This window comes from Roseivirga thermotolerans, from assembly GCF_014653175.1.
GTDB classification, from domain to species: domain Bacteria; phylum Bacteroidota; class Bacteroidia; order Cytophagales; family Cyclobacteriaceae; genus Roseivirga; species Roseivirga thermotolerans.
Genome location: NZ_BNAG01000001.1, coordinates 807,403 through 922,745 on the forward strand (window position 1 = coordinate 807,403; position 115,343 = coordinate 922,745).

Here is a 115,343-nt window from a genome sequence, read left to right on the forward strand (position 1 = left end):
TACTCCTGGTTTTCCAACCACTTCTTCCAGGCGGCCTCGGCTTTGGGTGTTAAGAGGTTTTCTTCTTCAAAGCCCTGAGATAGTGCAAAACGCTTGGCACCTTCTCCCACCAGCATAACATGGGGCGTTTCTTCCATTACTTTTCGAGCTACCGATATTGGGTGCTTAAAGTTCTGCAGAAACGCTACCGAACCACAATTATCGTTTTCATCCATAATGCAGGCATCTAATGTCACATTGCCGTCTCTATCAGGAAAGCCACCAATTCCTACAGTTGCATTATCCGGGTCGGCCTCGGTTACCATAACTCCTTTTTCCACGGCATCCAGCGCCCTCCCCTTATTGCTCAATACTTCCCAGGCAGCCGCATTGGCTTCTTTGCCGTGGTTCCAGGTAGAAATTACAATTGGCTTTTTGGGGCTTGGTTTAGTGCTACAGGCCAACCCTGAAACACTGGAGGTACTTACGGCTAAACCACCAAAAATGGTCGATTTTAGAAATTTGCGTCTGTCAGTCATGGAAAAAATTTTTGTCAATTTATTAAAACCTTCCTTTTCCCGGCCACCAATTGTCAAACGTTTCATTTATTCCGGCTTCTGACTAAATTCCCCCATGAAAAAATTTTTATCGCTTTTTGCCTTAGCCCTACTCATTTTTAGCTGCAATACTCCCAAACCTCAGGTTATCGAACCTGCCATTGTTCCTCAACCTCAGCATATGGAGGTGGCCATGAACAAGCATTTTACGCTCAACAGCCAGCCTAACTTGCATACATCAAGCCCCAAAGCGCAGGGAGCACTCCGTTTTCTTTCGGATTTTATGAAAGCCGCTAACTGGGAGTGTCAGGAAACCAAGCGAGACATGGCCGAAATTAGATTTGAAGAAACCGATGGCTTAGCCGATGAGGCCTACGAGCTTTCTGTAAATGCCACCGGCATTCATGTAAGAGCAAGCCATGAAAAAGGGTTTTTCTATGGCGTACAAAGTGTTATTCAGTTGCTTCCTCCCGGAAAGCAAATTGCCACGCTTCCCTATATGGAGATAAAAGATGAGCCTCGGTTTGCCTGGAGAGGACTCCATTTAGATGTAGGTCGCCACTTTTTTCCGGTTGATTTTATCAAAAAGTATATAGACCTGATGGCTCTATACAAATTCAACACATTTCACTGGCACCTCACAGAAGATCAGGGATGGCGTATAGAAATAAAAAAGTATCCCAAACTCACCGAAATAGGAAGCCAACGTAAAGAAACCATCTTGGAAAAAAACTTTGATCCGTATGTGGGAGATGGTAAGCCCTACGGGGGATTCTACACACAAGAAGAGATTAAAGAGGTGGTGGCCTATGCCAAAGAAAGACAAGTAACCATTGTGCCTGAAATAGAAATGCCCGGGCACTCGCTGGCCGCTCTGGCCGCCTATCCCGAACTGGGCTGCGGACCCGGACCATACGAAGTGGGCACCAAATGGGGTGTTTATGACGACATTTACTGTCCTAGTGAACTCACTTTCGAGTTTTTAGAGAATGTGCTCACCGAGGTGATGGAGCTTTTCCCCGGAAAGTACATTCATGTAGGGGGCGATGAAGCACCCAAAACCGTATGGAAAAAGAGTAAAGTGGCTCAGAATGTGATTAGGCGCGAAGGCCTGAAAGATGAGTATGAGTTACAAAGCTATTTCATTCAGCGCATTGAAAAATTTCTGAACGCCAATGGACGGCAGCTTATTGGTTGGGATGAAATTTTAGAAGGCGGGCTTGCTCCTGGTGCAGCAGTGATGTCTTGGCGAGGAGAAGCCGGAGGCATTGAAGCTGCCGAAGCAGAGCATTATGTAGTGATGAGCCCTAATGCGGATATGTATTTCGACCATTATCAGGCCGAACCTTCCACCGAGCCTTTGGCTATTGGGGGTTACACTACCCTGGAAAGTGTTTATCATTATGAGCCTGTTCCGGCTGCACTAGATGAGGCGCATCATCAATATGTGTTGGGAGCGCAAGCCAATGTGTGGACAGAGTATATGAAAACCTCTGACCATGTAGAATATATGGTGTACCCGCGTGCAATAGCTCTGGCAGAGGTGGTCTGGACAAACCCTTCCAATAAAGACTGGGATCACTTTCAGAAAAAAATGAGCCATCAATACAAGCTGCTCGATGCCCGAAATGTAAACTATCACATTAGTGCTCCCCAGGGATTAAAACAGGGCCTTACACTCTCCAATGAATTAGAAATTCGCTTAAACGCTCCCTATGAAGAGGCCACTATTTATTATACTCTCGATGGCTCAGAGCCCGATGAAAACGCATTGGAGTACAAAAAGCCCATTATGTTGAATCTGACCAATGAAGCCATAGAAGTAAAAGCCGTAACGGTAACGGCAGAAGGTAGAAAAAGTGCCGTGGTTAGTGGAAATTATAAAAAGGCCCAACTCCGGGAGGCAGTAAAGCCGCTAAAAGTAGACCGCGGCTTACAAGCGGAGCTTATAGAAGGAAGCTTTCAAAGAACTAGTCAGGTAAAGGGGAGCTCTACCATAAGCTATGTGGCCGAAACCATAGGTTTGCCTGCCGAAATACCCACGCAGTTCGGGCTGATAATGCAGGGCTTCATTAATGTACCACAAGACGGGGTTTATACATTTTATACTTCATCTGACGATGGAAGTATACTTTCTATTGGCGACCAAGTGGTGGTGAACAACGATGGTTTGCATGGCGCACAAGAACGCTCGGGCGAAATTGCGCTTAAAGCAGGATATCACCCTATACTCATTAAATACTTTGAAGCTGGAGGTGGTGAAAGCCTGAAGGCTTTTATAGCCGGACCTGATATGCAAAAACAAGAGATTGCCTCAACCTTGCTGGGGCATTAACTACATGCCCAAAAAGGTTTTCTGAAGTCGATTTTCAACATTGCCCAAATAATGTTAAAAACAAGATTTCTAACCAGAGCTGGTTTATTTTAGAGAACTCAATCCATAAAAAAAGGTCATGAAAACACTTATTAAGAATAGCCTGCTACTTGGCGCCATTGCCTCTTTTGCCCTTTTGTCTTGCGACAATCGAACAGCCGAAGAAAAATGGGAAGCGCAGATTAGAGCTTTTTTCTATGAATATAAAGATGACAGCCAATCGTATGTGCCACTCAGATTTTACAAGGTTGATGCAGCATTTTTAAACAACCAGCAAACGGTTCAAACCGCATTGCTAGTATTGCAAGATACTACCCGTCAAAGAGTAAAGCAGTTGCATTTGACCAACTTATCTGATAAGGTTGAGAGTATATCCGCTTTTACTCAGCCTTTCCAGATAGACCGGTTAGATGACTACCTGAAGCTTAGAGCTTCTGCCGAAGGTGAATTAAGGCGAAAACGAAAGTCATATTCAGAATCTTACCAGCTAGTATTGGCCAAAGAGGAGTTGGCCATTGAAACACTAGGAAAACTGCTGGGCCAGTTTAATCTTTCGATCTACAGCATTGATTTTGAAAACCAACCCATTATCTACTTTCATGAATACAGAATAAATGGAGAAGACATGTCTGCTGTATTTGAGTTGGATAGGGAAAATAACCGCGTAATCTCATTTAAGGAGGTTAGTTAACAGCTACCGGTGATCAGGTATCAGGTCACTGACTATTCCCTGATAACAGATAACTTGTACCATTAAGAACCAACTCATCGTTAACATACAATGCGTTTACTTGCTAACATCATTTGGATAATATTTGGCGGCTGGATGATTGCACTGGAGTATATCATTGGAGGTATTGCTCTTTGCATGACCATTGTGGGTATTCCTTTTGGCATTCAGTGTTTTAAACTGGCCATTCTCGGCTTTGCGCCTTTTGGTCAGGAAGTAAAGCCCGGCTCAGCTACTGGCGGATGTCTCTTTCTGCCACTCAACATTATCTGGATAATATTTGGAGGCTTTTGGATATTCCTCACTCACCTCTTTTGGGGTCTTGTCTTCTGCATCACCATTATTGGTATTCCCTTCGGCCTACAGCACTTTAAGCTCGCAGGTTTAGCCTTTGCCCCGTTTGGGAGGGGGGGGGTAGTATAAGAAAAAGTCCATTTCAAATTTCAATTGAAAGTTGTTTATTGCCCTGCATAAATTTCGATAAACATGGCAAAGTTTATAGCAGGCAAAGAACTTGTAGAAGCAGTCGATGAAATCATTTACAATGCAAAATCAAGACTATTAATAATTTCTCCATACATAAGACTTGATAGTCACTTCAAAAAGCTCTTTGAAAAACATAGGAGCAACTCAGAAATAGAAATAATTATTGGCTTCGGTAAGAATGAAGAAAATGTTTCAAGAAGCCTAAATTATGAAGACTTCGAGTTCTTTAAAGACTTTCCAAATATCGGCATTGTTTACATTCCTAACCTGCACGCCAAATACTACTCTAATGAAAAAATTGGTCTTGTAACCAGCATAAATCTTCTGGATTCCTCTTTCAAAAACAATATTGAATTTGGCGTTTTAGGAGAAGCTAGTCTATTAGGGAATGGTGATAAATTTGACTTAGCGGCATTTGATTATAGTATTAAAATACTCAAAGATGGCTATGCCGTTTTTGCTAGGAGACCAAACTACAAGAAGAAGTTACTTGGCTTGGCAAAGGACTATGTTGGCTCTGCCGTTGAATGGGATATAATAGAAGACTTGATAAACAACAAAAGACTAGAAAGGCATAATATTTTCGAGTTTTTGGATAAAGAAAAATTCGTAACATTTGATCAGTCTCCAAAGCCCAAAAGACAAATGTCTGAACACCAATACAATGTTCAAAAAGTTAAAGACAGACATAGTCCGGTTAATGATGGTTACTGCATTAGGTGCAAAGAACAGATCGAATTAAATACTAATAAGCCTTATTGCTACAATTGTTTTCGGACATGGGCAAGTTATGCCAATGTGGATTACCCTGAAAATTTTTGTCACTCATGTGGAAAAGAAGAAAGAACGAGTATGGAAAAACCCAAGTGTTACCCATGTTATTCCTCATAATGCCAGTGTAATTCTCGCCCATATCCCTTAAAAACCTCTTCTTAATGTCACTGAACAAAGGAATCACTTGGATTATAAAGATTGGACTGAGGTCTTCTAATTTCTTTTTTATGAAAGGCCAGTAGCCATTCAACTTTTCCAGTTGTACCATTCACTCTATCTGACACTATTAATTGATGATAGTCATTTATGGTGAATGCTCCTAGATCAAATAGCTTATAATGAAGCTAGCACATTGCGAAACAATTTCTCTCAATGTCTGGACCTCCAGCTTAATGCCTTTTAATATGACCCGCTTCCAGTGCCAAAGGTTGATACCCTAACCTCAGATTAAATCCACAGACTGTACACTGATATTCGTATGCAATCAATACTTTATCTCTAAAAGCCGGGTCTCTTTTTTTCCGTCTACTCACAGTTTGATTAATTTCTTATAAACCAATTAATTGTGTTAAGAATTTATTCTTGCAGTGGCTCTGGAAAGAACTCTTCTACTACCTGATTGGCAATCTTAAAAATAGATTCTGGACATTTTTCAAAAACTCCAGGAAACAATGTCAAAACCCGCAGATATACTTTCTCTATTAAAAATGGTCTCCGAGTATCCGAAGATTTATTTTAACAATTCGGGTTTGTCCAGACACCAAATACCATCATTTTGAAGCCGAATAAATGGATACTCTAGTCTAGGTTTAGATGAGGTTCCATAACTAACAATAATTCCTTTAATTCCTCCTCCGAATCAGAAAAACTAATGGATTTATCACCCTTTTGAAGTTGTGTAAGGCATAAAGAATCAGCAACGGTTTATATGGGGCTCGCTTGTCTCTATTTTTCCAAGCCCCAACATTACCAAACTTCTTAATTATGTCACTCTGTTATTTCTTAAATATATACCGATGAAACATAGGAAAAGAAAAAAGCCAACTCTCTCTCGCAAGAGAAAGTTGGCTTGAGTTTTAACTGATTTCTAAGACTTATTAGACTCCCGTTTTCACGGGAATGACGTTCTAAGCTTGTATTTACTATCCAAAAAAGTAAGGATACTTACCTTTGGCGATCATGGTATTGGCTACTTGTCTGCGGAGCTCTTTAACGTTCACCAAGTCCATTTTAGTGAATCGCTTAAGACCCATTAGCATTACTTTTTGCTCATCGCCTTTGGTGAATGAGCCTATGGCTTCTTTAGCAGCTGCTATTACTCTATCAACAGCACCAGCCATATAGATCTGCGTCATGGCAATCTGATCCGTACATGCTTCCTCACCTTTTTGGCTCACCAGCTTTTCAGTTCTTAACATAGCCGACTCGCAAGCGTAAACCTCAATCAAAATATCGGCAAGGTTCATCATTACCTCCTGCTCGTCTTCAATCTTGTCTTGCAGTGCCATAGCAGCTTTTCCACCTACCATCAAGAATACCTTTTTCAAGTTCTTAATCACTTCTTTTTCACCGGCAAAAAGTACTGATTTATCGATGGTGGAGAATGTAGGCACAGAGGTCAGTTCCTTAGAAACGTCCATTGCTGGCCCATAAATATCTACCTCGCCCTTCATTGCGCGCTTCAACAACATGCCTACCATAAGCATTCGGTTGATCTCGTTGGTTCCTTCATAGATCCGGGCAATACGAGCGTCACGATAAGCCCTCTCCATGGGGGCATCGGCCGAGTAGCCCATTCCGCCATATATCTGCACACCTTGATCCACCACATAGTCTAACACTTCCGAGCCATGGATTTTTGCTATTGCACATTCAATGGCAAACTGCTCCACTCCTTTTAGTTTGGCTTTTGCATCGTCCATGCCACCAGCAACCAGATCGTTGATTTTGTCTTCAATGTTTTGTCCGGCACGGTAGCACAAAGACTCTGCTACATAAGTTTTGGTGGCCATTTCGGCCAGCTTACCTTTAATGGCGCCAAAGCTGGATATAGAAACCCCAAATTGCTTGCGCTCATTGGCATAATTGGTGGCCTGAGATATAACCGTTCGGCAACCCCCCAATACTCCGGCTCCTAGTTTTACACGGCCAATGTTCAAAATATTAACAGCAATCTTGAAACCGTTGCCTCGCTCAGAGAGCATGTTTTCTACGGGAACAGGACAATCGTTGAAAAATACCTGGCGTGTGGAAGAACCTTTGATACCAAGCTTTTTCTCCTCTTCGTTCATGGTGATTCCGCCAAAACTCTTTTCGACAATAAATGCGGTGAGATTCTTGTCGTCTTCAATCTTAGCAAACACGATAAAAATATCTGCAAAACCGGCATTGGAGATCCACATCTTCTGTCCGGTAATGTTGTAGTGACTTCCGTCTTCAGAAAGTACAGCTTTGGTTTTACCGCTGTTCGCATCAGAACCTGCATCGGGTTCTGTCAAGCAATAGCAGGCAGCCCATTCACCGGTAGCCAATTTTGGCAGATATTTCTTCTTTTGCTCTTCGTTTCCATAGTAAAGAATAGGCAGAGTGCCTATACCTGTATGAGCCCCGTATGTGGTGGAAAATGAACCGGCCGCTCCAATAATATCGGCAATGAGCATGGAGGTGTTGAAGCTCATACCCATGCCGTTATACTGTTCTGGTACCGAAATTCCCAAAAGACCAAGATCTCCAGCTTTTTTGAAGATGCCTGGTACCAAATCCGGGTCTTTCATGGAGTCTATTTCATCGGCCTTGGGTGAAATTTCAGTATCTATAAAGTCCTGGCATGCTTGCGCCATCATCTTCTGTTCCTCAGAAAACTCTTCCGGAATAAAGACTTCGTTTGCTTCTGTTTCTCTGACGATGAACTCACCGCCCTTAATCGATTTCTTATCTACTGCGACTGACATTTTGGTAGGTATTTTAGTACATAGTATTGAGTATTGAGACAGATTCGACTACCGAATTGATTTCTTCAGACTATAAATCATTCGCTGCAAACCGAGATAACCTGTTTCCAATTCCTCAAATGTTTGATCTTTTATAAAATTCAACTTGTTAGAGATAATTAACTGAGTATCCAGTTCACAAGAAGAGCCATAAGCTATCCCATGAAACTGATTGAATTCCCCATTCGCCCAGCTCCCTCCGCAATATTGGAAGCGATGGAAACAGCGCTTCTTCTTATTTGAGAGGTCAATCCGTATTTTTCCTCTGGAGGCAATGCCTTTGTCTGTTTGTAAACTTCAACTGGAAAGTCTACTGACTGCTGCCAAACCTTTAATTCTCTGTAGTTGTGCATAGTGTTATTGTTTTTGATGAACTAGTCTCAATACCAGCTACCCAGTACTAGTTACTAATTCAAGAATTCATAAATCCCTGCCACACCCTGGCCACCACCAACACAAGCGGTAACCATACCGTATTTGGCATTGCCTCTTCTCCTCATTTCGTTAAAGAGCTGAACGGACAACTTGGCACCAGAGCAGCCCAACGGATGACCCAGAGCTATTGCACCACCATTTACGTTTAGCTTACTTCGGTCTAGGTCTAGTTCTTTTATTACTGCCAATGACTGCGCTGCGAAAGCTTCGTTTAGTTCGATTAGGTCAAGGTCTGACTGCTTCAACCCTGCTTGCTTTAGTGCTTTCGGCACCGCCTCAACAGGACCAATTCCCATAATACGGGGATGTACTCCTACGGCTGTGTAGCTGACCATTCGAGCTATGGGCTCCAAGTTCAGTTCTTTAACCATTCGCTCAGACATTACCATCACAAACGATGCTCCATCAGACACCGGGGAGGAGTTTCCGGCTGTTACCTGGCCTCCTTGCGCGAAAACGGGTTTTAAACCTCCCAGTACATCCAGAGAAGTATCGGCTCGTGGCCCCTCATCTTCATCTACCGTGTACGTTTTCTCAGCCATTTTTCCCGATCCATCTACAAACTTTTCGGTCACTTTAATGGGTACAATTTCATCAGTAAACTTACCGGCCTGCTGGGCTGCAATGGCTTTTTGATGTGACTCTAGAGCAAACTGGTCGGCTTCATCGCGACTTATCTTGTACTCTTTTGCTACTTGCTCTGCCGTAAGCCCCATACTGAGGTAGTAGTCTTGATACTCGGTGGCCAGCTTGTAATTAAGGGCTGTTTTATAACCCATTACTGGCACCATACTCATAGACTCAGTGCCTCCGGCAATAATACAATCGGCAGTACCTGAGTGTATTCTGGCCGATGCCAAAGCAATAGCTTCTAAACCTGAACCACAGTAACGGTTTACAACCATACCCGGAACCTGAATGGGTAAGGCAAGTAAGGAAATCATCCTCCCCATTTGCATACCCTGTTCTGCTTCGGGCACGGCATTACCCACTATTAAATCATCGACCCGGGTGGCATCGAAGTCTTTAATTTGCGAGACCAAGTGCTTAATCACATCTGCAGCCATATCATCGGGGCGAACGCTCTTTAAAACGCTTCGCTTACCACGACCTACTGCTGTTCTATATCCTGCAACTATATAAGCATCCATATTTTTAGATTTAAGATGTCGGACATTTAGATGTCCAACTAGTTGTTTCTTAGTTTTTTAATTAATGGAACAATCATTCTTACTATCTCAGATAGTTCAGAAGTGAATTGACCTAAAGTATCTTCAGACGAATTGCCTAAATCGCATAAAACGATCTGTTGACTTTCAGTCCTATGGGCTGAACCTAACGACATATTTAGAAATCTGGCAAAATCAATATCTGATCCTCTACCAGAACCTACAGCTATTGAAGACATACCTGAAACAGCACTACACTCCATTTGAGAACGCAAATTGTATTTCTCAGAATTAGGCCATTCAGTAGTCAACAAGTACACCTGCTTTACAAGCACCCTTGTTCTCTGCCAAACTCTTAACTCTTTGAAATTTTGCATAGCTCTTTATCTGATGTTTGAATACTGAAGCCTAATTGCGTAACGGTTTACCTTTGAATAAAATACTATGAATTCTTTCCAGGGTCTTTGGCTCGGCCGTCAATTCGACAAACATTTGCCGCTCCAAATCGAGCAGGTATTGTTCCGATACTTCTTGAGGAGAGGTAAGGTCACCGCCACACATTATCCAGGCTAGTTTTTTGGCAATCTTAGCATCGTGTTCTGAAATATAATTTCCCAGCAACATGCCATTGATTCCTGCTTCGAAAAGAGCAAGCCCTACCCTTCCATGTACTTTAATGTCTTTACGCTCAACCGGCTGGGTATAGCCCGCTGCGTGCAGCTCAAGCACTTTTGCTTTTGCATCGGTGAGCAAGCGCGATCGATTGATGGTGATTCCATCTTGCGGACGAAGTATATTCATGGCCAGAGCCTCGTGAGCCGATGTGGCTACTTTGGCTGTGGCAATGTTCATGAATGCCTCTTGCAGTCGATTCAGCTCGGGGTCTCCGTCTTTAAGCGAATCGGACACGCGAAGGGTTAGCTCCTTTGTACCTCCACCACCAGGAATAAGGCCAACTCCCACTTCAACCAAGCCAATATAAGTTTCAGCATGTGCCTGAATTGCATCACAATGCAAAGAAAGCTCGCAGCCTCCTCCAAGGGTAAGGCCGGCAGGGGCGGCAACCACAGGAACAGAAGAGAACTTAGCTCTCTTCATGGTGTTTTGGAACTGAGCAACCATCAGGTTCACTTCATCAAACTCCTGATCGCCAGCAAACATAAAGAGCATGGCCAGATTGGCTCCGGCAGAGAAATTATCGCCTTCATTTCCTATGACCAGACCTTTATACTCTTTTTCGGCCATTGAAATTGCCGTTTCGATTCCTTCTATAACTTCTTGGCCAATGGCGTTCATTTTGGTGTGGAATTCGAGGCATAAAACCCCGTCTCCTATATCGAATAGCGATGCACCAGCATTGCCCCATACCTTGTGGGTTTCCCTAATGTTTTCGAGAATAACGAGGTCTTCTGTACCTGGAATAGTTTTGTAAGACTTAGATGGAATGTCATAATACTTCTTGATCCCATTTTCAATCTTGTAGAAGGAGTCGTTACCTGCCTCAATCATTTCATATACCCAAGAGGCCGGTTTCATGTCCATGGCCTCCATTTGCTCAAGAACCTTTTTGGTGCCGAGTAGATCCCACGTATCGAAAGGACCCATTTTCCATGCAAAGCCTGCACATACGGCCTGATCTATACGGTAGAGTTCATCAGAAATTTCAGGAATGCGATAGGTGATATATCTGAAAGTATCGAAGAAGGTTCGTCTATAGAACTCACCGGCTTTATCATCAAAGTTTACCAGTGTAACTATTCGTTTCTTCAAATCTTCCTCTTCTTTTACTGCCTCTAGTGCCTTGAAGTTCGCCCGCGTTCTTGGGCCATATTCAAAAGTTTTGAGGTCGAGCTCCAGGATTTCTTTATTGCCGTCTTTATCCTTAGTTTTCTTAAAATAGCCTTGGCCCGATTTATCTCCGAACCAACCTCTGTCGTGAACTTCTTTTACTATGTTGGGAAGCTTGAATGTATCTTTAGATTCATCGGCAGGCAGTCCACTATATAGGTTATTGGCTACTTTTACTGTGGTGTCAAGACCAACAACATCCATGGTACGGAAGGTAGCAGACTTGGCTCTGCCTATTATAGGGCCGGTCATGCGATCTACTTCGCCAACCGTAAGGCCCATATCCTCAATAGTGTGCATAGCCGACATAATGGCGTAAATACCAATACGGTTGGCTATAAAGGCAGGGGTGTCTTTACAGAGTACTGTTTCTTTGCCCAGATATAAGTCGCCATAGTGCATTAGAAAGTCTATTACCTCACTATCCGTTTCCGGGCCGGGAATAATTTCGAGCAAACGGAGATACCTAGGGGGGTTAAAGAAATGTGTGCCGCAAAAGTGTTTTTTGAAATCATCGCTTCGCCCTTCGCACATCATGTGCATGGGTATTCCTGAGGTATTGGAGGTAATGAGCGTACCAGGTTTTCTGAATTTTTCCACTTGCTCAAAAACTGTCTGCTTTACATCCAATCGCTCAACGACCACCTCAATGATCCAATCCACATCTTTTATCTTTGGCATGTCATCTTCGAAATTTCCGGTGCTAATAAGGCTCGAAAATTTCTTGTCATAGATTGGCGATGGCTTGGATTTAAGGGCAAATGCCAAAGAGTCGTTCACAATTTTATTGCGAGCATTTTTGTCTTTCTTTTCTTGATCGGACAATTCTCGCGGAACGATATCTAATAAGAGCACTTGAACCCCAATGTTGGCAAAATGACAGGCTATTCGGGAACCCATTACTCCTGAACCCAGCACTGCAACTTTTTTAATAGCTCTTTTCATCAGTTATAAGTTTTACTTCTAAGTGTGAGCATCCTGAAAGAAAGTATTTCTTCTTTTTGAGAATGCGTTTTATTGAAATATGCTTTTTGATTCTACGATCTGATTAATCTTGGCAATCACCTCAAAAAAGGCCTCCAGCTTTTCTGGAGCAATCGATTGCCTTACGGCTTCATTAAAACAGATGACCGTTTCCTTTGAAATTCTACGCTTTTCCTTTCCTAAATCGGTAAGAAAAATTCGTACAGAGCGTCCGTCATCCGGATCCTTCTGCTTGTAAATAACTCCCATCTCTTCCATGGATTTGAGCATGCGCGTTAAGCTTCTGCTTTCAAGACCCATGAGAGGAGCAATTTTAGTTGCGGGAGTCCCTTTTACCGGGTCAATATTTAAGACCACAAAGGCTTGCGATGTGGTGCTATTATGCTTGGCGGCTTCTTGATTGTACATTCGGTAAATCGCGTGCCAACAAGTTTTTATATGGTGATCTACTGTTTCTTCTCTCTTCATATTCTCCTTGAAGGGTTACGAAGTTAGAAAAAATTTGTTATGCATGCATACTATTTTTTCTCAAGAAGCCGAATTTCTTTATCAGACTTGTGGGTATGACGGGGTTAGTTGAGTCGCTCCACCAGATAAATTGTAGTAAGTGTGGAGCTGATAATGGCGGCCAGTGTTCCGAAATTCTCGAGAAACTTGCCCGGTTCTCTCTCCTTTTTGGGTGGTTTGGCCGAAACGGTAATGATGCTTCCGTCAAGAACTTTGGGGTTGCTCAGCCAGCCCACTTTTCTGGTAAACCCATTGGACGAGGTTATATAGATCTTGTGTGCATTCTTTGTTCTACCGCCTGCGTTTCTGATATATGCCTTTACTCCCTGGTTGAGCTGGTATTTTTGAAGGGATGGGTTGGCTACTTCTCCTTCTACTTTCACGGTATAAAACGACTCTGGAATATAAATACTATCATTGGGTTGAAGTACAATATTGAATGCTTCATTTTGTTTGGTCATCAGGTCATCTATAGAAAGGGCAAGTTGTTTACCATCTCTGTAGAACTTTGCACCGGGCAAATAGGCATTTGGTGATATACCACCGGCTCGGGTGATTACCTCCTTGAGTGTTTCTTCTTTACTTCTCAGAAAGTAGTTTCCCGGAAACTTTATCTCACCACTCAACTTTACTTCTCTGGACTCCGAAGAACCCGGAATGAGGTCTACTGTAATATTATCGTTGTGCTGTAAAATGTAAGATCCGTCTGGTTTAGTAGTTGCTCCCAACAGATAGTCCATGTTTGTGGGTACTCTTCGCACCTGAGCGATCATATTGCCTGAAAAATCAAAATTTTCGCGGCTCACCGTCACCGAATCTCTAAATGCCGTGCGGACAAAACCGCCTGCTTGAAGGATCAGATCTTCAACCGTCATATCGTCTGTTAGCGCATAGCGACCTTCGTTCTTAACGGCTCCTCGAATGGTAACGTAGCTGTCGAGCACCTCATTGATATCTCGACTGTACAGAATTACCCGATCTCTGGGCTTTAACACTGCATTGAATTTTTTATCTAAAACCTCATCAAGATTAAATGGTATCACCTGATACTCTGTCTTTCCTTCCTGATAGCGCAACAAATCTGCTCGGCTGGTAAGAATTCGATTTTTATATTCAAGGTCTTCTACATTGGCAGACATGAAAATGAGATCATAAAGTGAAAGGTTCTCTCTCCATAGAACGGTTTTCGGTTTGGATAAGAAGCCTTCTATAGAAACGGTTTCCAGTGTTTTGAGCTCCTGGGTGTTGTATACTTTCAGCGAGTCATCAGGTTGAAGCTGGAAGTTGGGTTGTGAGCCTTCGCCTAACACCTCAGTAAGGTTTAAAGAAAGGAACCTGAGTTCTCCGCTACGATCGCGCCTGAAGAGATCTACTTTTTCGAAATAGGTATTGGGTCTGAGCCCACCAGCCGTTCCAATAAGATCTGCCACAGACATTCCTTCTGTATACTGATAGTCTCCCGGCCTGAATACGGATCCCGCAATGGTTACCATGTTGTCAAACTTATCCAGCACTTTATCGAAGAGTATCTGATCACCATCCTGCAACCTGAAATTCACCCCTTCCAAGAGCAAGTCATTATAATTGATCGTAATAATTTCCCGATCGAAAGAGTTGTCTTTTGAACGGCCTAGCAAAGGCCTTATTCGCTTAATAGTTACGGACTGTGTGTGGGCTGTAGGTTTTAAACCACCGGCAAAGCCAATTAGGTCTATGAGTCCTTCATTGCCCTTGAGCTCATAGATTCCTTCACGATTTACCTCTCCCTCAATTGAAATGGCATTCATTCTACTCTGAATGAATATAACATCGTTACTCATTAGGCGAATATCTTCCGAAACAGCCCCTTTTATGAGGTAGTCATAGAGGTCTATGGTAGAAATGAACCTATTGTTTCTAAAAACTTTTACTTCTCTCAACGACCCGGTGGTTTTAATGCCACCGGAGGCATAAATGGAGTTGAGTGTAGTGGCAAATGAGTTGATCATTAATGAGCCGGGATTCTTTGATTCGCCCATTACCATTACCCGAATGGGTCTTAGTTTGGTGAGTGAAACATCAAGAAATATGGCTGGTGGAGATTTCACCAGACCGGAATAAAACCTGGAAAGGTATTGCTTTAGTCGTTCATGGAGACTCTGGTATGTAACTCCAGATACGAACACCTGACCCACGTTAGGAATAAACAGGTTTCCATTAATATCTACTTTCCCCTCGAATTGAAACTCTGCCTCGCCCCATAAATAAACTCTCAGTTCATCGCCCGGACCTATAATGTAGCCAGGATCTATGTTTCCCACCAGGGCTTGCTGGTTGGCATAAGGATTATTTGTAAAAATATCGTAGCCGAAATAGGGTAAGCCTTGAGGTTCTTTAATTTTAAGCGTGTCTTGAGGAATAATTTGATTGGCCTCATCGGTAAGTTCTGTAGTATAGTCAACCGTATCCAAGGTTATGCTGGTCACCGGTTCTAAGGCTTCTTCCTGATTGGCTTTGGCTAGAATGTATTTTTTGAGGTATTCATCGTAATTGATTCCGTAAAGTCTGGCTTGTCGTCTTGCATCGGCTTCGGTCATTCCTCGTTTTCTCAGTTCAGCCTGAACTTCTTCATAGGTATTTATACCTCGCTTTTCCAGTTCATTCTTAATCTGCTGCTCGGTTTGAGACTTGGCATCGATGGAGAATAAAAGGCAAAAAATAACGATAGCGATATGTAGCCGCTTCATTGGCATGAATGATAAACTGTTTGGTTGAAGGGTACCTGAAAAAATCAGGGTATGTAAGATAGCAAAACTTATTTAAGTCAACCCAACGACAAAATAGAATTAATAAAAGAATAATTGAAGATTAGAGAGATTCTACATTGAAGTCAGCCCCTTTTCCAAAGCTTATCAACGTGTAAAGCCTGTATTTTTCTAGCGTATTTATATCCTTCAACAGACAGTCTCCGTCTGCCATTATTTCCAGTATTTCAAATTCATATTGCTCCCCAAAATTGGTCAATTTGAATTTTTTGCCTACTCTGAGGTTATTGAATGAATATGCCACTCTGGTATCTTAATTGTTAAAATCGCCTCGAAGCGTTCTAAATCGATTCCTCGCTTCGGCCACATAGATACTGCCTTTGAATCTGGTGAGCAAGTCATTGTACACTTTCATAGCCTCATCACTTTTTTTCAGGTCTTCTTCTAAAATCACGCCCGTAAGATATAGGGCATCATCGGCTAGTATATCGTAAGAGTATTTTTCATTAATGAGTCGGAGGGCATTTAAGGCTTGCTCAAATTCACCTAACTGTCTAAGCGTTTGAGCTTTAAGCATCAACACCTCATCGGTTATCGAATGCCTGTCATATTTAGCCAGCATGGAGTCCATAGCTGCCAAAGCTTCCGTTCTCTGGTTTTGAAAGATCATTAGTTCCACATTGGCATAATCTTGCATCACCACATCGGTGGAATCAAAAACGGTATTGTTTTTAATAAGTATGCTGAGATCTAATGCATCGTTGGCAATTTCTCTGGAAGTGGCTAGCTTGAGTATATCTAAATGGCTTTGAGCGAGTTCGAATTCTCCTTTGAAGTATGATAGCTTGGCACTTTTTAGTTTCGCCATATAGCCAAGGGGTTCGTCTTTGAACATTCGCTCTACCTGACCATACAAGAGGATTGACTCCCATGGCTGTTGATCGAGTAAATAAATATCGGCCAGATCCATTTTTGCCTCAGCCAAAATTCTATGCTTACCAATGGGTTGTTGAACCAGTTCGGTAAGTGTGGCTATTGCTGTGTCGATTTTATTAAGCTGAAAAGCCTGGAGAAGGGCTATTCTACGCTGAGCTTCCAGAGCCGTAAAGAGGTCTTTGGATTCTTCTTTAAAGCTTTGATACTTACCAATAAGTTGCCGTACTCTCATTGTATCTACAGGATACGACTGTTTTATAACTTCTTCTTCTGCAAGTAATGAGTAGCGTTGGGCAAGCCGAAAATTCGGGCTTTCTTGGAAATCGGCAATGATATACTCAAATGCTTTAGCAGCATTTTTATAGTCCTTGTTCTCATAGGCAATTATGCCCACATTCAAAATGTTATGGGCACGATTGTCCAATCTTCTGTCTAAGGCTCTGGCTTGCCGCAGAGCGGCCGAAAAATTTTTTTGCTGAAGGTGGGTCCAGATTAACAATTCATTGTACACTGGGTTTCCTGCTTCTTCCTGAATAAACTCATAAAGTACTCCTTCCAACAAATCCATGTCTTCAGGTTCTTCCAAATACCGCTGAAGAGAGTTTTTCACAAATCCCACACTGGTGGGTTGAGTTTTAGAAAAATGAAGGTACTCTCGTATCATTTTCTCTTTCTCACCCATCACCCTGTATACCGTTGCCAAATCAAGAGCAAACATGTCGCTATCTCCAAATACCTTTCTGCCTACTTCATAGGTTTTAATGGCTTTTTCTCTAAAATCTTTCTGAAAAAGCATTTGTGCGAGTATTCGAATATTGTTTCGTTTTTGTCGTTCATCGCTGTCCTTTGCAATTTCCTCTATTAGTTGATCCAGGTGTTTGTCGGCCTGATCTTCTAATTTCATGGTCCGATATAGTACCGCCATGTCTACTTCATAGTTAAAATCATTGGGCAGTTGCCTGATGGCATACTTGAGGTATTTTTCGGCTTCATCGAAAGACTTTTCGGAAAGGAGTAGATTGAAATAGCTATCGTGGATAAGCGGTAAAATCTGACGGTTACGAGCCAGCTTTTCAAATTCAGCTTTTGCTTTTTCCACCTCGCCTTGCTGCAAATACTCTTCGGCCAATTGTATGGGGTTGGTAGACTGAGCAAAAAGGGCTGCAGCAAAGCCAAGTGCGACTAGGGTGGTAAGTCCGAAACGTCTGGGGTTTATCAACACTTTCAACATGCCTTATATATTAAATTAAATATTAAATAATTTTTTATCATTTCTATTAGGGCTGTGTAAAAGTGGATAAGTGAGTTATCCATGTGGAAGAAATGAAAAGGTGTATGAAACGTTGATGAGTTCATGGTTATTCACACAAGCAGCTTTTTTAAGTTACTGATAGATAACATCTTATTGCTAACTGTTGATAACGTAGGCATTTTGTGGATATTGAGCATTAACTCTGAGGGGTGTGAATGAGTTATGGATATTATGTGAATGGAGACTGTTGATATCTCTTTTGGGTACTAATTGGCGACTTGTTGGGGATAGTGAGTGAGGAATCCACAGACTTATCCATAGTTATTCACAACTAAAAGTTGATGTTAGTATCTGTTGTTGCCCAGTTTTTTCGGACTTCTATTACTTTGGTTTGGTAGTAATTGTCGTAATAGAAATGAACGGGTTCAGGTGGAGTATTGGTGAGTAAATTACCAATATCGAAAAGTCCGTTGCCATTCACATCTTCAATAACTCGTATCATGTATCGTCCGGGAGGTAATTGTGTGAAGCTGTAATTTTTGTTGTAGCTCTGCTTAAGTATTTTTAGTGTGGTGGCATTTAGGAGCTGTACAATGATGTTTGGTTTGTTTGTTAGGACCTGACCTGAGATTGATGCCAATTCTGATTCGGGTATAAACTTGAACGTTTGAGTGTATTGTTTGGAGGTATCTTGGTCTATGGATATGAAACTCCCTTTGCCTGCTGTAAAGTTTAATTCGGGGTTGGTATTACTCATATAATCACTTAGAGTAAGGTTGGTATACAGTTCCGTCTTGTACGGGTTGAATTGAAAATCTTGGCTGTTGAGGGGAATGGTTCTAGTAGAATCTAGTTGAAGGATAAGACTATCAGCACGCAATTCCAAAATAGGTTTGCTAAACGCAAGAGTTAGGTGAGTGCCTTTTACTACATTGGGTTTTTCCGGAACAGTGTTAACGGAGAAGGCTGTCTTTTCGAGTTTTGACTGTGTGAAGTATAGTTTCACAGTATCGCGGAGAGTATTGTTGATGGAGTCTTTTGCGGTATATATAAGAGGTACTGTATCGTTAAAATTCTGTTCGTACCGATAGAATCTTATTTTCTCTGGCCCTTGGGGCTGATAGTAAAAGTTGTCGTCATTCTCTATGCGGAAGTCCGTAATAGGTTTACTGAAAGTAATATCGAAATAGCTGGCATAGTGCCTGGCAGAGAGTCTGCGGAGGTCGGAGGTATTCAGGTTTTGGACCGTAAAATTTATATTTTCTAAAGGGCTTTGCAGATTTAGCGTGTCAGGAAAAAAACCGTATCGTTCGTTTTTTGAATCTGCCTTATTATTGTTGTTTTTGTCGTTGGTGGCATATATACGGTATTTACCTGAGGGCAGATTATTGAAGGTGTAGTTGCCTGTGGAATCAGTGAGTGCAAAATAAGAGGCCACACCATTCAATATATTGGTGGTATCTGAGGAAGGAAAAAGCGAAACAAGAGCGTTTTCCATGGGTTCCTGCGTGTATAGGTATTTAATGTTTCCACTTATGCTGAGAGAGTCGATATAATCTCCGGTGCTGAAACTGATGTTTAGATTGTCTACGGGGTTGTTGTTGGTAATGTCTTTTATGGTCTTACCAAAAGAGATAGAGTATGTGGTATTGTCTTTAAAAGGTTCAAAGAAATAAAGCTCTACCTCGTTTTTCTTTACCCTTGCCCTGAAGCTGCCGGTTATTCTGGGGGTTATTATTAAATCAGATTCTATGTTTTGTGTAGTTACCCACTCATCAAAGGTTAGAAGTATGGTTTGTCCTTTAAACTGTGTTTGCCCGGTAGTTGGAGTGGAGGAAATGAGCTTGGGTGGTGTGTGATCTTCTGGTCCTCCTGAGGGAGTACTCACGTTGGCACACCCAAAAACTGCAATGGCTATGATAAATAGGACTATACCTCTCATTTACTCAAAATGTAGATTAAACTGCTATATTCTTTGTTTCGTTTGGCCTTTTGGTTGGATATAAATCCTTGTACCGCGGCCGGTACTATGGGGAACTTGCTTCCTTTATATTTTTCGCTCAACAAGCTCACATAGTAGCTATCGAAATACAACGGGTGGGTGGCTACAATATTTAAACCAAACTTTTTGGCTAGATGAGTAATACTTTTTTGGGAGAAATGATACAAATGTCTGGGTACGTCATAGCCTGCCCAAAATTGTTCATAGTGTTGGGCATCGTAGCTTTTATAATTGGGGAGGGCAAGAATCAGGATACCATTTCTATCGAGCAAAGTGCATAGTTGCTCCAAGGTTTCATTCAGTGAATGCACATGTTCTAATACATGAAAAAGGGAAATACAATTGAAACAATCCTCGATTTGATTTAGCTCTTTAACCGGAAGGTCCCTGCTTGTGCTAATCTTTCTGGCTTGCTCATCCGGTTCTACTCCTGTTACCTCCCACCCCTTTTGGCTCATGTGTTGAAGGAATGAACCCACACCACAGCCATAGTCAAGTAGCTTTCCTTTAAAAGAGTATTTCTCTACTATGCGTTGCTTGTATTTTAAGTTTTGTGACTGAATAAGATTGTATAATCTATTGAACAGACTATTGATTTTGTCTCCATGAGATATGTAACTACCTGATTTATAGTATTTTATAATATTATTCTCTTCTGGTCTGGGATTGGTAAAGAGAGTGTGGCACTGCCTGCAACCCTGCAATTGGAACACCTCTTGGGTACCGAAATGGTCTTTGACCGACTGGTGGTCTTCCAGCGAGTTTGAACCACAAATAAGGCAATCTCTAATTTCTTCCACCGTCTGCTATCTTCCCATATAAACCATTAGTACAGATATGTCGGCTGGTGACACTCCACTTATTCTCGAAGCCTGACCTAACGTAGAAGGTCTAATTTTATTGAGCTTTTCCCTGCCCTCTGCAGAAAGTGCCGGAATCTGGGAGAAATCGATCGACATAGAAATTTTTAAATCTTCGAGCTCAGCCATTTTTTGAGCCAGCTTCATTTCCTTATCAATGTAGTCTTCGTATTTGATGTGTATGTCTGCCGACTCAATTATTTTCTCATCATACTTATTGAGGTAGTTGGCATAGTCAGGACCAATTTCTTTAAGGTGATTAATATCAAGCTGGGGTCTCTTAACTAATTTATTCAAAGTAGTGCGGTGTTGAATACCTGCCGTACCATGTGCTTCTAGCATAGGATTGGCCAGTTCTGGATCTACTTTTTTCTGTTGAAGGTCATTAATGAGCAGGTTGAGTTGCCGTTGTTTTTCACGCATTTGCTCGAAGCGTTTTTCACTAGCCAGGCCTATGTCGTATCCTTTTTTTGTAAGTCTGAGATCCGCGTTGTCTTGGCGTAGTAGAATCCGGTGTTCGGCCCTGCTGGTAAACATTCGGTAAGGCTCATTGGTACCTTTGTTAATCAGGTCATCTATAAGCACACCTATATATGCCTCAGATCGTGAAAGTATAAATTCCGGCTGCTGAGTGACTTTTTGATGCGCGTTTATACCGGCAATGAGTCCTTGACATGCGGCTTCTTCGTAACCGGTGGTACCGTTGATCTGACCGGCAAAGAAGAGGTTTTCCACGAGTTTAGTTTCAAGAGTCTGGCTCAATTGGGTTGGTGGAAAGAAGTCGTATTCTATGGCATAGCCAGGTCTGAACATTTTGACTTGCTCGAAACCCGGTATTTTGCGAATAGCCTCATACTGCACATCTTCGGGTAGCGAGGTTGAGAATCCGTTGACATAGATTTCAACCGTGTTCCATCCTTCCGGCTCAACAAATATTTGATGTCGATTACGTTCGGCAAAACGGTTGATTTTGTCTTCAATAGATGGACAATATCTTGGACCTAATCCCTGAATACGGCCATTGAACATTGGTGATCGGTCGAAACCTTTTTCCAGTATTTCATGAACTTGAGGATTGGTGTAGGTGATGTAACAGCTTCTTTGTTGTTGCAAAGGACTGGTTTCATCACTAAAAGAGAACTTTTCAGGCTTTTCATCTCCGGCTTGTTCTTCCATCAACTGGTAATTGAGCGATCGTCCATCTACACGAGGTGGTGTTCCTGTTTTCATTCGTCCGGCTTCAAAACCGAGGCTTACCAATTGTTCGGTTATGCCTTTAGAGGCTGCTTCACCTGTTCGGCCACCACCAAACTGTTTTTCTCCTATATGGATGATACCGTTGAGAAATGTTCCGGAGGTTAGGATTACAGCTTGGGCTTCAAACTGTATGCCCATCCCTGTAGTAACTCCGGTTACACGATCACCAGACGTGGTGATTCCGGTGACCATTTCCTGCCAAAAGTCTACGTTTGGGTTGCGTTCAAGGGCAAGTCGCCATTCCTCTGCAAATCGCATCCTGTCGTTTTGAGTTCGAGGACTCCACATGGCAGGCCCTTTGGACTTGTTGAGCATGCGAAACTGAATCATAGACTTGTCCGAGATTATTCCGGACATACCACCAAGGGCATCTATTTCACGTACAATCTGACCTTTAGCCACCCCCCCCATTGCCGGGTTACAAGACATTTGGGCAATTGTGTTCATGTTCATGGTTATAACCAGAACCTTAGAACCCATTGTTGCGGCAGCATGTGCTGCTTCACAACCTGCATGACCGGCACCAACTACTATGACATCGTATTTAGGATACATATGTTTTCTATAACCAACTGTTCCACGTGGAACAATAAGTGTATTTGAAGACTTAAAGTTTCACGTGGAACACTAATGTTTTAAATATGAAGCAAAGATAAGCAAGCTTCTTCTCTTTTTCTCATGGCCTGTTTTTGCTCAGGAGTTTTGTCGCCTTGTCCTAATAGGTGGAGTATACCGTGGATCATTACACGGTGTAGTTCTGTGGAGAAATTGGATTGGTGTTGTCTGGCATTATCCTTTACACGATCGATCGATATATATATATCTGAACACAGCCCTGGATCATAGTCGTCTGTGTTGTCAAACGTGATAATGTCTGTGTAGTAGTCATGATTGAGGTATTGCCTATTAATGTTCAGTAAATAGTCATCAGAACAAAAGATGTAGTTGATTTCTTCGATAGCTCGATTTTCCGATTGTACAATGGAATGTATCCACTGACGCAACTTGGTCTTATGCTTAAGGGTGTAAGAAATGTCTTCAGTGAAGAAGTTGATTTCACCTGACATAGTGTTAGTCGAGATAAAAGGTTAACTCCACTGTACGCCCCTCATCTTTGAATTGAATCTCATCAGCCAGGTTTTTCATTATAAATATTCCCCGGCCTCCTACTTTCTCGAGGTTTTCAGGTGCCGTGGGATCTGGTAGGTTTTTGTGATCAAAACCAGGGCCTTCATCGGTAATGGAGAAGATTACTTGTCCTTCGAGAAGATTGGCGCTAAGTCGTACATTCTTTGTCTTATCGGTTTTGTTACCATGGAGAATGGCATTATTTACCGATTCTACTACGGCTATCATAATGTTGCCATACACATCGTCTGTTAGATGGTACTTTTCCTTAGCGTTGTCTATAAAACTCTCTACAATACGAATGTTCTCAACGAGAGAGGGTATTTCGATACTTATGTGCTTCATGCAATGAACTCAGTTCTTTTCTTTGATCCGTTTGAAGTATTTATTGGTTTCTTTCTTGTAATATGGATTGAGCTTTGCCGGAATTGTCCTTAATAGTTCAATTTCTTTTTCTTTGGCTTTTAGATATTCGTTGAGTGAAGGTGGAATTGATAGCTCGAAATCGCGCGCTGTTTTGGCCTCACGCTCATCATCTTCTCCCCTCTCTCGCATGGAGTTTTCTGCATCCAGAAGCCTTGTAAGTATCTCTTGCTGACGTTCAATGGTCTCATCAGTGATATTTTTATTGATGAGGTCCCATTCGTTTTGCTCCATTTGTTCAAAAAGCTTCTCAATTTTTTCGCCTAATTTATTTCCGTCCATGCCTGTTTCAAAGTTTTCGAGCGCATTTCTTAGTCGTTCCTGCTGAGCAGCCATACGAGCTAGTTCTTCCGATAGCTCTCTGCCACTTTTTCCACTTCCTTTCAGGTCTTTAATTTGTTGGCTTAGCTGTTTTTGAAGTTCCGATAGACCTCCTGGCTGAGGTTTGTTCTTTTGATCTTTGCCCTGGCCATTACTCATTTGACTAGCCATTTGCTGTTGCATCTGCTGCAATACATCATCGAGCAATAAGGCAAGGTTGTTTATGGAGGTCATGGTAAACTGTTGTTTACCGATTACTTCGTTGATGCGTTTCTCCTTGAGTGATTCTATGGCACCATCCATTTGACGATTCATTTCGGAAAGCTCTTTCATTATGAAGGAGGATATCTGAAAAACGCGTTGAGAAAGGGCAACAAGGCTGTCTTGAATAATTTGCGAATCATCTTTTAGTTTAAGTTGTTCTTGTCCGAGCTTAACAACTCGAGGGTCGCCCTCTCTTATTTCTTTGAAAGATTCCATTAGCTCTTCCTGGTTAAAGGAAAGGGTAACCAGATTATCTACAAGATCGCGGAGGTTGTCCATATTTTCCATTTGCTGCTCCATTTGCATATTGCTTTGAACAGACTCCAAACTTTGCTTGAGCTGCTGCATCTTCTCGCCTGCCCGTTGCTGCGACTTTACGGCCCGTTGCTGAGGGCTCTGACCATCTTCAGAATTCTTTTCGTCTATCTCCAGGGCATCTTGCGCATCTTGCTGGTCTTGCTGTATTTCCTCTAACTGCTCGCGGGCATCTTTGGGCAGATCGTCCGGATTTTTACGATTCTTGTTAATCTCATTGAGCTTGTCTATTTGCTCTTTGAGTTTGTCGATGTCTTCTTTTTCTTGCTTCTGTTCCTGGGCCAATTCTTCTTCGGTTTTAGAAGACTCTTCCGTTTCTTTTTGTAGCTGTTGCTGGTCTTGAATGGCTTCGTCAAGCTGCTCCAGTGTTTCATCCAATGTCATTTCAAACTGAAGCTTTTTAAAGAGTTCCAGAGTTCTCTCCAGGTCTTCTTCCAAATTGCCGCTATTTTGCTGCAATTCTTCCATTTTTTCTCTAAACTCCTCAATATCAGACTGTTCTTCTAACAACTGACGTAATTCGTCATAGAGCTTTTTGGTTTCTTCATCGAGCACATTGTTCATGATTTCCTGAAGCTGCTCCATTTTTTGCTTTATCTCTTCACTTTGAGGATTGAATTGATCGAGTTTTTGATTATTGAGTCGATTTTCCTTTTTCAGTTCCTCAACTTTATTGGCAAGCTTTTCCTTTTGTTCAAGAATTTCCTGCATTAGCTTTTCGTCTTGCCAATCCATCTCTTTTTTGGTCTTTAACCTTTCGTCAGCTTGCTGAATTTTTCTGTTCAGCTCCTCAGCTTCTTTAAGGGTGTTGTCAATGGATTGTTGAATAGCCTGACTCGACCTTTCTATGTCTTCTTCTAACTCTTCTTTAGGTGGAATTTTAAAGGTATAAGCAGCAGATTTAGATGATTTATAGCCATTAACTCCATCATTGTCAGACACTTGCATATAATAAGTAAGCTCAGCTCCGGCCTTTACTTTTGCCGTATCAAGCTTAAAAATATGATAGTAGGATTGATCGAGTGTGGCAGGGTTGAACAATACCTCTTCCGTTTCATAATTTTCTCCATCGTAGCTATAAAAAAGGGCTAGAGAAGAAAAGCCATAATCATCTTCAATTTTGCCACCTAAGACAATGTTGCGGTAAAGAACAGTGTCTTGATACTGATCCAGTACGATTTCAGGGTTGCGATCTTTAATTACCTCAATCTGAAATTTTAAGGAGTCTTTGTTGGTACTGTGTTCGTTGAAAAGTCTGATAGAGTAAGCTCCTGAAAGCTTAAGCTTATCTTCGGCCACAAACTGCTGCCCTGATTTTTTCTGCGCCTGCAATGTTTTGGAGGCTGACTCAAAAAAGAGATTTACACCATTGGCATTTGCTGCAGAAATGTTCCACGTGGCTATTGTGCCTTCTGGTATGGTGAGGTTTCCGGAGTTTTTAACCGACTCATTGGCTATGCGGGTATAGTCTGGATAATCCAACTCAATGTGGAATAAAGAGATACTAGGTCGGGCAAAGGCTTTTACGGTATAGGTGGGCGATACTACACCTTCTGCTTCAACTACAAAAGATGTATTGTTTTGCAGGCGATTGATTTCATATTCGAACAAGCCGGGACCTGTTTTAATAGTTTTGATTTTTCGGCCGTTAAGCCTTATGAATAAGTCTTGTGGAACGGCTCTTCCCTCTGTCTTCACACGAACGGTAAAGGGTTCGTCTTTATAGCCTGTAAGGGCATCTCGGTCTATAAAAATGTTGAATGGAGCCTCTGGTATAAAATCGCTACTGTAGCTAATGATGCGCGTAGAACTTTCGGTAATGAACTGCGGAACAAAAATGAGCAGTAGTATTAAGACAGTAGCAGGTAAAAAGCTGTATTTGAGATACTTCTTATTGGCCGAAAGATCGATGGCACTGGCGAAAGGGAATTTTTGAATCTGTTGGCTTTTTTGCCGAATGCTCGCCACCAACAGATCACTTTGTTTGTCGCTTAGTTTTTCTAGCTGGATTACATTGAGCAATTTATCGGAAACCTCCGGAAAGAACTTACCAATCTGAATGGCAGCCTCTTCATTGCTCATTTGTTGTTTATGATTGAACATGGACAACAAGTGCCTGAATACCAAGACAATAAATGCTACCAATGCGCCAAACACAAATCCGTAAAAAAGTAGGGCACGGCCTGTTTTTGAGAGGTGTGCAGAAAACTCAATGGTATTAATTAGTAGAAAAGATAGTAACAGAATGCCGATTAGAATAAGACTACCTCTAATGGCTTTATTCTTATAGTATTTTCTCTTGTAATCGTTTAACTGTCTTATCAAGGACTCATTAGAACCCATAAGCATTATGCGTTAGCCTACCTTAATTACGCAAATAGTTTCTAAAGGATTGTAAAACAATTGATAAACAGGCAAATAAACTTTGTGTTTAGTCTATTTCCAGTACAATAGGACAATGGTCTGAATGCTTGGCCTCGGGCATTATATAGGCATTTTTCAATCGATCCTTTAATGGTGAGGTAGCCATATGGTAGTCGATACGCCAGCCTTTGTTGTTGGCCCGGGCATTGGCCCGGTAGCTCCACCAGGAATATTGATGAGGTTCTTGATTAAACACCCGGAAGGTGTCAATGAAGCCTGAATCAACGTATTTGGTTAACCAGGCACGCTCTTCAGGTAAGAAGCCTGATGAATTTTTGTTTGAAACCGGGTTGTGAATGTCTATTTCCTTATGAGCAATGTTGTAATCTCCACTAATAATAAGGTTGGGGATTTGCTTTCTTAAATCATCAACATAATCTTGAAAGAAGTCGAGCCACTGGTATTTAAAGTCTTGTCGAATATCTCCACTGGTTCCACTGGGCATGTAAACCGACATTACAGAGAAGTCGTTAAAATCGGCTCGAATAACCCTTCCTTCATTATCATAGGTTTCATTTCCACAGCCATGTTCCACGTGGTTGGGTTTTGTTTTGCTAAGAATTGCAACACCGGAGTAGCCTTTCTTTTCTGCGTTTTCCCAGTACATATAGTAGCCCATTTCTTCATAGAAGTTTTCTACTTGATCTGGCATGGCCTTTAGTTCTTGCAAGCAAAGAATATCCGGGTTTGCTTCTGCGAGCCACTCTTTAAAACCTTTATTAATAGCAGCTCGAATGCCGTTTACGTTGTAGGAGATTATTTTCATGCTTGTATTACTAATTCAAATTCTCTCTCAAAATACTCTAATACATGCATTTTGAGAAGCTTTTCCTGGTCCAGCAGATCGAACCGGGGTAATTTTTTAATGAGTTTCCAGTGTGGCCAGCCGTCTGCATCGTGGCCTTGCAGCTCATAGTATCCTGAGTAGCTCAGTACTTTGCAAATAGCTATGTGCATGAGGTCTTGCTTTTCCTCTTTGCTGAACTGTGAGGGCCCGCGGCCTAACTCTTGTACCCCAATAAGAAAAAGAACACCATTCAGGTCTTTAGGGCGTTTGCCAATCACTTCTTGTATAGATGCCATTAACTTTGCCCACCTTACATGGAGTTCAAGATCCTTCTTATACATTCTCTTCCGATTGAAGTGCTTCCCAGTATTCTACAGCTCTTCTAAGGTGCGGTATTACAATTGATCCGCCAATTAGGTTGGCAATTGAAAAGGCCTCATACATTTCGGCAGTAGTAATCTTGAGTTCGTGGCATTTCCCCAGATGGTATTTGATGCAATCATCGCAACGAAGCACCATAGAGCAGGCTAAGCCCACAATTTCCTTAGTTTTTACATCCAGTGCTCCCTCAGCGTAGGCGTTGGTGTCCAGATTAAAGAAGCGCTTCAGCACTTTATTGTCGGCCGCCATGATCTTTTCGTTCATTTTGGCTCTGTAGTCATTAAATTCTTGAACTATACTCATATTAATTTGATTAAATTGGATGAATATGAAAATCAAGGAATACTGGAATGATTTTCTTTCTCTCATTTACCCCAATCTGTGTTTGGGATGTGATGATCCACTTCCACAGGGAAGCAAATATATATGTCCTAAGTGTCATTACAACCTGCCCAAGACGAATACTCACGCCTTAGAAAGGCATACTTTTCAGGAAAAGTTCATGGGCTTGGTGCCTTTCAGCCATGTGTTGGTGTATGCTTACTTTATTAAGAATGGTATAATGCAGCACGTATTGCACGCTTTGAAATACAACGACAATCAGGAGATTGGTATAATGTTGGGCCGGTGGTATGGCCATGATTTGCTTCTAGGCGGTTATGCCGATGCTTTTGATGCTATTGTTCCGGTGCCATTGCACCCAAAGAAACAGGAGATAAGAGGGTACAATCAGGCGTATTGCTTTGCGCTTGGCCTTTCGGAAGTATTAAAAACTCCGGTGGTTGAACATGGCCTCATTCGCACTAAACATATCGATAGCCAAACCAAGAAAGGCAAAGTGAACCGAATTTTAGATGTTGAAGGAATTTTTGAGGTTCAGGAAATAGATCGGCTGAAGGATAAACGCGTGCTTTTGGTCGATGATGTGCTGACCACAGGTTCGACACTGGTGGCTTGCGCTACACCTCTTCTGGCACTGCCTTGCCAGGCATTAAGTGTGGCCGTTATGGCAGGCGTTAAGTAAACTTAAAGCATGTGGTAATAAAAAAGGCGGTTTCAACAACCGCCTTTAGCAATGCTTTTTCGTATAAGCCTATTTTCTTCCTCCAAACACTTTGCCTACTATGCCATTCGATTGGTCGAGCTGTTGTGTACCAATCGAAATCATGGCACAACGGAAGCCAATGGTGTTGGTGGCTTTGTCTAAATCTAAGTATCTGCGCGTACCTGGAGCCATCCAGTAGGCCACATCTTTCCACGAACCACCTTTATAAACTTTTGCTCTGTCGTTTATCAATGATCTATACTCAAGGCTTTGGTTGGCAGCCACACTGTCTCGGGTTCTTACAGTTTGCCACCCATAATTAGTTTCGGGGTCACTGGTGCCGTCTTTTCTTACAGGGTTCAGGTCATCAAAATCGCCAAACGAAAGAGGTCTGTAGGTGTCGAAAACCCACTCACTCACGTTACCGGCCATATTGAATAAGTTAAAATCGTTAGGCTCTCTGTTGCCCACTGGCTCGGGTATTACGGAAGCATCGTTGTTCACATTTCCGGCAATACCGGCATAGTCACCACGGCCTCTTTTGAAGTTGGCTAGTAATTCGCCTCTCTTTTTACCGTAAGGGTTTCTTACGCCTCGGCCATCCCAAGGGTAAATTCTTCCGTACTCTTCGTTCTCGTCCAGGTAAACCGTTCCTACAGTAGCTTTTGCAGCGTACTCCCACTCGGCTTCATTGGGTAGTCTAAAGTCTGGCAAATAGATACCTCTTTCAATAAATCTTCTTCTGTTTTGTGGCAGGTTAATGTATTCCACAACCTCTTGCTGAAACTCGTCAAAATCGGCTATCTCTATTACCTGACCCTGGCCTGCAGCATTTACAGTACCAATAGGTTGCCCACCAATAGCTAATTGATATTCTCCGGTAGTCTGATCTTTGACCAGAAACTCTTCCAGAAACTCTGCCGGAAGATCATCATAATCCATTTCAAAGATGAGCTTCAGGTTTACAAAGTCTGTTCTCCATTTGCAATAGTCTACAACTTGTCTCCACGATACACCAACAACCGGGTATTTATTAAAACCGGGGTTGCTGTAGTAGTTTTCTGAATACACGTCATTAAAGGAGAAGTCACTGGCCCAAACATCATCGTCTGGTATAATGTCTTCGTAATTCTGTGGGTTGCTTTTGCTGTGAGTAGGCCCTGTGTAGTCAGGAATCCATGCCTGAGGAGGGTTGCTCAGGTTCTGATTATCATCATCGTTGGGGTCTAGTATACTCACGTTCTTGGGAAGAGACAGGGGCTGAGGGTTGTACTGAAACCACACGTATTCCTTCCAGTTGCTATTGGTTACCTCCGTTTCGTCCATAAAGAACGAGTTTACAGTAACCGTACGTTCAATATTGTCTCTGGAGCCATACAAGTCTTGTTCGAAAGACCCAAGTATAGTTCTACCGCCTTGAATGAACACCATTCCCGGAGGATTAGGTAGTTCTTTGTCGTCATACGGGCGGTAACCCAGAAGATCTTTTTTTGTAGCATACTCCTCGCCTGTTGCAGCACTGATATTGTCTTTTTTGCCGATACCGAGAAGTGAACAGGAACTGGCTGAGCAGAGAACCATTAAACCCAATAGTCCTGCTTTTATCTGACCCACGCTTGTTTTCATTTTAGTATTCTTTTCCTAAGTCTAGGTGAAATTTGAACTTGCTAATATAAACTTATGTGCAAATCTATCACAATCCAGACGGTCAATTCAAAGGGTGAACGCCCGGTTTGCCTATAATATTTTCAAAATTAGCCAGATTTATTGTACAACTGTTTGTTTTATAAGGTCTTTGCTTATTCGTAATGATATAATAATATGCCTGTCTAGAAAAAGGCTGGCGGGCATAATTGTCATTTAATCAGGGCATAAAACCACTCAGTCAATTCGCAAGGGGGCTTAGATGTAGATGTATTTTCTTTGAATTATGAATAAGAATAAACTGTATTGGATTCTACAGTTTGGCGGGTGGACGGGTCTCATGCTCACCAGCTTTATGACTATGGCTATGTTTTTGCCATTTGTCACGGCTTTTGGGGTCAATACCATTACCATATTGCTATCGGTTCTCACCAGCCACTTGTACAGAGAGTATGTAAAAAGCAAAAACTGGAAAGAATTAAAGGTGGCTCGCCTGGTACCCAGGGTTTTTCTGGCCAGTATAATTCAGGGTACTATAATGTCTGTTCTTAGTTTGGGTGCGCTCATAGGTGCTCTTCTTTTAATGGCCAAGGTAGACCCCAGCGCCATGGATAAGGTAATGGGTATTCCGGAAATGGAAGGAGTTGATGAGGCTACTTTAGAAAAAATCAGAGCGGCTACTCAAAAAGGCTTTACTAGCAGTAAAATTCTGGTGTTCCTAATTAGTTATGTGGGTAGCTATGCCGTGTATTTCATCAGCTGGTCTGCCCTGTACTTTGCCTACCAGTATTTACAGAAAACCAGGGAGGTAGAAATAGAAAAGTGGAAACTCTCAGCTTCTATTAAAGATGCCGAACTGAACGCCTTAAAAGCGCAGATTAATCCACATTTTATATTCAATAGCCTCAATAATATTCGATCGTTAGTGGTCGAAGACTCTGAAAAGGCCAGAGATTCTATTACCCACCTCTCCGATCTTCTAAGGTTTTCCATTCAATTCGATCAGTACGAAAAGGTATCATTAGAAAAAGAACTGGAGGTAGTAAAAGACTACCTCAACCTGGAAGCCATACAGCTGGAGGAAAGGCTCAAGTACAGGTTCATCATAGACAAACAGTCTAAAGAAACCATGATTCCGCCCATGATAATCCAAACACTGGTGGAAAACGCTATTAAACACTCCATTAATAACTTGCCGAATGGTGGTGAAATAATTGTGGAATCAAAACTGAATCACGAGTTTGTAAATATTTACGTGAAAAACACCGGCCAGCTGAGGCCTCATGCAGCCACAAAGGGCCGAAGAAGAGGCATTGGTATAAGCAACTCAAAAGAAAGACTGCGGCTGTTGTATGGAGAACAGGCCAGCCTGACCATTGAGAATATGAACGAAAATATGGTGTGCGCCACCGTGAAAGTACCGCTAAACTTTACTTAGACTATGAAGACACTGATTATAGACGATTCTCGCCTGGCCAGAAATGAGCTCAAGAGACTGCTCAAAGAATTTGACAACGTGCACATTGTTGGTGAGGCAGCCAATGTAGACGAGGCCATTGAAAAAATAGCCGAACTGAAGCCTGAACTTATTTTTCTCGATATTCAGATGCCCGGCAAAAGTGGGTTCGATTTGCTGGAGGAGCTTGAAGCGGTGCCTGAAGTAATATTCTCTACAGCGTACGATGAGCATGCTCTTAAAGCGTTTGAATACAATGCGCTGGATTACCTGGTGAAGCCTGTAGAAAAACAGCGACTTGCAGGAGCTGTCTCTAAAGTGTTCGATAAGATTAAAAAGAAGCAGAAGGAAGAAGAAAGGGCAGATGATGTACTGACCATTCACGATCAGGTTTTTGTAAAAGATGGTGAGAAGTGTTGGTTTGTGCAGCTATCAGACATTCGTTTGTTTGAGGTGAGTGGCAACTATACCACTGTATATTTTGGCGATTGTAAACCTATGATTACCCGTACACTCAACTATCTGGAGTCGCGCCTGGACGATAAAACATTCTTTAGAGCCAATCGTCAGCAAATCATAAACCTAAAATGGATTGAGCGAATAGAGCCTTGGTTTAGTGGTAGCCTTCGTATTTATCTGAAAGGAGGAGAAGAAATAGATGTTTCCAGAAGACAAACGCTTAAGTTTAAGGATCTAATGAGCTTTTGATGGCCGTAAAAATAGATTTGCGAAAGGCGGGTTTTGAATTTTTTTCCATTGTGGTGGCCGTTGTATTGGCCATGACCCTCACCGAGTGGCGACAAGATTACCTTAATAAAAAACTTGCCCAACAGTCGCTGCTAAATATTATTGAAGAGGTGCAGGAAAACAGGCGAGAACTTATGGAAGACTCCGCCAAAATTTCCCAGGATATGGCTTTTATAGACCGTTGGCTTCAGGCTCAGAACAATGCTTCTAATGAAGATTTCGGGGTTCATTTTTCATTCTCTTTTTTGAGTAAATCGGCACTTGAGGTGGCCAAAATTAATAATTCGCTTACCTACCTTCCCAATGAAGTAAACATGCAAATCGCAGAAGTCTATGCGGCACAGAACTTCTATTCAGGCAATGCCATAAAGCTGTTCGATATTATGGGGGCTATGGGCCGTGCGGAGTCTAAAGAAAACGCAGAAGCCTTTGCAGATAAAGCACGACAGTTGAGGTTTCATCTCGGCCTCATTCATAACACCATTAAGGCATACCTTGGGGAGTCGCAGCAGTTTTTGGAGAACCACCGGGCTATTCCAACATCTTAGTGAGCCAGTCTTTGGCTTCATTTACGGTAAGTACCTCATCGATCTTAAGAATAAGGCGGGTTTTATATTCTTTCATTTTGCAGCGCTTAGGGTGTTGCTGAATAAAGGCTATAATCTTACCAAATGTTTCTGACTGGAAGTAGGCCTCTTTATCCGAAGGCATAAAGTGGCATTTCATAGACTCGTTTTTGATAATCACTTTTTCAAAACCAAGTTTTTCGGCTACCCACCGCAACCTAACGGTTTGAATCAGGTCTTGAACCGAGTCGGGTATAGGCCCAAATCTATCCTTTAGATTCTTTATAAATCGCTCGAGTTTTTCTTCAGATTTAATATTATCCAACTTGGCGTACAGACCAATTCTTTCGGTGGTGTTAGATACGTAAGTGTCTGGTATTAGAATTTCAAGGTCGGTTTCAATGGTGCAGTCCTGAGCAACAATTTGGGCTGCCTCTTTCACTAAATCGCCCATAAAAAGGTCGCGGAATTCTGTTTCTTTGAGTTCCTGAACGGCCTCATCGAGAATTTTGTGATACATGTCGAAGCCCAGGTCCGAAATAAAACCGCTTTGTTCAGCTCCCAGTAAGTTACCTGCTCCGCGAATGTCGAGGTCTCGCATCGCTACCTTAAAACCATCACCCAAATCGGAAAATTCCTCTAAGGCGCTCAGGCGTTTACGGGCATCGCTGGTCAGACCAATAGTAGGCGGAGTAAGGAGGTAGCAAAAGGCTTTTCGGTTAGAGCGGCCCACTCGTCCCCGCATTTGATGGAGGTCGGAAAGGCCGAACATATGGGCATGGTTGATGATGATGGTGTTGGCATTGGGTATATCCAGTCCTGATTCTATAATGTTGGTAGAAACCAGCACATCATACTCCCCTTCAATGAACTTAACCATTCGTTTCTCAAGCAGTGAGCCATCCATTTGGCCATGAGCAATACCAATTCGGGCATCCGGAACCAGCCGCAGAATGATGTTGCCTACCTGCTCAATATCATTAATACGATTGTGTACAAAAAACACCTGGCCCCCTCTTCTCAGCTCAAAGCTCACCGCATCGCGAATAAGCTCATCGTTAAACGTGTGTATTTCGGTAGTAACCGGTTGCCGGTTGGGTGGAGGTGTAGCAATTACGCTAAGGTCTCGAGCCCCCATGAGCGAAAAGTGCAACGTGCGCGGAATTGGGGTAGCGGTTAGTGTGAGTACATCTACATTTACCCGCAGCTCCTTGAGCTTATCTTTCACCTTTACCCCAAACTTTTGCTCCTCATCTATTATGAGCAGGCCAAGATCTTTGAACTGAACATCTTTGTTCACAATACGGTGGGTGCCAATGAGTATTTCGGTTTTTCCTTCTTTTACCCGTTGCAGCGTTTCTTTAATTTCCTTGGTGGTTTTAAAACGGTTAATGTACTCCACCTTAACCGGAAAGTCGGCTAGCCGCTCGGAAAAGGTTCTAAAGTGCTGCATGGCCAAAATAGTTGTTGGCACAAGTACTGCCACCTGTTTGCCATTGACCGCAGCTTTGAAGGCTGCACGAACGGCTACTTCGGTTTTTCCAAAACCTACATCGCCACAAACCAATCGGTCCATTGGATGTGGTTGCTCCATGTCGGCTTTTACATCTTCAGTCGCTTTGGCCTGGTCTGGGGTATCTTCGTAAATAAAAGAAGACTCCAGTTCTGCCTGCAGGAATCCGTCTTGAGAATAGGCAAAACCAGATGCTTTTTTGCGCTTGGCATAGAGTTCAATAAGGTCTTTGGCAATATCCTTAACCTTGCCTTTTACTCTTTTTTTCTTGTTTTCCCACTCGGGAGAACCCAACTTACTTATACTTGGAGGGGCTCCCTCTTTACCCGTGTACTTCGAAATTTTGTGAATGGAGTGCACACTTACGTAGAGCAAGTCGTCATCGCGATAGACCAGTCGAATAGATTCTTGCATTTTGCCGTTCACATCGACCTTTTCCATACCTGCAAAGCGGGCAATGCCGTGGTCAATATGGGTTACATAGTCTCCCGGCTGAAGTGAGCGTAGCTCTTTAAGTGTAAGTGCTTTAGACTTCGAATGCTTGGTTTTGGTTTTGTATTTGTGAAACCTATCGAACAGTTGATGGTCGGTATAGCAAAGTACTTCCCTGTTTTTGTCTATAAAACCGCTTCGCAAACCAATGTTCAAAGGTTGTACTTCTAACGATGGATCGAGTTCTCGGAAAATGGTTTCCAACCGGTTAAACTGCGCCAACGATTCGGCTGCCACACAGAGGCTAAAGTTTTGTACTTGCCACTGCCCCAGATTCTCTACAATCAGGTCGAAGTTTTTATTGAATGAGGTTTGAGGTTCGGCCTCAAAGCGCAATTCAAAGTCGGTATTTAAATAGAATCGGTTGCCAAACTCTATTTGTTGAAAACCTTTCAGCTCTTCTTCAAAAGTGTGTGTTTGTTCAAACAGTTCTTCTGGGCTAAGCACCACTTGGGTGCCGCTTGCAGCTATAACTTCCGAAAAATTGCCGCTTGCCTTTTCAAAGTACTTGGCAATGGTATCTAGCGTTTGCTGGTAGTCTTTGAACCAAATTTTTGAGTTTTTAGGAATAAAACTCAGAAAAGACTGGCGGGTTTCCTCCAACAGTCGTGTCTGAACGTTAGGAATAATGTTTATCTCCTTTATACTCTCCTGGCTCAATTGCGATACCGGATCGAAGGTTCGAATACTCTCTATTTCGTTGCCAAAAAGCTCAATTCTATATGGCAGATCATTGGCATAGGAGTAAACATCTACAATTCCCCCTCTTACCGAAAACTGCCCGGCTTCATACACAAAGTCAGTGGGTTCAAAGTCGTAGGTTTGAAGCAGCTCGGTCAAAAAAGGTACATCCAGTTGCTCACCCACCTTGGCCGAAAAAGTATTTTTAGATAAGGATTTTTTGTTGATTACTTTTTCAGTAAGGGCTTCCGGGTAGGTCACAATTAGCTCACCAGTAGAGGCCTTATGGTTAATTCGGTTGAGAATCTCTGCCCGCATAAGAATGTTGGCATTCTCGGTTTCATCGAACTGGTAGGGCCTTTTGTATGAGGTAGGAAATAGCAGTACCTCTTTTTCTCCAAGCAGGTTTTGCAAGTCGTTGTGAAAATAGGCAGCCTCCTCCTTGTCGTGCATTACAAATATGCAGGTTTGCTTGTTGAGCTGATAAACAGCTGTGGCAATTACGGCATCGAGACTTCCCACCAAACCTTTTAATCTGATATGCGATGTTTCGTTGGGCTTTATGCGCTCGGCAATGGTTTGAACCACGGAGTCTTCCCTATAAATCTTAATGAAATCTCTAACCTTCAAAACCTGAATTCAAATGGCTTGCAAATGTAACGAATTCTCAAGTTGAACACTGAAAAGCATAAAAACCTCTTAAGGAAATTAATTGTTTCAATTGCCAACCCTTTCGTTTATTTAGATGTTAATGTGGCAATGAAAACCCAGAAGGAAAAGCTGAACCTGAGCAAAGAGGCCTTTAGAAAAATGGAACGTATGCACCCGCACGAAGTGCTTGTATATGTATCTATGGTTGGCAGTGCGGTCATATTCCTTTTTACCATCATTGCCTTCACGGCTTCTCGCCCTGCCCAGGTCGAATTCTTCAAGTTTGAGTTTCCCAAATTCTTTATTCTCAGCACATTCATATTGTTATTGTCAAGCTACTGTGTTACCCGGATTATGCCTCTATATGAGCAAGATAACTTACCCAAGCTTAAGCAGTGGCTTGGAATAACCTTTCTGTTGGGGCTGATTTTTGCCTGCTTTCAGGTGGTAGGGTGGAAGGAATTACAAGCTCACAACATTCTCTTTACCGGAGAGCGTTCGGGTGCTTATCTGTATGTAATCTCGGGGCTACATGTAATACACATGGCTGGTATTATGGGTTTTTTGCTCTATCTACTGCTGGAGTGTCATAAAACCTCAAAAGATGTGGTAAGGCATCTGGTATATTCAACCAACCCCTATCAAAAGATAAAATTCAGGATTTTGTCAAATAGCTGGCATTTTGTAGATGCGGTGTGGGTGGTTATTTTCTTCTACTTTCTGTTCAGTTTTTAGGCTGTACTTTTTAAACTTTCCAACCGCTAAACTCCATCGTTTTTATCTGACTTGAGCTTAGACATTTCTTTTTTTAACAGAACCTTTAGTTCTTTTATCAAATAGACTAGTGGGCCTATTAATGGAATGACAACAATTAAAGCATGCCTCAGGTTGAGTAACGTTTTTCGTGCCAAAAGAACCAATACACTTATTAAAACCAACCAATAGTGCAGATTCCATATGTATTGAATGGCCAAGAAGGGTTTAGAAATTACAGGAATTTCATGAAACTCGTGATTTATTGAAAATCCGCTGGTATCATCTACATCAACAAATAGGCTTCCAACTATTGTAATAGGAGCTGAGAAGATATCCTTTCCTAAGTGTGTTTTTGTGAGTACTGCCGATAATTCATACCTATAGTGATGATTATCAATCTTATTTTTAGATAAAGAGATTGATTTTAGTTCATAACCGAGCAGAGGTTGAGCATTGACTTTAACGGTTTCTAAATACAAATCATTTTGCAAAAGTTTATAAGAGTAAATAACCATTATGTCTAACAGACCAAATTCGATAAACTCTGTTCTTTCCGCCTTATAAGCATCAAAAGGTAATACCACCGACTTTTGAGCCATTCCATGACTGAGGGTTAAAAAAAGGACTAAGGAAAATGCCAAAGTCCTTTTGGGCTTTAAGTACATATAATCATTAGGGTTACTCATTTAGATCGCATTTGTTAGATTTCAGTATACTAGCCACAAGCTGTGTCCTCACAGCGTCTTTTTACAACCATTTGTGAAGATACAAATGGAGGCAGGGTTCAGAAATACCTCTTGCGACTTAAGTAACCCTATAATCTTATTGTAATCAATCAATTAGCTATTGTAATGAAAAATGGCTCTACCTGTTTAAGTTTTTCCACAAAAAAAGGCCGCGTGACCAAACGCGACCTTAAGCAATAGACTTATGAAGAATGCTTTACCTTAGTTAAAGGTTATTTCTTTAATGTCTTCCCAGAGGATGTACTTTGGGTCTCCATTCACAAAAACAATAACTCCGTCATTGTCTTCGCTTACATCGCGAGACTCTCCCAGTATTAGCTCCTCACCACTTTTCAGTACAACCAGTGAGTTATCATAGTTTTTGGGCACAATGCTTTTTACCGATTCAAAGGGAATAATATAGCTGACATCATGGTCTTCTCCCTGAAGCATCTCAAAGGTGTAGGCCTCATCCAGATCGTAGATTATTTCTCCCGAAAGGGTTTCGCCACGGGTGGTTGTTACTGTGCCCGATAGCTTCTTGAGCCCAGCAAAATCTCGGTAAGTCTTCAGATTGGCCGGAGCTTCTGAGAAAGTCACTTTTTTAAACTCTCTCCAGGGGATGTCTATCCGGCCAAACTCAGTAGTCACTATAATGCCTCTATTGCCTGAGTTTACATCGTTAGACCCCCGCAAATACATATCTCTGCCCGACTTGGTAATCACCCGGCTTCCGGAACCTTCTCTTTCTATGGAGGCCAGGTTGCCAAACTCTATTTTTACATCGCCATCACGAGAGTCGCCATCCAATATGTCAGTAGTCAGTCGCTCATCATGGTCCCATTGAATCACCCCTGTGTATTCTCCTCCGTAAAATTGCACCGTACCATATAAAGGTTCTCCGAGCTTTGAAGAAAGCTTGTTGGGAGTGTCCATAAATTCAACTTTCTCAATTCTGCTCCAGCGAATTTTGGTTTCTCCAAATTCCTGATCCATCACATAGATGTCTGTGTTAAAGTCGTTCGATCCGTCTTCTACATACATTGTTTCGCCATTGCGCATAGTAAGCCGTACTTCAGATCTGCGGTTCATCTCCATAGATGATATATCACCAAAACGAGCCTGAAATTCATGAGTGGTTTCATATTCATCGCGGCTGCCCCAGCTTATCCAAACCCCGCCCCAGCGGTTATTATCTCTTATTTTTTCTCTCAGCCTTGAGCGATCTTCCCGGCTCAGGTAACGATAATTGTCATTGCCTTCTTTGTTTCCATTAAAGAGGTCGGTCCAGAAGGCTTCTTCTTTACCCCACCTGATTTGACCGGTGTAACTTTCTCCGCTTATGGTTGTAACCTTGCCGTAAATAAGTGATTGCTGGGCTTGTGCCGAAAAAGAGAGGCACACGGTAAGTAGTGATAGTGTTAAGATTCTAAATTTTGAGTTCATGACCTTTTGTTTTAATTGACTCTTCAAAAATGCCACCCTTTGGTTTCCTGGCCAATGAAGAAGGGGCATATCGGGGTATGACATCACCGAATCGGGACTGAAGCCAACCGAAGCGGTCGGTCCGTTTGGGTTGTACCAATGTTAGTCGGAACTAACTATCGAGCCACTGCTTAAACAGGGGTGTTTTTTCGGAGCTAATTACAATATCATCTTGTGCATCGGGCTCCAGCTGAAGCTTAACCCTCCCTTTAAAGTAGGGGTGAATGTCACTTACGGCATCGAAATGAACAATGTATTTTCTGTTTACTCTGAAGTAGTTTTTCGGATTGATAAGGCCTTCCAGCTCTTCAAGTGGCTGATCGAGCGGTAGTTTTTTACCTTCGAAAGTAACCAAATAGGTGAGCTTGTCTTGGGAAAAAAAGTAGGCAATTTGCTCTACCGGAATGGCTTTAATACGCTGGCCAAACTTTACCAGAAAGCGAGATTTATACTCAACACTTGTTCCCTGAATTACTTGCCGAATTTGGTCTATGTCTAGCGGAGAAACCACCGCTTCGGCTTGCCGTTCTTCAAGTTTTAACAACGCATTGGCAAGCTTTTCTTTTTGAATGGGCTTTAACAAATAATCTACACTGTTTACCTCAAAAGCCTTTATGGCGTACTCGTTGTATGCTGTTGTGAAAATTACCGGGCACTTAATGGGTTTTTGCTCAAATATTTCGAAGCTCGAACCGTCTAATAACTGGATATCGCTAACCAGAAGGTCGGGCTCGGGGTTATTGTCTAGCCAAAGCAGGGCGGCTTCGACCGATTTAAGCGAAGCCACTACCTCTGCTTGAGGTTTTAACTCCTGAATTAATTCAATGAGTCGCTCGGAAGCCAGCTTTTCATCTTCAAATACAACAACCCTCATGCGTTAGTCTTCTAGTTCAATCAATGGAATTTTTACTATAAAGCTATCGGTATTCTCAAAAACCTGAACTTTCTTATCTGTAAAGTAGGAGTACCTCCTTCTAATATTGTCCAGACCGGAGTTGTTGCTGTTTTTGATCTCTGTTTTCTTGGGCTGGTAATTGTTCTTAACAGAGATGAATCCGTTTTGACTGGATACATAGATTTTTAGAGGTCTAAGCTCAGAAATAGCGTTGTGCTTAATGGCATTTTCTATGAGCATTTGCAGGGTAAGCGGTGGTATCAGCTTCAGATGGTCTTCTTTGCGCACGTCTATAAAAGTCTGAATGGTGTCTTCAAAACGTATTTCGAGCAAATAGAGATAGGAGGCAATAAACTTCAGTTCATCGTTTAGGGTTACCAGCTCCTCTTTACTGCTTTGTAGAATATTGCGGTATACATCGGCAAACTTTTCCAAATAGCTTTGCGATAGGTTCTTGTCTTTGCTGATGAGTGAAGACAGAATGTTGAGGTTATTGAATAAAAAATGCGGATCTAAATGGTTCTTAAGTGTGGTTAATTCGGCTCTTATGGTTTCTTTTTGAAATTGCTCAGAGGCAAGCTGAGCGTTTTTCCAGTTGCTTAAAAACTGAATACCGAAGTTTATGGAAATGGTGGGTAACAAAATTAATGTGCCCAGCACGTTCATGGTAATGAGTTGCTGTTGGTTAGGAGGGTCTACAGTGAGCCCCAGCTTGAGTCCCAGATAACTAATATTGATGATGAGCAGAGACAAAAGAATGCCCAACCCCAATTGCCAATAAAAGCGTTTGTTTCCGTATTTAAGCCAGGGTAGTTTTTTGTCGAGCTTTCGGGTGAGTAACCAATTGCACAGCCAAACGAGAGCCAGAGTAATAGTTATCAGGCCTGCAGTAAGGTACAGTTCTCTTTCGGCATCGGTGAAATAAAGACTAAGAAATACCCCTGCCGTTAGCACCAAGGCCAATACGAGTTGTATGATTAGCTTTCTGGACATGATCTCAGGAAAAGTTAATCAAAAATTACCTGATCGATCTTGGACCAACGAATATAAATGGGTTGTGCGTTGCGCGAAGGAAAAACCAGAATACCATCATTTTCCCGGCTCACATCCCGGCCTCCTCCCAATAGTAGGGTTTTACCGTTTTTTAGGATTACGCTGGAATAGTTATAGTTCTTGGGAATAATGGATTTGATGTGTCGAAAAGGGATCTGATAGCTCACATCGTCATCGTTTCCATCCAGTATTTCAAACTCCCAGGCTTCATCGAGGTCATAGGCCAACAGACCCTTGTGTTCATCGCCCTCAATGGTAACCACTGTACCGGAAAGCCCTCTGGGGTTTGGAAAATCTGAGTAGCCCAGCTTCCAGTCGGTTTGTGGTTCAATTATTTCCAGCTCATAAAAATCGCGCCATGGAATCAGTATTCTTCCCATTTCAGGGTCAAAAACCACTACACCGCGGTTTTCAGGGTTCACATCGTTAGAGCCGGTGAGGTAGAAATTACGACCAGAGTGTAACAACACCTCTACTCCGCTACCTCTACGTTTTATCCGCTTAATACTTCTGAAGGGAATGTCCTTTTTGCCATCTCGATCTTCACCATTTAGTATTTCATCCAAAAAACGCTCATCTGTGTCCCACTGAATCAAACCCTGGAACTCCCCTTTTCTTCCCGCATTTACTTTGCCATATATGGGTTCGCCAAATCCCGGCTTGGTGCTTGCCGGTGCCTCCGAAAAGCGCACTTGTTTTATTCTGTCCCAACGTATGGCAAATTCGCCCAACTCAAAGTCAAATACTACAACACTACCACCTATATCGGTATAATAACCACTATTGCCGCTGGCCTCAAAAACCACCCCGTTTTTGAGCTGAACTTTGGCTTTAGACCGGCCTATGGGCTCTATAGATTTAATATCTCCAAATTGTATGTCGAACTGATGCTCGGTGCGCGAATATTTGTCTTCCCAAATGCTCAAAACCCCAAGGTCTAATCCCAGCCATGAAGAACCTTCTCCCTGCTGGCGATTAAGTTCTTCGATTTGTCGTTTGGATAGGTACTTTAAAAAGTCGTTGCTGCTTTTTGAGGCATTGAATAGTTCTACCCAATACACCTCGTCAGTGCCCCAGCGTATGGGGCCTTTGTACACATCGCCCCCAACCGTTTCTACTTCGCCATAAATAAAGGCTTTAGCATTTTGGGCTTTGGCTTCGGCCATGAGAATAAATAACCCAATACCCACCCCTACTACGAGCAATATGTTTTTCATAAGTTGTTGACCTTTGTGTTGCTTTGAATGCATACTACAAACGTAGGCACTCAGTTACCAAAGAAGAACCGGATGAGATTGGACAGGCGTTTTCAATGACCGAATCGGGATATTGCAAGGTTCAATTAGTTCGGAAACTGGCTTGCATCTAACCCGGGTATAATTCGGAGTGCATTTTTGTAATACACCTTCTTCAGTATTTCATCGGGCAGACCCAGTCCGTACATGCGCCAAAAGGCGTGATACTTTTTATAGTATGGGAAGTATTCGTCTTTGGTTTCAAGCACTCTAAAATAAGTATGATACTCCTCTGGGTTGTAGGCATCCTTGCCAAAAAGAACCCTGTCTTGGTACTTCTGAAAAAAAGCATTGGCCATTCTTGGCTGTCGGCCAAGTTCGGCAATCACCGCACCAATTTCTACCATCATGTTGGGCATTTCGTCTAAAAGCTGGCCCAGCTTGGCCAGGTCATTGGCAAACCAGCCCATATGAGCAGCTATAAAAATGGTATTGGGGTGCTTTTTAAAAACATTGTGTTGTTCCTGAATGAGTGTTTCCCACGGAGCCGGATCATCGGCTTCCCGTTTTCTACGCGGATGAGTTTTAAGCTCTAGCCATCTTTCATTATTGGCATCGAAGGGTTCCCAAAATTGTTTGGGGTCTGCCGTGTGAATGAGCACAGGAATGCCCAACTCACCGCATTTGGCCCAAACCGGATCGAGCCTTGGATCGTCTACTGCCACCCTGTTGCCATCACTATCTTTTACAGAAAAGCCTAAGCTTTTGAAAATCTTAAGCCCTTTTGCGCCCTGAGCCACATCGCGCTCTAGTTGTTCTGCCGCTCGGGTGCCCCACTCACCATCAAAATTGTTGAAGTTGAGGTTGGCGAAAACCACAAAACGCTTAGGTTGGTTAGCCTCAATATTGGTTACTGCATCGGCTATGGCTTTTCCGCTTCCTCCAGAAAGGTTCACCATCAGGCCCATGTTCAGACTATCCATCTGTGCTGCTAATTCGTTGAGGTTGCGTTCGCCCATTCGCCATTGGTGACTGTGCACATCGATAAACGGATACTTGGCCCTTTGTACAGGGTTTTCCGGAACTACCAGCGATGAGGGTGGATTGTATTCTTCAAAGGAAACGGTTTGTGCGGAGACGGTGGTGGCTAGCAGGGAAATGGCCACAACAGAAAGAAAAGTCTTCTTCATAGCGAGTCGTTTAAGGCTTATTCGTAATTGCTGTAAATATGTTTTTTAAGCTGACAATAAGCATGTAATTTATTCACTTCAATCGGATAAGACATGGAAATTTCTTTAAGTGGGAAGGTGGTTTTGGTTACAGGTGGCTCAAGGGGCATTGGTGCGGCTATTGCAAAGGCTTGCTCAGACTCAGGAGCTAAAGTGGCCCTGCATTACAACACGAATAAAGCCCAAGCCAAGGAGGTATTAAAAGGGTTGAACGCTGAATCAAGAGCGTTTCAGGCCGATTTAGGAAATACCGATTCACTTATTCAGTTGTTTGAACAAGTAGTTGAGCATTTTGGGAAGATTGATGTGCTGGTCAATAATGCGGGTATTGCTATTTCATCAGACATGGAAGGCTCTAACGAGGCTTGGGTAAAAGATTGGGATACTACTTTTGCTGTGAATACTCGTGCTCAGGGCCTATTGTGTAAGCTTGCTATTGACCACTTTGCCAAAAATGGTGGAGGTAGAATAATTAATATTTCATCGAGAGCAGCCTTTAGAGGAGATACCGGAGATTATTTGGCCTATGGAGCTTCTAAGGGGGCTATTGTGGCCTTGACCCGATCAATAGCACGGCACTATGGTAAGCAGAATATTGTGGCTTTTAATATTGCTCCCGGATTTGTGCGGACGGACATGGCCCAGGATTTCATGGATCAGTATGGTGAAGAATTTGCTTTAAGCGATATTGCATTGAATAAGCTTACGGAACCGCAGGATTTAGCTCCAATGATAGTGCTTTTAGCCTCTGGAATGGCAGACCATGCCACTGGCTGCACTATTGATATTAATGCAGGGAGTTATGTGCATTGAATTCTAAATAAATGAAAAAACGTTGCACCTGGTGCGAAAACACCTTTGACGAATATATAAGGTATCATGATGAAGAATGGGGTGTTCCTGTTCATGATGATCGGGTTCACTTTGAGTTTCTTATTCTGGAAGGCGCTCAGGCAGGCCTGAGTTGGGCGACTATTCTAAAAAGAAGGGACGGCTATCGCGCAGCATTTGCAGATTTTAACCCTGAGGAGGTAGCACAATTCAGCCATGAAAAAGTGGAGGCCTTGTTGCTCGATCCGGGTATCATAAGAAATAGGCTTAAGGTCCAAGGTACGGTAGTTAATGCACAGAAGTTTTTAGAGGTTCAAAAGGAGTTTGGCTCTTTCGACAATTATGTTTGGTCTTTTGTAGGAGGAAAACCAATTGTGAATGCCCGCAAAAACATGAAAGATGTGCCCGCAACTACGCCAGAGTCTGATGCGCTGAGTAAAGACCTGAAAAAAAGAGGGTTCAAGTTTGTAGGAAGCACCATAATGTATGCCTATATGCAAGCTTGCGGTTTGGTAAATGACCACACAACCGACTGTTTTCGCTACAGTCAGGTTTAGTTTTCAATACTTAGCACTACTTCTTTTCGGCTTAGCTTAACAGACCACATCCCCACTATTTGCTGCTGGTGTACCATGGGAGTAGTATATAAGAGAGTTTGCCCGTTGTCAAGCTTCTGAACATTAGAGGTTGAGGCTACACTATTCTTTCGGTTGTAGTCATACGCTTTGAATACGGCCAATTCCTTTCCGGTGGGTTGCTCGCCCCTATCGAAAAAGTAAAACGATACGTTGGCCTTTGTTGAGTCCACTTTGGCCTCCAAACCGGCCTCCGTTTCTTCCAGTAAAAAGCCTTTGGCCAGTGCGTTGCCTATTTCCATGGCCTTTTCCAATATTTGAGCATCAGAAACCACCTTAATCTCACGAGCCTCCATCTCTTTCTGTACCTGAGAGGTATCTATCTTCTGATTACTACAGGCCAATAGCACTCCCAAGAGAATAAAAGAAGAAAATACCTTGTACTTCACGACAGCATGTTTTTGCAAAGGTAAACAGCTATTGGTTTTGTTTGTTAATTTTGCAGCCTAATACTAAAGTCTATGATCGATAAACTAAAGGCAATTAAAGGAAGGTTCGAGGAGGTTTCTCAATTAATTGTGCAGCCCGATGCAATGGCTGACATGAAGGCCTACTCAAAACTGAATAAAGAGTACAAAGACCTCGAAAAGATTGTCAAAAAGTTCGATGAGTATCAAAACGTCATAGACAACATTAAGTCTACCAAAGAGTTGCTCAAGACAGAGAAGGATGAGGATTTCAGGGAAATGGCCAAAGCCGAACTGGACGATTTTGAGCAGCGACACGAAGAGCTGGAAGAAGAACTTAAAATGATGCTCATACCCAAAGACCCGGACGACCATAAAGATGTAATTATGGAAATAAGAGCCGGAGCTGGTGGCGATGAGGCCGCAATTTTTGCCGGAGACCTGTACAGGATGTATGAGCGATTTATTGACTCTAAAGGATGGCAAAGAGAGCTGATAAGCTTGAACGAGGCTGCTTCCGGTGGCTTTAAAGAAATTGTTTTTAGTGTTTCTGGCGAAGATGTTTATGGCACACTCAAGTTTGAATCTGGTGTACACCGGGTTCAGAGGGTTCCTGTTACCGAATCGCAAGGCAGGGTACATACCTCGGCTGCCTCAGTGGCCGTGTTACCCGAAGTGGAGGATGTAGATGTTCATCTGGACATGAAGGATGTGAAGAAAGACACCTACCGAAGTTCAGGAGCAGGTGGTCAGCACGTAAACAAAACCGAATCGGCCGTACGCCTCACGCACATTCCTACCGGTATTGTGGTTGAGTGTCAGGATGGCCGCTCTCAACACAAGAATTACGACAAGGCTTTGACTGTGCTTCGTTCCAGACTTTATGAGATGGAGCTTAAGAAGCAACAAGACGAAATTGCAGGAGCTCGAAAATCACTTGTAGGTTCGGCCGATCGTTCCGACAAAATAAGAACCTACAACTACCCTCAGGGAAGAGTGACAGACCATAGAATTGGCTACTCAGTTCATAACTTGCCTACTGTAATGGACGGGGAGTTAGACGATTTTGTAGAAAAGCTGAGAATAGCTGAAAACACCTCCAAGCTGGAGGAAAGTGCTCAATGATTTATTTCCAAAAGGAAATAACGTTACCACCTTACCCCAGAGGTTTTCATCTGATTACCGAACAGGTATTGTCTCGCTTGCCCGAGCTGAATCGGTTGCAAACCGGACTGCTCCATGTGCACATTAAACACACTTCGGCCAGTCTTACTATTAATGAAAATGCCGATCCTACAGTGCGGGCCGATTTCGAAACTCATTTCAATATGTTGGTTCCTGAAGAGGCCACACACTATCAACACACCTTCGAAGGGCCCGATGATATGACTTCTCACATTAAAGCGTCATTGCTGGGTCCATCAGTGACTATTCCCATTACCAGAGGCCGATTGAACCTGGGTACATGGCAGGGAATTTACTTATGCGAACACCGAAACCGTGGAGGCTCAAGGAGCCTGGTGCTTACGGCACATGGTACTACCTGAAAAGGAGCCCGTGTTGTTTACATCAGGTTTTACCCTCATTGGTTTTTAGCCCGGCATAAGTGGCTGAACTAATGCCCATCAGCCCGAGTATGCCCGAATCAAGGTCGGGCATTTCAAACTTGGTTATTACCTCAAACACAAAGAAAATGCCTATAAAAAAGGTAAAAACCACGCTTTGGAAGCGCTGAATGTTGATACCGTTTTCATCAGACAGAATTTGAAAGAGGAACGTCTGGTTTTTATGAATCGGTTCTTTCGTTTGTGCCTGGGCAGTTGCACCACTCTGTTCCAAAGTGCGCATTTTGCTTATGTCAATGGTTTGAGCCGCTGCGGCTGTTCCCGCACTAATTCCGATAAGTATAAGCGTGTCTCCTGAAAGAGGCACAAGAATGCCGCTATCCGACCATAAGGCAATATAACAGCAAATAACAATCATAGTCCACCAGGCCAATTGCACACGAGAAAGGCTGTACTTTGTACTGTTAATGCCCTTGAGAAAGTAATTCTTTCGTACCAGGCTGAAGAAAACGAAAATAATGAGAAGAATAATGCCTCTGCCCACCCAGCTTCTAATGGGGAAGTAGGGATCGAAATCGATGAGTATGTTTGCCTCGTCCATATGAATGTGTTGGCCGCTGCTGTTGCCAAAGCTCATTCTTACTTTCACTTCGTGCACTCCCCAACTATTTATTTCCCGGCTGAGAAGACCACGAAGAGTATCAGCCTCATAAATCTGAAAAACCACAGAGTTGTTAGTTACATATTTGGCCGGAAAGGAGGTCATTCGGTAACCATTGATGTAAAGAAAAAGCTCTTGCGGTTCGCGCAGAGCCAGGCTGTCCGGTTTTTCGAAACGAAACTCAATCAAATCGTCCATAAATACCTCTTGCGGATTGCCACGACCCGGTTCGAGCACCTGAACAGATTTGAGGTTAATATGTTGAAAAGCGGACTGTGGGGTTTGTGATTGGCCTGTAAAAGAAAACAATAAGAAAAGGCCCAGGATAAAAAGTCGCATAGTGAAGTGTGTTTTGCTTAGGTAAGGTAGCAAAAACACTTCAATAATTTTAATCTATGGTTAGTGCTGGTAGTCTACCGGCTCCAACTCAAAAAGTTTGTTTACCGTGGTATTGAATATTTCGGAAATTTTAAGAGCCAGGGCGGTAGACGGAGTGTATTTACCCCGCTCTATAGCGTTAATGCTTTGTCGGGAAACACCAACCATTGTGGCCAGCTGCTCTTGGGTGATCTTTTTCTTCTTTCGCTCTACCTTCAGGGAATTCTTCATTCGATGAGGTTTATTTTCGCTGTGAAATTAGAAGCAAAACCGCCTTGACTTATCCTGAAACTGGTTAACTTTTTATTACATTTTGAGCCGCAGAATGCCTTGTGTGTTACACCCCTGTTAAAAAACTATGAACCACTTCTTAACATGAAGCTTTTGCCATATCTTTGCGACCTAAACAATTAGAGATATGTTATTCGACCCACCAATTGCTAGCGGAGCCAATACTTTCATTTGGATTGTAGTAATCCTGATTGCTTTTGTAGGCGCAATTTCACAGCACGATGCTCTTTTCAAAGGCAAGAAAAAGAAAGAAGACGAGAGTCACTAAAGACTCTTTAAAAGCCCATAATAGTCTAGCATAGTAATATGAAAGGCCTTACGGCTGGTAGTATCTGCTAGTATGGGTATGTATTCTGAATCTTGCTTGAGGTAAAATTCACACCCTCTTTCTAGTTGATCTAAAACTTGAGCGGCAAACTCAAGGTGCTTTTTTCTGTCCCCTTGTTCAAAGAAGATAAGGCCTCTAATTCCTTCATAGTCGCGCCATAATAGTTCGAACTCATCAGGATGTTTTATATAGGCATTGGGTTCAACAATTATTTCGCTTTGCTTGTATTTCCAGTCAATTAAAATGCAAAGATTTATTATTGGCCTGGACTGATCGAGCACCCGCTCTTTCAACCTTAAAGCAAGCTTCATTCGGTTTTCAAAAGTGTCTCGGTCATAAGAGGGAATTCTATTGAACTTAAAATAATTGAGGTTATAATTCGTCAGCTTTAAATCAATGATCTCCTGATCGAATTTTGGAGTCTTTTGTTTTTGGCAACTAAAGGTGATGACTAAGATAAAAATGGCGAGAGCTCGGAAATGCATTAGAGTGAGTGTGTCAATACTCTAAAGTTAGCCGAAAATAATCGAACATGGTAACTCTGAAGGCTTCTCTGCTTTTCGAATCAATTAAGAATGCCTTTTTTACTCCATCCTTCATTATATAGAACTGACTTCCATTTTGTATCTGTTCATAGACTTTGGCTGCAAAGTCTAACTGATTCTTCTTGTTTCCTCCTTCTAAACGGATTTCTCCACTTTTTCCATCTTCATTTTCCCAAATAACCTTTATATCGGACAACGAGCCTGCGGCTGAATTAGGTTCAAGCAGAATGTAGGCTTCGTCATATCTCCAATTATTAACAATACTGAGGTTCAACACGGGCTCTTCCGATTCTTTAACTCGCTTCTTAAGTCGATAGATTTCCAGTTTGGCTTCTTCCATTACCTCTACATCGTAGTAAGAACGCCTTACGTTTTTGAAGAATAGCTTAGAAGATTCATCGGTTTTAAAGCCAATAGTTGTCTGATTAACTTTCTTGTCTTTTGCCGGATTGCAAGCGGCAATAACAAGCAAGCTCAACAGCAATAAGGACAACCTATTCATCTGAAATGGAACCTAATGATTGTTCTAAAGTTTGATTTCGCTCGCTGTTTCTTGAATCAATCGCCAGGCGTTTTCCACATGAAACGCCTCTAAATTGGTGTTTCCAAAGGCTAAACGTAAAACAAACTTTCCTTTTAGCTTAGTTTGTGTGAAAAACAACTTGCCGGAATTGTTGATCTTATTCATGATGGCTTCGTTCAGTGCGTCAAGCTCAGATTCTTCTCCTTTGGTATACCTGAAGCAAACGGTGTTCATAGGAACGGGAGCCATCAGCTCGAAGTCGGCATAAGCATCAATCTCCTTGGCCAACCACTTTCCGAGCATAATATGCTTTCGGATTTTCTCCTGAATGCCTTCGACTCCAAACTCACGAATGACAAACCAGAGCTTGAGTGCCCGGAACCTTCGGCCAAGGGGAATTCCCCAATCGCGATAGTTCTTCACCTCACCATCTACCGAGGTTTTCAGGTAGTCTGGAGTAATGGTGAAGGTATTGACTAAACTTACCGGGTCTTTCACAAAGTATGCTGTGCAGTCAAAATTGGTGAACATCCATTTGTGCGGGTTAAAAACGAAAGAATCGGCTTTTTCAATGCCTTCAGACATCCAGCGCATTTCAGGAAGTACCAAGGCTGTTCCAGCATAAGCTGCATCTACATGATGCCAGATATTGTGCTTCAGGCAAACGTCCCCAATCTCATCAATAGGATCCACAGCCGTTGTGCTGGTAGTACCTATGGCTGAAACCACACATAGCGGAATATATCCAGCAGCTTTGTCGGTTTCAATGAGCTCTTCAAGCTTTTCAGGGATCATGGCGTAGCCATCATCTACTTCTACCTTTCTCAAAGCCTCAATCCCAAAACCAGCAATTTTTACGGCCTTGTCTATAGATGAGTGAATTTGCTCTGAGGAGTAAATGGTAAATTTTCTTTCATCGAAGCCCTTTTCGTTGATGCTGTAATTAGTGGCTTTCTCCCTTGCAGTGAGCAGTGCACACAGTGTAGCGGTGGAGGCCGTATCTTGAATAACACCTGTAAATGACTCTGGCAAGCCCAACATTTCGCGTAGCCAATTCATCATTTGTTCTTCCAGTTCTGCTGCGGCAGGCGAAGTAAGCCATTGCATGCATTGTGCTCCCAAGGTGCTCATCAGCATTTCGGCCAAAACAGAGCCTTTGCTTTTATTGGCTGGGAAATAGGCCATAAAGTTGGGGCTCTCCCAATGCGTAATGCCAGGCATGATTATGTCATTGAAGTCCTTCAACATTTGGTCGAAAGACTCAGGCTGGTTGGGTGCTTTAGTAGGAATTTGTTTCAGAATGTCTCCGGGTTTTACCTGAGACATTACTGGGTAATCTTCAACCGATTCAAAGTAATCGGCCATCCAGTCTACCAGTTGGTGTGCGTGTTTTCTAAAGTCTTCAGTGTTCATTCCGATACGCTTATCTGCCATATTGTCCGATAACAAAGTTAGCATATATGTTGCAGGCCTTCTGTCGTAATTTTTACTAAAACCAAAATAGACGATGAAGAAAAAGTGGATAGTACTGATTGTGGTAGCGCTCCTGCTACTCATCGGTTATTCGAGTATTAAAGGAACATACAACACTATGGTGACCACAGAAGAGTCCATTAGCGCCTCTTGGGCTCAGGTAGAAAACCAATATCAAAGAAGGGCCGACCTTATTCCTAACCTGGTAAATACAGTAAAGGGATATGCCGATTTTGAGCAAGAAACCCTTACCCAGGTAATCGAAGCCAGAGCTAAGGCTACATCTATTAGCGTAGACCCTAACAGCTTAAGCCCGCAGGCTATTGATAACTTTGAGCAGGCACAGCAAGGATTAAGTTCTGCTTTGGGTCGATTGTTAGTGACTATTGAACGATACCCTGACTTGAAGGCTAGCCAGCAGTTTCAACAGTTGCAAGTTCAACTGGAAGGTACCGAAAACAGAATTGCCGTGGAAAGGAGAAACTTCAATGAACAAGTACAGAGCTACAATACGTACATTAAAACGTTTCCTAAAAATATATATGCCAACCTCTTTGGTTTTGAGTCCAAGGGGTATTTTCAGGCAACTACAGGAGCAGAGAAGGCACCAGAAGTAAGTTTTGACTAATGGCTGAAGCACATTTTACATCGGACCAGAAGCGCAGAATCAAAGCAGCCATTCAAGAGGCTGAGCTAAATACCAGTGGCGAAATTCGCGTGCACCTGGAAAACCATTGTAAAAAAGACAATGTGTTGGACAGAGCGGCTCAGGTTTTTGCTCAGCTAAAAATGCATGAGACGGAAGCCAGAAATGGTGTACTCATCTACATGGCCATTAAGGACCACAAATTTGGCATCATAGGCGATGGCGGTATCAACGCTAAGGTGGAGCCGGACTTTTGGGATATTACCAAAGAAAAAATGGTAAAACATTTTAAGGAGGGCAATTTTACAGAAGGCTTAGTGGAGGGCATTTTATGTGTAGGTGAAAGGCTAAAGGAGTTCTATCCTTACCAGAAAGGCGACATTAACGAATTATCGGACGATATCTCATTTGGCAAAAACTAATATGCGGAACTTACTAGTAATACTATTTATATCGATCAGCAGTTTAGGGTTTGCACAAACAGGAATTCCGGATGCGCCAAACCCTCCTCGTTTGGTTAATGATTATACAGGCCGAACACTGTCTCAGCAAGAACTACAAGCCTTAGAGAATAAGATGTTGGGCTATGAAGACTCAACCTCAACTCAAGTGGCAATTCTTATTGTAGAGTCACTGAATGGTTATGAGGTGGTAGATTTTGCGCAGAGAACTGCTGAGAAGTGGCAAGTAGGTACGGCCAAAGACAATGGGGTTTTCATTGTTGTTTCTATTAATGATCGAATGGCCGCCATTGTGACCGGCTATGGAATGGAAGGCTCTATTACCGATGCAGCAACCTATACGATTCGCGAAGAATATATGAACCCAAGATTTAGAGAAGGCAACTTCTATAAGGGTTTGGATGATGCTACCGATGTCATATTCAAATTGGCCTCTGGAGAATTCAAAGCGGAACAATTTGGACAGAATAGAAAAAGAAACTCAGATGGAGAAGGTGGTTCAGGAATTCCATTTTTCTTCTTATTCATTCTGTTCTTCTTTATCATACCTGCTATTGTGGGTAGAAAAAGAGGCCGAGGAATTGGCTCCAGAGGCTTGCCATGGTGGGCATGGCTAATGATGGGCAACTCCATGGGCAGAAGAAGAGATGACGACTGGGATAACTTCCGCGGTGGCGGTGGTATATTCGGTGGCGGCTCTGGTTTTGGCGGAGGAGGCGGAGGCTTCGGTGGTTTCGGAGGCGGCTCCTTTGGAGGTGGGGGTTCCGGAGGCAGCTGGTGAGTCAGTCAATCGGTTAATCAGGAAATTAGATATTGAGGCTGTCTCAAAAGCTAACTGTCATTCCCGACCCCGATCGGGAATCTCCTAAAACGGACTTCAAAAGCATTTAGAGATTCCCAGTTAAGCTGGGAATAACGATAACGGTAGTTTTTGAGACAGCCTCTTTTATTTGATGACCAGTGATTTCAGCTTCTCATATCCTTCTGTATTAATTGGCACTTGGTGCTCCCTAACTTTTGCTTGGTGTTTTTCCAGCTTTTCTACGAGCTGTGAATTAATGATAAACGACCGATGCACCTGAACAAAGCTTTCCGGTATTTGGCCTAAAACTTCCTCAAAAGTCATTCTGGTGAGCGTGCTACGCTCCTTTTCCACCAACTTGAGATAGTTGCCTTCTCCTTTAATAAAAAGCAAATCCTGAAAGTTGATGCGTATATACTCATAACCAGACTTTACAAAGAAGTAGTCTTCCTTTGCTTGTTTTAGACCCTCTTTCACTTTCATTACTGCTTTCAGAAAGCGACCAAACTCAAAGGGCTTCAGTAAATAATCCACTGCATTGTGTTCATAGCTTTCCACCGCATATTCGGAATAAGCAGTGGTAAAAATGATCTGAAACCTGGCATCGGTTGCTTTTAGCAGGTCGAGGCCAGAGATATCCGGCATATTGATGTCCAGAAAGATCAAATCTACTTTATTGTTTTGCAGAAAGTCTAAAGCGGCAAAGGCATCGGTAAATGATTCTTCCAGTTGCAGGAAGGGGATTTTGGAAGCATGTTCTTCTACCACCTTTAAGGCAATAGGCTCATCATCTATGGCAATGGCTCTAATCAATTGACTTCAATTTTAAGGTTGGCTTCAAAGCTTTCTTCATTCTCAAATAGCTGGAAAAGGTGCTTGCCTGGATATAACATGGCAAGCCTTTGCCTTACATTCTCCAGCCCAATGCCACTCTCTTCTTCGGTAGATTTCAGCTTTTTATGATTACTGTTTTTCACATTCAAATGAATGGCTTCTTTGCTACAGCTCAATTTAATCTCAATCCATGAATTATGATGAGCACTGACCCCATGCTTAAAGGCATTTTCAATAAAAGGAATAATAAGCATAGGGGTTATTTTACCCTCGCAGGCTGTGTCAATCTCATACTCCAATCTCACTTTTTCATTTCCATCAACCCTTAGTTTTTGAAGCTCAATGTAGTTTTCCACGTATTCAAACTCCCGGCTGATTTCAATAGTATCTTCCACATTTTCGCGAAGCATAAAGCGCATCATTTCACTAAGCTTTTGAATACCCGTTGAGGTTTTCGGGCTACTTTCTTCCAGTGCCAAACCATACAAGCTATTGAGGGAGTTGAAGAGAAAATGCGGGTTGATTTGTGATTTGAGTTGTGAAAGACTAGAGTCCTTGTGTCGAAGTTCTAGCCTCAGAGCTTGATTTTTTCTTATGTATTTTGAATAAAAGCTGAATTGAAGTAACGATTCAGATAGAATGAGTACAAAAAGAACGGTTGAAACTATCAAAAATGATGGAATGGTATAATTCAAATAGCGGTCACCAAAATGAAGGTTTAGTTCAGTTGAGAAATATATAATAGCTGCACCGCCTGATGTCATTATGATACATTGCGAAATCTTACTCCAAAAGTTCTTAAAACTCAACTGATCATTTACGCTAAAAGCTTCAAGAAATAGATAGGACATAGTAAAGGTTACTAAGGCAAATAGCAACGAGGTTGGAATCATTAGAGCGATTTGTGAAGGAGTTTCACCAACATTTACGAGTATATTTATGATGAGAATCAGTAGAAACTGAACGGTATAAAGCAACACCCAAAAATCCGAACCTAATACTCTAAATAGTTTCCCTTTTTCATTGTTTAAGTATTGAAGGCTGTTTCTTATCAATAGCCCCAAAGAAACAGCAAAAAATGAGTGAACAGTTTGCCTTAAGAACAAATGGGAGAACATACTAATTTCTGAGGCAGCCACCTGACCATTATAAGGAGTGATTGAAAAATAGGGATTTGTAGCCTTTATAATCATCGAAAAAATCAGCCCTAGAACCATAGATATTAAAACAAGTATGGGCAAGGAGGCCTGCCACCCTATCTTTTTATTTAGGGGTTGATATATGTGTTTAAATGATAAGTAGGCAATGATCAGGTAGACCGTATATTCCGAGAATTTTTGAATTTTGAATGTCAATAGTTGATTAGCGATAAGTGCATCGTCATTGATCAGTTGTGATATTCTCCTTTGGTATTCTAGACCATGTAATGCGTTAAGCTGAAAATATTTTTCTGCAAAAAATAGTACTACTGCAACGAGCACCAGAACCTTTAAGATTATAGATTTTTTCATGCTTTTTACTTCAACATTAACCAATCACCGTTCTCCATTCCACCAAATGTGACCAACCACAACCTAAAAGTGACGAATTTCTAACAATGCTATGCTGAGTAGAATTAAGTCGTAAATTCACCCCCAATCAACGAATAACCAATTACCTAATTGACCAAACAATGAATACTCCGTTTCACTTAGCATTCCCTGTCAAGGACATCGAATCTACCAGAAGCTTTTTTGGCGACTTACTCGGCTGCGAAATTGGTCGCTCTACCGATAAGTGGATCGACTTTAACTTCTTCGGCCATCAACTGAGTGCGCATGTAAAGCCAGAAGAGCTAGCCCAGGCCAATACCAATGCTGTTGACGGTAAAAACGTACCTGTCCGTCATTTTGGAGCTGTTTTAGAATGGAACCAATGGCATGAGCTTTCAGAAAAGCTTAAGCAGCACGGCATCGATTTCGTGATAGAACCCTACATCCGTTTTGAAGGAGAAGTTGGCGAACAAGCCACTATGTTCTTCTTAGACCCAAGCGGAAATGCACTGGAGTTTAAGTCGTTCAAAGACCCATCTCAGATATTTGCTAAGTGACAAAAAAGTGACCGTATAGAAGACCTTCTATGCCTCGTTAGTAGGCCGCAAAGTATTCTTCCAGTTCTTTTAAGGTAGAACTGCTAGTTTGAATATCCTGTTTTACCACTCCTTTTTCCAGTAATACAATGCGTTCGCAAACCTCAGTTACATGGTTAAGATCGTGGCTGGAGATAAGCATGGTCAACTGATGGTTTTCTTTCCAGTCTCTCAGCAAGTTTTTCAATCTAATTTGAGTGGTTGGATCTAAGTTGGCAAAAGGCTCATCGAGCAATATGACCTCCGGTCTACCCATAAGTGCAGCAGCAATACCCACCTTCTTTTGATTACCTTTAGAGAGGTCTCTGATGTACTTGTTTTTGCCAACAATTTCACCATTAAAAAGGGCTTCGAATTGGCTCAGAAACTCTTTGAGGTCTCCCTGGGAGTAATCGTGCAAAGAGGCCACAAACTCAAAATACTCGTCAGGAGTTAGGTAGTCAATCAAAAACGACTCATCCAGAAAAGAACCGGTATAGTACTTCCAGTCTTCGGTTTGGCTCACATTAACTCCCTTAGAAAGCACCTCTCCCGAACTGGCTCTTACCAGATCCAAAATCATTCTAAAAAAGGTTGTTTTACCGGCTCCGTTGTTACCTACCAACCCAAAACTCTCTCCCTTGCCAATGACAAGTTCAGGAATATCGACTACGGTTACACCCTTGTACTGTTTTGTAAGTCGTTTTACGTTAATCATGTCTTATTCGAATTTATTGAGCCCTGAATCCTGCTGCTATTTTGTGTCTGTTTTTGACGAACGATTGGGCTATATAGTTCAACCACTTATCGCGAAGTATAAACCCTGTCAGACCCACAACACCCAGCGTTATGAGTCCATAATCTTCTATGTCCAATATTATAAATGGAACAAAAACCAGGTATGGCAAAAATATGATCGGTAGTGCCATCAAGAACTGGGCTGCCCCAACCCCTTCGTAGTTAAAGGCTGCGCGTTTGCTCAGGTCAATTTTTTTGGGGCTAAAAAGAGCAATTCGCATAACCAAAAACACATTGACTCCAATGTTAAAAAGGAAGCAAACCAGGTTAATGAAGACAATCTTCATTCCGAAATAGGCATAGCCCAACGAAAGCACAAAGGCTATAGCGCTAGTAGCTACAAACAGGTAGTACTTGGCTTCAAAGTATTGATGAAAGGTAACTTTTCGGGTAAGTACAAAATCGAAGTAGCTGCTTTCCCAACTCAGTAAAAACTGCCCATACTGAATAAAGAAAATACCCGTAATAAAAATGCCTACAAATAAGAATATCCAGCTCATTTGTTGATACTGCTCCTCGGGATAAAAGATGAGTCCATAGAGTAGCAAAAAACTGGCAAGAAACACCGCACTTTTAGGGCGTTTGTGTCTCAAGATTAATTTAAGCTCCAGAGCAATGAGCTCTCCTACACGGCCAAAACGTTTAAGAAAAGCAAAATCTCCGGCAATTTTCGATGTCTTCTTTTTGGTAGATATCTCCTCCGGATAGGTATTGGCCGCCAGAAAGCGGTAGTTGGCATTGTAGGCAACAAACCACAGCAATAATGGAATCAATGCATAAACAGGCTGACCAAGCAAACCATTGAAGAGTGTAGCGGAAAGCTCAGAGAGCGAAAATACTTCATAGTAGTCTGCAGCCCCCACAGCCATAAATAGGCCTGCTATTACCAACAACAGATTGGGCTGTTCATTAAGCTTTTTCTTGAATAGTATAGTGAGAAAGTGCAGAGTAAAAACAAGGCTAATAATGGCCAGAAGCCAGCCAAGACCGGGAAGAATCCCCGCTTCGGGTACAACAGTGCTTAATGTAAAAGGCAGAAAAATGAGTATTCCAAGAAAATTAAAAACACTCAGGTGGCTTTTTCTGAGCATAAAGTGCAGCATTTTCTTTTTGCGCATGGGTAGGTGCAAGTAGGGCTGAATAGCCAATACCGGCACATTTTGTAAAAAGAATCGCAAGAAAAACTCAAAAGCAAAATAATAAATGACAAAACCACTCACCACCTCTATAGGGCTTTGCCCGGGAAAAACCGACTCCAGTATTTTGGGCAAGAAAATACCCACCAGTAATACATAGAACAGCAACATTAAAGCAGCGAAGCCCAGAAAAACATTAGCAATAAGGTTTTTGGCCCAAATGGGAGATCTTAGTTGCTGTTTAAAAGAATGGCTGAGTAGTGTTTGAATCATAACGGTTTAGTTAAGAGCCGCATCCAGGGCTAAAATGCAGTCCAAAATGGCGTGCACCGCCTTTATGTAGAAATCCTTATTAACGTTCTCAAAATCATCGGTAGGCTTGTGATAATGCTCATGATCTTCTACACCAAAGTAGAGAAAAGGGATTCCCTTTTTATGAAAAGGGCCATGGTCCGAAGAGTTGGTCCAGTCGTCATTGCCCAGGTCGGGAGAGTCATGTCCAAACTTGAGCTGCAGAGGCAATACATTCACTTCCTGAATAATAGGTTTTAACTGAGGGTAGTGGTGCGTACCGGCTACGTAAAGCTCATTTTTATCGTTCATGCTGATCATGTCCATGTTAATGTTCAGCTTGATCATCTCTTGCGGAATGCTAGGGTCATTTACAAAAGCTTTAGCCCCTTGCAAGCCCATTTCCTCGGCATCAAGCGCGGCAAACACCAGCGTATGTCGGGGTTTGTAACTCTGAAAATATTCTGCCAGTGCCAATAAGGCAGCCACTCCGGAAGCATTATCATCGGCACCATTGTACACCACCCCATCACGAACACCCAGATGATCGAAGTGAGCAGTTATAACAAAGGCAGTTTGTTGTTCACCTTTAATGTAGCCCACAATGTTTTCGCCCTGAATGGTATCGCCTCTGGAGGTGGTAAAAGAAAAGGGGTGCCTGAAGTCATCCTGAAGGCTCTTCAGGCGCATATTTTCCATTTGCTTAATAATGAATCTTCGGGCGGCCTCGGCTCCATTGGTTCCGGTTCTTCTGCCTTCGGCTGCGTCATGAGAAAGTTTTCTCAAGTCTTCTAGCATAAATTCTGTATCCAGCCGATCTAACTGGGCCTGGCTCTTGAGGGAAAACAGACAAAAGAGAAGAGAAAACAGAATGAAATTTGAATACCTTTGCATCGTTATGGGAGTTGTAGAAAGCATATTGCTATCTGGTTGCTGATTCGATCCTTTCTTAAACATAATCAATACCTTAACAAGATTTGCGCTCATTTGCCTACAAATTTCTGTTCATTACCTCTCTGCTAACCATCGCTTTGGTTGGCCATGCACAAACCGATATCAAAAATATTCTTGAGAACCTTAAGCTCAATCAAGCCCTTTATCCTCCTGAAGATATTTTACAGACAAAATCAGTTGTACTTTTTTCTGTGCCGATGGATGATGACGCGACCGAATGGCAGAATATGCTCGATGAAATGCAACAGTTTTTTGCAGAAGTGGGGGTAGATGCTGTGGCTTATTTACCGCTCAATAATTACGATGTGGGTATGCACACCCCCCAGGCTTTTCCCGAGTTTATCAAAACCAGAGGTATAGAAAATCTCATTATCTTTTCAGCACCACACCTTAAAGGGCCTTATTTCATAGCCATATTGCCCTTTAACAAACAAAACACCCTCTACAACCCCGGTACTTCTGCTTTTGCCCGATTAGCTTCCGATCCCAAAACGGTATGGCAAGAACTGGGCTCCTATTTTAAGACCGACCAGTTTAGGAGAACCAACCTGCTGGTGAATGAAAATCCGGAAATGTTTTACCCCACCGTTGCGCCAGGTTTGATAGCCCGGTCTATTCCGTCACAGGTGGCAGAGTTCAAAATTGCTCTAAAGCCTTACGATGCTCAAAGAGGCCAAAAGGAACCAGTTTACAGATTACACCATAGCCATATTTTTGCAGCCGACTCTTTGCAACAAGTCTTGATGAGGCAAAACCAGGTCCTGGAAGCTCTGGCGGCCGACACTACTAACACCATGGCACTGGTAGATCGTGCAGCCACTTCAGCCGAATTGAGGAGAGCCGGGTTTATCTATGAGCTGCAAATGGTTCAAGGAACGGAAGAAGAGGTAAGCAAGTGGATTCCTTTTCCAAACCGGACAAAGACCGGAAAGCAAAGGGTGTATAAATTCTATTTGAATGACCTTCGAACCAACACCATTTATGTTGGAAAAGAGTGGGATGCCTCGGGCGACTGGTTTTTGGCGCTTGCCCGTTTTGTGGAACAAATTAGACTTGCCGCTACTCAGAAAGGCAATTGAGAACGGTTATTTTCCACACATCCCAAAATTGAGCCTACTATTTGTACGGATACCTATCTTTAACAAAAACCAATGATAAAATGAGGACAGTAAAAGTATTTTTTGTGTGCTTATTGCTATGCACATACTCCGCATTTGGGTTTCAAAACACCCAAATCGATTACAATGCACTTTATAAAATAAAGGATGAAGGCCTGAACAACAGCCAGGTGATGGACATTGCCTGGAACCTCACCGATAGGATTGGACCTAGACTTACGGGTTCAGAAGGTTTAAAAAGAGCTTACGATTGGACGGCCGCTCAAATGAAGGAGTGGGGTCTTTCTAATGTGAAAATAGAGCCATGGGGTGAGTTTGGAGAAGGCTGGGACGTAAGAAAATCTTATCTGGCCATGACAGTACCATACTATCAGGCGTTAATCGGTATTCCAAAAGCCTGGACACCGGGCACCAACGGACCTATTTCGGCCGAAGCGATATATGTAGACGTAAGTTCCGAAGCCGATCTTGCTCAATACAAAGGCAAACTCAAAGGAAAGGTAGTTTTAATGCCCACCAACATTGAAGCAAAAACCACTTTTGAGGCAGATGCCACCCGTTGGACGGAAGAGCAGCTGCAAGACATGACCACCGAAAGAGTGAGTAATGCGGATGGTTCTTTTAGCCAAAGAAGAATATCAGACTTCAGAAGAGCAGCCAACTTGAGAAATGCCGCCTATCAAATGTTTAAAGACGAAGGAGTGGCCATGGTGCTCAATACACACAGAGGAGGAGGACAAGGTACTTTCTTTACTTCTAATGGTGCTCGCAGAGAGGAGAACCCCCTTCCTGAAATGGAAATAGCTCCGGAACATTACAACCGAATGGTAAGACTTTTGGTGAAAGGTGAGCCGGTTAGAATAGAAGCCGACACAAAAACCGAATTTCACACCAAAGACCTGCAGGGCTACAATGTAATTGCAGAAATTCCGGGTTCAGACCCTAAGCTTAAAGACGAAGTAGTAATGCTTGGTGCCCACCTCGATTCTTGGTTTGCGGGCACAGGAGCCACAGACAACGCGGCTGGTTCGGCCACCATGATGGAGGCCATAAGAATACTTAAAGAGTCGGGCGTGCCGTTAAAGAGAACTGTGCGAATTGCTCTTTGGAGCGGTGAAGAGCAGGGTCTTTACGGTTCAAGAAACTATGTTCAGAAAGAATTTATGAACAATGGTATGCCTAACAAAAAGCACGAGCAGTTTTCGGCCTACTACAATATGGACAATGGAACAGGAGCCATCAGAGGTATTTACCTTCAGGGCAACGAAGCCATTCGTACCATTTTCACCGAGTGGTTCAAGGTCTTTGAAGACATGGGTGCCAGTACTGTAACCATTAGAAATACCGGAGGAACCGATCACCAGGCTTTCGATGGTATTGGTTTGCCGGGCTTCCAGTTTATTCAAGATCCTATAGACTACGGTACAAGAACCCACCACACCAATATGGATTTGTACGAAAGACTACAGGCAGCCGACTTGAGAAAAAATGCGGTGATCATTGCTACAATGGTAATGCAAACCGCCAATATGGATCAGAAAATGCCTAGAAAGCCTAAGGTATTTGATAACCTTAACAGAAGCAGATAGCTTGTAAACTACTGCAAGTAAAACTCATTATAGACTGCCGACTCTGCCAAGGGTCGGCAGTTGTTTTATATGCCATTGCCCACAGGTTTAGGCCTTTAAAAAAAGCCACCTATTAAGTCAGACTATCGGGCTGAGGGCTAGTATAAATCCTGATTTACGAAAGGAATGAGGGCTAAGACTACGGCCGGTTCGTAGTATTCGGCCCGGTTGATCAGGTCTTTAGTGAGAATACCTACCGCACCATTTTTCTGCTTAGAGTTGGAACGCTTAAAAACCATATCGTCTGCCACTCCGAGCTCTATGCCCTTATGAATGAGCTGCTGAATTTGTGGAGGAAGATCGAAACTTGCTGTTCGTGCTTTTCCCCTTCGGGTGGAAGAAACAATGTATACCCAGGCAAAAGCCTCCATGCTCTGGTGTACCTCATCAATACCACCTTCTATACCCACCCAGTAGTGAGCCTCAGGAACAAGCCTACTGGCATTTTCGGCCCGGTTTTGGGCTCCCTGCAAGGTTTCTTTGTCGGTCATGGGCTGGTCGGCCACTCCTGATGGAACCGAAATACCCTCCACTAGTATACGACTCTCGGGAAATACCTTTTTAAAGGCGGCAGCCGTACAGTTAATCTTTACCGGGTTTTTAGAAGCAACAACTACTTTAATTTCCTTCATTCAACTTTGCCAGTTTCTCCGTCATGCCAAGGCGCTCATAATATACCTTGAGTGCCCTCATTACTTTCTCATCTTTCGGGTTAACCTCCCGGGCCTTCTCCATATATGGCAGTGCTCTTCGGGTCCAATCATGGCCAATCTGCTCGGTTTCTTTGCCGCGTATTTCGTATTCTTCCTTGCTCATAAGGTTTACGCGCACATAAACCCTATTGGCCTGTTCGTTAATCATTACCGAATAATTGTAGTTGGCTGTAAAGTCGTTCGGAAAGCTTGTCAGATAACGCTCGTAACTTCTGGAAGCCATTTCAAAGTAGCGCTCCGATCGCTCAGGCTCGCCATTCAGGTAGGCTTCTTTAAATATCCGATCGTACAGGTCGGCCTGTCTAAGCACCAGCATGGCGTTGTTGGGGTTACGCTGTATGGAGGTTTTAAGCACCGACTCGGCTGCTTCAAATCGCTTGAGACGAATGAGAATGCTGATTTCCTGAAAGATATAGGGCAAGTGATTGGGATACTCAAAAAGGGCTTCTTCCACAATGTCCAGTTGCTGTGTATCGGGCACACCCAAAGCCTGCTGGCATACAATGAGGCCGTTGTAAGCATTTTTAGAAAGGCGCATAAAATCTCTAAGTGCCAGGTAATTATCTATAGCCTTTTGGTATTGACCTGCATTTTGAGCACTCAGGGCCGCATATAAATAGCCGGTAGAATCGGCAGGCTTTAGTATTTGAGCTTTCTCGAACAACTCGGAGGCCCTACTGAACTTGCTGCTTTGGAAATCGGTGATGCCGTTATTTATAAAGTCAGCCCACAGTAGTTCAATCTGATTGTTCGCCAAAATGTGAAGATTGTTGGAAGGGTCCGTGAGTTCTTTAGTTTTCTTGTAGGCTTCGGCTATGATGGTAACCAGCTGTTTTTGATCGGCTTTAATCTCCTGAATGGCCGGGTCGTTCGATTTCAAGATTTCATGATACACCCTTGCCTTAGTGTACCATGCCCTTGGGTTTTGTTTAGCCTCCGCAGCTTGAAAGGCCTCATCTATCGCGGCTTTGGCCTCCACATAGTTCTTGTCGTTGAGGAAGGTGTTCGCCACAGAAATCAGGTCCTGCGCACGAGCGTGCTCGGTTAAGAGGGAAACCAATATGATGACGACATATTTCAATGATCCAGCCTTGCCGCTAGTGGCAAATTTAAAAGATTTGAGAGATTCTATTAAAAAGTTGAGGCTTGAATGAGAATTAAATATACACCTCTTTTCAAGACACTTAAATATAAAAAAATGTATTTGACACGCTTTTAATCGAAACAGGTGTCTATCAGGGTGTAATTCAATACGTTGCGGATAAAACTGGGATATTCCTGGCACAATCCCAAAAAACAAAGCGGCTCTTTAGAGATTAGGTCTGTTGTGGTAAATAGTGGCTTCGGTTAGCCACTATTCGGCAGACTTCTCTATTGAGCCGCTTTGCAAAGCCTAAAGAGCTTTTACTTGCTCCAGTTAGGCAAAGCCCCTGCCAGCCATGGGCTGTTTCTGCTGCCAAGCTTTCGGTGCATTGCCTCCATTCGGCTTTGAAGAGCTCGCACCGAGGTCAAAATCGGAGTAAACTCATCGGCCGCAATTTCATAGTTTTTAATGGATGTGCCCGTAACATCTGAGAGCGAGCCATAGATGTCGTAGGCGGCACTTTGGGCGCGCTGGCGCATATCATAGTCACCATCCATATCGAGTCTCCCCAGGTTGGGGTCTCCATTCATTGCTATGTTTATGGCTTCCAGTTCTTTTTCTAATTCATCAATTTCTTTGAGCAATTGTAATGATTCCTGAATAGGCATGGCTTTAGCCGATGCTCTGAAGACATCCAACTCACCGCCCATTTCAGAAAGGACCGACCTAGTGGCGTTCATGGCTGCTACCAGGCGGGCTGCTTTCTTCTTAAACTCTGCCATGGCCGACCAATTTGCGGCAGGCAGGGTGCGGTTATTGAGCTCCGACACGCGGAAAGGTACGTTACTAACCAGCTCCGAAAGCTCGCCTTTCAGCACCTGACTCATGCTTACCGTGTAAGTACCCGGCACTACAAACACGCCCGTAGAGCTGAGGCTCGATGAAGGGTTGGCCTGACGGGCATTTACGCTATAAAAGTTCATGTATGTAAGATCCCAAACTATTTGGTTTAGTCCTTTGCGCAACGGACTTCTCAGCTCACTCACTACTTCTCCGGCCCGGTCTTTAATGGTGAATATCAGGTAAGAGGGGGCTTCATTTTGCTCGGCTTTGTATTCCTCCAAACTAGGATACGGAATGGCCTCTCCTTTTTTAAAGGCTTCAGACTCCCGCCTGTTTCTTTCGGCCCTCAGAGTGGTAGTGCCTTCTTTGAGATAATAGTTAATAATAGCTCCCGTTTGAGGGTTGGGGGCAGAATAGTGCATTTCGCCCTGAAAACCGTGCTCTCTCGATCCCAAAGAGCCTAGTGGAGTCCATTCGTTGAACATTTTGGCTTCGGAAATAGAAAATATATGAGCTTGTTTTTTGGCAATCTCCTCAGAGAATTCTCTTAAAATGCTGTAGTCGTCAAGCACATAAAACCCTCGGCCAAAGGTGCCCAGTACCAGATCGTTTTCTCTTTCCTGAATAGCCATGTCTCTCACGTTAATTGTAGGTAGCCCGGCCTTTAGGGCTTTCCAGCTTTGACCTCCATTCAGGCTTACATGTACGCCATATTCAGTGCCCGCAAAAAGAATGTTGGCATTTACATGGTCTTGTTCCAGAGCATACACCGCTCCTTCGGGCAGGTTACTGCTTATGCTTCGCCAGGTTCTGCCTTTGTCATTACTCACATAGACATATGGAGTAAAGTCTCCACTTTTGTGATTATTAAATGCCGCATACACAGTGTTTACATCGTGTTTTGAGGCAATAAGGTCATATACATAAGTGTTTTCAGGTACTCCGGGAAAGCGGTTTATCTTAAACCAGTTCTTGCCTCCATCTTCCGTTACGCTAATCTGCCCATCGTCAGAACCCACATAAATTAGCCCTTGCTGAAGTCTGGACTCATCGAGCGACACTGCGGCACCGTATCTGGAAGTAGATCCATTTTTGGCTACTGCATCCATAGGCCATATTTTACCCATTACAGGCAACAGGTTCCGGTCTATATCCTGATCTAACTCTCCGCTAATCACCTCCCAGGAGTTCCCGCGATCGGTACTTTTGAAAAGTTTGTTTCCGGCAAAGTATATGGTTTTATGGTCGTGTGGACTCACCATAAGGGGAGAGTCCCAGTTGAAGTTATATTCTTTTTCTCCTTTTTCCGGACGGGGAACAATGGTTACACTTTCTCCACTTTTTCTATCGAAACGAATGAGGCCTCCATTTTGCGATTGAGCATACACAATATTGGGTTCAACAGGGTCGGGTACCGACTCAAAACCATCGCCTCCTTGAGTCACAATCCAATCGGAACTAATAATTCCGTGTCGGCTCACCGTTTGCGAGGGGCCATGTAGGCTGTAGTTGTCTTGGGTTCCGCCCATTATGTTGTAAAAGGGTTCTGCATTGTCTACCGAAACTTTATAGAACTGCGTTACCGGCAGGTTGGTAAAAAACTTCCAGTTTTCTCCCTGATCAAAGCTTTCATACACACCGCCATCGCAGCCCTGAAGAATGTGCTTGTTGTTTTTAGGGTTAATCCACATGGCGTGGTTATCCCAGTGCTTACTCTTTTCTCCCAGTTGGGTGAAAGTTTTTCCTCCATCAACCGTCACCATGGTGAATGTGTTGAGAGAGTACACACGGTCTACATCTACCGGATCGGCTACAATCTCCTGATAGTAGTTTCCGCTGGTAGAATGGTTGCTCATTTTTTGCCAGGAGGCTCCACGATTCGTGCTTCTGTAGAAGCCGCCTTGCCCGTTCTGTGCTTCTACAATGGCATAAAGTACTTCAGGGTTGGCGGGAGAAATGGCCATACCTATACGTCCCTTGTCCACTCCCGGAAGTCCGCGGTTTATCTTGTCCCAAGTTTTGCCGGCATCGGTAGATTTGTATATGCCCGACTCAGGGCCTCCACCCAGGTAGGTCCATTGTCTTCTCCTGCGCTGATGCGCGGTGGCATAAATTACATCGGGGTTTCTGGGGTCAAGGTGTACCTCGTTTACCCCTGTATGCTCCGATATTTCGAGTACCTTTTCCCAGGTTTCGCCACCATCGGTTGTTTTGTAAAGACCTCTGTCGCCTCCTGCACTCCACAAGGGGCCATAAGCAGCCACATATACTACATCCGAGTTTCTGGGGTCTATAGCAATCATGCCAATATGCTCAGACTTTTTTAGGCCCATGTGTTTAAATGAGGCTCCTCCATCAATGGATTTATAAATGCCGTCACCATAAGAAACCGAGCGCTGGTTGTTGTTTTCTCCGGTTCCTACCCAAATCACATTGTGGTTGTTGGGGTCCATGGCCAGGGCTCCTATAGAGTAGCTGCCATAATTATCAAAAATGGGATCGAATGTAGTACCGGCATTCGTGGTTTTCCATACCCCTCCGGCAGCAGCGGCTACGTAAAACTCGGCAGGGTTATCAGGGTTCACCGCCAGGTCAGCTATTCGACCCGATGTAAGGGCCGGACCCACGCTTCTGAAACGAAGGGTGTTTAATGAAAAGCCATCGGAAGGGTCTTTTTGAACCGCTGCACTTTCCGTTTTTTGATTTCTTCTTTGGGCTTGTGCCTCATACCATGAGAAGGAGCAGGTAAGGACTACCAGTACAAGCCAGTAGGGCAAATATTTTTTCATGAATAGAATGAGTTTGATTCTGACAAAAGAACAAGTTAGTCCTTCGCTTCAAATTATTTTTTCCTCTGATCAAAAAACCTGATTTCACCAGTTATTGGAAGCGCATTTTTAGTACCCCTCCGATAATATTTAGTTAATTGCTATTATATTTAGCAATACTAAAATCAATACTATGATAAAAGGAAGAGGAGCACAGATTCAGGTGAAGAATAGGTTTTTGCTGCACGAGTACGTACAGGAGCATCTGGAAGGAATAGATGAATACGATGAGGGGGCTCCTCCTACCCAATATGTTCCCATATTCCCCAAAACGATAGTCAACAAAGTGGTAAGTCCCGATGTGGGCATGGAGTTTTCGCTAAATCCCTATCAGGGCTGCGAGCACGGCTGCATTTATTGTTATGCGAGAAACTCCCATGAGTACTGGGGCTATAATGCCGGGCTTGACTTCGAACGCGTAGTCCTTTATAAGCAGAATGCCCCTTCCCTGCTCGAAAGCTATTTTCAGAAACCCAGCTATGAGCCGGCCACCATTGTACTTTCAGGCAACACAGACTGCTATCAGCCAATAGAGCGCAAGCTCGGCATTACCCGAAAACTTCTGGAGGTCTTTTTAAAATATAAACATCCGGTGGGCATTATTACCAAAAATGTGTTAGCAACCAGAGATGCCGACCTTCTCAGTGATCTGGCGAAGGACGATTTGGCTACTATTATCTTTTCTGTAACAACGCTGGATGAAAAAGTAAGGCGAAAACTTGAACCCCGAACAGCTACTACACAGCAGAAGCTCAGGGCAATAGAGACGCTGAGCCGTTTGGGAGTAAACTGCAACATTATGATTGGCCCAATTATTCCCGGGCTGAACGACCATGAAATTCCCAATATTATGGAGGCCGCCTCAAAGGCCGGAGCAAGGAGTGCAGGCTTTACCATGGTCAGGCTAAACGGTCAAATTGGTCAGGTTTTCGAGCATTGGGTGAAAAAGGCTTTTCCCGATAGAGCCACTAAAATACTTAACCAAATAAAGGGAGCCCATGGCGGGCAACTCAACGACAGCCGTTTTGGAAAGCGAATGCAGGGAGAGGGTATAATGGTTGAATCGATTCATAAGCTGTTTGCTATAAGCAAGACCAAGTACTTTGGAAATTCACACCACAGGCCCCCTCTAAGGACAGATTTATTCGTGAAAACGAAAAGGGGGCAAATGGGCTTGTTTTAGGGGTGGTTTTTAACAAGACAATGAGCCATAAATGGATTGTTTATAGCTTATGAATGGATAGTTTCGTGAGCCATATGTTTATAGTCAGTAGCATAGCATTTTCCTACTCCTTCTAATTTCTTATCTTCATACGCACCAACTAAATTAAGCGTACTACAATGAACACAAACACAAATCGGGTTTTTGACCATGTATTCATTATCATGTTCGAGAACCAATACCGGAGCTATGTAATGGAAAACGAATATTTCCGGGGTCTCGCCAGGCAAGGCATAGACATGGCTAACTACTTTGGGGTAATGCATCCCTCGCAAACCAACTACATTGCTTCGATTGCTGCCGAGCTATGTAATATGACAGACGATGATCCACCTCCGAGCCCACTTGAGCAGCGCACCATCGTAGACCTGATAGAAGAATCGCCCTATAGACTCGACTGGAAGGCATATATGGATAGCTACATACCTCAAAACCAACCGTGGTCTGAAGGCATGCAGCCTAAAGACGAGTATCCGTATATGATTAAACATAACCCATTCTCTTCTTTCAAAAACATTATTGAGAATGAGTCCAGGTGGAAGAAAATCCAGAACGAAGCAGCGCTTTACTCCGATTTGCTCAATGGTACTCTTCCGGCCTACAGCTGGTTTACTCCTAATATGTGGAACGATGGGCACTATCTGGACGGAACAAATCCGATCGATATTCCGGCCGATAAAGACAAGCAGCCCAAGGAGCGCGCCCCTACTTTAGTCGATCAGGCAGCCGTTTGGCTAGAGGGATTTTTCGGCTCTTTAAATTTCCCGGGACCAGACTCACACTTTCCTCCCAATACCTTAGTGGTGGTCACTTTTGATGAGGCGGATTTTGAAGCGGCATACGATCTGCCCAAAGACAAAAAGTATTTCTATGATGGTCCCAACCAGATTTATACCGTCCTTCTTGGAGATATGGTACAGGCAGGAGGAGTAGCTTTGGAAGGCTACAACCACTACAGTTTAATCAAAACCATTGAGCACAATTTTGGCTTGGGATCTTTGGGTAAGAATGATAAAGAGGCCAACTGGTTTAAGTTTTTGTGGGGCGAAACGTTTATTTGGGAAGCTCCGGAACCGACTCCTTTTGAGGTTTCAGGTCAAATGACCTCTGCGAACTACAAAGACGTTCTTTATATGGTTTATGCTGAAGAAGGAGGGGCTTTGCATTATGCCACTTTCGATGGTGACCATTGGAGTGAGAGCAGAACCGTGGGTGTTTCAGCTTCAGGGCCATTAGCCATGGCCTCAACAAGCGATCAGTTGACCTTGGCTTATGTTGACGAGGGAAAACTGATGACCCTCAATTACTCAGAATCCAAAGGTTGGGGCACGAAGCCTCTGCTTATGGAACAAGGCGTGAGTAAAGTAAGCATGGCAGCATTTAATGAAGCAGGCCAGCTGATGTTGGCTTATTCAGACGCTTCAGGCAATGTACATTCTATGGTGACCGATAACTCTGGCCAATGGCAACCTTCCGTTGCAGTGGGTTTTAGCAGTGCTGGAGAAATTCAGCTGGGAGTTTTGGGGCCATCTATCTATTTGATTATGCAGGACACCGCTTCAGGTCAAATGATGATATGCTCCTATAATACGGCCGACTTCAACGTGGTGACTTTGCAGAAATCTGCCTACAACGGCCCGCAGAGCAACACCTCTAAAGACAAGTGGTCGCCCAATGTCTATCCGGTCGCCCATTTTTCTGCTGCAGCCTATGCAGGAACACCAAAGGAGAAAGAGCCTGTTTCTCAACCCTATTTGGGCTCAGGCGAGCTGGCTTGTGCTACGCTCGATGGAGTGATGCACCTTGTGCATCGCGGAGTTGGCAACGATTTGTTGCTTACCGAATCGTTTTCGATTCATGGATTAATGACTCCGGAACACCCCATTTCGTACGACCCTGCGCAATCGGCCACAACTAATTCCGGTTATGGAACACTGGCTCAGGCCGGCTGGTCGGAGCAGTCATCTATATTAGGAGCCTATGCTTCGGGATCTACAGGTATGGCCGAAGTAAATGGAGAATTGATTTTGCTCTTTGTTAAAGAAAACGGAGCATTGGAAATGGTAAGAGGAGGTTATTAGCCTCCTTTTATATACTGGCAGAGGGAAGGGGGGTGAAAATTGTATCGGATATTGAGTACAGCGTGTAGAGATAATGAGCTATAAATGGATCATTTATAGCTCATAAAATATACTATATTTGAGCTATAAAAATAAAACTTATAGCTCATGCCCTGGAACTGGAAGAAAAAAGGCTGGCCTCATTTTGAATATGACCTGACTAGATTCGCTTCTTTGGAAAAGAAGTATTTACGAAATTCAGGGCTCTTAGATGGCAGCTTAAAGCACCTAGATAGCCAGGAAGATGAATCTCTGAAACTTGAACTACTCATTGATGAGGCACTTTATACTTCAGAAATAGAAGGGGAAATACTTAACAGTGATTCGCTTAAATCATCGATCAGGAAGCACTTAGGGCTTAAAACAGACATGAAGCGTGTGCCTCCGGCTGAAGAAGGCATAGCGGATATGATGGTGAGTCTTTATAAAACCTATGAGAAGCCTCTTACACATGAGATGATGTTTGAATGGCACAAAATGCTGACTCTAGGCCGTAGAGACTTGATTGACATTGGTGCTTACAGAACCCATGAAGATTCTATGCAGGTAGTTTCAGGCTCTATCAATAAGCCAAAGGTTCATTTTGAAGCTCCTCCTTCAGAAAGAGTACCGAAAGAAATGGAAGAGTTTGTTGGTTGGTTCAATCGTATGTCTACATCTGAGGAGGCCAGTCTATATCCCTTAGTCTTTTCAGGCATAACCCACCTTTACTTTGAAAATATACACCCTTTTGAGGATGGTAATGGAAGGATTGGCAGGGCACTTTCTATCAAGGCCATTTCTCAGCAAATGGGAAAACCGGCTTTGCTGGCCTTCTCAAAAGTGATTCAGCAAAATAAGAAGGACTATTACGAGGCCTTGAACAAAAACAGTTTCGACCTGGACATTAACCCATGGCTGGAATACTATGCCCAAACTGTGCTTCAGGCCCAGGAATACACGCAAAAGTTGATTGACTTTCTGATAGAGAAAACCAAGTTCTACCAAAAGTTCGACAAGCATTTGAATGAGCGCCAGGCCAAAGTGATAGACCGTGTTTTTAGAGAAGGGCTGGAAGGCTTTAAAGGAGGCCTAAGTGCCGCCAACTATATAAGAATAGCTCAAACCACTGCTTCTACAGCTACCCGGGATTTACAGTCTCTGGTAGAAATGGGGGCTTTAAAAAGGACTGGAGAAAGAAAGGCTACGAGGTATTATTTAAGCCTTGAAATTAATAAATAACACATTTAAAGGGTTGCTCTAAGACTAGATATGGAAAAGACCAATTCTCCAATTTTTGAAGCGGACATATATTACCACCATCACATAAAAGCCCCTCACTAAGCACCTATTGGATTTAATAGGAGCACTTATTTGTGCCCTTAACTATTTACTGTTCGAAATGGGGTATCCCAAATTCCTTTGAGTGGGGTTGGTTGGAGCAGGTTTTATTTCTTTCGCTAGGTGGGCTGATTATAAGCAAAAGCCAATCGCAGGAAGAATAATTGGATCATTAACCATAACTCCAGGTTTTATAGCTCTTAAAAATCAAAAATTCAAATTAGATCAACTCTATGAGTTGACTATACATTTCGAATTCTTTTACAAAAAGAAATAATACAGTGCATGGAGCTTCTATTATTTGAGATGTGGAACAGAAAATTACCTTTCCTTTCGAGAGAAGGACAATCTTCACGAATATCATTTCATGCAATGGGGGCCAGCCTCACAGCAACAACTTCTTAAGGTATTAGAAAAGATTTATGAGAATGGAGTTCCAATCAAGGAGTACATGGATGGTAGAACATACTTAGGAGAAAATCTTTCTTATGAGGAAATCCAAGCGTTCAAATCTAAATACTCATTGAAAATGAATAATTGAAGAGGAGATTCCCGCCTGCGCGGGAATGACATAAATGTTACAGTTTCCTCAACAATTCCTCCAACGCACAGCTTTCTTTCAACTTGCTTTTCAGCTCATCGATAGAAACCCTGATTTGAGACAGGTCATCTCTATCTCGGATAGTTACCGTGTTATCTTCCAGCGTATCGTAATCAACGGTTACGCAGAAAGGAGTACCGATGGCATCTTGCCTTCTGTAGCGCTTGCCGATAGCATCTTTCTCATCGTACTGACAGTTAAAGTCGAACCGCAGGTCTGATAGGATTTCTCTGGCTTTTTCAGGAAGCCCATCTTTCTTCACCAAAGGAAGTACTGCCACTTTATAAGGAGCCAAAGCCGCAGGTATTTTCAATACAGTTCTTTCACTACCATCTTCCAAAGTCTCTTCAGTATAAGACGCAGACATAATGGCCAGGAACATACGATCCAAACCAATCGATGTCTCGATTACATAAGGCACATAAGATTTATTCTCTTCCGGATCGAAGAATTGTAGCTTCTTACCAGAGTGCTCTTCGTGTGCTTTTAAGTCGAAATCGGTTCTTGAGTGAATTCCTTCCAGCTCTTTAAAGCCCATTGGGAAGTTGAACTGCACATCGGTGGCCGCATTGGCGTAGTGCGCCAGGTTAATATGGTCGTGGAATCGGTAGTTTTCTTCACCCAGACCCAATGCTTTGTGCCATGCAATTCGCTTGGCTTTCCAGTTTTCGTACCAGGTCATTTCCTCACCCGGCTTCACAAAGAATTGCATTTCCATCTGTTCAAATTCTCTCATTCTGAAAATGAACTGACGGGCTATAATTTCATTTCTAAAGGCTTTACCAATTTGTGCAATACCGAAAGGGATCTTCATTCTGCCGGTTTTTTGCACATTTAAGTAGTTTACAAAGATACCCTGGGCCGTTTCCGGTCTCAGGTAAATTTTATTGGCACCTTCTGCTACAGAACCCAGTTCGGTAGAGAACATCAGGTTGAACTGACGCACATCCGTCCAGTTCTTAGAACCGGAAACAGGGCAGGCAATTTCAAGCTCTTCGATTAAAGCTTTTATATCGGCCAGATCGCCTTTTTCCATACTGGCACCTAGACGCTGCTCAATCTCATCAATCTTGGTCTGGCTTCTCAGTACATTTGGGTTGGTGGCCAGGAACTGTGCTTCATCAAAGGCATCGCCAAATCGCTTTTTAGCTTTTTCAACCTCCTTGGCAATTTTAGCCTCGTACTTAGCCACTACCTCTTCAATCAGCACATCGGCACGATACCGCTTCTTGGAATCTTTGTTGTCAATCAATGGATCGTTGAAGGCATCTACGTGGCCAGACGCTTTCCAGGTAGTTGGGTGCATGAAAATGGCGGCATCAATACCGACAATGTTTTCATTCATTTGCACCATGGCTTTCCACCAATACTCCTTTATGTTGTTCTTTAGCTCAACACCATTCTGGCCATAGTCATAGGCCGCAGCCAAACCATCGTATATCTCGCTGGAGGGGAATATAAAGCCATATTCCTTTGCGTGACTTGTTATTTTCTTGAGCAGATTATCGTCATTCTGTGCCATGCCGCAAAGATATGGAAATCACTTTCAACAAAACCAATGGGAATTCAAAAATGAAAAACATGAATAAACCCATATTTGACCATTATTTGGCCCGTTTCTGGTGGCGACTTTTTCGAATTGGATATATTTACAGGACATGAAGAGACGGATTGTATACATTGTGGGTGCCGTGCTGTTTGTGGTTTTGGCCTATGTGGGCATAAACCAATACATGCTTTACTACACCAAACAGTTTAGCCCCGAGGCTAGCGCAGAGTATATAACCTCCGATATTTCTGTGAAGGTGTTTTACAATCGTCCTTCGAGAAAAGGCAGAACCATTTTTGGCGATTTAGTACCTTATGGTCGTTGGTGGCGCACAGGGGCCAATGAACCAACTCATATAGAGCTGAGCCGAGACATTGAGTTTGATAATGGTGCCCAACTGCCGGCAGGCAAGTATTCACTGGTAACCATTCCGAAACCCAACGAATGGGAAGTGATATTCAATAGCAAAATTCCTGATTGGGGAACCGAGTATTTCCCCGAGTTTGACGTACTACGTGTACCTGGGCAGGTAGAGCGGCTTCCCCAACCCGTAGAGGTTTTTACCATAGACTTTACAGAAGAAAATGGTCAGCCTCGCCTCACCATGGCTTGGGACGACACCAAGGTTACGGTGCCCTTTAGGGTACAGTAATTAAACCTTCTGCAGTTTTGCCCATCCAAAAGGCAAACAACAACATTATGACAAAATCTATTCAATTTATGGTGTTTGCCATTATGGTCGTGGTAAGCCAGCAAATGTTTGCTCAAACCAGTGAAAAAACGCTCTTGAAAACGGAGCAATTGGCGGTAAGGCTAGGGCTCAATGCGGAGCAAAAGGCTGAACTGGATAAGGAATTGAAAGCTGCCCAAGAGGCTCGCAAGCAGCGTATGGAACAATTCAGAACAATGCGTGAAGAATTGAGGCGCGATGCTTTTGTGGAAAGACAGGAGCAACGTGAACGAATGAAGGCTTTGCTTACACCGGAACAGTTGGCAAAACTGGAAGAGTTGAAAGGCAGACGAGGCGAAGCAATACAGCGCATGCAGAGAGAGGACAGGGGACGCCATTTCGATGGCCCACGACAGCCTATGAGGTTTAAGAGGCACATGCTCAAACGAAGAATGGAATTGAGAAAGAGCGTGCGAAAGGATGGTGGCCGCTAGCGGCTGCTTGTGAGAAGGGTGTTTCTGAAAAGGTCAGCGCGGGCCTAAAAAACCTCAGAAATTTCAGTAGTTGTTAGAAAAGAGAGGCTGCCTCAAAAGCCAACTAATTCGTCATCCTCTGTTTGATCGGGAGACTTAACCTGGATTTATACCTCATTTTAAGAGATCTCCCATTTGTGTGGGGGAATGATACTAAGCTTTTGAGACAGCCTCTTTGCTATTTCCAATCGTTTTCATTTTTGGGTCCCATGGTACCTTTTACACTATTCAGTAGTTCCTTACTGTTGTATTTAATACCTCCTTTAACCACCCACTGAACGTTTCGTGTGTGGGTTATGTCATTTAAGGGGTTGCCCGTTACCACAAATAAATCGGCTAGTTTACCCACGGTTATACTACCCAGCTTATCGCTCATCCGTAGGGCTTCTGCTCCATTGATTGTGGCAATACGCAGTACATCGGCATTGGGAATGCCAATGGCGTTTAAGGCTTCCATTTCACGATGGGCGCTAAATCCGGGAATAAACTCCCCCACAGAGGGGTGGTCAGTTCCGAGGGTTATTTTGCCGCCTTTATCGTAATACCGTTTCACAGTCTTTTTCTTTACATCAAATATCTTTTGGAACATGGCCAGCTCTTGCCGGGTGTCTTTGGTAATTTCAAAAGCATAGGGAGTGAGATACTGTCTTTCGTTGTGCCAATAATCATAGAAAGCTTTGCGGTGCCCATAGTATCCATAGGCCGTCAGCGTGGCATCGAAATATACGTTGTTGGCAATGAACCAGTCAATCTGTGCATCGATTTGTGAGGCCGTTTGCGGGTTGTTTAAATCCAGATTCTGAAGGGTGGCATAGGCCGATACGGAATCAGGTATGGCATCGCCTCCTAAAAAATGCTCTATCCTGTCAATGCCCATGCGTATGGCTTCTTTTGGGTTAACGGTGTTTCGATAGCCGGAACCCAGGTGTCCTGTAACGGTAAGGCCGTGCAAGTGGGCTCGTTCTATAAGCGCCTGTAATAGTACCGGGCTTATGCCCTTGGCCTTAAAGCCTGCAACTCCCTGTTCAGCCCAATGGTCTACGGTGGCATAGACGTCTTCTACCGTAGTGCGTCTGTCCCAAGCGGGAAAGGCCGTTCCGAAGTAGGGGCCTGAGCTATGAATTCGAGGGCCTATTTTTTCTCCCCTGTCAATAGCTCTTCGGGCTTCTAACATTACTTCCGGCTGAATTTCTCCTCCCGGAAAGGTAGAGGTGACTCCATTGGCCAGAAAGATAACGGGGTTGGCCACTACTTCATCTCTCCGCACGCCATCGAAAGTTACCCGGTAGTGGGCGTGTAGGTCAAATATGCCCGGCAAAATGTATTGGTTATCACTTAGCTCAAGAGTCTCGTACTCACGGGTGTTCTCAAGTGGTTCTCCAATGGCAACTAATTTTCCACTTCTTATGACCATGCCTTTGTTGGCCTTCATTTGCCCTGAAGGCGTGTGAAAGTAGTAACCTCCAGTAATGTAGAGGTTTTGGGCTACTAGCGAAGACTGCGTTAAAAAGAGTAATAAGCTGAGAAAGCCAATAAATCTTTTCATAACTCTGATTTGGTTAGTCCTTTAAGGTAGTATTTACCTGCAAACCATTGGTCAAAGTTTTATGAACGGGGCATTTGTCGGCTATTTCTGTTATGCGTTTGCGCTGCTCATCGGTCAGGTTGCCGGAGAGCTCCAGATAGCGGTCAATAAACTCTATTTTACTTTTTTCACTCAAATCACGAGCATCATTTGCATGGCGTTTTTCACGAGTGAGATGTACTTTTACCTCTTCCAGAGGCCATTTTTTGTGGTTGGCATAGAGCCTGATGGTCATGGCGGTGCAGGCCCCGAGTGCGGCAACGAGTAGGTCATAGGGTGTAGCCCCGAGGTTTGTTCCTCCTACTTCTTCGGGCTCATCGGTCAACAGGAAGTGTCCGCTGGCCATTATTTCTGTTTGCAGCCCCCGGTCGGCTTCGTTTCTTACCACTACCTGTTCATTGGTCTTTAGGTCTGTTTGCTTTTCAAAATCTACATAGCGCGATGCCCATGCGGCTATTACTTGCCCCACGTAGGCCGCATCTCCCTTGTTGGTGAGCAAATGATCGGCCCCATCGAGCGAAACGTAGCTTTTAGGGTGCATGGCAGAAACATAAATTTTTTCGGCATTTTTAATATCAACCACATCATCTTGAGGAGAGTGCATAATGAGCAGAGGCCTTCTGAGTTCTTTAATCACTTCCGATTTTTCGTATTCGGCCAAATCATTTACAAACTGTTTTTTTATGGTAAAGGGCCTTCCGCCTAATGAAACCTCTGCTTTGCCGGTCGATTCAATCTGCTCAATGGAGTTTTGAAACAGGTGGGTGACGTGCGTTGGGTCGGCTGGGGCACCAATGGTGGCTATCGCTTTTATATATTTGAGCTGTGCGGCAGCCATGAGCACAGCCGCTCCACCCAGGGAGTGACCAATAATGATTTGTGCTTGCTGGTAGTGTTCTTCCAGATAATTGGCTGCAGCTATCAGATCGCTGACATTGCTGGAAAAGTTAGTGTCTTCAAAGTCTCCTTCACTCTCGCCTAAGCCTGTAAAATCAAATCGCAAAACGGCAATTCCTCTGGCGGTTAAAGCACGGCTGATGTGGGTTACAGCCATCAGGTTCTTTGAGCAGGTAAAGCAATGCGCAAACAGGGCATAGGCATATACGCGCTTATCTACCGGCATTTCCAGCCTGGCGGCCAATTGTTCTCCTTCTTTGTTGGGAAATTTGAGTTTGATGGTTTTCATGTTTGCGATTGATTTGCTTCTTCAATTTAATAGAATAGCATAAGGAAAAGTTTCTTGCTCTAATCCGAACCATGTGGGAGTAAGGGTATTGTCCATCTTCATTGTTTTCAATGCAACTACCTTATTAGAAGCACTCTGGGAAGGTCAAAACTCAGTTATAGGAGGAGATTACTGATTAAGCCTAATTATATAGAGTGTGATATATCTGGAGCTGTCTGAACTGGCAGCTTCTTTCTTTTCTACCCAGCATTAAAACAAATATCTTTACGGCCTGTTTCTCCAAAAGAGATAAATGCTATGGCAAAGAACATTACGGGAGTCTTGTTAGTAAACCTGGGTACACCAGACAGCCCTTCTACCCCCCATGTGAGAAAGTATTTGCGCGAGTTTCTAATGGATGGTCGCGTTATTGATATTCCGTACCTGCTGCGAGCCATGCTTGTGAACGGTATCATTGCCCCTTTTAGGGCTCCCAAAAGTGCAAAGGAGTATGCCAAGCTTTGGGAAGACAGGGGCAGCCCGCTTAAGTTTTATGGCCTGGACGTGCGTGATATGCTTCAGGAAAAACTGGGGGCTGGCTATAAGGTGGCTCTGGGCATGCGTTATCAGAGCCCCGGCATTGAGAGTGCTTTAGAGGAACTGAGGGCTGCAAATGTGAGCCGCATTGTTGTGGTGCCCCTGTTTCCTCAATATGCTTCGGCCACTACGGGATCTGTTTCTCAAAAGGTGAATTCCATTGTAAACCAATGGCAAATTATTCCGTCTATTGCGCATATTAATCAATTCATGGATCACCCTAAGTTCATTGAGGCTTTTGCAGCCAATGGAAGATCTATGATGGCTAGGAATGACTACGACCATGTGGTGTTTAGTTATCATGGGGTGCCGGAACGCCATATCAAAAAGGGTTCTGTCGGCAACCAGTGCCAGTTAGGCACTTGCTGCAATGCCTTCCACGACCGGAATAGGTATTGCTATAGAGCACAGTGTTTTTATACCTCTCGCCTACTGGCCAAAGCGCTTGGGCTCAAGGAAGATGAGTATACAACCACCTTCCAGTCTAGGTTGGGCAAAGACCCGTGGATTCAGCCTTACACTGATGAGTTTTTGAAAACGTTGCCCTCTATGGGTAAAAAGAGGGTGCTGGCTTTTTCTCCGGCATTTATTGCCGATTGTCTGGAAACAACCCTGGAGGTTGGAGAGGAGTTTAAAGAAGAGTTTTTGGAGGCCGGAGGCCAGGTATGGGATCTTGTGCCGAGCTTAAACGATTCGCCTCTTTGGGTGGAGTGCCTTGAAGATCTGGTAAAAAAGGCTTAGTCTATCCGATAGAGCTGCTCTATTCGCAGTGTTTCTATACTGTTATTAAGAAAGGCACAGGAGGCTTGCCGATTATAAAGTTCTGCTTTCACGATTACTTCCAGTCCGTCTTCGCGATAATTGCTGGGAAGGTATGTGGGCTTATAAAGGCGTCCGTTTACATCCAAAACCCACTCGCATTCGGCCATAGCCGGTATGTCTCTCACATCTACGATAGTTCCCTGCAGCTCAACAATGTCAATTTCGCTGTTAGAGCAGGCGCAAATGAAACAGCCCAGCAGGGCTAGAACAACGGCTAGTTTGGTTTTCATGACACGGCTTCCGGAACAAGAATTTCTACCAGCTTATTAACGGTATAGTCTACCTCTTCTATTGTGTTGTACTTGCTAAATGAAAAGCGTATGCCTTGCCTGTTTGGGTCGGCCTTAATGCCATTGAGTACATGTGAGCCCTTGTTGGCTCCGCTGGAACAGGCGCTTCCACCAGAAGCCGAAATACCGTTGATATCGAGACTAAAGAGTAGCATACCGTTGTTTTCATGCGGAGGAAAGCTCACATTGAGAACGGTATACAAGCTACCTTCCGGGCTAATGTCTCCATTGAATTCTACCCCCGGTATGTTTTCGCGTAGTTTCTCAATCATTCGGGTTTTCAACGATTGAACATGTTTTTGATGGGATTCCATCTCAGCATAAGCAATTTCCAGTGCTTTGGCCAGGCCCACAATACCATATACGTTTTCCGTACCGCCTCTGTGGTTTCTTTCCTGTCCGCCACCTTCAATAAACCTACCGATAGTTCTGCTCTTGCACACGCGCAAGAAACCAACGCCTTTTGGGCCATGGAATTTGTGTGCAGCTCCTACTATAAACTGGCAATTCAGTTTTTTTAGGTCGTGCACATAATGCCCCATGGTTTGCACGGTGTCTGAATGAAAGGTGGCTCCATATTCTTTGGCCAGGTCTCCAATCTGCTCAATATCATTGATGGTGCCAATTTCGTTGTTGGCGTGCATTATGCTAACTAAAGAATTGGGATTGCTTTTTAACAACTGCTCAAGATGATCCATGTTTACATGGCCTTGACCATCGAGCTCCACATAGCTGGCTTTTACTTTTCCCTGCGCTACTAATCGCTCTACCGTATGGCCAACGGCATGGTGTTCTATCGATGTGGTAATGATATGTTTAATATCGTATGCTTCGACCGTACAACGAATAGCTGTGTTGTCTGCTTCGGTGCCTCCTGAGGTAAAGAAGATCTCGGCCGGAACCGTATTGAGTAATTCGGCCACTTTTCTGCGGGCGTATTCTATTTTTGTTCGAACCTCTCGCCCATGAGCGTGGGTAGAAGAAGGGTTGCCGTACATGTCGAGCATGAGGGGCTTCATTTCTTCAAAAACGTCCGGGTCTAATGGGGTTGTAGCGGCATTGTCGAAGTATACTTTCATGGCTCAAAAAATTAGTTGGCTACAATTTCGCGTATGTCTGACATAATTTTTTGTGCCAGATGCTCTGCAGTTGCAGCCGATTCTGATTCTGCATATATCCTTATAATGGGCTCAGTGTTCGACTTTCTCAAATGAACCCATTCTTTATCGAACTCTATTTTTACTCCATCAATGGTGTTGATGGGTTGCTTTTTATACTGCTCACGAATTCTCACCAACACTTTGTCTACATCGATTTCAGGAGAGAGGTCGATTTTATTTTTAGAAATGTGGTAATTGGGGTATTTGGCTCTCAATATGGAAATTCGTTTTCCAAACTTGGCCAGGTGGGTAAGAAATAGGGCTATACCCACTAGGGCATCGCGCCCGTAGTGTAGTTCCGGATAGATAATGCCTCCGTTGCCTTCACCTCCAATTACAGCATTAATTTCTTTCATTTTTTGCACCACATTTACCTCTCCCACGGCCGATGGCTCATATTGACCTCCGTGTTTTTCGGTAACATCGCGTAGTGCTCGTGTCGAAGATAAGTTAGACACGGTATTTCCTTTAGTTTGGCTCAATACATAATCGGCCACGGCAACCAGGGTGTATTCTTCTCCGAATACGGTACCTGTTTCATCGACAAAGGCCAGACGATCTACATCAGGATCTACCACTATGCCCAAATCGTACTTACCGCTTTCCAGCACTGAGCTTATTTGACCCAGGTGCTCAGGTAAGGGCTCCGGGTTGTGTGGAAAATGCCCATTGGGTTCGCAGTAAAGTGCTTCAACATGTTCTACCCCAAGTGCTTTAAGCAGAGGCAATACAGAAATACCTCCTGTAGAGTTTACGGCATCTACCACTATTTTAAAGTTGGCCTTTCGTATGGCTTCCACGTCTACCAGGGGTAGAGCTAAAACCATCTCTATGTGTTTTTGTATGTAGCTGTCGTTGGTGGTTACCTTACCCAGCTTTTTTACTTCGGCAAATCGGAAATTATCCTTTTCTGCAAGCTCCAGTACTTCTTTTCCGTCTTCGCCACTGATAAACTCTCCCTTGTCGTTGAGTAGTTTGAGGGCATTCCATTGCACCGGGTTGTGGCTGGCCGTGAGTATAATTCCACCGCCTGCTTCTTCAATAGGCACAGCTATTTCAACGGTCGGAGTAGTAGACAGTCCGAGGTCTACCACATCAATACCCAGGCCAACGAGTGTAGCCGATACCAGATCGGAAATCATTTGGCCGGAAGGGCGTGCATCTCTACCAATAACGATTTTTCTTTTTCCGGTTTTTTCTACAACCCAAGATCCAAAAGCGGCAGCAAATTTTACAGCGTCAACCGGAGTGAGGCCCTCACCTACTTTACCTCCGATGGTTCCTCGTATTCCAGAAATAGATTTTATGAGTGTCAAAGTCCTATCGTTTTAAGCAGCGTCAAAATTAGTAAAAAGCACCTAACAATAGGGCCTTTTGCCAAGAGATGTACAGTGGGGTATTTATTTGAATTTGGCCAGTACTTTGTCTACTTCATTGTCAGGATTGCCACAGGCTTCTCCGGCTTTTACATCTTTACCACAAAAGCCGCATTTTACTCCTTCTTTGTTCAGGAAGGGACTTTGCGATGCACAGGTGCCTTTAAACTCTCCGTTTTTGAGCAGAAGCAATCTAACGGACATTCCAACAAAAAACAGTGCGACTAATACCAGCGTGAGAATTAATGTTGTCATTATCGACTAATTTGATGCAAATTTAACATTACTGGCTGCATAACACTACCTTTGCGACATAAGTTTCGACTCCATTTTCCGGACCAATGATTGAACCTCCTAAAGATTTACGCAGAAAAGAAAAGCTGGCGGCTTTTGACCGGCTGCTTACTATAATGGACGAACTTAGGCTTAATTGTCCGTGGGATAAAAAACAGACCCTCGAATCCATCAGGCACCTTACTATAGAAGAAACCTATGAGCTCTCTGATGCAATCCTGAACCAGAATCTGGATGAGGTAAAGAAAGAAATAGGTGATCTGATGTTACACATGGTTTTTTACTCTCGAATTGCCGATGAACAAGGGGCTTTCGATGTGGCAGACGCATTGAATGCGATTTGCGATAAGCTGGTGAACAGACATCCGCATATTTATGGTGATGTGGAGGCCAATGATGAGGAGGCAGTAAAAGCGAACTGGGAGAAAATAAAACTTAAAGAAAAGGGTAATCAATCGGTACTGGGCGGGGTTCCTCAATCGTTGCCAGCATTGGTTAAGGCCGTGAGAATTCAGGATAAGGCACGAGGCGTAGGGTTCGATTGGGAAAAAAAGGAGCAGGTTTGGGAAAAGGTAGAGGAAGAAATGCAGGAGTTCAAAGAAGAATTCAATGCTGAGGAGGGCGAGATTGATAAGGAGCGGGCAACATTGGAGTTTGGCGACTTGCTTTTTTCTCTGGTTAATTACGCCAGGTTTATAGACATAGACCCCGAGGAGGCCCTGGAAAGAACCAATATTAAATTCATCAAGCGATTCCGGTTTTTGGAGGAGGAGTCTAAAAAAGATGGTAAAGATATCGGTGAGATGACTTTGGCCGAAATGGATGAGTATTGGGAAAAAGCCAAACAGTTGAAATGAGCTTTAAGCAACTACTAGCTAAATTTTTGATTTGGCGTATTCGCCACTTGAGCACAAGAAACTTTGTGATCATTGTTGGCGGATTGGTGGGTATAGTTGGTGGCGTGGCGGCCGTTTCGTTAAAAAGCGCAGTTCACTTTATTCAAGAGCTGATAAAGCATACCAATATAGATTATTCCTACTTGTTCTTTCCTGTATTGGGTATTGTTATTACCGCCCTTCTGGCCAAGTATTTACTCAAAGAGCAGTTGGGTCATGGTATTACCACTATTCTATTCTACATCTCCAAAAAATCGAGCATTATTCACCGGAACAAGATGTTTAGCCGAATGATTACTTCGGGTATTACAGTGGGCTGTGGTGGTTCGGTGGGTTTGGAGGCGCCTATTGTGGTTACGGGCTCGGCCATTGGCTCTAACATTGCCCGCCTGATGCACCTCAACTACAAACAGCGTACGCTAATGATTGGCTGTGGAGCTGCAGCTGCCATTTCCGGCATATTTAACTCTCCTGTGGCCGGGGTGATATTCAGCATAGAGGTTATTCTTACAGACATCACCATCGGTACCTTTATTCCCCTGCTTATTGCTTCGGTACTTGGCTCTATGGTTTCCATGTTGCTTTTAGGCGATGATGTGCTTTTTTCATTTGAACTTACAGACCCTTTTCTGGCTTCAGACTTTGTTTTCTTTCTATTGTTAGGGGCTATTTGCGGTTTGGTGTCTGTGTACTTTACCCGTACCACATTGTGGACCGAAAAGGCAATTTCGAGGGTTAAGCAGGTGTTTCCGAGGGCATTGCTCGGAGGTCTGGCACTCACGGTTATTATTTTTGTGCTGGCACCTCTTTATGGCGAAGGCTATGATTCTATAAAGCTCATATTGCAGGGGCGTGCTCAGGAGATTGTGGCTTCGAGCGCTCTTTTTTCTCAATTTTCTGATCCCTGGTTCATTGTCATATTTGGCTTGGCCATTCTGTTGCTTAAACCTGTGGCCACCGGGTTAACCATTGGTGCGGGAGGAAATGGTGGAATCTTTGCGCCTTCTTTATTTATTGGCGGTATTACAGGTTTTATCTTTTCTCAGGTAAACAACTTGCTCAATACCGGGCACAGTATATCCATTTCAAATTTTACACTGGTAGGCATGTGTGGAGTAATGAGCGGGGTACTGCATGCTCCTCTTACAGCTATATTTCTTATAGCCGAAATTACCAGTGGCTATACCTTATTTTTGCCATTAATGTTGGTTTCGGCCGTGGCCTATAGTACCAATAGCTATTTCGAAAAATACTCATTCTATACCTCCAAGCTGGTCAAGTCGGGCGACTTTATACCGTATGATAAAGACAAGCAGGTGTTAAGCCTGATTAGCATTGAAAAAATGATCGAGAAGGATTTGCTCACTATTCATCCGGAGCAAACTCTGGAAGAACTGGTTGGTTTAATTAAGAAGTCCAGAAGAAATATTTTTCCTGTGGTCAACGAAAAGAATGAGCTCAAGGGCATTATTACGCTCGATGATGTGCGCGAAATTATGTTCGATCCGCAATCTCAAAAAAGTGTAATTGCACAGTCCCTTATGCACAGGCCGCCCGAAACCGTACAGTCCGATGAGAAAATGGAAGAGGTAATGGCAAAGTTTGAGAAGACAGGAGCCTGGAACCTTCCTGTGATAGACCACGGCCAGTATGTGGGAATAGTCTCCAAGTCCAGAATCTTTAATGCGTATCGTACCAAGCTGCGCAGACAACACAAGGAGTAGGTTCAGTGATGCGTACTAACCTGTTCGTTTACAGAGTGTTTTTAAGGGCTCTTCGCTGCATAATTCAAAAAATTCATGAAAGTTATCAACAAGAATTAGAATGAACGGAAGCTATGTAAGTTTCTGAAAAACAGCCGCTTATATGGGGCCTGTGGAAAACTGTGGATAACTGAGTCAAAATGTGGAAAAAAATAGGCTATTTTTTTTGATTCTTTTTTTTGTCTAAAACCCATTCGCTCAAAGCCTCCCTGAACAATGTTTTTTTGTTTAACAAATCAGCCCATTCATTCAACAGGAATTTTCATGTTCATTTCTATAAACACGGCTCTATTGAGAATGGAGGGAGCAGAACGAAAAGTTGTCTATGTTAAGACAACATTAACTTAAAATGTTACAATGGTAAAGCATTGGAGAAAATTTTTGAGTGGCGTTTTTCCCGGTCTGTCTTTCATGGAGGTGACTATTAAAAAAGTACAATTCCAAAAATTTGAGTTTGCGCGTATGTACATCCATATTTTCTAAGTTTCCAACCCTGGAGCCCTTTCGCTCGTGTAAAACTTGTTGTTGAGATCGAATGGGCTTATGACCTTTCTGTCTATGAAATCGAGAAGTAGTGCATATCCCCTAACCCTGGCCTGGGCTCTATTGCTTTGGTCTGCATTGGCCTGTTCTCCTCAGGGCGAGCAGCGGCTTGAGGTGGTAAAGTTCGATGCTCTTGATGAACTGATTAATAGAGATTCGGAGCAACTGGAGGTGATTAACTTTTGGGCAACTTGGTGCAAGCCCTGTATTAAGGAATTACCTTACTTTGAAGAACTACACTCAGAAAATGAATCGGTACATGTCACACTGGTATCATTAGATTTTGCCGATGAATTCGAAAAGAAAGTGGTGCCATTTGTTGACTCAAGAGGGCTTAGTGCCGATGTGCTCCTGCTTGACGAAATTGACTACAATGCTTGGATAGACCGGGTAGACCCATCGTGGAGTGGAGCCATTCCTGCTACTTTATTGATTAATCACCGTACCAATAAAAGACGGTTTGTTGAAAAAGAACTTACTAAAGAAGAACTTGAGTCAATAATCTCAGAATTAACAAATTAAACCATATCAACATGCAGTTTCTAAAAACAGTTGTTTTGGCCCTTACGCTGGTGTTTGCTACCACAGGCGAACGTATGGAAGGGCTACAGGTTGGCGACAAGGCTGTCGACTTTAACCTGAAGAATGTAGACGGGAAGATGATTTCTCTCAAAACCAACAAGAATGCCAAAGGCTATATTCTTGTATTTACCTGTAATACCTGCCCGTATTCAGTGATGTATGAAGACCGCATTATTGCTTTACACAAAAAATATGCTGAGCAGGGATATCCGGTTTTGGCTATTCAACCCAATGACCCACAAAAATCTCCGGGCGACTCTTTTGAGAACATGCAAGTGAGAGCCAAAGAAAAGGGGTTTCCTTTTCCCTATGTGATGGACGAAACCCAGGAGGTAACCAAAACTTATGGAGCTACAAATACCCCTCATGTATATGTGCTTAACAAAACCACCGGTGGCGACTTTAAGATAGAATACATAGGAGCCATTGATAACAATAGCCGTAATGCCGAGGCGGCCAGCAAACGTTATGTAGAGGAAGCTCTGGATAACCTGATTGGTGGTGGAGATGTGCCTATTACAACCACCAAAGCTATTGGCTGCACCATTAAGTGGGGCGAGTAGTACTACAACTCATTGCATAAGGGGGCATTTCAAAAACGTATTCCGAAACAAGTTTTTGAGGTGCCCTTTGCTATTGGCTGAACTCAGAAGAATTGATGAGCTCCAGAATATCGTCCAGGTATTCCCGGGTGTTCGATAGCCTTGGTACTTTGTGCTGACCCCCCAGCTTACCCCTTCTTTTCATCCATTCATAAAAGGTGCCTGGTTGGGCCTGGTGTACAATGGGTAGGCTAAGAGCAATACTTTTATGTCGTTTGGCATCGTAGTCGGAGTTTATACGCCTTAGGGTGGCATCGAGCACGCGGGTAAAAGTTTCTAAATCGGAAGGTGATTTTTCGAATTCAACAATCCATTCATGGGCCGCATTTTCATTTTCGCCAAAGTACTTTGGCGCTGCCGTAAAGTTGTTTATTTGTGCTCCTGTTTGCTCACAAGCTACTTCTATGGCCTTTTCGGCATTTTCAACCACCACTTCTTCTCCAAAGGCATTAATAAAGTGTTTGGTTCTACCCGATATTTTAATCTTATAAGGGCTGGTGGAGGTAAACACAACGGTATCTCCAATCTTATATCGCCAGAGCCCCGCGTTGGTCGATATGAGCAAGGCATAGTGTTCTCCTACCTTTACATCGCCCAGGCCAATCACTTTTGGTTCCTCCTTATGAATCTCTGCATAAGGAATAAACTCGTAGTAAATACCATAATCCAGCATAAGCAGCATATCGTCTGAGCCCGGCTCATACTGTATTCCGAAAAAGCCCTCTGAGGCGTTGTAGGTTTCCATATACCTCATTTTTTCTGAGGGGATAAGGTGCTGGAAAATGCTTCGGTAAGGGCCAAAAGCTACCGCTCCATGAAAGAAAACTTCCAGGTTTGGCCAAACCTCAGTTATGTCTTTGGCACCTTTTAGTTCAAGAATCTTTTGCAACAGCACTATGGTCCAGGTAGGAACACCAGAAATGCTGGTCACATTTTCATCCATGGTTACTTCGGCCATCTTCTGAATTTTGGCCTCCCATTCGTCCATCAGAGCAATGTCGAGAGTGGGGGTTCGTACGAAGCGTGTCCAGTAAGGCAGGTTAGACATAATTACAGCCGATACGTCTCCATAAAACGACTCGCTGTTGCTGTCGTGTTGGTTTACTTGCTGGCTGCCTCCAATGGTTAAGCCTTTTCCGTCAAAGAGCCGTGTATCCGGAAAGTGATTGCAATAAATGGACAGCATGTCTTTGCCTCCTTTAAAGTGACACTCCTCCAGGGCTTCATAAGAAACGGGAATGAACTTGCTTCGGGCGTTGGTAGTGCCAGAAGATTTGGCAAACCATTTGACATCGGAAGGCCACAACAGGTTTTGTTCTCCTGCCATGTTGCGTTCGATGTAAGGGCTTATTTCCTCATAAGAGAAAAGAGGAATTAGCTTTCTGAATTGCTCAGGGGTGTGTACATCGGCAAAGCCGTGTGTACGTCCAAATTCGGTGTTGCGTGCGGTGGTTATTAGTCGTTTAAACAACTCTTCCTGCACTTCCAGAGGGTATTTGATGAAAAGCTCAATTTGATGCATTCGCTTTTTCATCACCCAGGTTAGGATGGAGTTGATGATGGCCATTAGATTTTCCTTTTCAGTTCAAAGTGTTGTCCAAGATACACTTTTCTTACCTGTTCATCGGCTGCCAGCTCTTCGGCTGTACCGGCCTTCAGTAGTTTACCCTCAAACATTAAATAGGCTCTGTCTGTAATGGAAAGAGTTTCCTGCACATTATGATCTGTTATGAGGATACCAATATTTCTGTTCTTTAGCTGGGCAACAATACTCTGTATCTCCTCAACGGCAATAGGGTCTACCCCAGCAAAGGGTTCATCGAGCAGCACAAACTTTGGGTCTACCGAGAGGGCTCGCGCAATCTCTGTTCTTCTTCTTTCTCCCCCGGAAAGAACGCGCCCCAGGTTTTTGCGAACATGGGTTAGGCTAAACTCTTCCAGCAGAAACTCCATTTTATCTTTTTGTTCTGCTTTGCTGAGCTTTGTCATTTCGAGCACAGCCATTATGTTTTGCTCTACGGTGAGCTTGCGGAAAACAGAAGGTTCCTGGGCCAGATAACCAATACCCAGTTGTGCTCTCTTAAACATGGGTAGCGGAGTAATGTCTTCTTTGTCCAGGTAAATGGCTCCCTCATTGGGTTTTATAAGCCCGACAATCATGTAAAAAGTGGTGGTTTTTCCGGCACCGTTGGGGCCAAGTAAACCAACAATTTCTCCTTGATTTACTTCTACAGAGATATTGTTTACTACTTTTCTTTTCTTGTAGGTCTTAATGAGGTTGTCAGCGCTTAGCTTCATTTTCCTGTTGGGTTAATCGTCAAACTTAATGTCTTTGACAAAGAGTTGGAGGCTTTTTAGTCCTCTGAATTCATTTTCTTCTACAGTAAAGGCCATGTGAAACTTGAGCCCGCAATTCACCAGGTCATAATAATCACCAAGGCCAAAACCAATGGCATCGAAAGCAACATTGGTGCCCGGTTGTTTTACCGTGAATTTTAAATGCTGTTCTTTTAAAAGTTTAACATTTGTGGCCTGTACATGCTCTACCACAAACACGGGCTGCATGTTTTGAGGGCCAAATGGCGCCATTTGTGAAATTATATTGAAGAACTTCCGGTCTATTTCGTTCAGCTTTATAATTGAATCTATGTGAATTGAAGGAATGAGTTGCTCCGGGGTAATGTGCTTGGCTACTACTGCTTCGAACTTTTTGCGAAATGCCTCTACATTTTCGATCGACATGGTTACACCGGCCGCATACATATGCCCTCCGTATTGGTCGAGCAAGTCGGAACACTCGCTGATGGCCGCATAAATATCGAAGCCGTCTACCGAACGAGCGGAACCGGTGACCTTTTCATTGGATTCGGTGAGAATCACCGTTGGTCTGTAAAACTTTTCGATGCAGCGGGAAGCTACTATTCCAATTACCCCTTTGTGCCAGTCTTCTTTAAAAAGTACAGTAGCTTTGGCATTGGCAAACTCCTCGTTGGTACTGATCATTTGAATAGCCTCTTCGGTAATGGTGCTGTCAAAGTCCCTTCTGGCATCGTTCTTATTATTAACCATTTCGGCCAGCAAGTTGGCTTCTTCTTCGTTGTTAGCCAGTAATAGTGCTACGGCCGATCCGGCATGATCCATTCTGCCGGCCGCATTGATGCGGGGCCCTATGCCAAATACTATTCCGGAGATTGTAAGATCTTTGTTGGTTTTGCAAAGGTCTATTAGCGACTTGAGTCCGGGTCTGGGCGATCGGTTAAGCTTTTTAAGCCCAAAGTGAGCCAGTATTCGGTTTTCGCCAGTAATTGGTACTATATCTGAGGCTATAGAAACGGCCAGCAAGTCTAAGTAGGCCCAAAGCTCTTTCATATCGATACCACTTTGCAGACTAAACCCTTGCAACAGCTTAAAGCCAACTCCGCAGCCGGATAGTTCTTTGTAGGGGTAAGGACAGTCGTTTCTTTTTGGATCTAAAACAGCATAGGCAGGGGGTAGCTCATCGCCAGGAGTATGGTGGTCGCATACTATTACATCGATGCCCAATTCTTTGGCGAGTTGAATTTTTTCGTAGGCTTTAATGCCACAATCCAGTGTTACAATTAGCGAATAGTTATTTTGGGCCGCATAGCGAATACCTGCTTCGGAAACCCCGTAGCCTTCTTTGTAGCGGTCGGGAATATAGTATTCCAGTTTATTGTAAAATCTGGAGAGAAAGCCGTAAAAGGTGGCTACGGCAGTAGTCCCATCCACATCATAATCACCATATATCAGAATGCCCTCCTCATTACCAATGGCCTCGGTGAGCCGGTTTACAGCCCGATCCATGTCTTTCATGAGAAATGGGTCGTGAAGCTGCTCCAGGCTGGGTCTAAAGTAATCCCTGGCTTCTTCAAAGGTGTTTATGCCTTTGAGTTGAATTAGTTTGGCCAGGGTTTCGCTCACGCCCAGCTCCTGCTGAAGGGTATGCACGGCTTCACCATCAAAATCTTCCTGAATAATCCACCGTTTCTGCATTCGTTAAAATTAAGGGATAATAGGCTATCAGTACAAAAAAAGCAGTGCCATCTGATGACACTGCTTTTCAGATTGGCTATTTCGTTATTAGTTAGAACCGGCCGGTTCTTTAATTACATCTTTCAATGGAACTCGCTGCCCGTCTCTGTAAGGAACAATCCAGGCATCTTCTACTCCCATCTCTCTCAGATATCTTTTAAGCACATTGGCATCTTCATAGTTTCGGAAGTTTCCGATCACATACTTTCGAAGGTCGTCTGCTCCCTCCTCGGCAAATTCTTTGGAGGTCCCGGCATATTTCTGAAGATCTATTTTTCGGAAAGCACCTACCTGTACTTTGAATACCACGCCTTTAGAGAAGTCTTCTCCATTAATAATGTCTGGATTATAGGCGGGTTGTTGTGGTTTTGCTTTGAGGTTTTCAATTTCGTTTTGAGCCGCCTGGTAAGCTGCCTGCATACGGGTAACCTGCTTTTGCAAATCACTGATTTTCTCGTCTTTTGAAGAAACCTGAGCCTCCAATGAGCTGATTTCGCTTTCCATGCTGGCTATTTTAGCCTTGTTGCTGGTGTTCTCTTCATAGAGAATACGGAAGTCTTCAGGAGACATTTTCTTCTTCTTTTTCTTCCACTCTTTAAGTTCTTTCTTGGTTAGTGGACGGGTGTCTGAGGTTTGGGCTACAGTGAGCCCCGCTACCATTACACCCAACAGAAGAGTTAATATTGCCTTTTGCGCTTTCATGAGAGTCGGTTTTTCAAGTTCAATATATGACAAATTAGCGGAATCTTATCAGCTTTTCAAACTGCCGATCATGTCTTCCGGTCTCACCCACTCGTCAAACTCTTCGGCTGTCAGGTAGCCAAGATTCACGGCCTCTTCTTTTAGTGTGGTTCCGTTTTCATGGGCTGTTTTGGCAATTTTGGCCGCCTTCTCATAGCCTATTTTTGTGTTCAGAGCGGTTACCAGCATTAGGCTGTTATTCAGGTGCTGCTGAATGTTTTTGTAGTTGGGCTCTATACCTATGGCACAATTGGCTTCGAAAGACACACAGGCATCGCCTAGTAAACGAGCCGATTGCAGTACGTTGTATGCCATTACCGGCTTAAACACGTTTAGTTCGTAGTGCCCCTGGGTGCCACCAACAGTTACAGCCACATCGTTGCCCATTACCTGCGCGCAAACCATGGTCATGGCCTCGCACTGTGTGGGATTTACTTTGCCGGGCATAATTGAGGAACCGGGTTCGTTTGAAGGAATAATGATTTCGCCAATGCCTGACCGCGGGCCGGAAGCCAGCATTCGGATGTCGTTGGCAATCTTATTAAGCGATACAGCGAGTTGTTTGAGTGCACCATGCGTTTCTACCAGGGCATCGTGAGCGGCCAGTGCCTCGAATTTATTTTCTGCCGAAACAAAGGGAAGTCCGGTAAACTGGGCTATTTTTTTGGCTACCAGATCAGCGTAACCCTCCGGGGTGTTTATTCCTGTGCCTACGGCTGTGCCCCCCAATGCAAGTTCAGAAAGGTGATCGAGCGTATTGCGCAAGGCTTTAAGTCCATGGTTAAGCTGCGATACATAGCCTGAAAACTCTTGCCCAAGGGTAAGAGGAGTGGCATCCATTAGGTGAGTACGGCCAATTTTCACCACTTTCATAAAGGCATCCGATTTGGCCTTTAGCGTATCTCTGAGTTTTTCGACTCCGGGAATAGTGGTTTCTACAATCATTTTATAGCAGGCAATGTGCATGCCTGTAGGGAACGTGTCGTTAGACGATTGCGATTTGTTCACATCGTCATTCGGGTGAACCAACGGTTTGCCTTCGCCCAGTTTATTACCGGCCAAAACATGCGAACGGTTAGAAACCACTTCATTCACGTTCATGTTCGATTGCGTACCAGATCCTGTCTGCCAAACTACCAGCGGAAACTGATCATCGTGCTTGCCCTCAAGAATCTCATCACAAACCTTAGAAATCAGATCTCTTTTCTCTTCAGAAAGAACGCCTAGCTCACAGTTGGCATGGGCTGCGGCTTTCTTCAAGTAGGCAAAGCCATAGACCACCTCTAAGGGCATGCTGGCTTCCGGGCCAATTTTAAAGTTATTTCTTGAGCGCTCGGTTTGAGCTCCCCAGTATTTATCGGCAGGTACCTGAACCTCGCCCATGGTGTCTTTTTCTATTCTGTATTCCATAGTGTTTGCTTTTTTCAGAGGAGGCCAAAATTAGCTATAGAAAGCATGGAATTGAAATGATTTTACCAGGAACTTGAGGTAGACAGGTGGGCTGCCTTTTAGTGGCTGAGGAGTTGCATTTTACCGATGGGGCGTCTCGTAAATATTTTTTTGTCGAGTCGTTCCGAAGTTTACCGATGCCAGGCGTCTGTTTACCGAATTCTATCATCTTCAAGCTTCAGGTTCAGCGTACATTTGAACAGTCAAAAACAACAAACAACTCTTTGGATTAAGGTTGGTCGCCTTAAGAGCCCAAAGGCAAACTCAAAATAAAAACAACAACACTAATCAAATGGAAACGAAAATGGATAGACGCGTATTAATTGGTACTTTGTTTCTGGTTATAGGAGCAGTACTCACGCTGGACAACCTGGATATATTCGATATCGACTTGCCCTGGTATCTGTACCGGTGGCACACTTTTCTGGTTGTCATAGGTATTTTTATGGCTACCGTAAGAGAAAAGGTAGGCTTTGGTGTAACGCTCATTATAGTAGGAGGTGTCTTTCTGCTGGGCGAAATGGCCGACTACTACAGGTGGGACTTTGAGATCGAAGATATTTTCAGATTGTGGCCGCTCGTTTTTGTAGCTATAGGAGCCTCACTCATCTTTAAAAAGGCACAGCACCGCGATTACGAAAAAAAAAATATTAGCGGAGACCTCGACTTCGTTGATGAACTGGCCGTCTTTGGAGGAGCCGAACGAATGGTTACCTCAAAAGAATTTAAAGGCGGAAAACTCACCTCTATTTTTGGAGGAACAGATTTAAATCTCATTAACGCAGACCTAAGCCACGGCACGAATGTTTTGGATGTATTTATATTATTTGGCGGTTGCGATATTCGTGTACCTGCTGACATGAATGTGAAGGTTAAGGTTACGGCCATTTTTGGTGGATTTTCTGATGAACGAAAAATGATTGCCGAGAATGAAGCCAACGAAGGAAAAGAGCTCATCGTTCAGGGGCTGGTTCTCTTTGGAGGTGGTAGCGTAAAGTGATTTAGGGGCCTCTTTGATTGAAGAGGCTCTTTTATTTATCCTTCTCTGAGCTAATCTGCCAACAGGCGGGCTCGTTTAAGGGGCTTTTTTGGAAGGTGCTAAAGCAAGTTCGGCACACCGTGCTGAATCGTTTGAAAGAGCTTTTTGATTAAAACAGGTTTCTAAATTTTACTAAATTCCGCCTTCGGGCGGTTTTTTTATGCAGCATCCCTTTTTAAAAAACAGAAACTTCATTCCCTATTTGGGCACCTGGTTGCTTGTGGCCTTTGTTTTTGGTTTTGCCCTGTATAATTTCTACGGGCTCGACTGGCAAACCGCATTGTTAGACTCATTGGTATTCAATGCTCTTTTTATGGGGCTTGGGCTGGCTTACTGGTTCAATGTGCGCTATAGCACTTTCGATAAATCTCAACTGGTAAACCAATTGGTGAGTCACTTAGCAGCAGCAGCTATTTCCATAGTAGTTGGTGTGGTAGTGTTTAAGTTTATTATACTTTCTCTTATTCACGATGAGTTCTATGAAGAGTTCCTTACCTCTTCTGTGCCGTTGAGAGGGGCACTGGGAGTGTTATACTATGCCATTGTGGTGCTTATTTACTATCTCATACTTTACTATGACGATCTTAACACGCGATCTAAACAACAGGCACAGCTAGAGACTATGCTCAAAAGCTCGGAGCTGGAAATGCTCAAGTCGCAGATAAACCCCCACTTCATATTCAATAGCCTCAATTCCATTTCCTCACTCACTCTTATTGCCCCCGATAGAGCCCGGGAAATGGTGATAAAACTTTCGGACTTTCTTCGCTACTCTCTGGGTAAAGAGAATGACCAGATGAACACCGTTGAAGATGAAATCAACAATATCATGCTGTATCTGGACATTGAGCGAGTACGGTTTGGCGAGCGACTAAGGGTAGAAAAGGAACTGTCTGATGAGGTAAAACACAACAAACTGCCTAACCTCATCCTTCAGCCACTCTTTGAAAATGCCATAAAGCACGGCATATATGAGAGCCTTGGAGAAATTACCATTCAACTGAAGGCCTGGAGAGAGGGCAGCCTGCTCAAAATTCAGGTGAGCAATGAGTATGACCCCGAAGCCGTGTCTAGAAAAGGAAAAGGAATAGGTTTGAAGAACGTGAGAGAACGGTTGGCACTTATTTACGGAGTGAACCAGTTGGTGGAGGTTAGCAAAACAGATGGTATTTTCACGGTACGTTTAGACATTCCTCAAACAACAGCGGATTCATGAAGGCAATAATTATAGATGACGAAAGCCTGGCCAGAGAGCTCATTAAGGCCTATCTCAAAAAGTTTGATCAGATAGAAGTGATAGCAGAGTGTGCCGATGGGTTTGAGGGACTTAAGGCCATTCAGCAGCATGGCCCCGACCTTATTTTTCTGGACGTTCAAATGCCCAAGATTACGGGCTTTGAAATGCTGGAGCTTATAGATAATCCGCCTGTGGTTATTTTTAGTACCGCGTTTGACCAGTATGCCATAAAGGCTTTTGAGCTGAGTGCAGTAGATTATTTGCTTAAACCCTATTCCGAATCGCGCTTTGAAGAAGCTGTTAAAAAAGCCATTGCCAGAGTAGGTCAGCAGTCGGAGCAAAAACAAAAGCTCGATAAACTGCAAGAAAGCCGGGCTGAGCAGGATACGCTCGATCGGATGGTGGTGAAAACAGGCAACAAAATTCAAATTCTCTCGCTCAAACAAATACATCATTTCGAAGCACAAGACGATTACGTGGCCATTCATTCCGATCAGGGTAAATTTCTCAAACTAATGCGCATGAAAGCCCTGGAAAACGGATTACCTACCGATGACTTTGTGCGTATACACCGCTCCCACATAGTCAATGTAAAGCACATAGAGAAACTGGAGCTATACGAGAAAGACTCCTATATACTCTACCTCAAAAATGGCCAGCAACTACCAGTGAGTAGAAGCGGGCACAGTCGCTTAAAAGAGGTACTGAGGTATTGAACACATATAGAAAAGCTAAAACTCTGTATGAGTTACTGACAACGCGTATAATTAATTTACCTTCCCAACAGCCCCACTTTTACAACTCATCCTCCTAATACTACGGTTCAGTAAGAGATTTTTCCCTGACCCCAAGGCTTAAACCACCTTTGGTTTATCAAAAGCCCAACGGTTATGAAAAAATTCACAACACTGCTCTTCTTTCTATTGGTAGGAACAGCCTACGCACAAACTACCATAGAAGGGAGGGTTTTAGACAAAATGCAACAGACAATACCCGGAGCTAATGTTTACATTAAGAATAGTTTCGATGGTGCCGTAAGTAAAAGCGATGGTCAGTTTTCTTTTAGCAGCACTCTCGAAGGTAAACACGTTCTGGTGGCCAGTTTTGTAGGCTATAAAACCCTTGAACTGGATGTAGAATTGAATGGTAACCCGGTGCAAGTAGAGCTTGTGCTGGAAGAAGTTATTAATAAGCTTGATGGCGTAACCATTACGGCCGGAGCTTATGAGGCCAGCGATGTTAAAAAGGTAACAGTACTAAAACCTCTCGATATAGTGACTACCGCCAGTGCTGCTGGCGACATTATGGGAGCTATAAATACCTTACCGGGAACAGCCACTGTAGGCGAGTCGGGACGACTCTTTGTAAGAGGAGGCGAAGGCTACGAAACCAAGGTGTTTATTGATGGTTTGGAGGTTAGAAATGCCTTTGGAGCCACCGTGCCCAATGTGCCTACACGAGGAAGGTTTAGCCCGTTTTTGTTCAAAGGAACAACTTTTAGCACGGGCGGTTATTCGGCCGAATTCGGACAAGCCCTCTCCTCCGTATTGGCCCTTAACTCCAACGATTTACCCGATGAATCTCAGGCCGATATATCACTGATGTCGGTAGGAGCCGATGCTGCCTACACCAAGCGTTGGGAGAACACCAGCCTTTCTGCCAAAGTACAGGTGACAGACCTAAGGCCTTATCAGGATTTGGTAAAACAGAACTTTGATTGGGAAGAAGCTCCAAACGCCACCGTTACGGAGTTGGTATTTAGGCATAAGGTAAGCCAAACAGGCCTGCTTAAAGTGTATTTCAATACCGATCAGTCAGACTTCATTATTCGCCAGACCAATTTAGACAGCCCGGACCGAAAAGATACGCTAGACCTTGAAAACAAGTACTTATACCTAAACGCGAGCTACCGCGATGTACTCAGCAGCAGGTGGTCACTGAAGAGTGGAGTGTCGCTCACGAGCAACAAAGACTTTCTGGCTTTTAACAGCCATCAGCTGGCAGGCGAGGAGCTGGGTATGCATTCCAAAATAACTCTTCAGTGGGAGGCTGCCGAAAAGCTTTCCATCAACATGGGCTCCGATTGGTTTAGCCGTGAATACCTGAGAAGGGTAAAACCCGTGGGTGAGGGTGCTTCTAAAACAAGCTTCAAAGAAAACCTGCTAGCCAATTTTATAGAGGCCGATTACTTTGCTTCCAACCGGTTTGTAGTAAGAGTTGGACTTAGAAATGAGTATACCAGCCTTACCCATCAGAACTTTCTGAGCCCACGGGTGGCCATGTCGTATAAGCTCAATCAGGAGGGTCAATTCTCTTTGGCTTATGGCCGTTTTGTACAAGCTCCCCAAAACGACTACAGCGCTATTCAACCGGCTTTAAGACCCGAACAGGCTACACACTATATTCTCAACTATCAACACATTCGTAACAACAGAATTTTCAGAATAGAAACCTACCTGAAGAACTATGACAACCTGGTGAAATTTGGCACCGAACGCGATACTAACCCAAACAACTACAACAATATGGGCGAAGGTTCTGCAAAAGGGTTTGATGTGTTTTGGAGAGACAATGAAACCCTAAAGAATACAGACTACTGGGTGTCTTATTCTTATGTGGATGCCGAACGCAACTATCAGAACTTTCAGCAAAAGGCAACCCCATCATTCATTTCGTCTCATAACCTATCGGTGGTTATTAAGCACATGATAGACCCCCTTCGCACTCAGGTGGGGGCCACATTCAACTATGCTTCGCCAAGGGCCTATACCAACCCTAACAAGCCCGGCTTTCAGAATAGTCAAACACCCAGCTTTCAAGACATTAGTGTGAATGCTGCAGTACTTATTAAGCAAAACATTATTCTCTACTGCTCTTCCTCTAACCTGCTGGGGCGCGAAAACATATTTGGTTATGAATATGCCAGCCAACCTAACGGACAAGGCGTATACGAAGGCCGCCCAATAGGGCAGGGCGCCAGACGGTTTCTCTTTGTAGGCCTATTTATTACACTCACTAAAGATCAGAAAAACAATCAGTTAGATAACCTTTAAGTCAAAAATTATGAAAACAGTATTCACCATTCTATTAAGCATTATGCTTGCTTTGCCTACTACCCCCACACAAGACAATGGCTATGAACTCACGGTGCAGGTAGAGGGCATCAGAAACCGCAACGGATATATTGCCATAGGACTCTTCGACCGCCATGGCGATTTTCCCGAAGGCGATGGACTTCAGTCCAAATATGTAGAAGTAAAAGGGTCTAGTGTAGAAGTTGTATTTAAGGGACTCAAAGAAGGAGAGTATGCTATTGCTGTAATGCACGATGAAAACGGCAATGAGGAAATGGACTATGCGCAAAACGGAATGCCCAAAGAGGGCTATGGCTTTTCGCTCAATGCCGAAGGAGAAATGGGACCGCCCAGTTTTGGTGAGGCATCTTTTAAGATCACGCAAAATACGGTTCAGTCCATAGACCTGATTTACCTACTTCGGTAAGCCTGAGATTACTCTACTCTACAGTTGGTCAGTAAAAATCAACAGTTCAGTAGCCTTCTTTTTACCAGCCTTTTATACCTCATTAGTTTAGACTCATAATAAAAACAACATGAAAAAGATTATACTCATTATCGGGCTTGTTGTAGCCACAGTGGCTCTCAAAGCTCAAAACCAACAAGCATACCAGCAGGCTATGGGCAAGGGTCTGGGTCAACTGGCAACCGCTCAAACCCTGGAAGAACTGCAAGCAGTTGCCGCTCATTTTGAGCGCATAGCTGCGGCCATGCCAGACCAGTGGCACCCGCATTACTATGCCGCCCTGGCCAACATCAATGCTTCGTTTAGGGTTGAAGGAATGGCTGAAAAAGACAAGTATACCCAAAAGGCCCAGGCCTTTATAGATGCGGCCGATAAGGCTTCTCCGGATAACTCGGAAGTAGTGGCCCTGCAAGGCTATAAATACATGATAGAGCTTTCGGCCGACCCTGCCAATCGAGGACAGTCATTATCACAAAAAGCCATGCGATATTTTGGTAAAGCTTTGCAGATAGACCCCAAAAACCCAAGGGCCAATATCTTTTTGGCCCAAATGGAAATGGGCATGGCTCAATTTTTTGGTTCTTCTACAGAAAAGGCCTGTGGCCAGGCCAGCCAGGCACTTAAACTCTTTGAGAGCTCTGGTTCAGCACAGTCGTTTGATCCTGCATGGGGGAAAGAAGTGGCCGAAGAAATAGTGAGCCAGTGTGGCAAATAGATTTTTGAACCCATGGAAAAGGCCTTAATAATATCACATGTGGTGGCCGGTAGTGCCACCCTTCTTTCGGGCTTGCTGGCTGCCTTTTTGGGAAAGAAAGGTGGCTGGTGGCACCGCTTGTCAGGCCGGGTATTTTACTGGTCTATGTTCTGGGTGTTCATTAGTGCCATACTGCTCATTTCTTTTGTGCGGTTCAGCGCCTTTCTAATGGTGATAGCCGTATTTAGTTGGTATATGACTTTTTCCGGAGTTCGCGTGCTGATGTTGAGAAAGACGCTTCAGCCTCTTTTTATAGATTGGCTGGCCGCATGCCTTACCATGGCCTTTGGTCTGTTTAGTATGGGGTTGGGCCTTTACTACCAGTGGCAGTATGAGTGGGCTTCAGTATTGGGCTATTTGTGCCTGTTTTTTGGCTTCTTTACCATGCAAACCGGTTGGCTCAACTTTAACGGATTCAGAACTGTGCATAAGGCAGAAAAAATGTGGTGGTGGTTTGCCCATATGAACTCCATGTGTGGGGCGCTTATAGCCAGCATTACAGCTTTTTTGGTTCAGAACGGAAGAGCCTTCGACCTGCCGTCATCTATGAGCTGGGTGCCCTGGGTGTTTCCTGCTATGGTGGGGTTGCCCTTAGTGTCTTACTGGGCCAATAAGTATCGAAAGAAATTTAGAGTCGGCAAATATGCCGTTGGCAACAATTGATTTTTAGTTAGATTTATCGGATGGGCTACCTACAAAACCTGAACTGGAAGACCGAACTTAGAAACACCTTTCTTATTTTCTTCTTCGGCTCATTTACCTCATTTCTGTGGTGTTTCAGTTGTATATGGGAAATAGAAAAAGAAATTTTCTCTATGACCTTTACCGGGCTCATGTGGGTGTTCTTGTGGCAGGGAAACGGCCACCTTTCCGATTACCTGAGTTCTAAAATCTCCTGGCTCGAAAACCCACTCAAACGGTTTATCTGGGGCATTGTGGGAGTACTGGTTTACTCTCCTGCTGCGGTATACTTTCTGTACCTTATGGCATTGTGGACCTTGAACATTAAGGTTGACAACGTAGGCACAATAGCCCTTATTTCTATCGGAATTACGTTTGTCATTAGCTTTTTTCTCAATGCTGCGGAGTTTTTACGCAACTGGAAACAAACCGCGCTCGATGCCGAAAGGCTAAAGAAAGAGCAAATGGCTACCCGGTACGAGTCACTTAAAAACCAGGTAAACCCACACTTTCTGTTCAATTCACTCAACGCACTTACCAATCTGGTTTATGAAGATCAAGACTTGGCAGCCGACTTTATCCGGCAGTTGTCCAAAGTATATCGCTATGTGCTGGAAACACGATCTAAGGAGGTAGTGAGCCTTGAAACAGAAATGAAATTTGTAGAATCTTATCTCTTTCTGCAGCATATACGCTTCGATGACAAGCTAAGGGTTGAAGCCAGCGTGAGCGGTTTTGAAAACCGGATGCTACCGCCTCTTGCTTTGCAAATGCTACTAGAAAATGCCCTTAAGCACAATACCATAGCCAAAGATGAACCGCTCACCATCTCCATTAGAGTAGAAGAAGACATGCTGGTGGTGGAGAACAATCTGCAGATTAAGAATATTCCTACTGAAGAAAGCTCAGGAATGGGCTTGGCCAATATTAAGGCCCGCTACGAGTTTTTGAGCGACAAGCCCGTGGTGGTAGAGAAAACAGAAAGTTATTTTAGGGTTAAACTTCCACTTTTAAGCATTTCAGAATGAAGGTTTTAATTGTAGAAGATGAGTCTATGGCCGCCAAGCGGCTGTCAGCCCTGTTGAAGAAGATGGAGCCGACAGTTGAAATACTTGATCAACTAGACTCCGTTAAAACAGCCGTAAAATGGCTTAAAGTCAATGAAGCGGATCTGTTGTTCTTCGATATTCAGCTGGCCGATGGCTTAAGTTTCGAGATACTGAATCAGGTGAGCGTTAAAGCACCCATCATATTTACCACAGCTTTCGATGAGTACGCCATCAGGGCGTTTAAGGTCAACAGCATAGACTATCTGCTCAAGCCTATAGACCCCAAAGAACTGGAAATGGCATTGGCCAAGTTTCATAAAAACTTTGAAGACAAAAGCCCTGTTGTTCCCAATATGCATATGCTCCAGGAAGCTATGAAAATGCTCTCCAGGCAATATAAAGAGCGCTTTGTGGTGAAAGTAGGGGAGCACATTCATACCCTTGCTGTAAAAGACACAGCCTATTTTTTCAGTCAGGAAAAAGCCACCTATTTGGTAACGGAAGGTGGCAAACGATACATCATTGACTTTACTCTGGAAGAAGTGGAGGGTCTGGTAGATCCGGATGAGTTTTTTCGGATCAGCCGTAAATACCTTGTCTCAATGCGAGCCATAAAAGACATTATTACCTACTCTAACAGCCGCTTGCGCATTATGTTGAGGCAGGCAGACGACATGGATGCCATTGTGAGTCGCGAAAGGGTGCAGGATTTTAAAAAGTGGCTTGATCGGTAGACGATAAGCTCTATTTTCGTGTATGCGTATAGGCTTGGTTCTCTCTTTACTCTTATTCTCATCCATTCTTATAGCCCGCCAACAGCCCTCTGGCACGTGGGTGATGGCCTACAGCAAAGCCCGCCAACCGGTACTTTCGGCCACTATGGAACAAGGCGAACTTGTTTTTGACAAAGGCACTCCTTTCGACTCTTCTGAGGTGTATACTCCCGGCCTGATGGTACTGCAGTTTGGAGATGCCCGAACAGCTAAAAGCTACTCCTGGGACGGCAACGAAAACTGGCGATGGCGGATAATTCAGGATAGTCTGCTGATGTTTGGACAGAGGGATACCCTGTATGGTCGGTTAAGTACAGATGAAATAGTGCTTAGCTCTACTATAGACGCTGTGCCTACAGAATACACTTTTCTCAAAGTAGAAAGTGGTTTGAGCCTAACTACTCTGCCTGCAAAAGCTCAACTAGAGCTCTCGATCGATGAACATGTGTTTGATGGACAGCGGTGGCTGTTTCAAAAAGACACAGTTTACGCGGTGAACATTGCCCCTCCGGGACAAGAGCTTTTTTTAACAACTCTGGAGCCGCTGCAAGTGGTTGAGTATGCAATAGATAAAGCCCATGGCAAAGTAGAGTTAGGCATCATTTACCTGTTTCAGGAAAAGCGCAAGCGCTATGTGGGCTTGTTTTATCCGGTGGTAGACGACTTTACACGCCCAAAAGCCAGGCGGCTGAATTTTCGGTTGAAATAGAAAAAGCCTTTAAGCTTTAGGTTCCTCAAACAATTCTCTTGCGTATTCAATTGGCCTATTGAAAAAGCCAATATATTTGCGCGCTTTTTATGTCGGTTGTTCGCAAGGTGAGGGCAGTAGAACGGGTTTTTGCTGCACTCGATATCGAGATCAGGTCCTTTCAGAAGACTACCCAAATCAACTGCCTGGCAGGCTGCGGCAAATGTTGCTTTAAGCCTGATATTGAGGCTACCCCTCTGGAGTTTCTTCCTTTGGCTTTCGACTTATTTTTGACCAGACGCATTGATGAAGCCTATGCCCAGTTGGCCAATGCGCAGCCGTATTGTCTTCTGTTTGCACCTAAGCCGCTCAGCCTGGACAAAGGCAGTTGCAGCCAGTATGTACACAGGGGGCTAATTTGCAGGCTTTTTGGCTATTCGGCCATGAAAGGAAAAAACGGAGAGCCTAAGTACGTTACGTGTAAGATTATTAAGGAGTCCCAGCCGGAAAAGGTGGCCCATGCGCAGGCCTTGAGCATTCAGGGCAACGAAGTGCCAATGATGAGCGACTATTATTTTAGAATCCGTTCCATAGACCCAGACTTAGGCACACACCGCTACCCAATCAATGAGGCCATTCGAAAAGCTATTGAGTACGTAATGGCCTACTATGCCTACCGTAGAAGACCTTCTTTGAAAAGAAAGCTCATTGCTTAATTTTTCTATTACCGGGTGAGCTCCGGTTGCATAGAGGCATGGCGCTATACAGGAGAGGAAACTATACTATGTTTCCATTCAATTTCTCCCAATAGTTTTCAGAGGCTTTCCTGGAGTTATTTCAATGAATTGGGAGAGTTACCGAATAAAAAAACGAGGGTGTCTTAAAAAACCTTTAAAACTCGTCATTCTGAATTTATTTCAGAATCTATGAGTTGGATTATCAGCGATATAAAGACCCTGAAACCTGCCTTTGCCGCGGGCAGGCAAGTTCAGGGTGACGCTAACTTGGTTTTTAAGACACCCCCGCTCAATATCGGTTTAGGTGTTTTTAGTTGCCTCCGTTGGCTCTTTGCATAGGGTTAGAACCAGTAGACTGTCCTCTGGCTCCACCACCGCCCCAGCGGAACAGCTCAAATCGAGAAGGCTTGCTTACTCTCGGGAAGTAGTTATTGTCTTCATCCGTATCGGCCGTTTCTCTGTAAGGATCCAGTCTAATTTGCACCACCTCTTTATCTTTCATAAAGGCTTTGGTAATGTGCTCTTCGTTCTTTCTCCATATATAGGCCGGAATTCGCTCCACTTCCTTAGTACCATCCACATAAGTCCACTCAATGATTAGCGGCATTACCAGTCCGCCTTTGTTGGTAAACTCAATTTCGTAGAAGTTTTTATTATCGCCCAACAGTGCTCTCTCTTCTGCCGAAAGGGAGGCTGTAAATCTCTGATAAGCTCTTTTCGCCTCTTCGGTTACTTCAAACTCATCGTAAGTATGGTAGAAGTCCTGAAGTTTGGGATCTTCCTCCACTAAGAACTTCATTCCTTCCTCGCGGTTTCGACTATCGGCTATATCGGTATTTTCCAAAGCGTCTTCGGCAGCAGCAATGGGATACTCGATTTCCGGGTTTTTGGTGTCTAGCTTATACCATCTCACGTTTTCAATGGCAATGTCTACATGGTCTATGGTGAAGTACCAACCTCTTATGAACCAATCGATATCTACCGCAGAAGCGTCTTCCAGTGTTCTGAACAAGTCGTCAGGAGTTGGGTGCTTGAAGGCCCAACGCTGTGCATATTGCTTAAAGGCGAAGTCGAACAGTTCGCGACCCATAATGGTTTCGCGCAGAATATTGAGACCAGTGGCTGCCTTGGCGTAGGCATTGTTGCCAAAACCTATTATGTTTTCTGAGTTGGTCATAATGGGTTCCAACTGGTCTTTGGGCAGAGCCATATAAGGCGCAATTTTATAGGCAGGTCCTCTTCGGTGAGGGTAGTTGTTGTCAAACTCCTGCTCTGTCAAATACTGAACAAAAGTGTTAAGCCCCTCATCCATCCAGGTCCACTGGCGTTCGTCAGAATTCACAATCATAGGGAAGAAGTTATGCCCTACCTCGTGAATAATTACACCAATAGCACCCCATTTGGTAGACTCTGAGTAGGTACCGTCAGGCAAAGTTCTACCATAGTTAAAGCAAATCATTGGATACTCCATTCCGTTCGAAGCCTCTACAGAAATTGCCACAGGATAAGGATAAGGAATGGTGTATTTAGAATAAGTTTTGAGCGTGTGAGCTACTACTTTGGTAGAGTAACGCTCATAAATACCATAGGCTTCTTTGGCGTAGTAAGACATAGCCATTGGGTGCTTTTCGCTGCCTTCAATGTCTACAGCCATGGCATCCCAAACAAACTTTCTGGAAGATGTCCAGGCAAAGTCTCTCACATTTTCTGCCTTGTAGTGCCAGGTTTTAGTGCCTGAAGCTTTTTCCTTTTCATTGGCTTTGGCTTCTTCGAGAGTTACAATTTTCACCGGTTCATCGAAGGTTTTTTGAGCCTGAGCCCATCGCTTCTGTTGCTCTGCGTTGAGCACTTCTTTAGGGTTTTGCAACCAGCCGGTTGAGCCAACAATGTGGTCAGACGGTACTGTCATTTTCACATCGTAGTTTCCAAAGGTGAGGGCAAACTCACCACGGCCGGTAAACTGTTTGTTGTTCCAGCCCTGAAAGTCGGAGTAAACCGCCATGCGTGGAAACCATCCCGTAATGGTATAAATATAGTTGCCGTCTTCCGGAAAATACTCATGACCACCACGTGCTCCCGATTCGTTTCTAGGGGTGGTGTTGTACCACCAGCGAATGTTGAACGATATTTTCTCGCCCGGTTTAAGTACCTGAGGCAAGTCTATTCGCATCATAGTTTGGTTGATGGTGTAAGGCAACTGGCTGCCTTTGGCATCAGTAACCTCTGTAATATGAAATCCCCAGTCGTTGTCGTGCCCATCAAGAGCGTCAATTTGGTCATAGGTCATTCTGGGTCTGATGCTGCTTTCGTCAAACTTGTATGAATCGTTGTCCGGATGTCTTACGTTTTCGTCCAATGCCAACCACAGGTAGGTCAGCGGATCTGGCGAATTGTTAAAGTAAGTAATGGTTTCGTAGCCATCCAGTCGTTGATTTTCATCATTCAGGGTCGCTTCAATTTTGTAGTCGGCCCTTTGTTGCCAGTACTTGGGCCCCGGAGCTCCGGAAGCACTTCTGTACATGCTGGGGTCGCGCAGCATTCGTTCTAGCTGCTCAAATCTTTTTCCGTGGTTACTGTTTACAATCTGGGCAAAAGCACTGCCTCCCAGTATACAGAAAGCCACCAAAGAATAGATGATTCTCTTCATGTTAGTTTAGTTTACCAAAATTTAGTTTCGATCATTAAAATGATGGCTATCCCGGCCACTGCCGATGATACAATCATGTTCCAGTCGCGTCTAGCCACGTTAAACAACCCCACAAAAACAAATGAGGTGATTATAAAGAACACCACTATTAAAATTTGCCCCAATTCGAGGCCTACATTAAATGCCAAAAGCGGTGTAAATATGTTTTCTTCTCTGCCCAAAAGGCTTTTGAGATAATTGCTGAACCCTAAGCCATGAATGAGGCCAAAAAATAGCGCATAGAAATAGTTGCTATTGAATTTAGAAGGGGCAGAACCATGTTTTTTGAACAGGTTGGAAACGGCAGTAATAAAAATGGTTACCGGAATAAGAAACTCAATAATGTCGGTTCTGAAGTTAACAATGTTGAGCGTACTCAGGGCTAGAGTAATGGAGTGGCCAATGGTAAAGGCCGTTACCAGAATAAGTACTTTTTTCCAATCCTGAACAACGTAAATAGCACACAATGCAATGACAAAAAGAATATGGTCATATGCGTTCTGGTCTATGATGTGTCTATAGCCTACCTCGAGATAAGTGCCAAACTGGCTCATATTTTCATATCAATGTGTCCAACAACTTCCTAGGAATGCAATAATAAAGCTTAATTTTGAATGGGCATAAAAAAGTATTGTTCATGCAATTGAAGCTTACACATTTGGTGTTTTTGTTGATATTCAGTGGGTTTCATCCTTTTCATGTGAGTGTGGTAGATGTCGAATACAATGCGCAGGCAAAATCTATACAGGTAAGCCAGCGTATATTTTCAGACGATCTGGAAGACGCACTGGCTGATTTTCACGGACTTGAGTCGGTTGATACCGTAGATCCGCAAGATGGGGCACGGCTAGATAGCCTTATTGGCAGCTACCTAAAACAAAAGGTTTTCTTTGTGGTGAATGGAAAAGAAAAGAGCATTCATTATGTGGGCTCGGAACTGGAGGGCGATGCCCGCTGGTGCTATTACGAGATAAAAGGTGTTGAAGCTCTGAAAGAAGTGGAGCTGTCTAACCTTGCACTAATGGATGTGTTTGACGATCAGCAGAACATTGTTCATTTTAAAGTGAGGGGCAAAGTTTACAGCTATCGTCTCGATAAAAACAGAAACATCAAAACCTTTAAATTTAATCAGTGAAGAGAGTATTCTGCTTTTTCGTATTGACGGTCTTAGTGGCTGCGTGTTCCTTCGAAAAGAAAGCCCCGGAAAACACCCCGCTTGAGCCGAAGGCTATTCGCAAGTTTGTGAACTACGAGATTTCATCCTTTACAGAGATGATGGGCCCTTGCAAAAGTGACAGTGCTCAAAGGCAATGCCTTATTTTTCAGGTAGAGTTTCCGGTAATTACCGGTCTTGTGCCTCAGTCTGTGGCGGAGAAGCTCAATTACCATATAGAGAAAGACATTCTCTCTTCGTCATTTATTAGCAACAAACCGGGCAGCTTTAAAGAACTCAAAGAAGAGCTCAATGCAGACTATACAAGCATGATCAGCGATTTTCCTGATTATAATAATGCCTGGGTTTTTGAGGTGAATAGCGATATTCTTTACCAAGACAGTCTGTTCATTAGTGTAGCCACCACGGTATATTCCTACACGGGAGGAGCTCACCCCAACTCTGGCCAGGTGTATAGAAGCTACGATTTGCGCACCGGAGACCCCATTACCCTCGATCAGCTACTGGTAGAAAACTACGAGGCCAAACTCTATCCGGCAGCCGAAATTGAGTTTCGCATGACCCGCGAAATACCTCCTGAAATGAGCCTTCAGGAAGGGGGATTTTGGTTCGATGAGGGGCAGTTTAGCCTCAATGAAAACTTTGCGATCATTAACAAGAGCCTCGTTTTTTATTTCAATCCCTACGAAATAGCCCCATATTCTGTAGGACCTACCGAGCTGGAGTTAAAACTGACAGACTTTGTAGACCTTATAGCAGACGGCAGTGTAATTGATGGGTATAAGAATTAGCTTTTTCCTGCTATATATGGCCTGCGCTTCTCTTCAGGCACAGGAGCTTGAGGTACGCTTTGCCATAAACAATGCCGGTATTCCAGTAGAGGGCACTTTTCGCAGCTCATCCATTCAGTATATGTTTGATAGACAGCAGCCTGAAAGCGCCTTTTTTAGAGCAGAGGTAGATGTTGCATCGATAGATACCGGCATAAAGGCTCGCGACAGGCACTTGCTCAAGCCCAAGTATTTTGATGCCGGGAACTACCCGAAAATGACTTTTAAGTCGACCAAAGTGTACAAGCAAGGTGCTGATTATATACTGGAGGGTGAGCTTAATATAAAAAACACCATACGGCCAATAACCACCCCTTTGTTGATAAGCCATGGAGATGGAGGACAGAAAGAATTTTCGGTTTCGTTTGTGCTGAACAGGCGCGACTTTGGGGTGGGGCGCAACCATCTGATTTTAGGCGATGAAGTTAGAGTTTCCATAAAACTCAGAAACTAAACTCCTCATAGGGCAGCCATCGACTGCCATTGTGTTTTAGCAGCCAAAAACTTTTTACATCAAACTCATCCTTAAAGACTCGCGATGCATAGACGGGCCAGGCTTCTGTAAAGTGAGCTTTTTTGAGATCGCGAAAAGCCACCGTAATGTGTGGATGAAAACCCCCGGCATGAACTGCATGAAACAGGTGCAGTTTTCTTTTTGTGGCTTGCAGTAAGCTCTCGTTCATTTTCATTAAAGGAGGGCAAGGCTCCGGCTCGATAAAAATGGTGCGAGGCTCAAAAGCCCCAAATCCATTGAGCGTAATAGTAAAAGGCTCAAACGGACCGGCCGAGCGGAGGGCTTCAAACAACCTGGCCTCTTTGGCTTCGCGCCACTGAAAAGGCATGTGGAATGTAATATGTGGAGGAGAGCGAAATGCAGCCTTGCAACCGTAAGCATCGGCAAACTCTTGCTTAATGCTATCTATTTTATCGCATAACTCTAGGGGAGGTATTATGGCCAGAAAATATCGGTACTCGCCTGCTTTCAATTCCGGGAATGACTTAATGGTTTTTTGCTGAAGCTCACTCTTCAACAACGAAGTTATAAAACCCGAACGTTTTATTACATTTCAGAATGTATTGTACATAAGGAGTTGCCTGATACCAGATGTAAGGCCATTGTTGGCATGTAATTTGACTACAGGCGTTTGGTAAATTTCCCTATATGTTGAAGGCTTTTTGTATTGCAGGCACTCTTGTATTTTTTCTTTTTCTGGTAGCCTGCCAGTCAGACGATGCCCCTGTGGCTGAGCTCAAATTTACCAAAGACCAACTACAAACATTACATGGAGAAAGTGGCCGCACCTGGAAGGTATCGGTGGTTTATGAAAACTACAGCCAAACCGAGTTTAGCCGCTTTAATAATTGCTACAAAGACGACCTCTACACGTTTAGCAGCGATACCACTGCGGTGGAAGTGAGCCTTGGAAGTGTACGATGCTTTTGGCCTGACGCTACTGCGGAATCGGCCACTGTAAACTATACGTATGACGAGCAAAGCGGGCGGGTATTTCTTGAGCATGGAAGGGCAGAGCAAAACGGAGGCTTTTTCTATTCACACTTTTTTGTAATGGAGCTGGTGGAACTTTCAGAAAACAGGGTGTTTTTCGCTTCTGGTGAGAATGGTCGTTACTCCAAAGCCATAGTTTTTGAACCCTCTTCTCCTTAAACATTTGGAGCGTTCGGTATAATCAATCCGACCAGTTGCCCATTTCAGTTTTGTGAGCATTACTTTTTAGAGTAAATTCCAAGCCTTTAACAAATCTGAAATGAAGAAATCTGCAATTTTCACGCTACTATTTTTACTCTCCGCATCACTTTTTGGGCAGGGTATAAAGAGCCCTAGTGAGTTTTTAGGCTACGAGCTAGGTACACGTTTTACCCCCAACTATAAGGTCGTAGACTACTATGAGCACGTGGCTTCTCAATTGTCTAACGTAAAGCTCCAAAAGTATGGAGAAACTAACGAGTTGAGACCACTCATTGTGGCATACCTGTCGGCTCAGGAAAACATTGACAACTGGGAACAGATAAGAACAGACAACCTGAAGCGAGCCAAGTTGATGGATGGTGAGCCTTCTGGTAAAAAAGTGGGTATTGTTTGGTTGAGCTACAATGTGCACGGCAATGAGGCCAACTCTACCGAAACCGCAATGAAAACCCTCTATGAACTGGCTCGACCAGACAACGCCAAGTCTAAAGAGTGGTTGAAAAACACGGTGGTTATCATGGATCCATGCATTAACCCAGATGGCCGCGACCGCTACTCTAACTGGATCAACCAGGTAGCAGGCACCACCCCTAACCCTCGTCCCGAGGCGGCTGAACATAGCGAGCCATGGCCCGGAGGAAGACCCAACCACTACCTCTTTGATTTGAACCGCGATTGGGCCTGGCAAAAGCAAATAGAGTCTCAGCAGCGCATGAAGCTCTATAACACCATTTTACCCCACATACATGTAGATTTCCATGAGCAGGGAAGTAACAGCCCCTACTATTTTGCTCCGGCTGCCGAGCCTGTTCACGAACAAGTAACCCCCTGGCAGCGTCAGTTTCAGGAGATCATTGGTAAAAACCACGCCAAATATTTCGATGCCAATGGCTGGTTGTTCTTTACCAAAGAAAACTTTGATATACTCTATCCAAGCTATGGCGACTCTTACCCAATGTATAATGGTGCCATAGGGATGACTTACGAGCAAGCCAGTAGCGACCTGGCCATTCTTACCGATGAGGGAGATACCCTTAAGCTTTCCGATGCCATTGCCCACCATTTTACAACCGGAATGTCTACCGTAGAAATTGCTGCTCAGTACAACGAACGTATGGTAGATGAGTTTGCGGCCTACTTTGAGAAAGCCACAACCGACCCTAAGGCCAAGTATAAAACCTACATTATAAAGGGAAACAATCACCCCGATAAGCTCAAAGCTCTGGAGGCTTTCCTAAACAGGCATCAGATTCGGTATGGGGTTTCCAGTACTAAAAAGCCGGTTTCGGCCTTTGCTTACAGAACAGGAAAGAACCAAAACGTTTCGGTTCAGGATGGAGATATCGTGATTTCTACCTACCAGCCCAAGGCCGTGTTGGTGCAGGCCTTTTTTGAGCCAGATACTTACGCCAGTATTACAGATACTTATGACATTACCGCATGGGCTGTTCCTTATATGATGGACCTGGAGGCTTTTGCCACCACCGAAAGGCTGTCTGTTTCTGAAGGCAAACCAATGTATGCGGCTCCGGAAATGCAGCTGGGAGCTACTCCTGCTGCCTATTTGGCTAAGTGGGAAACGCTGGAAGACGCTAAGTTTTTGGCCGAAATTATGAAAGCCGGAATTAAGCTACGTTTGGCAACAAGCCCCTTTAGTGTGAACGGGAAAGAATATGCGGCAGGAACGCTCATTATTACCAGAAAAGGAAACACGCACATGGGTAGCCGTTTCGATGAAGCGGTAAAAGCAGCTGCGCAGAAGTTTGGCCGATCGCTTTACTCAACACCCACCACTTTTGTAGATACGGGAAAAGACTTTGGCTCTAACAACGTGCCTTTCATTAAGGCTCCTACTATTTTGGCACTTAGAGGCGAGGGGGTTTCTTCGCTCGGTTTTGGAGAGTTCTGGTATTTCATGGAACAAGAGTTGAACTACCCAATTACCATGGTGAATACGGATGATTTTGGCCGTGTAAATCTGGATGACTACGATGTAATAGTAATGCCGTCTGGTTCTTATGGTCGAATGTTAAGTGAGAGCCGAATGGAAGAGCTTACTGCCTGGATTCGTGGAGGCGGCAGGGTTATAGCCATTGAAAGAGCTATGAATACTTTTATGGGTAAAGGAGGCTTTAACCTGAGCCGTTATGCTTCTGATGCTGAGCAAAAAGAAGCTTCCAGACAATCGGATGAGGAGAAAGAGGCTATTGCTCTTACCCCTTATGCCGAGAGAGGTTCAAGGTTTGAAAGCTTCAGGCTTCCGGGGGCTATCTTTAAGCTAAAGGTAGACAATACCCACCCATTGGGCTACGGATACCCTGATTACTACTTTACACTGAAAAATAACGGTAGCCGATATGCCTATCTGCCAAATGGCTGGAATGTGGGCATCATTGATTCGGAGGCAGCGTATGTGAGCGGAGTAGCTGGCGAAGAAGCCAAGAAGACCCTGGCCAAGTCCATGGTATTTGGTGTGGAGAATGTGGGCCGTGGTGCTGTGGTATATATGGCCGATAATCCACTCTTCAGAGCTTTCTGGGAAAATGGTAAGCTGTTCATGGTGAATGCCATGTTCTTTGTTGGCCAGTAAGGTATAATTCGTAAAACTTTGGCGGCTGCCTCAGCATTTTAGACAGATGTGGGGCAGCCGTTTTGTTTGTAATATGGCCGGTGATTCTTAGCCCGAGTGAGGCAGTCCGGGCAGCTTAAGGTTTTGGAATAAGACTACTGTAATTCTTCTTTCTGTCTTTTCAGGTCGCTGAGTGCGGCCTCTATTCGGTTTGCAAAGCGCAAAACTTCCTCTTTGCTTAACCGTTGTTCGGCAACAAGGTCATAAAGCCTGTTGCGTTCTTCCAGCAAATCGGGTATTCCCAGATAGCCGATGCTCGGTTTTACTTTGTGAAGCATTTTTCGGCAGGTTTCATAATCGGGCTGGTCCAGAGCTTCTTTGAGCTTCTGTAAGTCTTTGGGCAAGTTTTCCATTATGGTTTCAATCAGGTCTATAAGGAAAGCCAAGTTGCCCTGAGCCGAATTCTTTAAGTGTGTTAAGTCTACCGATTCGTTCATTGTGTTGTGTTTAGGTTTGGCCATGTCTCTTATTTTAAGAGCCAGGGTTTTGGGGTTGGCTGGTTTCACCAAATAGGCCCATTGCGATATGCTTGAAAGTTCCGGGTGCTTATTTTGAGCATCGCCCGATAAAAATATGATGGGGACTTGGCGGTTGGGCCCTGCCGTTGTTCGCAATTCTTCAATGAGGCCTGCCGAGTGATCATCGCCCAGATGGAGGTCGCACACAAGCAAGTCGTAGCTTTCAGACCAAAGCAGGGCTTTCAGATCGGGCAGCGTTTCTACAAAGCGGGCCGATAGCCCCCAATTATCGGCATATTGCTTGAGCATCATGGTGCTCATGGCGTCATCTTCTGCAAAAAGTACCCTTAGGTTTTGCAGAGAGGCAGCCGAGGGTTCTTCCAGATAGTCGCGGGTGGTATACTGAGTAACCTCTCCCGGCTTACAGTCAATAGAGAACCACATGGAGGTGCCTTTGCCCAATTGGCTCTTAATTTTCAGGTGCCCCCCCATTGTTTCAATAATTCCCTGGGCAATACCCATACCCAGCCCGGTGCCACCATATTCATAAAAGCTTTGTCCTTCTACCTGAGTAAAGGGTTCCAGAATTTTAGCAATACTTTCCTCGCTCATACCCACACCCGTATCGTGCACAGAAAATTTGAGGCGAAGCGACTTGGCTTTTTGGCTCACCGGTTCTACGGCAAGGGTAACGCTCCCCGAATGGGTAAACTTTATGGCATTGCCAATGAGATTATACAGTACCTGGGAGAGTCTGATGGGGTCGGAAACAATAATTTGCGGTACTCCTGGGGCAATGGTGGTTTCAAGAACTATTCCTTTTTCCTGAGTACTCAGTGTAAAGCCTCTTACAATAGAGTCGAGAATGTCTTTTAGTTCAAAAGCGAGTTCTTCGAGTTGTAGCTTGCCTTCTTCAATTTTAGAAAGATCGAGTACATCATTGATTACATGGTTGAGGTGTTGCGATGTGGCCTTTAATGCATGAAGCAGGCTGGGCACATCCTGACTCTTGGTGGTTTCCAGTAGCTTTACCAAACCGGTAATGCTGTGTAGTGGGGTGCGCATTTCGTGGCTAACCTCAGCGAAGAATCGCTGCTTAAATTTTTGAATCCGCAGCAATTCATCGTTTCGGTAGGCTAGTAGCTTCTTTTCTGCTTCCAGGTACTTCTGTTGTATGGCCAACACTTCTTCATTGATGGCCGCGTTGTTGCGCGATTGCTGAACGGTGAGAATTTGTTCTCGTTCGTGGCTTCGGTCTACTATGAACCACAACCATTGCTTGGCCGATTTTCTCTGAAAGGTAATGGAGAAAAGGGCTTCTTTCTGTTCGTGCCACTCTACCAGATCGAATACCAATGGTTCGGATTGGAGACTTTTTAAAACGTCTTGCAGGCTCAATAGAAAGTCGAACTGTTCGAACAGAGGAACGGATTTGTTTATGGTGAGT

At 43.7% G+C, this 115,343-nt stretch carries 102 protein-coding genes and 2 pseudogenes (2 of these 104 only partly in view); 46 read left to right on the forward strand and 58 right to left on the reverse strand.

What is annotated here, in order from left to right; genetic code table 11:
• Positions 1 to 518, reverse strand: the 5' portion of a protein-coding gene (locus tag IE164_RS03475; protein WP_189628785.1) for an isoaspartyl peptidase/L-asparaginase family protein. The gene continues 457 nt to the left of window position 1, outside the view; the window shows 518 of its 975 coding nt (coding positions 1–518); the start codon lies at positions 516 to 518; its stop codon lies off the left edge, out of view.
• Between the two features lie 94 nt (positions 519 to 612).
• Between IE164_RS03475 and IE164_RS03480 the strand changes: the two genes are divergently transcribed.
• The 4 genes from IE164_RS03480 (at position 613) to IE164_RS03495 (ending at position 5,017) form a co-directional block, all read left to right on the forward strand.
• Complete coding sequence (locus IE164_RS03480) at positions 613 to 2,871, forward strand: family 20 glycosylhydrolase (RefSeq protein ID WP_189628786.1); 2,259 nt, start codon at positions 613 to 615, stop codon at positions 2,869 to 2,871.
• Between the two features lie 118 nt (positions 2,872 to 2,989).
• Positions 2,990 to 3,601 (forward strand): hypothetical protein, encoded by a 612-nt coding sequence (locus IE164_RS03485; protein ID WP_189628787.1) that lies wholly within the window; start codon positions 2,990 to 2,992, stop codon positions 3,599 to 3,601.
• 90 nt (positions 3,602 to 3,691) lie between these two features.
• Positions 3,692 to 4,063, forward strand: coding sequence for a YccF domain-containing protein (locus tag IE164_RS03490; RefSeq protein ID WP_189628788.1), 372 nt, complete (start codon positions 3,692 to 3,694; stop codon positions 4,061 to 4,063).
• A 63-nt stretch (positions 4,064 to 4,126) separates the two neighbouring features.
• Positions 4,127 to 5,017, forward strand: a complete 891-nt coding sequence (locus tag IE164_RS03495) for a phospholipase D family protein (protein ID WP_189628789.1) — start codon at positions 4,127 to 4,129, stop codon at positions 5,015 to 5,017.
• Positions 5,018 to 5,064: 47 nt separating this feature from the next.
• On the opposite strand, the pseudogene IE164_RS18625 reads toward IE164_RS03495, so the two are convergent.
• From IE164_RS18625 to IE164_RS03585, 19 genes and pseudogenes are all read right to left on the reverse strand, one after another.
• Positions 5,065 to 5,886, reverse strand: a pseudogene (locus IE164_RS18625) (phosphorothioated DNA-binding restriction endonuclease).
• Positions 5,887 to 6,042: 156 nt separating this feature from the next.
• Positions 6,043 to 7,851: an acyl-CoA dehydrogenase FadE gene (locus tag IE164_RS03500; RefSeq protein WP_189628790.1), complete on the reverse strand. Its 1,809-nt coding sequence runs from the start codon at positions 7,849 to 7,851 to the stop codon at positions 6,043 to 6,045.
• 48 nt (positions 7,852 to 7,899) lie between these two features.
• Positions 7,900 to 8,243 (reverse strand): annotated as a pseudogene (locus IE164_RS18630) (four helix bundle protein).
• 54 nt (positions 8,244 to 8,297) lie between these two features.
• Positions 8,298 to 9,476 carry an acetyl-CoA C-acyltransferase gene (locus IE164_RS03510; protein WP_189628791.1) on the reverse strand — a complete coding sequence of 393 codons (1,179 nt, stop codon included), beginning with the start codon at positions 9,474 to 9,476 and terminating at the stop codon, positions 8,298 to 8,300.
• Positions 9,477 to 9,514: 38 nt separating this feature from the next.
• On the reverse strand, positions 9,515 to 9,871 hold the full coding sequence (locus tag IE164_RS03515) for a four helix bundle protein (RefSeq protein WP_189628792.1): 357 nt from the start codon (positions 9,869 to 9,871) through the stop codon (positions 9,515 to 9,517).
• A 31-nt stretch (positions 9,872 to 9,902) separates the two neighbouring features.
• Positions 9,903 to 12,287, reverse strand: a complete 2,385-nt coding sequence (locus IE164_RS03520) for a 3-hydroxyacyl-CoA dehydrogenase/enoyl-CoA hydratase family protein (protein ID WP_189628793.1) — start codon at positions 12,285 to 12,287, stop codon at positions 9,903 to 9,905.
• A 69-nt stretch (positions 12,288 to 12,356) separates the two neighbouring features.
• Entirely contained in the window at positions 12,357 to 12,794 is a 438-nt protein-coding gene (locus IE164_RS03525; protein WP_189628794.1) for a MarR family winged helix-turn-helix transcriptional regulator, read from the reverse strand.
• Positions 12,795 to 12,898: 104 nt separating this feature from the next.
• Positions 12,899 to 15,559, reverse strand: a complete 2,661-nt coding sequence (locus tag IE164_RS03530) for an SLBB domain-containing protein (protein ID WP_189628795.1) — start codon at positions 15,557 to 15,559, stop codon at positions 12,899 to 12,901.
• Between the two features lie 121 nt (positions 15,560 to 15,680).
• The gene (locus IE164_RS03535; protein WP_189628796.1) at positions 15,681 to 15,881 is read right to left on the reverse strand and encodes a hypothetical protein; all 201 of its coding nucleotides are present in this window, start codon (positions 15,879 to 15,881) and stop codon (positions 15,681 to 15,683) included.
• A 9-nt stretch (positions 15,882 to 15,890) separates the two neighbouring features.
• Positions 15,891 to 17,744: a tetratricopeptide repeat protein gene (locus IE164_RS03540; protein WP_189628797.1), complete on the reverse strand. Its 1,854-nt coding sequence runs from the start codon at positions 17,742 to 17,744 to the stop codon at positions 15,891 to 15,893.
• A gap of 352 nt (positions 17,745 to 18,096) precedes the next feature.
• Entirely contained in the window at positions 18,097 to 19,707 is a 1,611-nt protein-coding gene (locus IE164_RS03545) for an Ig-like domain-containing protein (RefSeq protein WP_189628798.1), read from the reverse strand.
• Positions 19,704 to 20,567, reverse strand: coding sequence for a class I SAM-dependent methyltransferase (locus IE164_RS03550; RefSeq protein WP_189628799.1), 864 nt, complete (start codon positions 20,565 to 20,567; stop codon positions 19,704 to 19,706). Before IE164_RS03550 ends, IE164_RS03545 begins: the two co-directional genes overlap by 4 nt.
• Before the next feature lie 6 nt (positions 20,568 to 20,573).
• The gene (gene mnmG, locus IE164_RS03555) at positions 20,574 to 22,439 is read right to left on the reverse strand and encodes a tRNA uridine-5-carboxymethylaminomethyl(34) synthesis enzyme MnmG (protein ID WP_189628800.1); all 1,866 of its coding nucleotides are present in this window, start codon (positions 22,437 to 22,439) and stop codon (positions 20,574 to 20,576) included.
• A gap of 80 nt (positions 22,440 to 22,519) precedes the next feature.
• Positions 22,520 to 22,951 carry an rRNA maturation RNase YbeY gene (gene ybeY / locus IE164_RS03560; RefSeq protein ID WP_189628801.1) on the reverse strand — a complete coding sequence of 144 codons (432 nt, stop codon included), beginning with the start codon at positions 22,949 to 22,951 and terminating at the stop codon, positions 22,520 to 22,522.
• Positions 22,952 to 22,955: 4 nt separating this feature from the next.
• Positions 22,956 to 23,357, reverse strand: a complete 402-nt coding sequence (locus tag IE164_RS03565) for an ATP-binding protein (protein ID WP_189628802.1) — start codon at positions 23,355 to 23,357, stop codon at positions 22,956 to 22,958.
• Positions 23,358 to 23,366: 9 nt separating this feature from the next.
• A complete protein-coding gene (locus IE164_RS03570; RefSeq protein ID WP_189628803.1) occupies positions 23,367 to 26,660 on the reverse strand; it encodes a DUF4175 family protein in 3,294 nt (1,097 codons plus the stop codon).
• 106 nt (positions 26,661 to 26,766) lie between these two features.
• Entirely contained in the window at positions 26,767 to 27,525 is a 759-nt protein-coding gene (locus tag IE164_RS03575) for an exodeoxyribonuclease III (protein ID WP_189628804.1), read from the reverse strand.
• Positions 27,522 to 27,887, reverse strand: coding sequence for a hypothetical protein (locus IE164_RS03580; protein WP_189628805.1), 366 nt, complete (start codon positions 27,885 to 27,887; stop codon positions 27,522 to 27,524). Before IE164_RS03580 ends, IE164_RS03575 begins: the two co-directional genes overlap by 4 nt.
• Positions 27,880 to 28,230 carry a carboxymuconolactone decarboxylase family protein gene (locus IE164_RS03585; protein WP_189628806.1) on the reverse strand — a complete coding sequence of 117 codons (351 nt, stop codon included), beginning with the start codon at positions 28,228 to 28,230 and terminating at the stop codon, positions 27,880 to 27,882. Before IE164_RS03585 ends, IE164_RS03580 begins: the two co-directional genes overlap by 8 nt.
• A 25-nt stretch (positions 28,231 to 28,255) precedes the next feature.
• On the opposite strand from IE164_RS03585, the gene IE164_RS03590 reads away from it, so the two are divergent.
• On the forward strand, positions 28,256 to 28,951 hold the full coding sequence (locus IE164_RS03590) for a ComF family protein (RefSeq protein ID WP_189628807.1): 696 nt from the start codon (positions 28,256 to 28,258) through the stop codon (positions 28,949 to 28,951).
• Positions 28,952 to 29,020: 69 nt separating this feature from the next.
• Here the strand turns inward: IE164_RS03590 and IE164_RS03595 are convergent, their stop codons facing one another.
• On the reverse strand, positions 29,021 to 30,598 hold the full coding sequence (locus IE164_RS03595; RefSeq protein WP_189628808.1) for an SUMF1/EgtB/PvdO family nonheme iron enzyme: 1,578 nt from the start codon (positions 30,596 to 30,598) through the stop codon (positions 29,021 to 29,023).
• 304 nt (positions 30,599 to 30,902) lie between these two features.
• Between IE164_RS03595 and IE164_RS03600 the strand changes: the two genes are divergently transcribed.
• The 3 genes from IE164_RS03600 to IE164_RS03610 are packed head-to-tail and all read left to right on the forward strand — an operon-like array spanning position 30,903 to position 33,367.
• Positions 30,903 to 32,054: a sensor histidine kinase gene (locus IE164_RS03600; protein ID WP_189628809.1), complete on the forward strand. Its 1,152-nt coding sequence runs from the start codon at positions 30,903 to 30,905 to the stop codon at positions 32,052 to 32,054.
• A 3-nt stretch (positions 32,055 to 32,057) separates the two neighbouring features.
• Positions 32,058 to 32,780, forward strand: a complete 723-nt coding sequence (locus IE164_RS03605) for a LytR/AlgR family response regulator transcription factor (protein WP_189628810.1) — start codon at positions 32,058 to 32,060, stop codon at positions 32,778 to 32,780.
• Positions 32,780 to 33,367 (forward strand): hypothetical protein, encoded by a 588-nt coding sequence (locus IE164_RS03610; RefSeq protein WP_189628811.1) that lies wholly within the window; start codon positions 32,780 to 32,782, stop codon positions 33,365 to 33,367. The genes IE164_RS03605 and IE164_RS03610 overlap by 1 nt, the downstream gene beginning before the upstream one ends.
• On the opposite strand, the gene mfd is transcribed toward IE164_RS03610, so the two are convergent.
• On the reverse strand, positions 33,351 to 36,701 hold the full coding sequence (gene mfd, locus IE164_RS03615) for a transcription-repair coupling factor (protein WP_189628812.1): 3,351 nt from the start codon (positions 36,699 to 36,701) through the stop codon (positions 33,351 to 33,353). The two genes, IE164_RS03610 and mfd, sit on opposite strands and share 17 nt — an antisense overlap.
• A 129-nt stretch (positions 36,702 to 36,830) precedes the next feature.
• Here mfd and IE164_RS03620 point away from each other — a divergent pair, with 129 nt between their 5' ends.
• Positions 36,831 to 37,457, forward strand: coding sequence for a cytochrome c oxidase subunit 3 (locus IE164_RS03620; RefSeq protein ID WP_189628813.1), 627 nt, complete (start codon positions 36,831 to 36,833; stop codon positions 37,455 to 37,457).
• Between the two features lie 26 nt (positions 37,458 to 37,483).
• On the opposite strand, the gene IE164_RS03625 is transcribed toward IE164_RS03620, so the two are convergent.
• The 6 genes from IE164_RS03625 to IE164_RS03650 form a co-directional block, all read right to left on the reverse strand.
• Positions 37,484 to 38,164: a hypothetical protein gene (locus IE164_RS03625; RefSeq protein ID WP_189628814.1), complete on the reverse strand. Its 681-nt coding sequence runs from the start codon at positions 38,162 to 38,164 to the stop codon at positions 37,484 to 37,486.
• 261 nt (positions 38,165 to 38,425) lie between these two features.
• Positions 38,426 to 39,649 (reverse strand): hypothetical protein, encoded by a 1,224-nt coding sequence (locus IE164_RS03630; RefSeq protein ID WP_189628815.1) that lies wholly within the window; start codon positions 39,647 to 39,649, stop codon positions 38,426 to 38,428.
• 151 nt (positions 39,650 to 39,800) lie between these two features.
• A complete protein-coding gene (locus tag IE164_RS03635; RefSeq protein ID WP_189628816.1) occupies positions 39,801 to 40,562 on the reverse strand; it encodes a LytR/AlgR family response regulator transcription factor in 762 nt (253 codons plus the stop codon).
• 3 nt (positions 40,563 to 40,565) lie between these two features.
• A complete protein-coding gene (locus IE164_RS03640; protein WP_189628817.1) occupies positions 40,566 to 41,576 on the reverse strand; it encodes a sensor histidine kinase in 1,011 nt (336 codons plus the stop codon).
• A gap of 14 nt (positions 41,577 to 41,590) precedes the next feature.
• Positions 41,591 to 42,853, reverse strand: coding sequence for a hypothetical protein (locus IE164_RS03645; RefSeq protein ID WP_189628818.1), 1,263 nt, complete (start codon positions 42,851 to 42,853; stop codon positions 41,591 to 41,593).
• 125 nt (positions 42,854 to 42,978) lie between these two features.
• Positions 42,979 to 44,061 (reverse strand): amidohydrolase family protein, encoded by a 1,083-nt coding sequence (locus IE164_RS03650; protein ID WP_189628819.1) that lies wholly within the window; start codon positions 44,059 to 44,061, stop codon positions 42,979 to 42,981.
• A gap of 93 nt (positions 44,062 to 44,154) precedes the next feature.
• Here IE164_RS03650 and IE164_RS03655 point away from each other — a divergent pair, with 93 nt between their 5' ends.
• Positions 44,155 to 44,913 (forward strand): SDR family NAD(P)-dependent oxidoreductase, encoded by a 759-nt coding sequence (locus tag IE164_RS03655; RefSeq protein WP_189628820.1) that lies wholly within the window; start codon positions 44,155 to 44,157, stop codon positions 44,911 to 44,913.
• A gap of 11 nt (positions 44,914 to 44,924) precedes the next feature.
• The gene (locus IE164_RS03660) at positions 44,925 to 45,488 is read left to right on the forward strand and encodes a DNA-3-methyladenine glycosylase I (protein ID WP_189628821.1); all 564 of its coding nucleotides are present in this window, start codon (positions 44,925 to 44,927) and stop codon (positions 45,486 to 45,488) included.
• Here the strand turns inward: IE164_RS03660 and IE164_RS03665 are convergent.
• Positions 45,485 to 45,955, reverse strand: a complete 471-nt coding sequence (locus IE164_RS03665) for a hypothetical protein (RefSeq protein ID WP_189628822.1) — start codon at positions 45,953 to 45,955, stop codon at positions 45,485 to 45,487. The two genes, IE164_RS03660 and IE164_RS03665, sit on opposite strands and share 4 nt — an antisense overlap.
• A gap of 72 nt (positions 45,956 to 46,027) precedes the next feature.
• Here IE164_RS03665 and prfA point away from each other — a divergent pair, with 72 nt between their 5' ends.
• Together prfA and IE164_RS03675 are read left to right on the forward strand one after the other, a co-directional pair.
• Positions 46,028 to 47,098 (forward strand): peptide chain release factor 1, encoded by a 1,071-nt coding sequence (prfA, locus tag IE164_RS03670; protein WP_189628823.1) that lies wholly within the window; start codon positions 46,028 to 46,030, stop codon positions 47,096 to 47,098.
• On the forward strand, positions 47,095 to 47,520 hold the full coding sequence (locus IE164_RS03675) for a secondary thiamine-phosphate synthase enzyme YjbQ (protein WP_189628824.1): 426 nt from the start codon (positions 47,095 to 47,097) through the stop codon (positions 47,518 to 47,520). Before prfA ends, IE164_RS03675 begins: the two co-directional genes overlap by 4 nt.
• A gap of 22 nt (positions 47,521 to 47,542) precedes the next feature.
• Here IE164_RS03675 and IE164_RS03680 read toward each other — a convergent pair whose 3' ends face one another.
• Both IE164_RS03680 and IE164_RS03685 read right to left on the reverse strand, forming a co-directional pair.
• The gene (locus tag IE164_RS03680; RefSeq protein WP_189628825.1) at positions 47,543 to 48,538 is read right to left on the reverse strand and encodes a hypothetical protein; all 996 of its coding nucleotides are present in this window, start codon (positions 48,536 to 48,538) and stop codon (positions 47,543 to 47,545) included.
• Positions 48,539 to 48,598: 60 nt separating this feature from the next.
• Complete coding sequence (locus IE164_RS03685) at positions 48,599 to 48,808, reverse strand: helix-turn-helix transcriptional regulator (RefSeq protein ID WP_189628826.1); 210 nt, start codon at positions 48,806 to 48,808, stop codon at positions 48,599 to 48,601.
• 187 nt (positions 48,809 to 48,995) lie between these two features.
• Here IE164_RS03685 and IE164_RS03690 point away from each other — a divergent pair, with 187 nt between their 5' ends.
• The gene (locus IE164_RS03690; RefSeq protein ID WP_189628827.1) at positions 48,996 to 49,136 is read left to right on the forward strand and encodes a hypothetical protein; all 141 of its coding nucleotides are present in this window, start codon (positions 48,996 to 48,998) and stop codon (positions 49,134 to 49,136) included.
• Here IE164_RS03690 and IE164_RS03695 read toward each other — a convergent pair.
• The 3 genes from IE164_RS03695 to IE164_RS03705 are packed head-to-tail and all read right to left on the reverse strand — an operon-like array spanning position 49,133 to position 51,698.
• Entirely contained in the window at positions 49,133 to 49,681 is a 549-nt protein-coding gene (locus IE164_RS03695; protein ID WP_189628828.1) for a hypothetical protein, read from the reverse strand. The two genes, IE164_RS03690 and IE164_RS03695, sit on opposite strands and share 4 nt — an antisense overlap.
• Positions 49,682 to 49,694: 13 nt before the next feature.
• Entirely contained in the window at positions 49,695 to 50,243 is a 549-nt protein-coding gene (locus IE164_RS03700) for a hypothetical protein (RefSeq protein WP_189628829.1), read from the reverse strand.
• Between the two features lie 24 nt (positions 50,244 to 50,267).
• Entirely contained in the window at positions 50,268 to 51,698 is a 1,431-nt protein-coding gene (locus tag IE164_RS03705; protein WP_229838509.1) for a pyridoxal phosphate-dependent decarboxylase family protein, read from the reverse strand.
• A gap of 73 nt (positions 51,699 to 51,771) precedes the next feature.
• Between IE164_RS03705 and IE164_RS03710 the strand changes: the two genes are divergently transcribed.
• From IE164_RS03710 to IE164_RS03720, 3 genes are read left to right on the forward strand one after another with little or no spacing between them, the layout of a single operon-like run.
• Complete coding sequence (locus tag IE164_RS03710) at positions 51,772 to 52,365, forward strand: LemA family protein (RefSeq protein WP_189628830.1); 594 nt, start codon at positions 51,772 to 51,774, stop codon at positions 52,363 to 52,365.
• The gene (locus IE164_RS03715) at positions 52,365 to 52,805 is read left to right on the forward strand and encodes a TPM domain-containing protein (RefSeq protein ID WP_189628831.1); all 441 of its coding nucleotides are present in this window, start codon (positions 52,365 to 52,367) and stop codon (positions 52,803 to 52,805) included. Before IE164_RS03710 ends, IE164_RS03715 begins: the two co-directional genes overlap by 1 nt.
• Position 52,806: 1 nt before the next feature.
• On the forward strand, positions 52,807 to 53,625 hold the full coding sequence (locus IE164_RS03720) for a TPM domain-containing protein (RefSeq protein WP_189628832.1): 819 nt from the start codon (positions 52,807 to 52,809) through the stop codon (positions 53,623 to 53,625).
• A 165-nt stretch (positions 53,626 to 53,790) separates the two neighbouring features.
• Here the strand turns inward: IE164_RS03720 and IE164_RS03725 are convergent, their stop codons facing one another.
• Both IE164_RS03725 and IE164_RS03730 read right to left on the reverse strand, forming a co-directional pair.
• Positions 53,791 to 54,459: a LytR/AlgR family response regulator transcription factor gene (locus IE164_RS03725; RefSeq protein WP_189628833.1), complete on the reverse strand. Its 669-nt coding sequence runs from the start codon at positions 54,457 to 54,459 to the stop codon at positions 53,791 to 53,793.
• Positions 54,456 to 55,991, reverse strand: a complete 1,536-nt coding sequence (locus IE164_RS03730; protein ID WP_189628834.1) for a sensor histidine kinase — start codon at positions 55,989 to 55,991, stop codon at positions 54,456 to 54,458. Before IE164_RS03730 ends, IE164_RS03725 begins: the two co-directional genes overlap by 4 nt.
• Positions 55,992 to 56,152: 161 nt before the next feature.
• Between IE164_RS03730 and IE164_RS03735 the strand changes: the two genes are divergently transcribed.
• Positions 56,153 to 56,569, forward strand: coding sequence for a VOC family protein (locus tag IE164_RS03735; RefSeq protein WP_189628835.1), 417 nt, complete (start codon positions 56,153 to 56,155; stop codon positions 56,567 to 56,569).
• Between the two features lie 37 nt (positions 56,570 to 56,606).
• On the opposite strand, the gene IE164_RS03740 is transcribed toward IE164_RS03735, so the two are convergent.
• Genes IE164_RS03740 through IE164_RS03750 form a run of 3 tightly spaced genes read right to left on the reverse strand, consistent with a single transcriptional unit; the run spans position 56,607 to position 59,706 of the window.
• Positions 56,607 to 57,305, reverse strand: coding sequence for an ABC transporter ATP-binding protein (locus IE164_RS03740; protein ID WP_189628836.1), 699 nt, complete (start codon positions 57,303 to 57,305; stop codon positions 56,607 to 56,609).
• A gap of 13 nt (positions 57,306 to 57,318) precedes the next feature.
• Entirely contained in the window at positions 57,319 to 58,794 is a 1,476-nt protein-coding gene (locus IE164_RS03745; RefSeq protein WP_189628837.1) for a DUF5687 family protein, read from the reverse strand.
• A 6-nt stretch (positions 58,795 to 58,800) separates the two neighbouring features.
• Positions 58,801 to 59,706 carry a M28 family peptidase gene (locus IE164_RS03750; RefSeq protein WP_229838510.1) on the reverse strand — a complete coding sequence of 302 codons (906 nt, stop codon included), beginning with the start codon at positions 59,704 to 59,706 and terminating at the stop codon, positions 58,801 to 58,803.
• Positions 59,707 to 59,789: 83 nt separating this feature from the next.
• Between IE164_RS03750 and IE164_RS03755 the strand changes: the two genes are divergently transcribed.
• Entirely contained in the window at positions 59,790 to 60,845 is a 1,056-nt protein-coding gene (locus IE164_RS03755) for a hypothetical protein (RefSeq protein ID WP_189628838.1), read from the forward strand.
• 80 nt (positions 60,846 to 60,925) lie between these two features.
• Positions 60,926 to 62,473, forward strand: a complete 1,548-nt coding sequence (locus IE164_RS03760) for a M20/M25/M40 family metallo-hydrolase (RefSeq protein WP_189628839.1) — start codon at positions 60,926 to 60,928, stop codon at positions 62,471 to 62,473.
• A 137-nt stretch (positions 62,474 to 62,610) separates the two neighbouring features.
• Here the strand turns inward: IE164_RS03760 and yjjX are convergent, their stop codons facing one another.
• The 3 genes from yjjX to IE164_RS03775 form a co-directional block, all read right to left on the reverse strand.
• Entirely contained in the window at positions 62,611 to 63,144 is a 534-nt protein-coding gene (yjjX, locus tag IE164_RS03765) for an inosine/xanthosine triphosphatase (protein WP_189628840.1), read from the reverse strand.
• Positions 63,131 to 64,306, reverse strand: a complete 1,176-nt coding sequence (locus IE164_RS03770; RefSeq protein WP_189628841.1) for a tetratricopeptide repeat protein — start codon at positions 64,304 to 64,306, stop codon at positions 63,131 to 63,133. Before IE164_RS03770 ends, yjjX begins: the two co-directional genes overlap by 14 nt.
• A 323-nt stretch (positions 64,307 to 64,629) precedes the next feature.
• Entirely contained in the window at positions 64,630 to 67,941 is a 3,312-nt protein-coding gene (locus IE164_RS03775; protein ID WP_189628842.1) for a VPS10 domain-containing protein, read from the reverse strand.
• A gap of 172 nt (positions 67,942 to 68,113) precedes the next feature.
• Here IE164_RS03775 and IE164_RS03780 point away from each other — a divergent pair, with 172 nt between their 5' ends.
• The 3 genes from IE164_RS03780 to IE164_RS03790 all read left to right on the forward strand — a co-directional run bounded on the left by IE164_RS03780 (position 68,114) and on the right by IE164_RS03790 (position 72,543).
• Positions 68,114 to 69,163: a PA0069 family radical SAM protein gene (locus IE164_RS03780; protein ID WP_189628843.1), complete on the forward strand. Its 1,050-nt coding sequence runs from the start codon at positions 68,114 to 68,116 to the stop codon at positions 69,161 to 69,163.
• Between the two features lie 158 nt (positions 69,164 to 69,321).
• Complete coding sequence (locus IE164_RS03785) at positions 69,322 to 71,283, forward strand: alkaline phosphatase family protein (RefSeq protein WP_189628844.1); 1,962 nt, start codon at positions 69,322 to 69,324, stop codon at positions 71,281 to 71,283.
• Positions 71,284 to 71,430: 147 nt separating this feature from the next.
• Positions 71,431 to 72,543, forward strand: coding sequence for a Fic family protein (locus IE164_RS03790; protein WP_189628845.1), 1,113 nt, complete (start codon positions 71,431 to 71,433; stop codon positions 72,541 to 72,543).
• Between the two features lie 677 nt (positions 72,544 to 73,220).
• On the opposite strand, the gene IE164_RS03795 is transcribed toward IE164_RS03790, so the two are convergent.
• Positions 73,221 to 74,765: a glycine--tRNA ligase gene (locus IE164_RS03795; RefSeq protein ID WP_189628846.1), complete on the reverse strand. Its 1,545-nt coding sequence runs from the start codon at positions 74,763 to 74,765 to the stop codon at positions 73,221 to 73,223.
• A gap of 136 nt (positions 74,766 to 74,901) precedes the next feature.
• On the opposite strand from IE164_RS03795, the gene IE164_RS03800 reads away from it, so the two are divergent.
• Both IE164_RS03800 and IE164_RS03805 read left to right on the forward strand, forming a co-directional pair.
• Entirely contained in the window at positions 74,902 to 75,444 is a 543-nt protein-coding gene (locus tag IE164_RS03800) for a DUF2911 domain-containing protein (protein WP_189628847.1), read from the forward strand.
• Positions 75,445 to 75,491: 47 nt separating this feature from the next.
• Positions 75,492 to 75,956 (forward strand): hypothetical protein, encoded by a 465-nt coding sequence (locus IE164_RS03805; protein ID WP_189628848.1) that lies wholly within the window; start codon positions 75,492 to 75,494, stop codon positions 75,954 to 75,956.
• Positions 75,957 to 76,173: 217 nt separating this feature from the next.
• On the opposite strand, the gene IE164_RS03810 is transcribed toward IE164_RS03805, so the two are convergent.
• Complete coding sequence (locus tag IE164_RS03810; protein ID WP_189628849.1) at positions 76,174 to 77,541, reverse strand: amidohydrolase family protein; 1,368 nt, start codon at positions 77,539 to 77,541, stop codon at positions 76,174 to 76,176.
• A gap of 13 nt (positions 77,542 to 77,554) precedes the next feature.
• On the reverse strand, positions 77,555 to 78,766 hold the full coding sequence (locus tag IE164_RS03815; protein ID WP_189628850.1) for a bifunctional alpha/beta hydrolase/OsmC family protein: 1,212 nt from the start codon (positions 78,764 to 78,766) through the stop codon (positions 77,555 to 77,557).
• A gap of 297 nt (positions 78,767 to 79,063) precedes the next feature.
• Here IE164_RS03815 and hemH point away from each other — a divergent pair, with 297 nt between their 5' ends.
• Positions 79,064 to 80,083 carry a ferrochelatase gene (gene hemH / locus IE164_RS03820; RefSeq protein WP_189628851.1) on the forward strand — a complete coding sequence of 340 codons (1,020 nt, stop codon included), beginning with the start codon at positions 79,064 to 79,066 and terminating at the stop codon, positions 80,081 to 80,083.
• Here the strand turns inward: hemH and IE164_RS03825 are convergent.
• The 4 genes from IE164_RS03825 to IE164_RS03840 all read right to left on the reverse strand — a co-directional run bounded on the left by IE164_RS03825 (position 80,080) and on the right by IE164_RS03840 (position 83,245).
• The gene (locus tag IE164_RS03825) at positions 80,080 to 80,394 is read right to left on the reverse strand and encodes a hypothetical protein (protein ID WP_189628852.1); all 315 of its coding nucleotides are present in this window, start codon (positions 80,392 to 80,394) and stop codon (positions 80,080 to 80,082) included. The genes hemH and IE164_RS03825 overlap by 4 nt on opposite strands.
• On the reverse strand, positions 80,391 to 81,533 hold the full coding sequence (locus tag IE164_RS03830) for a cysteine desulfurase family protein (protein WP_189628853.1): 1,143 nt from the start codon (positions 81,531 to 81,533) through the stop codon (positions 80,391 to 80,393). Before IE164_RS03830 ends, IE164_RS03825 begins: the two co-directional genes overlap by 4 nt.
• A gap of 11 nt (positions 81,534 to 81,544) precedes the next feature.
• A complete protein-coding gene (glmM, locus tag IE164_RS03835; RefSeq protein ID WP_189628854.1) occupies positions 81,545 to 82,930 on the reverse strand; it encodes a phosphoglucosamine mutase in 1,386 nt (461 codons plus the stop codon).
• An 84-nt stretch (positions 82,931 to 83,014) separates the two neighbouring features.
• On the reverse strand, positions 83,015 to 83,245 hold the full coding sequence (locus IE164_RS03840) for a hypothetical protein (protein WP_189628855.1): 231 nt from the start codon (positions 83,243 to 83,245) through the stop codon (positions 83,015 to 83,017).
• A gap of 86 nt (positions 83,246 to 83,331) precedes the next feature.
• On the opposite strand from IE164_RS03840, the gene mazG reads away from it, so the two are divergent.
• The 4 genes from mazG (at position 83,332) to IE164_RS03860 (ending at position 87,631) form a co-directional block, all read left to right on the forward strand.
• A complete protein-coding gene (gene mazG, locus IE164_RS03845; RefSeq protein WP_189628856.1) occupies positions 83,332 to 84,141 on the forward strand; it encodes a nucleoside triphosphate pyrophosphohydrolase in 810 nt (269 codons plus the stop codon).
• Positions 84,138 to 85,904, forward strand: a complete 1,767-nt coding sequence (locus IE164_RS03850; RefSeq protein ID WP_189628857.1) for a chloride channel protein — start codon at positions 84,138 to 84,140, stop codon at positions 85,902 to 85,904. The genes mazG and IE164_RS03850 overlap by 4 nt, the downstream gene beginning before the upstream one ends.
• Before the next feature lie 597 nt (positions 85,905 to 86,501).
• Positions 86,502 to 87,008: a TlpA disulfide reductase family protein gene (locus tag IE164_RS03855; protein ID WP_189628858.1), complete on the forward strand. Its 507-nt coding sequence runs from the start codon at positions 86,502 to 86,504 to the stop codon at positions 87,006 to 87,008.
• 11 nt (positions 87,009 to 87,019) lie between these two features.
• Positions 87,020 to 87,631 carry a thioredoxin family protein gene (locus IE164_RS03860; RefSeq protein WP_189628859.1) on the forward strand — a complete coding sequence of 204 codons (612 nt, stop codon included), beginning with the start codon at positions 87,020 to 87,022 and terminating at the stop codon, positions 87,629 to 87,631.
• 70 nt (positions 87,632 to 87,701) lie between these two features.
• Here IE164_RS03860 and IE164_RS03865 read toward each other — a convergent pair whose 3' ends face one another.
• The 5 genes from IE164_RS03865 to fumC form a co-directional block, all read right to left on the reverse strand.
• Complete coding sequence (locus IE164_RS03865) at positions 87,702 to 89,237, reverse strand: GH3 auxin-responsive promoter family protein (RefSeq protein WP_189628860.1); 1,536 nt, start codon at positions 89,235 to 89,237, stop codon at positions 87,702 to 87,704.
• Positions 89,237 to 89,968, reverse strand: coding sequence for an LPS export ABC transporter ATP-binding protein (lptB, locus tag IE164_RS03870; protein ID WP_189628861.1), 732 nt, complete (start codon positions 89,966 to 89,968; stop codon positions 89,237 to 89,239). Before lptB ends, IE164_RS03865 begins: the two co-directional genes overlap by 1 nt.
• A 12-nt stretch (positions 89,969 to 89,980) precedes the next feature.
• Positions 89,981 to 91,684 carry a single-stranded-DNA-specific exonuclease RecJ gene (gene recJ, locus IE164_RS03875; protein WP_189628862.1) on the reverse strand — a complete coding sequence of 568 codons (1,704 nt, stop codon included), beginning with the start codon at positions 91,682 to 91,684 and terminating at the stop codon, positions 89,981 to 89,983.
• An 87-nt stretch (positions 91,685 to 91,771) separates the two neighbouring features.
• Complete coding sequence (locus IE164_RS03880; RefSeq protein WP_189628863.1) at positions 91,772 to 92,425, reverse strand: Ezrin/radixin/moesin family protein; 654 nt, start codon at positions 92,423 to 92,425, stop codon at positions 91,772 to 91,774.
• Positions 92,426 to 92,473: 48 nt separating this feature from the next.
• Entirely contained in the window at positions 92,474 to 93,874 is a 1,401-nt protein-coding gene (gene fumC / locus IE164_RS03885; RefSeq protein WP_189628864.1) for a class II fumarate hydratase, read from the reverse strand.
• A gap of 343 nt (positions 93,875 to 94,217) precedes the next feature.
• Between fumC and IE164_RS03890 the strand changes: the two genes are divergently transcribed.
• From IE164_RS03890 to IE164_RS03940, 11 genes are all read left to right on the forward strand, one after another.
• Complete coding sequence (locus tag IE164_RS03890) at positions 94,218 to 94,913, forward strand: LiaF transmembrane domain-containing protein (protein ID WP_189628865.1); 696 nt, start codon at positions 94,218 to 94,220, stop codon at positions 94,911 to 94,913.
• Positions 94,914 to 95,112: 199 nt separating this feature from the next.
• A complete protein-coding gene (locus IE164_RS03895; protein WP_189628866.1) occupies positions 95,113 to 96,168 on the forward strand; it encodes a sensor histidine kinase in 1,056 nt (351 codons plus the stop codon).
• The gene (locus IE164_RS03900) at positions 96,165 to 96,905 is read left to right on the forward strand and encodes a LytR/AlgR family response regulator transcription factor (RefSeq protein WP_189628867.1); all 741 of its coding nucleotides are present in this window, start codon (positions 96,165 to 96,167) and stop codon (positions 96,903 to 96,905) included. The genes IE164_RS03895 and IE164_RS03900 overlap by 4 nt, the downstream gene beginning before the upstream one ends.
• A 174-nt stretch (positions 96,906 to 97,079) precedes the next feature.
• Positions 97,080 to 99,242, forward strand: coding sequence for a TonB-dependent receptor (locus IE164_RS03905; protein ID WP_189628868.1), 2,163 nt, complete (start codon positions 97,080 to 97,082; stop codon positions 99,240 to 99,242).
• 10 nt (positions 99,243 to 99,252) lie between these two features.
• The gene (locus IE164_RS03910) at positions 99,253 to 99,690 is read left to right on the forward strand and encodes a DUF2141 domain-containing protein (protein WP_189628869.1); all 438 of its coding nucleotides are present in this window, start codon (positions 99,253 to 99,255) and stop codon (positions 99,688 to 99,690) included.
• Between the two features lie 109 nt (positions 99,691 to 99,799).
• Positions 99,800 to 100,444: a hypothetical protein gene (locus IE164_RS03915; RefSeq protein ID WP_229838511.1), complete on the forward strand. Its 645-nt coding sequence runs from the start codon at positions 99,800 to 99,802 to the stop codon at positions 100,442 to 100,444.
• A gap of 12 nt (positions 100,445 to 100,456) precedes the next feature.
• Positions 100,457 to 101,146, forward strand: a complete 690-nt coding sequence (locus IE164_RS03920; RefSeq protein ID WP_189628870.1) for a hypothetical protein — start codon at positions 100,457 to 100,459, stop codon at positions 101,144 to 101,146.
• Between the two features lie 20 nt (positions 101,147 to 101,166).
• Complete coding sequence (locus IE164_RS03925; protein WP_189628871.1) at positions 101,167 to 102,192, forward strand: sensor histidine kinase; 1,026 nt, start codon at positions 101,167 to 101,169, stop codon at positions 102,190 to 102,192.
• On the forward strand, positions 102,189 to 102,947 hold the full coding sequence (locus IE164_RS03930; protein ID WP_189628872.1) for a LytR/AlgR family response regulator transcription factor: 759 nt from the start codon (positions 102,189 to 102,191) through the stop codon (positions 102,945 to 102,947). The genes IE164_RS03925 and IE164_RS03930 overlap by 4 nt, the downstream gene beginning before the upstream one ends.
• A gap of 22 nt (positions 102,948 to 102,969) precedes the next feature.
• Complete coding sequence (locus tag IE164_RS03935; RefSeq protein ID WP_189628873.1) at positions 102,970 to 103,695, forward strand: hypothetical protein; 726 nt, start codon at positions 102,970 to 102,972, stop codon at positions 103,693 to 103,695.
• An 89-nt stretch (positions 103,696 to 103,784) separates the two neighbouring features.
• Positions 103,785 to 104,390, forward strand: coding sequence for a YkgJ family cysteine cluster protein (locus IE164_RS03940; RefSeq protein ID WP_189628874.1), 606 nt, complete (start codon positions 103,785 to 103,787; stop codon positions 104,388 to 104,390).
• Between the two features lie 331 nt (positions 104,391 to 104,721).
• On the opposite strand, the gene IE164_RS03945 is transcribed toward IE164_RS03940, so the two are convergent.
• Both IE164_RS03945 and IE164_RS03950 read right to left on the reverse strand, forming a co-directional pair.
• Positions 104,722 to 107,058: a M1 family metallopeptidase gene (locus IE164_RS03945; RefSeq protein ID WP_189628875.1), complete on the reverse strand. Its 2,337-nt coding sequence runs from the start codon at positions 107,056 to 107,058 to the stop codon at positions 104,722 to 104,724.
• Positions 107,059 to 107,069: 11 nt separating this feature from the next.
• Positions 107,070 to 107,651: a HupE/UreJ family protein gene (locus tag IE164_RS03950; protein ID WP_189628876.1), complete on the reverse strand. Its 582-nt coding sequence runs from the start codon at positions 107,649 to 107,651 to the stop codon at positions 107,070 to 107,072.
• A gap of 83 nt (positions 107,652 to 107,734) precedes the next feature.
• Here IE164_RS03950 and IE164_RS03955 point away from each other — a divergent pair, with 83 nt between their 5' ends.
• From IE164_RS03955 to IE164_RS03965, 3 genes are read left to right on the forward strand one after another with little or no spacing between them, the layout of a single operon-like run.
• Entirely contained in the window at positions 107,735 to 108,232 is a 498-nt protein-coding gene (locus IE164_RS03955; protein WP_189628877.1) for a DUF6702 family protein, read from the forward strand.
• Positions 108,229 to 109,062 (forward strand): DUF3298 and DUF4163 domain-containing protein, encoded by an 834-nt coding sequence (locus tag IE164_RS03960; RefSeq protein WP_189628878.1) that lies wholly within the window; start codon positions 108,229 to 108,231, stop codon positions 109,060 to 109,062. The genes IE164_RS03955 and IE164_RS03960 overlap by 4 nt, the downstream gene beginning before the upstream one ends.
• On the forward strand, positions 109,046 to 109,555 hold the full coding sequence (locus IE164_RS03965; protein ID WP_189628879.1) for a YceI family protein: 510 nt from the start codon (positions 109,046 to 109,048) through the stop codon (positions 109,553 to 109,555). The genes IE164_RS03960 and IE164_RS03965 overlap by 17 nt, the downstream gene beginning before the upstream one ends.
• Here the strand turns inward: IE164_RS03965 and IE164_RS03970 are convergent.
• Positions 109,545 to 110,132, reverse strand: coding sequence for a 2'-5' RNA ligase family protein (locus tag IE164_RS03970; protein WP_189628880.1), 588 nt, complete (start codon positions 110,130 to 110,132; stop codon positions 109,545 to 109,547). The two genes, IE164_RS03965 and IE164_RS03970, sit on opposite strands and share 11 nt — an antisense overlap.
• A gap of 131 nt (positions 110,133 to 110,263) precedes the next feature.
• Here IE164_RS03970 and IE164_RS03975 point away from each other — a divergent pair, with 131 nt between their 5' ends.
• Positions 110,264 to 110,767 carry a hypothetical protein gene (locus IE164_RS03975; RefSeq protein WP_189628881.1) on the forward strand — a complete coding sequence of 168 codons (504 nt, stop codon included), beginning with the start codon at positions 110,264 to 110,266 and terminating at the stop codon, positions 110,765 to 110,767.
• A 100-nt stretch (positions 110,768 to 110,867) separates the two neighbouring features.
• On the forward strand, positions 110,868 to 113,399 hold the full coding sequence (locus tag IE164_RS03980) for a M14 family zinc carboxypeptidase (RefSeq protein WP_189628882.1): 2,532 nt from the start codon (positions 110,868 to 110,870) through the stop codon (positions 113,397 to 113,399).
• A gap of 134 nt (positions 113,400 to 113,533) precedes the next feature.
• On the opposite strand, the gene IE164_RS03985 is transcribed toward IE164_RS03980, so the two are convergent.
• Positions 113,534 to 115,343, reverse strand: partial view of a hybrid sensor histidine kinase/response regulator gene (locus tag IE164_RS03985; RefSeq protein ID WP_189628883.1) — the 3' portion only. It continues 104 nt past the right edge of the window; the window shows 1,810 of its 1,914 coding nt (coding positions 105–1,914); the start codon falls outside the window, past its right edge — the gene reads right to left on this strand; the stop codon is at positions 113,534 to 113,536.

Bases quoted from the DNA above. Each gene is read 5' to 3' on its own strand.
- IE164_RS03490 (WP_189628788.1), top strand. From the start codon at position 3,692: ATGCGTTTACTTGCTAACATCATTTGGATAATATTTGGCGGCTGGATG.
- IE164_RS03810 (WP_189628849.1), bottom strand. From the start codon at position 77,541: ATGAAAAGATTTATTGGCTTTCTCAGCTTATTACTCTTTTTAACGCAG.
- IE164_RS03710 (WP_189628830.1), top strand. From the start codon at position 51,772: ATGAAGAAAAAGTGGATAGTACTGATTGTGGTAGCGCTCCTGCTACTC.
- IE164_RS03805 (WP_189628848.1), top strand. From the start codon at position 75,492: ATGACAAAATCTATTCAATTTATGGTGTTTGCCATTATGGTCGTGGTA.
- IE164_RS03920 (WP_189628870.1), top strand. From the start codon at position 100,457: ATGGAAAAGGCCTTAATAATATCACATGTGGTGGCCGGTAGTGCCACC.
- IE164_RS03880 (WP_189628863.1), bottom strand. From the start codon at position 92,425: ATGAAAGCGCAAAAGGCAATATTAACTCTTCTGTTGGGTGTAATGGTA.
- IE164_RS03915 (WP_229838511.1), top strand. From the start codon at position 99,800: ATGAAAAAGATTATACTCATTATCGGGCTTGTTGTAGCCACAGTGGCT.
- IE164_RS03635 (WP_189628816.1), bottom strand. From the start codon at position 40,562: ATGAGGGTTGTTGTATTTGAAGATGAAAAGCTGGCTTCCGAGCGACTC.
- IE164_RS03855 (WP_189628858.1), top strand. From the start codon at position 86,502: ATGAAATCGAGAAGTAGTGCATATCCCCTAACCCTGGCCTGGGCTCTA.
- IE164_RS03545 (WP_189628798.1), bottom strand. From the start codon at position 19,707: ATGAGAGGTATAGTCCTATTTATCATAGCCATTGCAGTTTTTGGGTGT.
- IE164_RS03705 (WP_229838509.1), bottom strand. From the start codon at position 51,698: ATGGCAGATAAGCGTATCGGAATGAACACTGAAGACTTTAGAAAACAC.
- IE164_RS03910 (WP_189628869.1), top strand. From the start codon at position 99,253: ATGAAAACAGTATTCACCATTCTATTAAGCATTATGCTTGCTTTGCCT.
- IE164_RS03680 (WP_189628825.1), bottom strand. From the start codon at position 48,538: ATGCGACTTTTTATCCTGGGCCTTTTCTTATTGTTTTCTTTTACAGGC.
- lptB (WP_189628861.1), bottom strand. From the start codon at position 89,968: ATGAAGCTAAGCGCTGACAACCTCATTAAGACCTACAAGAAAAGAAAA.
- IE164_RS03645 (WP_189628818.1), bottom strand. From the start codon at position 42,853: ATGAAAAACATATTGCTCGTAGTAGGGGTGGGTATTGGGTTATTTATT.
- IE164_RS03600 (WP_189628809.1), top strand. From the start codon at position 30,903: ATGAATAAGAATAAACTGTATTGGATTCTACAGTTTGGCGGGTGGACG.
- IE164_RS03590 (WP_189628807.1), top strand. From the start codon at position 28,256: ATGAAAATCAAGGAATACTGGAATGATTTTCTTTCTCTCATTTACCCC.
- IE164_RS03930 (WP_189628872.1), top strand. From the start codon at position 102,189: ATGAAGGTTTTAATTGTAGAAGATGAGTCTATGGCCGCCAAGCGGCTG.
- IE164_RS03840 (WP_189628855.1), bottom strand. From the start codon at position 83,245: ATGACAACATTAATTCTCACGCTGGTATTAGTCGCACTGTTTTTTGTT.
- IE164_RS03745 (WP_189628837.1), bottom strand. From the start codon at position 58,794: ATGATTCAAACACTACTCAGCCATTCTTTTAAACAGCAACTAAGATCT.
- IE164_RS03720 (WP_189628832.1), top strand. From the start codon at position 52,807: ATGCGGAACTTACTAGTAATACTATTTATATCGATCAGCAGTTTAGGG.
- IE164_RS03800 (WP_189628847.1), top strand. From the start codon at position 74,902: ATGAAGAGACGGATTGTATACATTGTGGGTGCCGTGCTGTTTGTGGTT.
- IE164_RS03890 (WP_189628865.1), top strand. From the start codon at position 94,218: ATGGATAGACGCGTATTAATTGGTACTTTGTTTCTGGTTATAGGAGCA.
- IE164_RS03605 (WP_189628810.1), top strand. From the start codon at position 32,058: ATGAAGACACTGATTATAGACGATTCTCGCCTGGCCAGAAATGAGCTC.
- IE164_RS03700 (WP_189628829.1), bottom strand. From the start codon at position 50,243: ATGAATAGGTTGTCCTTATTGCTGTTGAGCTTGCTTGTTATTGCCGCT.
- IE164_RS03825 (WP_189628852.1), bottom strand. From the start codon at position 80,394: ATGAAAACCAAACTAGCCGTTGTTCTAGCCCTGCTGGGCTGTTTCATT.
- IE164_RS03940 (WP_189628874.1), top strand. From the start codon at position 103,785: ATGTCGGTTGTTCGCAAGGTGAGGGCAGTAGAACGGGTTTTTGCTGCA.
- IE164_RS03640 (WP_189628817.1), bottom strand. From the start codon at position 41,576: ATGTCCAGAAAGCTAATCATACAACTCGTATTGGCCTTGGTGCTAACG.
- IE164_RS03565 (WP_189628802.1), bottom strand. From the start codon at position 23,357: ATGAAGCACATAAGTATCGAAATACCCTCTCTCGTTGAGAACATTCGT.
- recJ (WP_189628862.1), bottom strand. From the start codon at position 91,684: ATGCAGAAACGGTGGATTATTCAGGAAGATTTTGATGGTGAAGCCGTG.
- IE164_RS03690 (WP_189628827.1), top strand. From the start codon at position 48,996: ATGTTATTCGACCCACCAATTGCTAGCGGAGCCAATACTTTCATTTGG.
- IE164_RS03830 (WP_189628853.1), bottom strand. From the start codon at position 81,533: ATGAAAGTATACTTCGACAATGCCGCTACAACCCCATTAGACCCGGAC.
- IE164_RS03935 (WP_189628873.1), top strand. From the start codon at position 102,970: ATGCGTATAGGCTTGGTTCTCTCTTTACTCTTATTCTCATCCATTCTT.
- IE164_RS03655 (WP_189628820.1), top strand. From the start codon at position 44,155: ATGGAAATTTCTTTAAGTGGGAAGGTGGTTTTGGTTACAGGTGGCTCA.
- IE164_RS03760 (WP_189628839.1), top strand. From the start codon at position 60,926: ATGAGGACAGTAAAAGTATTTTTTGTGTGCTTATTGCTATGCACATAC.
- IE164_RS03860 (WP_189628859.1), top strand. From the start codon at position 87,020: ATGCAGTTTCTAAAAACAGTTGTTTTGGCCCTTACGCTGGTGTTTGCT.
- IE164_RS03595 (WP_189628808.1), bottom strand. From the start codon at position 30,598: ATGAAAACAAGCGTGGGTCAGATAAAAGCAGGACTATTGGGTTTAATG.
- IE164_RS03895 (WP_189628866.1), top strand. From the start codon at position 95,113: ATGCAGCATCCCTTTTTAAAAAACAGAAACTTCATTCCCTATTTGGGC.
- IE164_RS03520 (WP_189628793.1), bottom strand. From the start codon at position 12,287: ATGAAAAGAGCTATTAAAAAAGTTGCAGTGCTGGGTTCAGGAGTAATG.
- IE164_RS03965 (WP_189628879.1), top strand. From the start codon at position 109,046: ATGGGTATAAGAATTAGCTTTTTCCTGCTATATATGGCCTGCGCTTCT.
- IE164_RS03675 (WP_189628824.1), top strand. From the start codon at position 47,095: ATGATTTATTTCCAAAAGGAAATAACGTTACCACCTTACCCCAGAGGT.
- IE164_RS03795 (WP_189628846.1), bottom strand. From the start codon at position 74,765: ATGGCACAGAATGACGATAATCTGCTCAAGAAAATAACAAGTCACGCA.
- IE164_RS03515 (WP_189628792.1), bottom strand. From the start codon at position 9,871: ATGCAAAATTTCAAAGAGTTAAGAGTTTGGCAGAGAACAAGGGTGCTT.
- yjjX (WP_189628840.1), bottom strand. From the start codon at position 63,144: ATGAAGGAAATTAAAGTAGTTGTTGCTTCTAAAAACCCGGTAAAGATT.
- IE164_RS03780 (WP_189628843.1), top strand. From the start codon at position 68,114: ATGATAAAAGGAAGAGGAGCACAGATTCAGGTGAAGAATAGGTTTTTG.
- IE164_RS03525 (WP_189628794.1), bottom strand. From the start codon at position 12,794: ATGAAGAGAGAAGAAACAGTAGATCACCATATAAAAACTTGTTGGCAC.
- IE164_RS03750 (WP_229838510.1), bottom strand. From the start codon at position 59,706: ATGCAAAGGTATTCAAATTTCATTCTGTTTTCTCTTCTCTTTTGTCTG.
- IE164_RS03685 (WP_189628826.1), bottom strand. From the start codon at position 48,808: ATGAAGAATTCCCTGAAGGTAGAGCGAAAGAAGAAAAAGATCACCCAA.
- IE164_RS03925 (WP_189628871.1), top strand. From the start codon at position 101,167: ATGGGCTACCTACAAAACCTGAACTGGAAGACCGAACTTAGAAACACC.
- hemH (WP_189628851.1), top strand. From the start codon at position 79,064: ATGGCAAAGAACATTACGGGAGTCTTGTTAGTAAACCTGGGTACACCA.
- IE164_RS03630 (WP_189628815.1), bottom strand. From the start codon at position 39,649: ATGAACTCAAAATTTAGAATCTTAACACTATCACTACTTACCGTGTGC.
- IE164_RS03580 (WP_189628805.1), bottom strand. From the start codon at position 27,887: ATGTATAAGAAGGATCTTGAACTCCATGTAAGGTGGGCAAAGTTAATG.
- IE164_RS03975 (WP_189628881.1), top strand. From the start codon at position 110,264: ATGTTGAAGGCTTTTTGTATTGCAGGCACTCTTGTATTTTTTCTTTTT.
- IE164_RS03695 (WP_189628828.1), bottom strand. From the start codon at position 49,681: ATGCATTTCCGAGCTCTCGCCATTTTTATCTTAGTCATCACCTTTAGT.
- prfA (WP_189628823.1), top strand. From the start codon at position 46,028: ATGATCGATAAACTAAAGGCAATTAAAGGAAGGTTCGAGGAGGTTTCT.
- IE164_RS03610 (WP_189628811.1), top strand. From the start codon at position 32,780: ATGGCCGTAAAAATAGATTTGCGAAAGGCGGGTTTTGAATTTTTTTCC.
- IE164_RS03775 (WP_189628842.1), bottom strand. From the start codon at position 67,941: ATGAAAAAATATTTGCCCTACTGGCTTGTACTGGTAGTCCTTACCTGC.
- mazG (WP_189628856.1), top strand. From the start codon at position 83,332: ATGATTGAACCTCCTAAAGATTTACGCAGAAAAGAAAAGCTGGCGGCT.
- IE164_RS03625 (WP_189628814.1), bottom strand. From the start codon at position 38,164: ATGAGTAACCCTAATGATTATATGTACTTAAAGCCCAAAAGGACTTTG.
- IE164_RS03730 (WP_189628834.1), bottom strand. From the start codon at position 55,991: ATGAAAAAATCTATAATCTTAAAGGTTCTGGTGCTCGTTGCAGTAGTA.
- IE164_RS03480 (WP_189628786.1), top strand. From the start codon at position 613: ATGAAAAAATTTTTATCGCTTTTTGCCTTAGCCCTACTCATTTTTAGC.
- IE164_RS03660 (WP_189628821.1), top strand. From the start codon at position 44,925: ATGAAAAAACGTTGCACCTGGTGCGAAAACACCTTTGACGAATATATA.
- IE164_RS03485 (WP_189628787.1), top strand. From the start codon at position 2,990: ATGAAAACACTTATTAAGAATAGCCTGCTACTTGGCGCCATTGCCTCT.
- IE164_RS03815 (WP_189628850.1), bottom strand. From the start codon at position 78,766: ATGAAAACCATCAAACTCAAATTTCCCAACAAAGAAGGAGAACAATTG.
- IE164_RS03945 (WP_189628875.1), bottom strand. From the start codon at position 107,058: ATGAAGAGAATCATCTATTCTTTGGTGGCTTTCTGTATACTGGGAGGC.
- IE164_RS03650 (WP_189628819.1), bottom strand. From the start codon at position 44,061: ATGAAGAAGACTTTTCTTTCTGTTGTGGCCATTTCCCTGCTAGCCACC.
- IE164_RS03510 (WP_189628791.1), bottom strand. From the start codon at position 9,476: ATGGATGCTTATATAGTTGCAGGATATAGAACAGCAGTAGGTCGTGGT.
- fumC (WP_189628864.1), bottom strand. From the start codon at position 93,874: ATGGAATACAGAATAGAAAAAGACACCATGGGCGAGGTTCAGGTACCT.
- ybeY (WP_189628801.1), bottom strand. From the start codon at position 22,951: ATGTCAGGTGAAATCAACTTCTTCACTGAAGACATTTCTTACACCCTT.
- IE164_RS03495 (WP_189628789.1), top strand. From the start codon at position 4,127: ATGGCAAAGTTTATAGCAGGCAAAGAACTTGTAGAAGCAGTCGATGAA.
- IE164_RS03575 (WP_189628804.1), bottom strand. From the start codon at position 27,525: ATGAAAATAATCTCCTACAACGTAAACGGCATTCGAGCTGCTATTAAT.
- IE164_RS03850 (WP_189628857.1), top strand. From the start codon at position 84,138: ATGAGCTTTAAGCAACTACTAGCTAAATTTTTGATTTGGCGTATTCGC.
- IE164_RS03715 (WP_189628831.1), top strand. From the start codon at position 52,365: ATGGCTGAAGCACATTTTACATCGGACCAGAAGCGCAGAATCAAAGCA.
- IE164_RS03740 (WP_189628836.1), bottom strand. From the start codon at position 57,305: ATGATTAACGTAAAACGACTTACAAAACAGTACAAGGGTGTAACCGTA.
- IE164_RS03905 (WP_189628868.1), top strand. From the start codon at position 97,080: ATGAAAAAATTCACAACACTGCTCTTCTTTCTATTGGTAGGAACAGCC.
- IE164_RS03790 (WP_189628845.1), top strand. From the start codon at position 71,431: ATGCCCTGGAACTGGAAGAAAAAAGGCTGGCCTCATTTTGAATATGAC.
- IE164_RS03735 (WP_189628835.1), top strand. From the start codon at position 56,153: ATGAATACTCCGTTTCACTTAGCATTCCCTGTCAAGGACATCGAATCT.
- mnmG (WP_189628800.1), bottom strand. From the start codon at position 22,439: ATGTATCCTAAATACGATGTCATAGTAGTTGGTGCCGGTCATGCAGGT.
- IE164_RS03585 (WP_189628806.1), bottom strand. From the start codon at position 28,230: ATGAGTATAGTTCAAGAATTTAATGACTACAGAGCCAAAATGAACGAA.
- IE164_RS03950 (WP_189628876.1), bottom strand. From the start codon at position 107,651: ATGAGCCAGTTTGGCACTTATCTCGAGGTAGGCTATAGACACATCATA.
- IE164_RS03500 (WP_189628790.1), bottom strand. From the start codon at position 7,851: ATGTCAGTCGCAGTAGATAAGAAATCGATTAAGGGCGGTGAGTTCATC.
- IE164_RS03900 (WP_189628867.1), top strand. From the start codon at position 96,165: ATGAAGGCAATAATTATAGATGACGAAAGCCTGGCCAGAGAGCTCATT.
- IE164_RS03620 (WP_189628813.1), top strand. From the start codon at position 36,831: ATGAAAACCCAGAAGGAAAAGCTGAACCTGAGCAAAGAGGCCTTTAGA.
- IE164_RS03530 (WP_189628795.1), bottom strand. From the start codon at position 15,559: ATGAAGCGGCTACATATCGCTATCGTTATTTTTTGCCTTTTATTCTCC.
- IE164_RS03955 (WP_189628877.1), top strand. From the start codon at position 107,735: ATGCAATTGAAGCTTACACATTTGGTGTTTTTGTTGATATTCAGTGGG.
- IE164_RS03980 (WP_189628882.1), top strand. From the start codon at position 110,868: ATGAAGAAATCTGCAATTTTCACGCTACTATTTTTACTCTCCGCATCA.
- IE164_RS03540 (WP_189628797.1), bottom strand. From the start codon at position 17,744: ATGTTGAAAGTGTTGATAAACCCCAGACGTTTCGGACTTACCACCCTA.
- IE164_RS03785 (WP_189628844.1), top strand. From the start codon at position 69,322: ATGAACACAAACACAAATCGGGTTTTTGACCATGTATTCATTATCATG.
- IE164_RS03865 (WP_189628860.1), bottom strand. From the start codon at position 89,237: ATGGCCATCATCAACTCCATCCTAACCTGGGTGATGAAAAAGCGAATG.